Origin of the sequence: Micromonospora sp. NPDC047793, assembly GCF_040642635.1 — a bacterium.
Classification (GTDB): Bacteria; Actinomycetota; Actinomycetes; order Mycobacteriales; family Micromonosporaceae; genus Micromonospora.
Map to the genome: position 1 here is coordinate 343,515 of NZ_JBEYSG010000004.1, position 115,018 is coordinate 458,532.

At 72.4% G+C, this 115,018-nt stretch carries 100 protein-coding genes (1 of these 100 running past the window's edge); 44 read left to right on the top strand and 56 right to left on the bottom strand.

Annotated elements, in window-relative coordinates; all coding sequences use genetic code 11:
* Positions 1-98: 98 nt before the first annotated feature.
* Positions 99-755 carry a response regulator transcription factor gene (locus tag ABZ738_RS11660; RefSeq protein ID WP_131057594.1) on the top strand — a complete coding sequence of 219 codons (657 nt, stop codon included), beginning with the start codon at positions 99-101 and terminating at the stop codon, positions 753-755.
* Positions 756-2,231, top strand: a complete 1,476-nt coding sequence (locus ABZ738_RS11665; protein ID WP_357212587.1) for a HAMP domain-containing sensor histidine kinase — start codon at positions 756-758, stop codon at positions 2,229-2,231.
* Here ABZ738_RS11665 and ABZ738_RS11670 read toward each other — a convergent pair.
* The 4 genes from ABZ738_RS11670 to ABZ738_RS11685 all read right to left on the bottom strand — a co-directional run bounded on the left by ABZ738_RS11670 (position 2,210) and on the right by ABZ738_RS11685 (position 6,525).
* Entirely contained in the window at positions 2,210-3,172 is a 963-nt protein-coding gene (locus ABZ738_RS11670) for a TAXI family TRAP transporter solute-binding subunit (protein WP_254876767.1), read from the bottom strand. The genes ABZ738_RS11665 and ABZ738_RS11670 overlap by 22 nt on opposite strands.
* 150 nt (positions 3,173-3,322) lie before the next feature.
* A complete protein-coding gene (locus tag ABZ738_RS11675) occupies positions 3,323-3,997 on the bottom strand; it encodes a hypothetical protein (RefSeq protein ID WP_131057706.1) in 675 nt (224 codons plus the stop codon).
* A 99-nt stretch (positions 3,998-4,096) separates the two neighbouring features.
* Positions 4,097-4,891, bottom strand: coding sequence for a peroxide stress protein YaaA (yaaA, locus tag ABZ738_RS11680; protein ID WP_357212590.1), 795 nt, complete (start codon positions 4,889-4,891; stop codon positions 4,097-4,099).
* An 8-nt stretch (positions 4,892-4,899) separates the two neighbouring features.
* Entirely contained in the window at positions 4,900-6,525 is a 1,626-nt protein-coding gene (locus tag ABZ738_RS11685) for a hypothetical protein (RefSeq protein WP_357212592.1), read from the bottom strand.
* Positions 6,526-6,689: 164 nt separating this feature from the next.
* On the opposite strand from ABZ738_RS11685, the gene ABZ738_RS11690 reads away from it, so the two are divergent.
* Positions 6,690-7,730, top strand: a complete 1,041-nt coding sequence (locus ABZ738_RS11690) for a phosphatase domain-containing protein (RefSeq protein WP_131057444.1) — start codon at positions 6,690-6,692, stop codon at positions 7,728-7,730.
* A gap of 35 nt (positions 7,731-7,765) precedes the next feature.
* Here ABZ738_RS11690 and ABZ738_RS11695 read toward each other — a convergent pair whose 3' ends face one another.
* The 4 genes from ABZ738_RS11695 to glgA form a co-directional block, all read right to left on the bottom strand.
* Positions 7,766-8,302 (bottom strand): hypothetical protein, encoded by a 537-nt coding sequence (locus tag ABZ738_RS11695; protein WP_201272523.1) that lies wholly within the window; start codon positions 8,300-8,302, stop codon positions 7,766-7,768.
* Between the two features lie 691 nt (positions 8,303-8,993).
* On the bottom strand, positions 8,994-11,096 hold the full coding sequence (glgB, locus tag ABZ738_RS11700; RefSeq protein ID WP_131057532.1) for a 1,4-alpha-glucan branching protein GlgB: 2,103 nt from the start codon (positions 11,094-11,096) through the stop codon (positions 8,994-8,996).
* Entirely contained in the window at positions 11,084-13,210 is a 2,127-nt protein-coding gene (locus tag ABZ738_RS11705) for an alpha-1,4-glucan--maltose-1-phosphate maltosyltransferase (RefSeq protein ID WP_357212595.1), read from the bottom strand. The genes glgB and ABZ738_RS11705 overlap by 13 nt, the downstream gene beginning before the upstream one ends.
* A gap of 167 nt (positions 13,211-13,377) precedes the next feature.
* On the bottom strand, positions 13,378-14,580 hold the full coding sequence (glgA, locus tag ABZ738_RS11710; RefSeq protein WP_131054210.1) for a glycogen synthase: 1,203 nt from the start codon (positions 14,578-14,580) through the stop codon (positions 13,378-13,380).
* A 71-nt stretch (positions 14,581-14,651) separates the two neighbouring features.
* Between glgA and glgC the strand changes: the two genes are divergently transcribed.
* The gene (gene glgC / locus ABZ738_RS11715; RefSeq protein ID WP_131054211.1) at positions 14,652-15,884 is read left to right on the top strand and encodes a glucose-1-phosphate adenylyltransferase; all 1,233 of its coding nucleotides are present in this window, start codon (positions 14,652-14,654) and stop codon (positions 15,882-15,884) included.
* 52 nt (positions 15,885-15,936) lie between these two features.
* The gene (pgm, locus tag ABZ738_RS11720) at positions 15,937-17,580 is read left to right on the top strand and encodes a phosphoglucomutase (alpha-D-glucose-1,6-bisphosphate-dependent) (RefSeq protein WP_357212598.1); all 1,644 of its coding nucleotides are present in this window, start codon (positions 15,937-15,939) and stop codon (positions 17,578-17,580) included.
* Positions 17,581-17,641: 61 nt separating this feature from the next.
* Here the strand turns inward: pgm and ABZ738_RS11725 are convergent, their stop codons facing one another.
* Both ABZ738_RS11725 and ABZ738_RS11730 read right to left on the bottom strand, forming a co-directional pair.
* On the bottom strand, positions 17,642-19,501 hold the full coding sequence (locus ABZ738_RS11725) for a polysaccharide biosynthesis protein (RefSeq protein ID WP_131054213.1): 1,860 nt from the start codon (positions 19,499-19,501) through the stop codon (positions 17,642-17,644).
* A 203-nt stretch (positions 19,502-19,704) separates the two neighbouring features.
* Entirely contained in the window at positions 19,705-20,631 is a 927-nt protein-coding gene (locus ABZ738_RS11730; protein ID WP_131054214.1) for an NAD(+)/NADH kinase, read from the bottom strand.
* A gap of 329 nt (positions 20,632-20,960) precedes the next feature.
* Between ABZ738_RS11730 and ABZ738_RS11735 the strand changes: the two genes are divergently transcribed.
* From ABZ738_RS11735 to ABZ738_RS11750, 4 genes are read left to right on the top strand one after another with little or no spacing between them, the layout of a single operon-like run.
* The gene (locus ABZ738_RS11735; protein WP_357212601.1) at positions 20,961-22,154 is read left to right on the top strand and encodes a glycosyltransferase; all 1,194 of its coding nucleotides are present in this window, start codon (positions 20,961-20,963) and stop codon (positions 22,152-22,154) included.
* Between the two features lie 20 nt (positions 22,155-22,174).
* Complete coding sequence (locus ABZ738_RS11740) at positions 22,175-23,446, top strand: hypothetical protein (RefSeq protein ID WP_357212603.1); 1,272 nt, start codon at positions 22,175-22,177, stop codon at positions 23,444-23,446.
* Complete coding sequence (locus ABZ738_RS11745) at positions 23,443-24,708, top strand: hypothetical protein (protein WP_357212605.1); 1,266 nt, start codon at positions 23,443-23,445, stop codon at positions 24,706-24,708. Before ABZ738_RS11740 ends, ABZ738_RS11745 begins: the two co-directional genes overlap by 4 nt.
* Positions 24,705-25,886, top strand: coding sequence for a polysaccharide pyruvyl transferase family protein (locus tag ABZ738_RS11750; protein ID WP_176093208.1), 1,182 nt, complete (start codon positions 24,705-24,707; stop codon positions 25,884-25,886). The genes ABZ738_RS11745 and ABZ738_RS11750 overlap by 4 nt, the downstream gene beginning before the upstream one ends.
* 33 nt (positions 25,887-25,919) lie before the next feature.
* Here the strand turns inward: ABZ738_RS11750 and ABZ738_RS11755 are convergent, their stop codons facing one another.
* From ABZ738_RS11755 to gmd, 3 genes are read right to left on the bottom strand one after another with little or no spacing between them, the layout of a single operon-like run.
* Complete coding sequence (locus ABZ738_RS11755) at positions 25,920-27,035, bottom strand: DegT/DnrJ/EryC1/StrS family aminotransferase (protein WP_131052494.1); 1,116 nt, start codon at positions 27,033-27,035, stop codon at positions 25,920-25,922.
* Entirely contained in the window at positions 27,032-28,234 is a 1,203-nt protein-coding gene (locus ABZ738_RS11760; RefSeq protein WP_357212608.1) for a glycosyltransferase, read from the bottom strand. Before ABZ738_RS11760 ends, ABZ738_RS11755 begins: the two co-directional genes overlap by 4 nt.
* Positions 28,231-29,244 carry a GDP-mannose 4,6-dehydratase gene (gene gmd / locus ABZ738_RS11765; protein WP_131052496.1) on the bottom strand — a complete coding sequence of 338 codons (1,014 nt, stop codon included), beginning with the start codon at positions 29,242-29,244 and terminating at the stop codon, positions 28,231-28,233. Before gmd ends, ABZ738_RS11760 begins: the two co-directional genes overlap by 4 nt.
* Positions 29,245-29,423: 179 nt before the next feature.
* Between gmd and ABZ738_RS11770 the strand changes: the two genes are divergently transcribed.
* Together ABZ738_RS11770 and wecB are read left to right on the top strand one after the other, a co-directional pair.
* A complete protein-coding gene (locus ABZ738_RS11770; protein ID WP_131052497.1) occupies positions 29,424-30,665 on the top strand; it encodes a glycosyltransferase in 1,242 nt (413 codons plus the stop codon).
* Between the two features lie 53 nt (positions 30,666-30,718).
* Entirely contained in the window at positions 30,719-31,849 is a 1,131-nt protein-coding gene (gene wecB, locus ABZ738_RS11775; RefSeq protein ID WP_236145662.1) for a UDP-N-acetylglucosamine 2-epimerase (non-hydrolyzing), read from the top strand.
* Here wecB and ABZ738_RS11780 read toward each other — a convergent pair.
* On the bottom strand, positions 31,778-32,506 hold the full coding sequence (locus ABZ738_RS11780; RefSeq protein WP_131052499.1) for a NeuD/PglB/VioB family sugar acetyltransferase: 729 nt from the start codon (positions 32,504-32,506) through the stop codon (positions 31,778-31,780). The two genes, wecB and ABZ738_RS11780, sit on opposite strands and share 72 nt — an antisense overlap.
* 171 nt (positions 32,507-32,677) lie before the next feature.
* Between ABZ738_RS11780 and ABZ738_RS11785 the strand changes: the two genes are divergently transcribed.
* Together ABZ738_RS11785 and ABZ738_RS11790 are read left to right on the top strand one after the other, a co-directional pair.
* Positions 32,678-33,901, top strand: coding sequence for a glycosyltransferase family 4 protein (locus ABZ738_RS11785; protein ID WP_357212611.1), 1,224 nt, complete (start codon positions 32,678-32,680; stop codon positions 33,899-33,901).
* Positions 33,902-34,013: 112 nt separating this feature from the next.
* On the top strand, positions 34,014-34,553 hold the full coding sequence (locus ABZ738_RS11790) for an acyltransferase (protein ID WP_131052501.1): 540 nt from the start codon (positions 34,014-34,016) through the stop codon (positions 34,551-34,553).
* A 6-nt stretch (positions 34,554-34,559) separates the two neighbouring features.
* Here ABZ738_RS11790 and ABZ738_RS11795 read toward each other — a convergent pair whose 3' ends face one another.
* Positions 34,560-36,584: a hypothetical protein gene (locus ABZ738_RS11795; RefSeq protein ID WP_176093212.1), complete on the bottom strand. Its 2,025-nt coding sequence runs from the start codon at positions 36,582-36,584 to the stop codon at positions 34,560-34,562.
* Between the two features lie 172 nt (positions 36,585-36,756).
* Between ABZ738_RS11795 and ABZ738_RS11800 the strand changes: the two genes are divergently transcribed.
* From ABZ738_RS11800 to ABZ738_RS11815, 4 genes are read left to right on the top strand one after another with little or no spacing between them, the layout of a single operon-like run.
* The gene (locus ABZ738_RS11800; protein ID WP_131052503.1) at positions 36,757-37,713 is read left to right on the top strand and encodes an NAD-dependent epimerase/dehydratase family protein; all 957 of its coding nucleotides are present in this window, start codon (positions 36,757-36,759) and stop codon (positions 37,711-37,713) included.
* Positions 37,710-39,203, top strand: coding sequence for an oligosaccharide flippase family protein (locus ABZ738_RS11805; protein ID WP_357212614.1), 1,494 nt, complete (start codon positions 37,710-37,712; stop codon positions 39,201-39,203). Before ABZ738_RS11800 ends, ABZ738_RS11805 begins: the two co-directional genes overlap by 4 nt.
* Positions 39,184-40,401: a glycosyltransferase gene (locus ABZ738_RS11810; RefSeq protein ID WP_357212616.1), complete on the top strand. Its 1,218-nt coding sequence runs from the start codon at positions 39,184-39,186 to the stop codon at positions 40,399-40,401. The genes ABZ738_RS11805 and ABZ738_RS11810 overlap by 20 nt, the downstream gene beginning before the upstream one ends.
* A gap of 5 nt (positions 40,402-40,406) precedes the next feature.
* Positions 40,407-41,654 (top strand): glycosyltransferase, encoded by a 1,248-nt coding sequence (locus ABZ738_RS11815; RefSeq protein WP_176093215.1) that lies wholly within the window; start codon positions 40,407-40,409, stop codon positions 41,652-41,654.
* Here the strand turns inward: ABZ738_RS11815 and ABZ738_RS11820 are convergent, their stop codons facing one another.
* The 3 genes from ABZ738_RS11820 to ABZ738_RS11830 form a co-directional block, all read right to left on the bottom strand.
* Positions 41,655-43,076, bottom strand: a complete 1,422-nt coding sequence (locus ABZ738_RS11820; RefSeq protein WP_131052507.1) for an O-antigen ligase family protein — start codon at positions 43,074-43,076, stop codon at positions 41,655-41,657.
* Between the two features lie 65 nt (positions 43,077-43,141).
* On the bottom strand, positions 43,142-44,146 hold the full coding sequence (locus ABZ738_RS11825; protein ID WP_357212618.1) for an SDR family oxidoreductase: 1,005 nt from the start codon (positions 44,144-44,146) through the stop codon (positions 43,142-43,144).
* A complete protein-coding gene (locus tag ABZ738_RS11830) occupies positions 44,143-45,243 on the bottom strand; it encodes a polysaccharide biosynthesis protein (RefSeq protein WP_357212620.1) in 1,101 nt (366 codons plus the stop codon). Before ABZ738_RS11830 ends, ABZ738_RS11825 begins: the two co-directional genes overlap by 4 nt.
* 185 nt (positions 45,244-45,428) lie before the next feature.
* On the opposite strand from ABZ738_RS11830, the gene ABZ738_RS11835 reads away from it, so the two are divergent.
* Genes ABZ738_RS11835 through ABZ738_RS11845 form a run of 3 tightly spaced genes read left to right on the top strand, consistent with a single transcriptional unit; the run spans position 45,429 to position 48,339 of the window.
* Positions 45,429-46,169, top strand: coding sequence for a sugar transferase (locus ABZ738_RS11835; protein ID WP_131056611.1), 741 nt, complete (start codon positions 45,429-45,431; stop codon positions 46,167-46,169).
* Positions 46,166-47,095 (top strand): NAD(P)-dependent oxidoreductase, encoded by a 930-nt coding sequence (locus ABZ738_RS11840; protein WP_357212622.1) that lies wholly within the window; start codon positions 46,166-46,168, stop codon positions 47,093-47,095. Before ABZ738_RS11835 ends, ABZ738_RS11840 begins: the two co-directional genes overlap by 4 nt.
* The gene (locus ABZ738_RS11845) at positions 47,092-48,339 is read left to right on the top strand and encodes a glycosyltransferase family 4 protein (protein WP_357212624.1); all 1,248 of its coding nucleotides are present in this window, start codon (positions 47,092-47,094) and stop codon (positions 48,337-48,339) included. The genes ABZ738_RS11840 and ABZ738_RS11845 overlap by 4 nt, the downstream gene beginning before the upstream one ends.
* Positions 48,340-48,366: 27 nt before the next feature.
* Here ABZ738_RS11845 and ABZ738_RS11850 read toward each other — a convergent pair whose 3' ends face one another.
* Entirely contained in the window at positions 48,367-48,795 is a 429-nt protein-coding gene (locus ABZ738_RS11850; protein WP_357212626.1) for a hypothetical protein, read from the bottom strand.
* A gap of 34 nt (positions 48,796-48,829) precedes the next feature.
* Entirely contained in the window at positions 48,830-51,331 is a 2,502-nt protein-coding gene (locus tag ABZ738_RS11855) for a Tex family protein (RefSeq protein ID WP_357212628.1), read from the bottom strand.
* On the opposite strand from ABZ738_RS11855, the gene dgt reads away from it, so the two are divergent.
* Entirely contained in the window at positions 51,330-52,841 is a 1,512-nt protein-coding gene (gene dgt / locus ABZ738_RS11860; protein WP_131052870.1) for a dGTP triphosphohydrolase, read from the top strand. The two genes, ABZ738_RS11855 and dgt, sit on opposite strands and share 2 nt — an antisense overlap.
* A gap of 72 nt (positions 52,842-52,913) precedes the next feature.
* On the opposite strand, the gene ABZ738_RS11865 is transcribed toward dgt, so the two are convergent.
* The 6 genes from ABZ738_RS11865 to ABZ738_RS11890 all read right to left on the bottom strand — a co-directional run bounded on the left by ABZ738_RS11865 (position 52,914) and on the right by ABZ738_RS11890 (position 60,004).
* Complete coding sequence (locus ABZ738_RS11865; protein WP_357212630.1) at positions 52,914-54,062, bottom strand: MBL fold metallo-hydrolase; 1,149 nt, start codon at positions 54,060-54,062, stop codon at positions 52,914-52,916.
* 53 nt (positions 54,063-54,115) lie between these two features.
* Positions 54,116-54,883 (bottom strand): serine hydrolase, encoded by a 768-nt coding sequence (locus ABZ738_RS11870; protein ID WP_357212632.1) that lies wholly within the window; start codon positions 54,881-54,883, stop codon positions 54,116-54,118.
* Positions 54,884-55,080: 197 nt separating this feature from the next.
* The gene (locus ABZ738_RS11875; RefSeq protein ID WP_131053377.1) at positions 55,081-56,262 is read right to left on the bottom strand and encodes a zinc-dependent alcohol dehydrogenase; all 1,182 of its coding nucleotides are present in this window, start codon (positions 56,260-56,262) and stop codon (positions 55,081-55,083) included.
* A 351-nt stretch (positions 56,263-56,613) separates the two neighbouring features.
* Complete coding sequence (locus ABZ738_RS11880; protein WP_131053378.1) at positions 56,614-57,375, bottom strand: succinate dehydrogenase/fumarate reductase iron-sulfur subunit; 762 nt, start codon at positions 57,373-57,375, stop codon at positions 56,614-56,616.
* The gene (locus ABZ738_RS11885; protein ID WP_131053379.1) at positions 57,372-59,309 is read right to left on the bottom strand and encodes a fumarate reductase/succinate dehydrogenase flavoprotein subunit; all 1,938 of its coding nucleotides are present in this window, start codon (positions 59,307-59,309) and stop codon (positions 57,372-57,374) included. Before ABZ738_RS11885 ends, ABZ738_RS11880 begins: the two co-directional genes overlap by 4 nt.
* Before the next feature lie 2 nt (positions 59,310-59,311).
* Positions 59,312-60,004: a succinate dehydrogenase cytochrome b subunit gene (locus ABZ738_RS11890; protein ID WP_255446612.1), complete on the bottom strand. Its 693-nt coding sequence runs from the start codon at positions 60,002-60,004 to the stop codon at positions 59,312-59,314.
* A 77-nt stretch (positions 60,005-60,081) separates the two neighbouring features.
* Here ABZ738_RS11890 and ABZ738_RS11895 point away from each other — a divergent pair, with 77 nt between their 5' ends.
* The gene (locus ABZ738_RS11895) at positions 60,082-61,014 is read left to right on the top strand and encodes a LysR family transcriptional regulator (protein ID WP_131053380.1); all 933 of its coding nucleotides are present in this window, start codon (positions 60,082-60,084) and stop codon (positions 61,012-61,014) included.
* On the opposite strand, the gene hrpA is transcribed toward ABZ738_RS11895, so the two are convergent.
* Positions 61,011-64,991, bottom strand: a complete 3,981-nt coding sequence (hrpA, locus tag ABZ738_RS11900; protein ID WP_357212635.1) for an ATP-dependent RNA helicase HrpA — start codon at positions 64,989-64,991, stop codon at positions 61,011-61,013. The genes ABZ738_RS11895 and hrpA overlap by 4 nt on opposite strands.
* Positions 64,992-65,332: 341 nt before the next feature.
* Here hrpA and ABZ738_RS11905 point away from each other — a divergent pair, with 341 nt between their 5' ends.
* Entirely contained in the window at positions 65,333-65,710 is a 378-nt protein-coding gene (locus ABZ738_RS11905; RefSeq protein ID WP_131053382.1) for a cytidine deaminase, read from the top strand.
* A 451-nt stretch (positions 65,711-66,161) separates the two neighbouring features.
* Here the strand turns inward: ABZ738_RS11905 and ABZ738_RS11910 are convergent, their stop codons facing one another.
* Positions 66,162-66,506 (bottom strand): DUF559 domain-containing protein, encoded by a 345-nt coding sequence (locus tag ABZ738_RS11910; RefSeq protein WP_357212637.1) that lies wholly within the window; start codon positions 66,504-66,506, stop codon positions 66,162-66,164.
* A 38-nt stretch (positions 66,507-66,544) separates the two neighbouring features.
* Here ABZ738_RS11910 and ABZ738_RS11915 point away from each other — a divergent pair, with 38 nt between their 5' ends.
* Positions 66,545-66,835 (top strand): hypothetical protein, encoded by a 291-nt coding sequence (locus ABZ738_RS11915; RefSeq protein ID WP_357212639.1) that lies wholly within the window; start codon positions 66,545-66,547, stop codon positions 66,833-66,835.
* A 436-nt stretch (positions 66,836-67,271) separates the two neighbouring features.
* Here ABZ738_RS11915 and ABZ738_RS11920 read toward each other — a convergent pair whose 3' ends face one another.
* From ABZ738_RS11920 to trmB, 4 genes are all read right to left on the bottom strand, one after another.
* Positions 67,272-67,916, bottom strand: a complete 645-nt coding sequence (locus ABZ738_RS11920; protein WP_131053384.1) for a hypothetical protein — start codon at positions 67,914-67,916, stop codon at positions 67,272-67,274.
* A gap of 41 nt (positions 67,917-67,957) precedes the next feature.
* Positions 67,958-69,460 (bottom strand): hypothetical protein, encoded by a 1,503-nt coding sequence (locus ABZ738_RS11925; protein WP_357212641.1) that lies wholly within the window; start codon positions 69,458-69,460, stop codon positions 67,958-67,960.
* A 121-nt stretch (positions 69,461-69,581) separates the two neighbouring features.
* Positions 69,582-72,086, bottom strand: a complete 2,505-nt coding sequence (locus tag ABZ738_RS11930) for a DEAD/DEAH box helicase (RefSeq protein ID WP_131055960.1) — start codon at positions 72,084-72,086, stop codon at positions 69,582-69,584.
* Positions 72,087-72,161: 75 nt separating this feature from the next.
* Positions 72,162-72,872 carry a tRNA (guanosine(46)-N7)-methyltransferase TrmB gene (gene trmB / locus ABZ738_RS11935; protein ID WP_357212644.1) on the bottom strand — a complete coding sequence of 237 codons (711 nt, stop codon included), beginning with the start codon at positions 72,870-72,872 and terminating at the stop codon, positions 72,162-72,164.
* A gap of 134 nt (positions 72,873-73,006) precedes the next feature.
* Between trmB and ABZ738_RS11940 the strand changes: the two genes are divergently transcribed.
* A complete protein-coding gene (locus ABZ738_RS11940) occupies positions 73,007-73,558 on the top strand; it encodes a hypothetical protein (protein WP_357212748.1) in 552 nt (183 codons plus the stop codon).
* Between the two features lie 514 nt (positions 73,559-74,072).
* Positions 74,073-74,711 (top strand): class F sortase, encoded by a 639-nt coding sequence (locus tag ABZ738_RS11945; protein ID WP_176095720.1) that lies wholly within the window; start codon positions 74,073-74,075, stop codon positions 74,709-74,711.
* Between the two features lie 85 nt (positions 74,712-74,796).
* Here the strand turns inward: ABZ738_RS11945 and ABZ738_RS11950 are convergent, their stop codons facing one another.
* From ABZ738_RS11950 to ABZ738_RS11960, 3 genes are all read right to left on the bottom strand, one after another.
* Complete coding sequence (locus ABZ738_RS11950) at positions 74,797-75,108, bottom strand: antibiotic biosynthesis monooxygenase (protein WP_357212646.1); 312 nt, start codon at positions 75,106-75,108, stop codon at positions 74,797-74,799.
* Between the two features lie 109 nt (positions 75,109-75,217).
* Positions 75,218-76,015, bottom strand: coding sequence for an exodeoxyribonuclease III (locus ABZ738_RS11955; RefSeq protein ID WP_131056326.1), 798 nt, complete (start codon positions 76,013-76,015; stop codon positions 75,218-75,220).
* Positions 76,016-76,151: 136 nt separating this feature from the next.
* Positions 76,152-77,063, bottom strand: a complete 912-nt coding sequence (locus ABZ738_RS11960; RefSeq protein ID WP_131056328.1) for a PAC2 family protein — start codon at positions 77,061-77,063, stop codon at positions 76,152-76,154.
* Positions 77,064-77,258: 195 nt separating this feature from the next.
* Between ABZ738_RS11960 and ABZ738_RS11965 the strand changes: the two genes are divergently transcribed.
* Entirely contained in the window at positions 77,259-78,014 is a 756-nt protein-coding gene (locus ABZ738_RS11965; RefSeq protein ID WP_131056330.1) for an EcsC family protein, read from the top strand.
* Between the two features lie 23 nt (positions 78,015-78,037).
* Here ABZ738_RS11965 and ABZ738_RS11970 read toward each other — a convergent pair whose 3' ends face one another.
* Positions 78,038-78,883 carry a GDSL-type esterase/lipase family protein gene (locus ABZ738_RS11970; RefSeq protein ID WP_357212648.1) on the bottom strand — a complete coding sequence of 282 codons (846 nt, stop codon included), beginning with the start codon at positions 78,881-78,883 and terminating at the stop codon, positions 78,038-78,040.
* Positions 78,884-79,002: 119 nt separating this feature from the next.
* The gene (locus ABZ738_RS11975; RefSeq protein ID WP_131054577.1) at positions 79,003-79,599 is read right to left on the bottom strand and encodes an antibiotic biosynthesis monooxygenase; all 597 of its coding nucleotides are present in this window, start codon (positions 79,597-79,599) and stop codon (positions 79,003-79,005) included.
* A gap of 121 nt (positions 79,600-79,720) precedes the next feature.
* On the opposite strand from ABZ738_RS11975, the gene ABZ738_RS11980 reads away from it, so the two are divergent.
* The 3 genes from ABZ738_RS11980 (at position 79,721) to ABZ738_RS11990 (ending at position 82,484) form a co-directional block, all read left to right on the top strand.
* On the top strand, positions 79,721-79,984 hold the full coding sequence (locus tag ABZ738_RS11980) for a DUF6343 family protein (protein WP_131054576.1): 264 nt from the start codon (positions 79,721-79,723) through the stop codon (positions 79,982-79,984).
* A 14-nt stretch (positions 79,985-79,998) separates the two neighbouring features.
* On the top strand, positions 79,999-81,411 hold the full coding sequence (locus ABZ738_RS11985) for an NADP-dependent succinic semialdehyde dehydrogenase (protein WP_131054575.1): 1,413 nt from the start codon (positions 79,999-80,001) through the stop codon (positions 81,409-81,411).
* Positions 81,412-81,515: 104 nt separating this feature from the next.
* A complete protein-coding gene (locus ABZ738_RS11990) occupies positions 81,516-82,484 on the top strand; it encodes a TIGR03885 family FMN-dependent LLM class oxidoreductase (protein WP_131054574.1) in 969 nt (322 codons plus the stop codon).
* A gap of 92 nt (positions 82,485-82,576) precedes the next feature.
* Here the strand turns inward: ABZ738_RS11990 and ABZ738_RS11995 are convergent, their stop codons facing one another.
* Both ABZ738_RS11995 and ABZ738_RS12000 read right to left on the bottom strand, forming a co-directional pair.
* Positions 82,577-83,101, bottom strand: a complete 525-nt coding sequence (locus ABZ738_RS11995) for a GNAT family N-acetyltransferase (protein WP_131054573.1) — start codon at positions 83,099-83,101, stop codon at positions 82,577-82,579.
* Positions 83,102-83,250: 149 nt separating this feature from the next.
* Complete coding sequence (locus ABZ738_RS12000) at positions 83,251-85,863, bottom strand: glycoside hydrolase family 9 protein (RefSeq protein WP_131054572.1); 2,613 nt, start codon at positions 85,861-85,863, stop codon at positions 83,251-83,253.
* A gap of 222 nt (positions 85,864-86,085) precedes the next feature.
* Between ABZ738_RS12000 and ABZ738_RS12005 the strand changes: the two genes are divergently transcribed.
* Positions 86,086-86,814 carry a protein phosphatase 2C domain-containing protein gene (locus ABZ738_RS12005; protein WP_131054571.1) on the top strand — a complete coding sequence of 243 codons (729 nt, stop codon included), beginning with the start codon at positions 86,086-86,088 and terminating at the stop codon, positions 86,812-86,814.
* 122 nt (positions 86,815-86,936) lie between these two features.
* Here the strand turns inward: ABZ738_RS12005 and hrpB are convergent, their stop codons facing one another.
* From hrpB to ABZ738_RS12020, 3 genes are all read right to left on the bottom strand, one after another.
* Positions 86,937-89,447, bottom strand: coding sequence for an ATP-dependent helicase HrpB (hrpB, locus tag ABZ738_RS12010; RefSeq protein WP_357212752.1), 2,511 nt, complete (start codon positions 89,445-89,447; stop codon positions 86,937-86,939).
* Positions 89,448-89,520: 73 nt separating this feature from the next.
* A complete protein-coding gene (locus tag ABZ738_RS12015; RefSeq protein ID WP_131052411.1) occupies positions 89,521-89,721 on the bottom strand; it encodes a DUF397 domain-containing protein in 201 nt (66 codons plus the stop codon).
* Positions 89,722-89,763: 42 nt separating this feature from the next.
* Complete coding sequence (locus ABZ738_RS12020; RefSeq protein WP_131052410.1) at positions 89,764-90,606, bottom strand: helix-turn-helix transcriptional regulator; 843 nt, start codon at positions 90,604-90,606, stop codon at positions 89,764-89,766.
* 143 nt (positions 90,607-90,749) lie between these two features.
* On the opposite strand from ABZ738_RS12020, the gene ABZ738_RS12025 reads away from it, so the two are divergent.
* The 3 genes from ABZ738_RS12025 to ABZ738_RS12035 are packed head-to-tail and all read left to right on the top strand — an operon-like array spanning position 90,750 to position 93,519.
* A complete protein-coding gene (locus ABZ738_RS12025; protein ID WP_131052409.1) occupies positions 90,750-91,376 on the top strand; it encodes a GPP34 family phosphoprotein in 627 nt (208 codons plus the stop codon).
* 41 nt (positions 91,377-91,417) lie between these two features.
* Complete coding sequence (locus ABZ738_RS12030; RefSeq protein WP_131052408.1) at positions 91,418-92,929, top strand: APC family permease; 1,512 nt, start codon at positions 91,418-91,420, stop codon at positions 92,927-92,929.
* A complete protein-coding gene (locus tag ABZ738_RS12035) occupies positions 92,926-93,519 on the top strand; it encodes a GNAT family N-acetyltransferase (RefSeq protein ID WP_131052407.1) in 594 nt (197 codons plus the stop codon). Before ABZ738_RS12030 ends, ABZ738_RS12035 begins: the two co-directional genes overlap by 4 nt.
* Before the next feature lie 125 nt (positions 93,520-93,644).
* Here ABZ738_RS12035 and ABZ738_RS12040 read toward each other — a convergent pair whose 3' ends face one another.
* A complete protein-coding gene (locus tag ABZ738_RS12040) occupies positions 93,645-94,463 on the bottom strand; it encodes a SigB/SigF/SigG family RNA polymerase sigma factor (RefSeq protein WP_131052406.1) in 819 nt (272 codons plus the stop codon).
* Between the two features lie 391 nt (positions 94,464-94,854).
* Here ABZ738_RS12040 and ABZ738_RS12045 point away from each other — a divergent pair, with 391 nt between their 5' ends.
* Together ABZ738_RS12045 and ABZ738_RS12050 are read left to right on the top strand one after the other, a co-directional pair.
* Complete coding sequence (locus ABZ738_RS12045) at positions 94,855-95,586, top strand: hypothetical protein (RefSeq protein ID WP_176093235.1); 732 nt, start codon at positions 94,855-94,857, stop codon at positions 95,584-95,586.
* 238 nt (positions 95,587-95,824) lie between these two features.
* A complete protein-coding gene (locus ABZ738_RS12050; protein WP_255446600.1) occupies positions 95,825-95,953 on the top strand; it encodes a hypothetical protein in 129 nt (42 codons plus the stop codon).
* Positions 95,954-95,984: 31 nt separating this feature from the next.
* Here the strand turns inward: ABZ738_RS12050 and ABZ738_RS12055 are convergent, their stop codons facing one another.
* Positions 95,985-96,506, bottom strand: a complete 522-nt coding sequence (locus tag ABZ738_RS12055) for a GNAT family protein (protein WP_254876770.1) — start codon at positions 96,504-96,506, stop codon at positions 95,985-95,987.
* A gap of 316 nt (positions 96,507-96,822) precedes the next feature.
* Between ABZ738_RS12055 and ABZ738_RS12060 the strand changes: the two genes are divergently transcribed.
* Both ABZ738_RS12060 and ABZ738_RS12065 read left to right on the top strand, forming a co-directional pair.
* Positions 96,823-97,299, top strand: coding sequence for a MarR family transcriptional regulator (locus ABZ738_RS12060; RefSeq protein ID WP_357212654.1), 477 nt, complete (start codon positions 96,823-96,825; stop codon positions 97,297-97,299).
* Between the two features lie 11 nt (positions 97,300-97,310).
* Positions 97,311-98,300 (top strand): pirin family protein, encoded by a 990-nt coding sequence (locus tag ABZ738_RS12065; RefSeq protein WP_131052402.1) that lies wholly within the window; start codon positions 97,311-97,313, stop codon positions 98,298-98,300.
* 775 nt (positions 98,301-99,075) lie between these two features.
* On the opposite strand, the gene ABZ738_RS12070 is transcribed toward ABZ738_RS12065, so the two are convergent.
* On the bottom strand, positions 99,076-99,663 hold the full coding sequence (locus tag ABZ738_RS12070; RefSeq protein ID WP_131052401.1) for a general stress protein: 588 nt from the start codon (positions 99,661-99,663) through the stop codon (positions 99,076-99,078).
* Positions 99,664-99,848: 185 nt separating this feature from the next.
* Complete coding sequence (locus ABZ738_RS12075; RefSeq protein WP_131052400.1) at positions 99,849-101,228, bottom strand: glycoside hydrolase family 6 protein; 1,380 nt, start codon at positions 101,226-101,228, stop codon at positions 99,849-99,851.
* Between the two features lie 167 nt (positions 101,229-101,395).
* Between ABZ738_RS12075 and ABZ738_RS12080 the strand changes: the two genes are divergently transcribed.
* The gene (locus tag ABZ738_RS12080) at positions 101,396-102,352 is read left to right on the top strand and encodes an FAD-dependent oxidoreductase (protein WP_131052399.1); all 957 of its coding nucleotides are present in this window, start codon (positions 101,396-101,398) and stop codon (positions 102,350-102,352) included.
* 38 nt (positions 102,353-102,390) lie between these two features.
* Here ABZ738_RS12080 and ABZ738_RS12085 read toward each other — a convergent pair whose 3' ends face one another.
* Entirely contained in the window at positions 102,391-104,514 is a 2,124-nt protein-coding gene (locus ABZ738_RS12085) for a SpoIIE family protein phosphatase (RefSeq protein WP_357212657.1), read from the bottom strand.
* Between the two features lie 188 nt (positions 104,515-104,702).
* Here ABZ738_RS12085 and ABZ738_RS12090 point away from each other — a divergent pair, with 188 nt between their 5' ends.
* A complete protein-coding gene (locus ABZ738_RS12090) occupies positions 104,703-105,566 on the top strand; it encodes a hypothetical protein (RefSeq protein WP_131052397.1) in 864 nt (287 codons plus the stop codon).
* A 51-nt stretch (positions 105,567-105,617) separates the two neighbouring features.
* On the opposite strand, the gene ABZ738_RS12095 is transcribed toward ABZ738_RS12090, so the two are convergent.
* Entirely contained in the window at positions 105,618-105,992 is a 375-nt protein-coding gene (locus ABZ738_RS12095) for a DUF6401 family natural product biosynthesis protein (protein WP_131052396.1), read from the bottom strand.
* Positions 105,993-106,133: 141 nt separating this feature from the next.
* On the opposite strand from ABZ738_RS12095, the gene ABZ738_RS12100 reads away from it, so the two are divergent.
* Positions 106,134-106,580, top strand: coding sequence for a hypothetical protein (locus ABZ738_RS12100; protein WP_357212660.1), 447 nt, complete (start codon positions 106,134-106,136; stop codon positions 106,578-106,580).
* Positions 106,581-106,614: 34 nt separating this feature from the next.
* Here ABZ738_RS12100 and ABZ738_RS12105 read toward each other — a convergent pair whose 3' ends face one another.
* From ABZ738_RS12105 to ABZ738_RS12125, 5 genes are all read right to left on the bottom strand, one after another.
* Positions 106,615-106,827: a hypothetical protein gene (locus ABZ738_RS12105; RefSeq protein WP_131052394.1), complete on the bottom strand. Its 213-nt coding sequence runs from the start codon at positions 106,825-106,827 to the stop codon at positions 106,615-106,617.
* 191 nt (positions 106,828-107,018) lie between these two features.
* Positions 107,019-107,276 (bottom strand): hypothetical protein, encoded by a 258-nt coding sequence (locus ABZ738_RS12110; protein WP_131052393.1) that lies wholly within the window; start codon positions 107,274-107,276, stop codon positions 107,019-107,021.
* 151 nt (positions 107,277-107,427) lie between these two features.
* Positions 107,428-107,889, bottom strand: coding sequence for an SRPBCC family protein (locus ABZ738_RS12115; RefSeq protein ID WP_131052392.1), 462 nt, complete (start codon positions 107,887-107,889; stop codon positions 107,428-107,430).
* A gap of 49 nt (positions 107,890-107,938) precedes the next feature.
* Positions 107,939-108,355: a DUF2795 domain-containing protein gene (locus tag ABZ738_RS12120; RefSeq protein ID WP_131052391.1), complete on the bottom strand. Its 417-nt coding sequence runs from the start codon at positions 108,353-108,355 to the stop codon at positions 107,939-107,941.
* A gap of 45 nt (positions 108,356-108,400) precedes the next feature.
* Positions 108,401-109,381 carry a YihY/virulence factor BrkB family protein gene (locus tag ABZ738_RS12125; protein WP_131052390.1) on the bottom strand — a complete coding sequence of 327 codons (981 nt, stop codon included), beginning with the start codon at positions 109,379-109,381 and terminating at the stop codon, positions 108,401-108,403.
* Between the two features lie 148 nt (positions 109,382-109,529).
* Here ABZ738_RS12125 and ABZ738_RS12130 point away from each other — a divergent pair, with 148 nt between their 5' ends.
* Entirely contained in the window at positions 109,530-109,931 is a 402-nt protein-coding gene (locus ABZ738_RS12130) for a ChaB family protein (protein ID WP_131052389.1), read from the top strand.
* Positions 109,932-110,002: 71 nt separating this feature from the next.
* On the opposite strand, the gene ABZ738_RS12135 is transcribed toward ABZ738_RS12130, so the two are convergent.
* The gene (locus tag ABZ738_RS12135; RefSeq protein ID WP_357212754.1) at positions 110,003-111,436 is read right to left on the bottom strand and encodes an aldehyde dehydrogenase family protein; all 1,434 of its coding nucleotides are present in this window, start codon (positions 111,434-111,436) and stop codon (positions 110,003-110,005) included.
* Positions 111,437-111,505: 69 nt separating this feature from the next.
* Here ABZ738_RS12135 and ABZ738_RS12140 point away from each other — a divergent pair, with 69 nt between their 5' ends.
* Positions 111,506-113,119, top strand: coding sequence for an NAD(P)/FAD-dependent oxidoreductase (locus tag ABZ738_RS12140; protein WP_131056495.1), 1,614 nt, complete (start codon positions 111,506-111,508; stop codon positions 113,117-113,119).
* A gap of 54 nt (positions 113,120-113,173) precedes the next feature.
* Here ABZ738_RS12140 and ABZ738_RS12145 read toward each other — a convergent pair whose 3' ends face one another.
* Positions 113,174-113,941: a polyprenol monophosphomannose synthase gene (locus tag ABZ738_RS12145; RefSeq protein ID WP_131056497.1), complete on the bottom strand. Its 768-nt coding sequence runs from the start codon at positions 113,939-113,941 to the stop codon at positions 113,174-113,176.
* An 86-nt stretch (positions 113,942-114,027) separates the two neighbouring features.
* Positions 114,028-114,474, bottom strand: a complete 447-nt coding sequence (locus ABZ738_RS12150; protein WP_131056499.1) for an SRPBCC family protein — start codon at positions 114,472-114,474, stop codon at positions 114,028-114,030.
* Positions 114,475-114,733: 259 nt separating this feature from the next.
* On the opposite strand from ABZ738_RS12150, the gene ABZ738_RS12155 reads away from it, so the two are divergent.
* Positions 114,734-115,018, top strand: partial view of an HAD-IIIA family hydrolase gene (locus ABZ738_RS12155; protein ID WP_357212757.1) — the beginning only. Its footprint extends 1,329 nt past the window's final position; 285 of the gene's 1,614 nt are visible here — the first part of the coding sequence; the start codon lies at positions 114,734-114,736; the stop codon falls past the right edge of the window.

Genomic DNA, 115,018 nt, shown 5'->3' on the forward strand with positions numbered 1-115,018 from the left:
CACCATCTAAGGTCAGTTCCGCCGACCGTGACGCCACGGGGCGGTGGAGTCGACCGGGACCATGCGGGGTCAGCGGGCAGACCGAACGGGGAGGCCGGGTGCGCATCCTGCTGGTCGAGGACGACCGTCGGGTGGCCGCCGCGTTGTCGTCCGCGCTGACGCGTCGCGGCTACGAGGTGGAGCACGCGGCGACCGTCACCGCCGCCCTGTCCGCCGCGCCGTGCGACCTGGTGCTGCTCGACCTGACCCTGCCCGACGGCGACGGCACCGACCTCTGCCGTGAACTGCGTCGCCGCAGCAACCAGCTCGGCATCATCGCGGTGACCGCCCGGGGCGAGGAGCGGGACCGGGTGCTCGGTCTGCGTCTCGGTGCCGACGACTACGTGGTCAAGCCCTTCTCGATGGTGGAGTTGCAGGCCCGCATCGAGGCGGTGCTGCGGCGCGCCTCGCACGCGGCACCGGAGCGCAACCTGATCGAGGCCGGGCGGCTGCGCATCGACGTGGCGGCCCGTACGGTCACCGTGGCCGAACGCCCGGTCGCGTTGACCCGCAAGGAGTTCGACGTGCTGGTCTCACTGGCCCGGCAGCCCGGTGTCGCGGTGCCCCGCGACCGGATCCTGCTCGACGCCTGGGGGACCACCTTCGCCGACCGGCACACGGTCGAGGTGCACGTCGGGTCGTTGCGGAGCAAGCTCGGCGACGCGCGGCTGGTGGAGACCGTGCGCGGCGTCGGCTACCGACTGCGGAGCGAGTGAGTGCGCCGCCGGCTGGTGATCAGCTACCTCCTGCTGATGGTGTTGGTGCTGGCCGCGTTGGGCCTGCCGCTGGGCATGACGCTGACCACGCGGGAGACCGAACGGGTCCGGGCGGACCGGATCGCCGACGCCACCCGGTTCGCCTCGCTGGCCGGTCCGGCGTTGCGCAGCGGTGTCTCCGGCCCCCTGGACGCCGAGTTGAGCAGCTACGACGAACTCTTCGGCATCGGCGCGGCGGTGGTCGACCGGGACCGGCGGGTGGTGGTCGCGTCGGGCGGCTTCCGTCCGGGTACGGGCACCCGCGAGGCGTTGGACGTCGCCCTCTCCGGCCAGCAGACCAGCGGACCGGAGTCGGTCTGGCCCTGGGTGCGCGGGCCGATCGTGGTGGCGGTCCCGATCAACGACGGTGGCGAGGTGCTCGGCGCGGTGGTGACCGCGACCCCGTCCGACGGGGTGCGCCGTACCGTGGTCACCTGGTGGCTGCTGCTCGCCGCGCTGGGCACGCTCGCGGTGCTGGCCTGCGTGCTCACCGCGTTCGGGCTGGCCGGTTGGGTGCTGCGCCCGGTCACCGAGCTGGACGCGGTCACCCACGAGATCGCCGAGGGGGACCGGGGTGCCCGGGTGCAGCACCAGGTGGGCCCGCCGGAGCTGCGGCGCCTGGCGGCGAGCTTCAACCACATGGCCGACGCCGTCTCCGACGTGATGGACCGTCAGCGCGCGTTCGTCGCGCACGCCAGTCACCAACTCCGTAACCCGTTGACCGCGCTGCGGCTGCGGGTCGAGGAGTTGGGCCCGAGCCTGACCGACGAGGACGGCCGCGCCGAGCACCGGTTGGCCCTGGAGGAGACCGACCGGCTGGCGCTGCTGCTCGACGCGCTGCTCACCCTGGCTCGGGCCGAGCGGCGGGAGAACCAGCGGGTGACCGTCGACGCGGTGGCGACGGCCGCGTCCCGGGTCGCCGCGTGGGAGCCGTTGGCCCGACACCGCAAGGTGGCCCTGCGCCTGGCGGCAGACCCGACGCCGGCGTACGCCCGGACCGTGCCGACCGCCATCGACCAGGCGCTGGACGCGCTGATCGACAACGCGGTGAAGTTCAGTGGCGTGGGCGGCGAGGTGACGGTCTCCGTCGCGACCCGGGAGGGCGGGATCGCCCTGGAGGTACGCGACACCGGCCCGGGTATGACCTCCGACCAGCTCGGCCAGGCGACCGAACGGTTCTGGCGGGCACCGGAGGTGCAGAACGTCGACGGCGCCGGGCTGGGGCTGACCATCGCCGCCGTGCTCGTCGACGCCTCCGACGGCCGGTTGACCATGCACCCGAACTCGCCACGGGGCCTGGTGGCCGCGCTGTGGTTCCCGGCGGCCACCGAGCCGGCCGACCTCGCCGCACCGGACGCGCCGCCCGGCCCGACGCCCACCGAGCCGGTGCCGCCCGCCTCGGTGGCCGGCGAGGGTCAGGGCTTGCTGGCGCGGTAGTAGTCGGCGGCGCCGGGGTGCAGCGGCAGGGGTGAGGTGGCGATCGCCGAGCGGGGGCTCATCCGTCCGGCCGCCGGGTGGGCGCTGGCCAGCTCGGAGCGCCGTTCCATCAGCAACCGGGTCACCTCGCGGACCAGCGGTTCCGGCAGGTCGGCGCGGACCAGCAGATAGTTGGGGTTGGCCACGGTGGTGACCGCGTCGATGCCGTACACCGAGCGGGGGATGTCCCGGGGCACGTACACCTCCGGGTTGCCCACCCGCAGCGGAGCGGTCCACTCGCCGAGATCGACGATGCGGGTCGGGGTGTCCTGGGCGAACTGGGCCACGGCCCGCACCGGCAACCCGCCGGAGAAGAAGAACGCGTCGATCCGCCCCTCCCGCAGCGCGGCCACCGAGTCGTCGAGGCCGAGCCGTTCCTGGCGTACCTGATCGCCGTCGAGTTCGGCGGCGGTGAGCAGCCGCTGCACGGTGATCTCGGTGCCGGAACCGGGCGCGCCCACCGACACCCGCCGCCCCCGCAGGTCGGTGAGGGTCTGCACCGGGCTGTTCGCGGTGGTGACCAGGTGCAGCAGATCGTCGTAGACCCGGGCGACGGCCACCACCTGCGGGTGCGGGCCGGGATCGGCGGGCAGCACGTCGGCCTGGGTGAAACCGAGTTCGGCCTCGCCGGCACCGAGGAGCCGGACGTTCTCCGCCGAGGCGGCGGTGACCATCACCTCGGCCCGGACGTCGGGTAGCTCCCGGTTGAGGATGGCGGCCAGGGACTCGCCGAAGGCGTGGTACACGGCGGTCGGGCTGCCGGTGGCGATCCTGATATGAACTGTCTTATCTGGAGATTCCCGGCAGGCGCTGAGGCCGGGCAGGGCCAGCAGCACGGTCAGCGCCAGCGTCGCGCGGGCGCCGCGTCGCCGGGCTCGGGCGGTGTACCGGGTACGGCTCACGGGCAGCACTGTGCGCCGCCGGACCCCTGTCACGCAAGCCCAGAGGCGGCGGAAGCGCTCTCCGGACGGCCCCGGCAGGTCTGCCGGGGCCGTCCGGGTGGGTCCGACCGGTGGCCGGCGAGCCGTTCCAGCCGTCCGGTCGGCCACGGATCAGGCCACGGGGCGGTGCGCCGCCTCCTCTCCGGCGTGGCGCAGGATCTGCTCCCGGTCCCGGCCGTGCGCGACACTGACCAGGAAGCAGCCGGTGCCCGGACGCAGCAGCGCCGGCACGTCCAGCAGTGCGGCGCCGCGCACCAGCACGGCGGCCAACTCCCGGTCGGTGATCCGGACGCCGAGGATGTGTCGGCGGACGTGCCGGCCACCGGCCAGCAGCGCGGACCGCCAGGCGGCGGCGGCCAACCGGGTACGCCACAACCGCCGGGCCGTCGAGGCACCGGGCACCGGGCCCCCGAGCAGCTCCCGGCGGCCGCGCCGCCAGCCGTTCTCCACCATCGCCGCGTACGCCGCACGGTGCTCGCGGGCGATGTGGATCTGGTGCAGTTCGTAGCGGCGGCGCAGCCCGCCCACCGCCGTCTCGTGCCGGACCGGGATGTGCAGGCGGTCGAGGAGTTGTCGGGTACGCCGCGCCGCCTCCTCCCGGTTGAACTCGATCGTCGCCGGGATGGCGGGCTGCTGGCCCACGTACCGGTGACCGGGAGCCGCCGGAGGCGGCATACAGCGCAGCAGGCAGGCTGTCTCGAACGCGTCGGCCAGCGTGGTCCAGTCCAACGGCGGGAGCGTCGTCGCCTGGCGATGCCGGTCGAGCAGAATGGGTGCGGCAACCACCGGAGTGCCTCCTTGTGGTGTCGGGTCCTCCTTACGGTGACCTGTGACACCCGTGGGTGGTACCGATCCGGCTCAGCCTTGAGGAAATCTTGCGCCTGGTTACAGTTCGGAAACCACAACGTCGATCTGACGTGGACGGCCCGGTGCGCCGGGCTGCTCGCACACCGTGTACTTGAGGTCCCGTACCGCTGCGACCAGCGCGTCCGTGCTGCGGGGCCGGGCACCGGCGAGGAGCAGGTCCCGCACCAAACGGCCCTTGGTGGCCTTGTTGAAATGACTGACCACCGACCGCACTGGCTGCCCGTCCACCTCACGTTCGTGCAGCACCCGCACCGTCACGACGCGCTCCGCCGACGCACCGCGCGGCGCCCAGGTGGCGGCGTACGCGCCGGACCTCAGGTCGAGCACCGGAGCGGTGCCGGCCGCCTCGGTCAACACCGGCCCCAGCACCCGCCGCCAGTACGCCGACAGCGCACCCGGGCCGGGCAGGCGGGCCCCGATGGCGCAGCGGTACGGCGGGATCCGGTCGGTGAGCCGGACCGCCCCCCACAGGCCGGAACTGACCAGCACCTGCCGGTCGGCCGCCCGTCGGGCGGTGGGCGGGAGCGTGGCCAGGTCGAGGGCCTCGTAGAGCACGCCGGTGTAGATCCTCCCGGCGGGGGCGGTGGCCGCCACCGTCAGCCGGGTGTTGCGCCGCAGCTCGCCGTGCTGGCCGGCGCTGAGCCCGAGCGCGTCCAGTGCCGCCTCCGGTGGACCGGCGGAGAGTGCCACCAGAGCGTCCAGCACCTCCCGGCGGGCGGGGGTGATCGCCGGCAGCGAGAGCCGGTCCAGGTCCAGCTTGCGGCCGGTGCCGGCGTCGGCCTTGCCCTCGGAGGGCGGCAGCAGGATGAGCATGGGTGACTTTAACGCCAGGGGCGCAGCGGCTCCGGCGGGTGGTAGACGCGGAAGCCACCGATCTCGGCGAGCAGGCTGCCGTCCGCGCGGTCGCCGAGCAGTTCCCGCAGCCGCCGGTCCGCCGGCGCGTCGGTCGCCAGCACGTACCCCGGCCGGGTGGCGCGGGCCAGCCGCCACCAGTACGCCGGATAGCGGTTCTGGCCCGGGTGCAGGTCGCCGTCGAGCACCCCGCAGACCACCTGCTCGGCGGTGTTGAAGACCAGCCGGTTGCAGGTCCAGTACTCGCCGTACACCTCGTGCAGACCGGCCGCCTGGACCGTGGCGGCGAGTTGTCGCGCGTACCGTTCCTCCCGCCGGCCGGGGTCCGCACCGGCGGTGGCGAACAGGACCGTAACCACCAGCGACGCCGCCGCCAGGGCGGCCAGGACGGCGGTGGCGAACGCACCGGCCAGCCGTCCCCGCGCGCTGACGGTGCCCCGCCAGGCGGCCACCGCCGTCGACCAGAGCGGCCAGAGCACCGCCGGCAACGACAGTTGCAGCACCGACAGGTAGCGCGCGTTGCCCAGCGGGTCGGTCGCCGCGAGCGAACTGCGCACGTACGCCAGCAACGTCAACGCCGCACCACCGAGCAGCGCGAGGTGCAGCACCGGCCCGACCCGGTCGGCCCGCCCGGCGGCCCGGCGGTACGCGAGCCCGGCGAGCACCGCCCCGACGACCAGCAGCACCGGATAGAGCAGCGCGAACCACTCCTGCCAGCGGGCGCAACCGGCGAGCGGGCAGAGTCCGCCCGCCAGCGACACCCCCTCCAGCAGTCCGCCGTCCAGCCGCTGCGGCCACGGCGGCGGCGCTCCGGTGGCACCGCTGATGGTGCGCAGCACCGAGAGGGAGTCCTGTCCCGGCGGCGCGACCAGGTTGTCGCGGATCATCGGGGCGATCCCGACGGTGAAGCCGACGAGCAGCAGCAGCCCGGCCCCACCGAGCAACTCCCGACGCACCGCCCACACCAGCGCCAGCCCGGCCACCGCCAGGTACGGCACGATCAGCCAGTCCGACCAGACGGCCACCCCGGCGAGCAGCCCGAAGGCGCCGACGGCCAGCCGACGGTGGCGGACCGTGCCCTGGGCCAGCCCGGCGACCAGCAGCAGCATCGCCAACACCGCGACCTTGACCTCCGGACGGCCGCCGACGGTCGTCACCTGGTCCCGGATCACCCGTTCGGAGCCGAGCGCCAGCAGACCGACGACCAGGGTGGCGAACCAGGGCGACCCGATCCGCCGGGTCAGCCGGTGAATCAGCCAGAGGAACACCGCATAGAGCGCGAGCACCGGCAGTCGCAGCAACGGCCAGCTCGGTCCGCCGACGGCGAGCAGGGGAGCGGCCAGGTACGACTGCAACATGCCCATGTACCGCTGGCCGTACAGGAAGACCGGGTGCTCCCGACCCTCGGCGATGTGCAGCGCGGCCAGGCCGAACGTCGCCTCGTCGCTGTTGGACACCGGCACGGTGTGCAGCACGAGGTACAGGCGGTAGCCGACCCCGGCCAGCCCGAGGAGCAGCGCGACGAAGGCCGGCCGGTCGAGCCGGAACCATCCCCGTCCGCGCTGTCGCCCTGATTGCGACCCTGCACGTGGCACGACCATCGCCCCCGTCGTCGTCCCGACCGGAGTTTCGCACGGTCGGACGCTGCTACGGGCCGGTTCGCCGCAGCCCGGCGGGGTGGGGCGTCCGGGGTGACCGACGGGGTGCCGGGGCGGCTCTCGCGTGGCCGTGGTCGCCGACGTGTGGCAGGGTTGCACCCGTGCCACCCACTCCCGCCGGCCAGTTGGCCATTCCGAACCTGCACCGGGCCGCACGGATCGAGGACGCGGTGCACGCCGTCGTCGAGCGTCGGCTCCGTCGGACGGGCTGGCGGATCAACATCATCGCGTACACCGGGTACGGCGCACCCGGCTGGGCGCGGGTGATGTGCCGGGTGCTGCTCGGGCGACCGGACACCCGCCAGCGGGGCCGGTTGGAGAAGGTCCGGGGCTGGCGCAGCTTCACCACGCTGCCCGCCAAGCACGTCACCGTGACGATCGAGACCGGTGGGGTGACCCACGAGGTGCGGGCCGACCGCAGCGGCTTCGTCGACACCGTCGTCGAGACGAACCTGCCACCCGGCTGGGGAACGGTACGCCTCAGCGTCCCGGACGCCGAGCCGGTCGAGGCCCCGGTCCGCATCCTCGACCCCGAGGTCCGCTTCGGCGTCCTCTCCGACATCGACGACACGGTCATGGTCACCGCACTGCCCCGTCCGCTGCTCGCCGCCTGGAACACCTTCGTGCTCGACGAGCACGCCCGGATGGCGGTACCCGGCATGGCCGTGCTCTACGAGCGCCTGGTCACCGCGCACCCCGGCGGACCGGTCTTCTACCTCTCCACCGGCGCGTGGAACGTCGCCCCGACGCTCACCCGCTTCCTCTCCCGGCACCTCTATCCGGCCGGGCCGCTGCTGCTGACCGACTGGGGACCCACCCACGACCGCTGGTTCCGCAGCGGCCGGGAGCACAAACGCGCCACCCTGGCCCGGCTGGCCAAGGAGTTCCCCGACGTACGCTGGCTGCTCGTCGGCGACGACGGCCAGCACGACCCGGAGATCTACCGCGAGTTCGCCGCCGCCCACCCGGACAACGTGGCGGGCGTGGCGATCCGGCGGCTCTCACCCACCCAGGCGGTGCTGGCCGGTAGCCTCCCCGTCCCGCACGACAGCCCCACCGAGGGGCCGATCGGGCAGAAGTGGCTCTCCGCCCCCGACGGCGCGGGCCTCTGGACCCTGCTGCGCGGCGCCGGCCTCGTCTGAGGCGGCCGCGCTGCTTCTCCCGAGCCTGCCGGGCGTCAGCCGCCGGGCGTGAGCGTCACCTCGCCCGTGCAGCCGGCCAGGTGTCGGCGGTCTTCGAGCAGGTCGATGACGGCCTCCCGGTTGGCGATCCGGGCCTCCGACAGCGCATCCGGGTTCTGCCGCTGACCGGCGATGAAGGTCAGGTTGTTACGGACGGCGGTGTCCAGGCCGTCGCAGTTCTCCGCCGCGCCGCCGTTGAGCGCCGCGTTCGGGTCCGCGTCCGGCACCTCGACCTCGCCGGTGCAGCCGGCCGCCGCGCGCCGCTGTTCGAGCTGGTCGAGGACGGCCTGACGGTTGGCGATCCGGGCCTCCGACAGCGGGTCGGGGAAGACCAACTGGTCGGCGATGAAGGCGAGGTTGCTGCCCACCGCCGTGTCGAGACCCTCGCAGTTCTCGCTCGCCGAACTGGTCCCGGTCGCCGTCGCGAAGGCCACGCCGAGGGTCACCCCGATCGCCACGACCCCCGCGATCTTGCGCTGTCGCGGTGAGGTCCCGCGCCGACTGTTCCGGGTGGTACGTCTGCTGCTCGCCATCGATTCTCTTCCCCTCGTCGTCAGCTACCTCGGAGGTACGGGCGCGCGGGCGCCGACGGTTCACCGCTCGGTGATCTACGTGCGAGCCCGGCGGATTGTTACCGACCTGGTGAGCGAGCTGTCACGCAGACATGAGGCGGTGCGGGTCCCGCGCCGCCTGCGCCGCCCGCCCGCCGCCCGCCCGCCGCCCACCGTCCGCCCGCCGCCCGCCCGACGGCCTGCCCCCGCGCGTGGCATGGCTGCGCGTGGCAAGGTCGGGGCCCGGCTGTGTGCAGCAGGGTCGGGTCTGACTGTGTGTAGCAGGGTCCGGGCCGGTCCTGTATAAGGTCTGGGCCCTTTCGAGCTGAGAGCAGGAACGGATCGCGGAAGGTGGCCACCAGGCTGCGGCATGTCGTGCCTGGCGACGCGATAGCGCGAACGGTTCAGCTCGACAGGAGCCGAGGAGGTATCCAGGGCCGAGGCCCGCAGGCCGTGATGGCCACGCCCTCGACGACGGCCACGTGTCACGACGGCCACGCCGTGACGGCGGCCATGCCGCACCGCGGCCATGCCGCACGACGGCCATGCCGCACGACGGCCATGCCGCACGACGGCCATGCCGCACGACGGCCATGCCCCGCAACGGCCATGCCCCGCAACGGCCACGGCCGTGACGGCCACGGCCGCGACCGTCACGGCGGCCCGAGCAGGGTCAGGCCGGGCGGAGCCAGAGGGCGCCGAGAGGGGGGACGCGTAGTGACACCGAGGCGGGCAGCCCGTGCCAGGGAATGTCCTGGGCGTACACGGTGCCGAAGTTGCCGACGCCGGAGCCGCCGTAGTGGTGGGCGTCGGTGTTGAGCACCTCGGCCCAGGCGCCCGCCGCAGGCAGACCGACCCGGTAGTCGTCCACGGGCCGGGCGGAGAAGTTGGCGACGCAGACCAGGGTCGCGCCGTCGGGAGCGATCCGGACGAACGAGACGGTGTTGTTGGCGACGTCGTCACCGGCGAGCCAGCGGAAGCCGGCGGGCGAGGTGTCCTGCGTCCACAGGGCAGGGGTGTCCCGGTAGACCCGGTTGAGGTCGCCGACGAGGCGTTGCACGCCGGCCCGGGCCGGGTCGTGCAGGAGGTACCAGTCGAGGCCGCGCTCCTCGCTCCACTCCCGCTCGTCGGCCAACTCGCAGCCCATGAAGAGGAGCTGCTTGCCGGGGTGCGCCCACATGTACGCCAGCAGTGCGCGCACGTTGGCCAGGCGCTGCCACTGGTCGCCGGGCATCTTGGCGAGCAGCGAGCCCTTGCCGTGCACCACCTCGTCGTGGCTGATCGGCAGCACGTAGTTCTCGCTCCAGGCGTACGCCAGGGAGAAGGTGAGCTGATGGTGGTGGTGCTGCCGGTAGATCGGGTCCTTCGAGGTGTAGAGCAGGGTGTCGTGCATCCAGCCCATGTTCCACTTGAAGCCGAAGCCCAGCCCGCCGTCGCTGGTCGGGCGGGTCACCCCCGGCCATGCGGTGGACTCCTCGGCGATCATCACCACGCCGGGGTGGTGCTTGTAGACCGTCGCGTTGGTCTCCTGCATGAACGCGATGGCCTCCAGGTTCTCCCGGCCGCCGTACTGGTTGGGCACCCACTGCCCGTCGGCGCGGGAGTAGTCGAGGTAGAGCATCGAGGCGACCGCGTCCACCCGCAGCCCGTCGACGTGGAACTCCGCCAGCCAGTAGTGCGCGTTGGCGACCAGGAAGTTGCGCACCTCGCGGCGGCCGAAGTCGAAGACGTACGTGCCCCAGTCGGGGTGCTCGCCGCGACGCGGGTCGGGGTGCTCGTAGAGCGGGGTGCCGTCGAAGCGGGCCAGCGCCCACTCGTCCTTGGGGAAGTGCGCCGGCACCCAGTCCAGGATCACCCCGATGCCGGCGGCGTGCAGCCGGTCCACCAGGTAGCGGAAGTCGTCCGGGTCGCCGAACCGCGACGTCGGCGCGAAGTAGCCGGTCACCTGGTAGCCCCAGGAACCGCCGAACGGGTGCTCCATCACCGGCAGGAACTCCACGTGGGTGAAGCCCAGCTCCACCACGTACGCGGTCAACTGCTCGGCCAACTCCCGATAACCGAGGCCCGGCCGCCACGAGCCGAGGTGCACCTCGTACACGCTCATCGGCTCCTGGTGCGGCTGCTGCCTCGCCCGCCGGGCCAGCCAGTCCGCATCCGTCCACTCGTACGTCGAGCGGTGCACCACCGACGCGGTGGCTGGCGGCACCTCCGCGTACGCGGCGAGCGGGTCGGCCTTGTCCCGCCAGTACCCGTCCGCGCCGAGGACGCGGTACTTGTACCGGGCGCCGGTCGACACCCCGGGCACGAAGATCTCCCACACGCCGGTGGAGCCCAGCGACCGCATCGGCCAGCCGTCGTCCGGTGCCCAGCCGGTGAAGTCGCCGACCACCCGGACACCCCGGGCGTTCGGCGCCCACACCGCGAACGCCACGCCGTCGTCGCGTACCCGGGCGCCGAGCGCCTCCCAGAGCCGCTCGTGTCGGCCCTCGCCGATCAGGTGCAGGTCCAGTTCGCCCAGGGTCGGCGGGTGGCGGTACGGGTCGTCGTGCGGCTGCCCGTCCACCTCGATGCGGTAGTCGAGGACCTCGCCGGGGACGGTCGCCTCGAAGACGCCGACGTCGTGTACCCGGGTCATCGGGTACCGCCGTTCCCCGACCAGCAGACACGGATCGGCCGCGCCCCGACGCATCGTGCGGACCACCGTGCGCCCGTTCGCCGGGTGGGCCCCGAGCACGGCGTGCGGGTCGTGGGTCTCCCCGGAGATCAGCTGGTCCATCGGGCGTCGTCCTTCGTGGCGGAGTCGGTGCCGCTGCGGGGACGGGCGGCAGTGGTGGGGACGGTGGTGGCGATCGGAGCGGCGGCCGTGGCAGTGCCGGGGGCGCCGGGCGCGGCCGTGGCGGTGCCGGCCGTGTCGGGTGCGGTGGCGTCGGGGCGGCGCAGCACCAGCACGTGCGCGGGTTGCAGGTACGGGTCGAGGCGGACCGCGTTGCGTTGTCCCCAGTCGTAGGTGGCGCCGGTCAGCGCGTCGTACACGGTGAACCGGTCGTGCCAGTCCAGGCCCAACGCGGGCATGTCCAGCGTGGTGTTGCCCCACTGCACGGTGTGCGAGTCGAACGAGCAGACCATCAGCACCGTGTTGCCGGTCGTCGGGTCGTGCTTGGACCAGCAGAGCAGCGCCGGGTTGTCGATGTCGTGGAAGACCAGGTTCCGCAGCCGGTGCAGGGCCGGGTTCTCCCGGCGGACCTGGTTCAGGGTGGCGATGAACGGTGCCAGCGACCGCCCCTGCGCGAGCGCGCCGGCCCAGTCGCGGGGGCGCAGCTCGTACTTCTCGTTGTCGATGTACTCCTCCGCGCCGGGGCGCGCGACGTGCTCGAAGAGCTCGAACCCGGCGTACATGCCCCAGGAGGGGGAGAGCAGCGCGGCCAGCACCGCCCGGATCTTGAACATCGGCGGTCCGCCGTGCTGCAACGAGGCGTGCAGGATGTCCGGCGTGTTCGGCCAGAAGTTCGGCCGCATGTAGTCGGCCGCCGCCACCAGTTCCTCGCAGTACTCGCGCATCTGCGCCGCCGAGGTCCGCCAGGTGAAGTACGTGTACGACTGGGTGAAGCCGACCTTCGCCAGCCCGTGCATCATCGCCGGTCGGGTGAACGCCTCGGCGAGGAACAGCACGTCCGGGTCGACCTGCTTGACCTCGCCGATCAGCCAGTGCCAGAAGTCGACCGGCTTGGTGTGCGGGTTGTCCACCCGGAAGATCTTCACGCCCTCGCCGACCCAGTGCAGCACCACCCGCAGCACCTCGGCGCGGATGCCCTCCGGGTCGTTGTCGAAGTTCACCGGATAGATGTCCTGGTACTTCTTCGGCGGGTTCTCCGCGTACGCGATGCTGCCGTCGGCGCGGGTGGTGAACCACTCCGGGTGCTCGCTGACCCAGGGGTGGTCGGGGGCGCACTGCAACGCCAGGTCCATCGCCACCTCCAGGCCGTGTTCGGCGGCGGCGACGACGAAGGCCCGGAAGTCCTCCGGCGTACCCAGATCGGGGTGGATGGTGTCGTGCCCGCCCTCGGCGGCGCCGATGGCCCACGGCGAACCCACGTCGTCCGGCCCGGCGACCAGCGTGTTGTTGGGGCCCTTGCGGTTGACCCGGCCGATCGGGTGGATCGGCGGCAGATAGAGCACGTCGAAGCCCATCGCGGCGACCCCCGGCAGCCGCTGCGTGGCGGTGGCGAAGGTGCCGGAGCGGGCCGGCGCGTCGACGGTGGCCGGGATCGCGCCCTCGGAGCGGGGGAAGAATTCGTACCAGGCGGAGAAGAGGGCCCGCTCACGGTCCACCCAGATGCGGTACTCCTCGCCGGTGGTGACCAGCTCGCGGACCGGGTGCGCCCAGAGCAGGTCGGCCAGCGCCAGCGCCGGAGCCACCCGCTGCGGCAGCGGCAGCGCGGTGTCGCGCAGCGCGCGGACCGCCTCGTCCAGGCCCGCCCGCTCGGCGGCCGGGACCAGGTCGGCGGCGGCCCGCAGTACGCGTACGCCCTCGGCCAGGTCGTTTGCCAGCTCGGTCGGCCCCTGGCCCGCGGCGATCTTCTTGGTCACCGCGTTGTGCCAGGTCAGGTACGGGTCGCTGAACGCCTCGACGGTGAACATCCACTCGCCGACGGCGTCCGGGACGATCGTGGCGTGCCACCGGTCCCGGCCCGGCTCACCCGGTCTCATCCGGGTGAACGGTCGCGCCAGCCCGTCCGGGCCCAGCCAGACCACGTTGCAGCCGAGTGCGTCGTGCCCCTCGCGGTAGGCGACTGCCGACACCGGCACCACCTCGCCGACGACCGCTCGGGCCGGGTAGCGACCGCAGGAGACGACGGGGGAGACGTCTTCGATCGGGAACCGTCCGCTCACCGCCTCAACCTACTGTGCGAGATCGGCTCGCGCTCGTTCGACCGCCGTACCGTGCCCCACTTGCCCCGCCGCCACCCTGCCGTGCACGGGTGGGGCGGCGGATGCGGGGTGAGCTGTGTTAGCAGGGGACCCCTGCTATGCACGAGGCGTTAATAGGGTGCCCTTCCTTACACCGACAGCGAGCTGTACAGGTCCAGCGTCTGGCGGGCGATCGCGTCCCACGAGAAGTGCTCCACCGCGCGCCGTCGGCCGGCCCGCCCGAGTGCGGCGGCCTGCTCCGGGGCGGCGAGCAAGGTGTTCAGCCGGTCCGCAAGGTCGGCCTCGAAGCGGGCCGGGTCCAGCGGGCGGCCCGATCCGTCGGTGGCCTGCTCGATCGGGACCAGCAGGCCGGTCTCGCCGTCGGCGACCACCTCGGGGATGCCGCCGGTGGCGGTGGCGACGACGGCGGTCTCGCAGGCCATCGCCTCCAGGTTGACGATGCCCATCGGCTCGTACACGGACGGGCAGACGAAGATGGTGGCGTGGGTGAGCACCTGGATCACCTCGGACTTGGGCAGCATCTCGGCCACCCAGACCACCCCGGAGCGGCCGGACCGCAGCTCGGCGACCAGGCCCTCCACCTCGGCGGCGATCTCCGGCGTGTCCGGCGCGCCGGCCAGCAGCACGAGCTGCGTCTCCGGCGGCAGTTCGCGGGCGGCGCGCAGCAGGTGCGGCAGGCCCTTCTGGTGGGTGATCCGCCCGACGTAGACCACGCTGGGCAGCGCGGGGTCGATGCCGAGTCGCGCCAGCACGTCGGTGCCGGGGTCGGGGGCGTACTGCGCGGTGTCGATGCCGTTGTAGATCACCTTGACCCGGTCCGGGTCCACCGACGGGTACGCGGCCAGCACGTCCCGGCGCATGCCGGCGCTGACCGCCACGACCGCGTCGGCCGCCTCGTAGGCGGTGCGCTCGCACCAGGAGGAGAGCGCGTAGCCGCCGCCGAGCTGGTCGGCCTTCCACGGTCGCAGCGGCTCCAGGCTGTGCGCGGTCACCACGTGCGGCACCCCGTACAACAGCTTCGCGGTGTGTCCGGCCAGGTTGGCGTACCAGGTGTGGCTGTGCACCACGTCCGCGCCGGCACACCCGGCGGCCATCTCCAGGTCCACGCCCATGGTCCGCAGCGCGGCGTTCGTCCCGGCCAGGGCCGGCGGGTCCGCGTACGCCCGGACTCCCGGCTCGGTGCGCGGCGCGCCGAAGCAGTGCACCCGGACCTCGGCGATCCGGCGCAGTTCCCGGGCCAGGTACTCGACGTGGACCCCGGCGCCGCCGTACACCTCGGGCGGGTACTCGCGGGTGAGCAGGTCGACGCGAAGGTGGGCGGAGTCGGTCATGCCCGGCACCCTAGTGCAGAAGTGTGCCCGTACGAGTGGTGAAGCGGCACGGGGATGGATAGCGTCTGGTCATGGCTGCCAAGGTGCTCGCGATCGTCCTGGCCGGCGGAGAGGGCAAGCGCCTGATGCCGCTGACCACGGACCGGGCCAAGCCGGCCGTCCCGTTCGGCGGGATGTACCGCATGGTCGACTTCGTCCTCTCCAACCTGGCCAACGCCGGCTATCTGAAGATCGTCGTGCTGACCCAGTACAAGTCCCATTCCCTCGACCGGCACATCACCAAGACCTGGCGGATGTCGACGCTGCTCGGCAACTACGTGACGCCGGTGCCCGCGCAGCAGCGTCGGGGCCCCTGGTGGTTCGCCGGTTCCGCCGACGCGATCTATCAGAGCTTCAACCTGATTTACGACGAGCAGCCCGACTACGTGATCGTCTTCGGTGCCGACCACATCTACCGGATGGACCCCCGGCAGATGGTGGAGGACCACATCGCCTCCGGTGCCGGGGTGACGGTGGCCGGCATCCGGCAGCCGCTGCACACCGCCGACCAGTTCGGCGTCATCGAGGTCGGCGAGGACGGTCGGCGGATCCGGGCGTTCCGGGAGAAGCCCACCGACGCGATCGGGCTGCCGGACGCCCCCGACGAGATCTACGCCTCGATGGGCAACTACGTCTTCACCACCCGCACGCTGATCGAGGCGGTGGAGCGCGACGCCGAGGACAAGACCAGCAAGCACGACATGGGCGGCAGCATCATCCCGATGCTGGTGGAGCGCGGCGAGGCAAACGTCTACGACTTCCGCGACAACGAGGTGCCGGGCAGCACCGACCGGGACCGGGGCTACTGGCGCGACGTAGGGACGCTCGACTCCTTCTACGACGCCCACATGGACCTGATCAACGTCCACCCGGTGTTCAACCTCTACAACTTCGACTGGCCGATCTACACCGACCAGCCGCCGTACCCGCCGGCCAAGTTCGTGCACCAGTGGGGTGAGCGGGTCGGTCGCGCGGTCGCCTCGATGGTGTCGCCCGGCGCGGTGATCTCCGGCTCGCTGGTGGAGAACTCCATCGTCGCGCCGAAGGTCAAGGTGCACTCCTGGGCACACGTGGACGGCGCGGTGCTGATGGAGGGCGTCGAGGTCGGCCGGCACGCGGTGGTGCGCCGGGCCATCCTCGACAAGAACGTCTACGTGCCCGAGGGTGCGGAGATCGGCGTGGACCTGGAACGGGACCGGCAGCGGTACACCGTCTCGGACAACGGGATCGTGGTCATCGGCAAAGGACAGAAGGTGGAGCCGTGAGCGCGAGGAGTGAGCTTGCGAGCCCCGCAGTCGCGAACGAAAGGCAGGCACCGTGAGTCACCCGCGCGCCGGTCAGCCGGCCCAGCCCGCCGACCTGGTCGACGTACCGCGGTTGGTGACGGCCTACTACGCCGAGCATCCCGACCCGGCCGACCCGGCGCAGCAGGTCTCCTTCGGCACCTCGGGGCACCGTGGGTCGAGCCTGCGCAACGCGTTCAACTCCGACCACATCCTGGCGGTCACCCAGGCGCTCTGTGACTACCGGCGGGAGCAGGGCGTCGACGGGCCGCTGTTCCTGGGCCGGGACACCCACGCGCTCTCCACCCCGGCGACCGTGGACGCCCTGGAGGTGCTCGCCGCCAACGAGGTCACCGTGCTGCTGGACAGCCGGGACGGCTACACCCCGACCCCGGCGGTCTCGCACGCCATCCTGACCCACAACCGGGGTCGCACCAGCGGGCTCGCCGACGGCATCGTGATCACCCCGTCGCACAATCCGCCGGACGACGGCGGGTTCAAGTACAACCCGACCCACGGCGGTCCGGCGGACTCCGACGTCACCCGGTGGATCCAGGACCGCGCGAACGCGATCCTCGCCGCCGGGCTCAAGGAGGTGCGGCGCATCCCGTACGCGCGGGCCCGCGCCGTCGACACCACCGGCACGTACGACTTCCTCGGCGCGTACGTGGACGACCTGCCGGCGGTGATCGACCTGGACGCGATCCGCGACGCCGGGGTGCGGATCGGTGCCGACCCGCTCGGCGGGGCGAGTGTCGACTACTGGGGCGAGATCGCCCAGCGGCACCGGTTGGAGTTGACCGTGGTCAACCCGACCGTGGACCCGACGTGGCGGTTCATGACGCTGGACGGCGACGGCAAGATCCGGATGGACTGCTCGTCGCCGAACGCGATGGCCTCGCTGATCGCGATGCGCGCCGACTACCAGGTGGCCACCGGCAACGACGCGGACGCCGACCGGCACGGCATCGTCACGCCGGACGCCGGACTGATGAACCCGAACCACTACCTGGCGGTGGCGATCGCCCACCTGTTCCGTACCCGGGAGCAGTGGGGTCCGGACGCCGCCGTCGGCAAGACGCTGGTCTCCTCCTCGATGATCGACCGGGTCGCCGCCGACCTCGGGCGTCCACTGCTGGAGGTGCCGGTCGGCTTCAAGTGGTTCGTGCCCGGGCTGCTCGACGGCGTGGTGGGCTTCGGTGGCGAGGAGAGCGCGGGCGCCTCGTTCCTGCGTCGCGACGGCGGTACGTGGACCACCGACAAGGACGGCCTCCTGCTCTGCCTGCTCGCCGCCGAGATCATCGCGACCACCGGCCGGACGCCCAGCGAGCACTGGGCCGAGTTGGCCGACCGGTTCGGTGCGCCCGCGTACGCCCGGATCGACGCGCCGGCCACCCGGGAGCAGAAAGCCGTGCTCGGCAAGCTCTCCCCGGAGCAGGTACGCGCCACCGAGCTGGCCGGTGAGCCGATCACCGCCACGCTCACCTCGGCACCCGGCAACGGTGCGCCGATCGGCGGGCTCAAGGTGACGACCGCCTCGGGTTGGTTCGCCGCCCGCCCGTCGGGCACCGAGGACGTCTACAAGATCTACGCCGAGTCGTTCCAGGGGCCCGAGCACCTGGCCCGCGTCCAGCAGGAGGCGCAGGAACTGGTCACCGAGGTGCTGTCCGGCGCCTGAGGGCCCCGCGGGTGCGCCGCGTGCCGTCACCCGGTGTGGGTGACGGCACGGTGGTGGCGCGTCAGCGGGCCAGCGGGATGCCCGGCTGGCGTTCGCGGGCCGTACCCGGCAGGACGCCGCAGAGCGCGGCGAGTTGGTCGACGATCAGGCCCGGGTCGCCGAACGGGTCGAGGGCACTGACCTCAAGTGGGTCGAGGGCCGGCACCGTCACGTGCGAGATCAGCGGGTGCAGCGGCCGGTGGTCGGTCTCGCCGTGGCCCAGCAGGTCCTCGTGCAGCTTCTCGCCGGGGCGCAGTCCGGTGTAGACGACCTGCACCGGGCTGGCCGCCTGGGCGACCATGCGGCGTGCCAGGTCGTCGATGCGGACCGGCTCGCCCATGTCGAGCACCAGCGCCTCTCCGTCGCGTCCGATGCTGGCCGCCTGGAGGACCAGGTGCACCGCCTCCTGCACGGTCATCAGGTACCGCGTCACGTCGGGGTGCGTGACGGTCAACGGCTGTCCCGCCTCGATCTGCCGCTGGAAGGCGGTCACCACGGAGCCTCGGCTGCTGAGCACGTTGCCGAACCGGACGCTGAGGAAGGTGCCCGGGTGGGTCGCCGCCGCGTGGGCGGTGAGCATCTCGGTGAGGCGCTTGGAGTAGCCGAGCACGCTGATCGGGTTGGCGGCCTTGTCGGTGGAGATGTTGACGAAGCGGGCGACGTCCCGGCAGGCGTCCAGGACGGTGAGCGTGCCCCAGACGTTGGTCTTGATCGCCTCGCCGGGGTGCCGTTCCAGCAGGGTCAGGTGCTTCAGCGCGGCGGCGTGGAAGACGATCTCGGGGCGGCGGTCCCGCATGATCCGCCGGATCCCCTCGTCGTCGCGGAGGTCGGCGAGGATGAGTTCGGGGCCGTCGAGCAACGCCCGTCCGGTGAGGGACATCTGGAGGCTGTGCAGCGCGGACTCGTCCCGGTCGAGCATCATCAGCTCGCCCGGGTTGGCACGCATGATCTGTCGGCAGAGTTCCGCGCCGATCGAGCCCCCGGCGCCGGTGACCAGTACCCGCCTGCCGGCCAGGCCGTTGTCGTCGAGCGTCAGGTCGCCGACCACCTGGCGGCGGCCGAGCAGGTCACTGATCTGCACGTCGCGGACGTCGCTGACCCTGATCCGGTGGTCCACCAGTTCCCGGACCGGCGGAATGATCTTGAAAGCGGCGCCGGTCCGGAGGGTGATCTCCCGGATCTCCCGGATCAGCGTGGCGTCGGCGTTCGCCACCGAGAAGATCAGCGTGGTCGCGCCGGTGCGGCGGACCGCGTCGGCGAGATGCTGCCGGCCGCCCAGCACCGGGACACCGGCGATGCGCAGGTCACGCCGCTCCGGGTCGTCGTCCAACGCGCCGACCGGCAGGTAGCGTCCCTTCGGGTCGCCGAGCATGGCCCGGACCAGCCCCTGACCGGCCTCGCCGAGACCGAAGAGGAGCACCGGCGTGGCCGAGCGGGCGTCCGGTCGCATCGCCCGGTCCCGGCGATGCCGGTGCAGCAGGCGGGAGCAGAGCATGAACAGCAGTGCCAGCGCGCCGCCGACAACCGGGATGCTGGCCGGAATCGGGCGGTCGCCGACGGCGAGCAGGGCGAGCAGTACCACTGCCGACGTGGTGGCGGTCGTGCCGGCGAGCCCGCGGACCTCCTCGATGGTGCCCAGCGGCTGCCGGCCGGAGTAGATCCGCCGTAGCGCGCTGATGCCGACGTGCAGCACGGCGGTGGCGGCACCGAGCAGCATCACGTCGGCGGCATGGTCGGCGGTGAGTACCTGTCCGTACCGGGCCCAGCCGGCCACCGTGAAGCCGCCGACCCAGGCGAGGGCGTCGGCGGCGAGGAAGACGGCGGTACGGCGTCGGTTCACTCTGGTCCGGTCCTGGGGCGTCGGCGTTATCTCGGGTGGCATGACGATCTCCCCTGTCCTGTCCGTGGCCGGTGGAGACCCACATCAGGTCAGGGGCCACGTACGTCCCCTAACTGCTTAGTCGAATTAAGGTCGTGCGATTCCCTGTTTCACGTTTATCTGTCCGGTCGTTCATTTCCGGAAGCGCGAAAAATTGTCGCGTGCGGGGAAACGGGAAACATTCTCCTGATGCGGAGGCGTCGAATTCACTCCGGAGGTGGTAGCCGGCGGTCGAGGCGGTGACGCAGTTCCTCGGGGAGTAGCTCCCGCAGTTGCTCGGGCAGCAGCGGCAGGTCCAGCAGGCTCAGCTTGAGCTGGCTGCGCTCCTGGAAGCGACCGGGGTCGAGGCGTACCACCAGGCCCGCGTCGTGCCGGTAGCGGATGTCGACCGCGCCGGAGGTCGACCTCTCGCGGATCAGCAGCCCGTCGACCTCCACCGCCACCGGCCCGGAGCCGGGCCGCAGCTCCAGCCGCACGTTCTCGTCGGGGGAGAGCACCACGGCACGGGAGATGCCGGACATCGGCGCGCTCGGGGTCACCACCACCGCCCGGGTGGCCGGGGAGATCAACGGCCCGCCCGCCGCATAGCTGTAGGCCGTCGACCCGGCCGGCGTGCTGACCACCACCGCGTCGCAGCGGTAGTAGCCGTAGCGGCGCCCGTCGACGGCCAGGGTGGCGGTGACGAAACCCTGGCCGGGCGCGCGGATCAGCGCGATGTCGTTGAACGCGACCACGTCGTCGCCGCACACGTCGCAGGCCAGGCAACTGTGCCCCGCCACGGTGTAGTCCCGGGTCAGCAGCCGGTCCAGTGCCGCCGGCACCTCCGGCGGCTCCACCTCGACCAGGAACCCGACCTTGCCCAGGTGCACGCCGAGCACCGGCTTGGGGTCGTTCACGGCCATCCGGAGCGCGCCCAGCATGGTGCCGTCCCCGCCGATGCTGATCAGCACGTCGGAGCGGGCGACGAGGTCCGCCGCCGGCATCGCCTGGACCGAGTCGGGGACCCGGTGCCGGTCCTCGACGCGTACGGCCAGGGTGGCGTCGTGCCGGACGGCCCAGGCCGCGATGGTGTCCACCACGGGCGAGGTGTCCCGGGTGGGATGGAGCACCAGCCCGAGCCGGATTCCGTCCATGTGCTCAGCTCACCACAGTCCGGTCGACCGCACCGGGCCTACCGGCCCACGTCCGTCAATTGCGTATGTCGAGTTCTGCCGAGCGCGATGTGACGACTATTCGCGAATTCGCCTCGCGGTGTCGCTTGTCTGGCATTCGTCGACCACGATGCTATTTTGGCTATTCCGTCTCGACCCCGAACGAATATCGCGGAGGCCGACGTATGAGTGGTGAGCCGGGCCAGGTTCGCGTTCGAGAGGCGACGTTTCCACCGCCCGGTCGGCAACCGGCGGGTCATGGTGCGAACGGACGCCGTCCCGTCGTGCCGCCGCGCCGACGGGTCGCCCTGGTGACGCACGGACTGCACCGCAACGGCGGGGTGGGCTCGGTGGTCGACTGGCTGTACGAGGGGTTGACCGCCTCCGGCCGGTACACCGTGGACGTGCACGACCTGGCGACGTCCGTCCGGGACACCGCCAGCCGGCGGTTGCTGGCACCCCGGTCCTGGCGGCGCGCCAGCCTGCTGCGTCGATGCGACACGGTGCCGCACGAGCGGTACTGGGGTGCCAACGCGGTCGAGGTGGAGGCCATGCGGTACCGGCCCCGGTCGGAGCTGACCGCCGCGTTGTCCAGATACGACTGCATCCAGGTCGTCTGCGGCACGCCCGCCTGGGCTGCTCCGGTGCTCGCCGCCGGTCCGCCGGTCGTGGTGCAGATGGCGACGCTCGTCGCGTGGGAACGGGCACACCGTCCACTGCGGCCCTGGCGTCCGGCGGACCTCTGGCGCGCGGCGATGACCCGGCTCACCTCCCGGATCGAGCGGTCGGCGCTCGGCGCGGCGGACGCGGTCCTGGTGGAGAACCAGGTGATCTTCGACTGGGTGGAGTCGCTCGGACTGCCGAACGTGCTGCTCGCGCCCCCCGGCGTGGACACCGCCCGGTTCACCCCGTCGCCGTCCGGCTGGCGTGCCGACGGATACCTGCTCTCGGTCTGCCGGCTCGGCGATCCCCGCAAGGGGCTCGACCGGATGGTCCGGGCCTATGCCGAGGCCCTACGACGTCGGCCGGACCTGCCACCGCTCGTCCTCGCCGGCAGGGGGCGCCTCACCCCGGGCGTCGCGGCGCTCGTCGCGGGGACCGGACTGGGTGATCGGGTCCAGGTACGGGCCGACGTCCCCGCCGACGAACTCGTGGCGTTGTACCAGGGCGCGTCCGTCTTCCTCCAGACCTCCTACGAGGAGGGCCTCGGCCTCTCCGCCGTGGAGGCGATGGCGTGTGGTCTGCCGACGGTGATCACGGCCACCCACGGCGCGCGCGAGTGCGTCGCCGACGGCCGGACCGGCTGGTTGGTGCCCCTCGAACCCGCTGACGAGGTGAGCGACGCCGTCGCGGCCCGGCTGCTGGACATCCTGGACACCTCCGGTCCGGCGATGGCGGAGGCCGCACGTCGTCGCTGCGAGCGACTCTTCTCCCGCCGGATCGCCCTGCGCCGGTTCACCGACACCTACGATCGCCTGCTGGCCGACCGGACGGCTGACCGGTGACCTGCTCGACGTCGTACCGCGTGGCCGAGGACCGACCCCCGACTCCGGCGACGGACCCGACGAGGCCCCTGCGCGGCCGTCGCCGCAAGCTGCCCCGGCTGAACTGGCTCCTGCAACTCTTCCCGGTGAGCACGATGGTGGTGGCCCCGTACGCCGTGCTCGTCGTCCCGATGGCGGTGCTCAACGGCAATCCGGACCTCGGCTTCATCGTCATGCTGCTGGCCCTGGCATTGCCGGGGTGCCTGCTCGTCGAACTGGCCTTCCTGCGGCGGGTGGGCCGGCGCGGCGAGTGGCAACGCGGCCTGAACCGGGCCAGTGCCGGTCACCCCCGCCTGTTCACGATCGCCCGGGCGGTGACGCTGGGCAGCGTCTCCGCCGACCTCGTCGGCGTCTGGGCCGGTCGTGGCACGATCTTCAGCCAACTCACCGGTGAGGTGGCTTCGTCCCCGGCGGCCATGCTCAGCTCCCTGTTCATGGGCTGGCGGTACCTCGCCTTCGCCCTGCTGGTCGCGAGCCTGCTCGCCGGACAGGCTGGTCGACTGGCCTGCCTGCGCTGGGCGACCTGTCTCATCGGCACCCAGGTGGTGGTGGCGGTGACCACCGCGTTGACCGCTCCCCTGATGGGCTACCTGACCTTCGTGGTGGCGCTGGCGGCGCTCTGCGGGTTGCTGCACACCCGTTTCGTGGTGATCGCTGTCGTCGCGCTGTTCCTGATCTGGCCGACGATGTACGCCGCCCGCAACGAGATCCGGACCGACGGTGGCGTGGCGGTCGACGAGGAGGTCACCTCCGCCGACCGGCTCCGGTTCGACCTGCAGGTGACCCGCGCGAGCGAGTACGACGTGCCGGTCGACATCGAGCGTCCCGGCCCGTCCGAGATCGTGCGGTACGGACTGCTGCCTCGGGCACTCGACCCGGACCGGCCGGCCCTGTCGACCGGCGCGCGGATCAACGAGTATCTCGGTGGGACGTCGACGTCCGCGTACACCTTCCTCGCGCTCGGCACGATCTACTTCCTCGACGGTCCGTGGGGTGTGGTGGTGTTCTACACCGGTTGGGCGCTCGTCGGGGTCCTGCTGCTGCGGGCCGGTGGCCCACCCGGACCGATCCGTCTCGCGCTCTTCGGTTTCGTGGTGGCCAGTCCACTGATGTGGTCGAAGGTCTATCCGGAGTCGATGATCTCGTTCGTCCAGTTCTCCGTCGCCGCGCTGCCGGTGCTGCTGCTCCTGCGGCTGACCCGGGACCGGACGCCGACGTCGGCGCGAACGCCGCGTACCCGGCTCCCGACGTGACGACCCGCGCGGCGTCGCGGCCCGGCCCGCCGGCCGGGAGTGGGATCACCCGGGCGGGCGGGCGGCGGGCGTTCGTCCGGCGCACGGTGGTGGCGCTGTCGGTGAACGGGCTGTCCAGCGTGGGCAACCTGATGGTGTCGGTGTCCGTCGCGCGCGGTGAGTCGCTGTCGAGACTGGGGCAGTTCGCCCTGGCCTTCTCGATCTACGTACTCGTCATCGGCCTGGTGCGGACGGCGGTCACCGAGGCGGTGCTGGCCGCGCGGACCGGGCCGGCACGGCACGAGATCACGCGGGGGACGCGTCGGGCAGGTGCCGTCGCCGTACTGGCCGGGTTGCTCACCGCTGCCACCGGAGTGGTGGTCGGCGCCGACTACCTCACCGTCACCGGCCTGGCTCTGCCGGGACTGGTGGTCTACGACTACGTCAAGGCGATCAGCATCGGTGTCGGCGGTACCCGGGTCGCGCTGGCCCAGGAAGGTGTCTGGCTGGGCTGCACCGCGCTGGCCGTCGGGGCGGCCGTGGTCGCCTCGGTGCCGCCGTTCATGATCTTCGTCTGCTGGGCGTTCTCCGGTGCCGTCATCGGCGTCGTGGTCGCCCTGCGGCTGCGGTACGACGTGGTGCCCGGCTGGGGGCTCGACCGTCGCGGCACCCGCGTGGCCGCCTCCTTCGCCGCGCAGTTCCTGGTCACCACCGGTTCGGCGCAACTGGCTCTGAGCGCGCTGGCCGCCACGGCGGGGGTGGCGGTGGTCGGCGCCCTCGGCGCGGCCCGGACGGTCTTCGGGCCGGTCACCCTGCTGATGACGACGCTCTCCTCGCTGATCGTGCCGTACCTGGCCCAGACACGTCCGGAGACGGGACGGGCCCGGCTGCGGGTGGCCGGTTCGGTCGTCGCGCTGACCGTCGGCGTGATGCTCCCGCTGGTGCTGATGGTGTGCCTGTTGCCGGACGACATCGGGCGGGCCGTGCTGGGCGACAACTGGCACGCGGCCCGTCCGCTGCTGCCGCTGCTCTCCGTCGAGGCGTTGCTGGCCCCCATCGCCCTCGTCGCCTTCGCCGGGCACCGGGTGGCCCACGCCGGTGGGCGCGCGTTGGCGATCGGTGTGGTCCTCGGACCGCTGCGGATCGCGACGATCGTCGCCGGTGGTGTCCTGTTCGGAGCCGGTGGCGCAGCCGGCGCCCTGGCCGTACTCGCCCTGGTCAGCGCCGTGTGCTGGTGGTCCAGCTATCTGCGGCTGGGCGGGCGGAAGGGAGTTGTGCGGTGACCCGTACAGTCGGACTGGTCTGCCTCGGTGAGGCCGGCAACTTCGGTGACGACCTGATCCTGATCGCCGCGGTGGCCGCCGCCGGCGAGGTGGACGAGGAGACCGAGGTGCGATATCTCAGCTTCGGTCGCCCCATCGACTGGACGGCGATCTCGGCCCGGCTCGGTGCCGCACTGCGCCCGCGACCGGTGCGTCCGGGACGGGACCTGCCCGGTTCCCGCCGCAGCGAACTGAGCTTCCAGGGCTGCCACGCGGTGCTGTTCGGCGGCGGTGGTCTGCTCCAGACCAGCCACCATCCGCACACCCCCTACCGGTGGCTGAGTTTCCTGCCCCGACACCTGCCGGCGGTGCCGGTGCTCGCCGTCGGACTCGGACTCGGCCCGCTCAGCGCGGACTGGGAACACCGGCTGCGGGCACTCGGTTCCCCGTTCGACGAGTGCTATCTGCGCGACGGCGACTCGGTGACCCTGGCGGAGCAGCGGCTGGGGTGGCGGGCCCGGCGCTGCCGGGACTTCGTCGACCGGACCTTCCTGGACGGGTTGGGGGTACGCCCCGCGGCCGCGCCCGACCGCCCGAAGGTGCTGGGTGTGGCGCTGCGACGGTGGCCGGGGCTGGACGTGACCGTCACCGCCCGCCACGTGGCCCGGGTCGCCGAGCGGTACGGCGTCGACGCGGTGCGCCTCTTCGTCCTGGAGGCGGGGACCGGGGGACCCGACGTGACCTTCACCGAACAGGTGCGCCGGCACCTGGCCGGCGCAGACGCGACGGTGCTGCCGTACGAGGGCGTGGACCTGCTCGACTTCGCCGCCGCGATGGCCGAGTGCACGGTCGCCGTCTCGATGAAGCTGCATTCGAGCGCGCTCTGGGCAGCCCTGGACGTGCCGATCCTGCCCATCTCGTACGCGCCGAAGACGGCGGCCTTCTTCGACCGTCCCTTCGACGGGCTGCGGATCTACGACCGGGTGCTGCCGCCCGCCGTCGACCCGGACGCGGTGCCACGGGCGGCCGAGGTGGTCGGACCGTGGTTGCGGCGGGCGTTCGCCGGGCGGGTGCCCGGCACCCGCGCGATGTTGAGCACCGGGGACAGGCTCAGGTTCCAGACCTCCGGCACGGCGGTCAACATCTACCGGCGTCTCGGTCGTACGGTCCGGAGCACGATCGGCGCCGGCTCGCGGTAGCCTGCGCCGATCGTCCCGGCCGGACCCGGGCGCTCAGTCGGCCAGGGCGGCGCGGACCCGCTCCACCACCGTCTTGACCTCCGCCTCGCCCAGTTCCGCGTGGGTGGGCAGGTTGATGCCCCGACGGCTGAGGTCGGTGGTCACCGGGCAGTCCGCCGCCGGATCGTGGTGCGCGGGCAACTCGGGGATCGGCACGAAGAAGGGTCGGGTCTCGACTCCGCGCCGGTCGAGCGCGCGGGCCAGCGCGTCCCGCGACGTGGCGTCGCCCTCGGCACCGACCAGGAACGCGGCCATCCACGCCCCCCGGCGTACCCCGGGCAGCACCGGTTGGCGGGTCAGCGCCGGCTCGTCGGCCAACTGCTCCTCGTAGCCGGTGATCACCCGGTCGCGCCGGGCGATGATCTCGTCGGCCCGGTCGAGCTGGGCGCAGAGCAACGCCGCGCTCAGGTTGGTCATCCGGTAGTTGTAGCCCAGCACCGGGAAGTAGTAGCGGCGGTGCGGGTCCATCCCCTGGTTGCGCAGCAGACGCATCCGGTCGGCCAGGGCGTCGTCGGAGGTGGTCACGCAGCCGCCCTCGCCCGAGGTGATCACCTTGTTGCCGAAGAACGAGAACGTGGTGACATCGGCCAGCGACCCGGTGGGATGCCCGTCGAGCGTGGCGCCGAACGACTCGGCCGCGTCGGCGACCAGGAGCAGCCCGTGCCGGTGGCAGAGATCGCGCAGAGCGGGGTAGTCGGCCGGGTGGCCGTACAGGTCGACGGCGATGACCGCCCGGGTACGCGGGCCGATCGCCGCGCGGACGGCGGCCGGGTCGACGCACCAGCTCTGTGGCAGCACGTCCACGCAGACCGCGCGGGCACCGCAGTACGCGACCGCGTTCGCCGTCGCCACGTAGGTCAGTGCCGGGACGATCACCTCGTCGCCCGGCCCGATGCCGGCGGCGGCGAGCGCGAGGTGCAGGGCCACCGTGCCGTTGCCGGTGGAGACGGCGGCGTCCACGCCGCAGCGGCGCGCGAAGCGTTCCTCGAACTCCCGCAGGTAGGGGCCGTGCGACGAGATCCAGCCGCTCCGGATCGCGTCGACGACGTAGCGCTCCTCCAACTCGGTGATGCTGGGCCGGGCGACCGGGAAGCGCTCCGGCGCGCTCACGACACCACCTCCGGATCGAGGGCGGTGGCGAACGCGGACCGGGGCACCGGGCCGGGCTGCCCGTCCGCCGCCCAGCGCAGCACGTCCAGGTAGTCGCGGCCGGTGGCCGCCCAGGTGCGGGTGGCGAGCCGACCGTCGGCCCGGCGGGACGCGGCGGCGTAGTGCGCGCGGTCGTCCGACAGCCGGCGGACCGCGTCGGCCAGCGAGGTCGGGTCGGTGGCCCGGAACACCGCCGCCTGCGCCCCGGTGAACTCCAGTTGGGCCAGCAGCGGTTCGGCGTCGGCACAGGCCACCGGCAGCCCCCAACTGAACGCCTCCAGCATCGTCCCGCTGGCCGCCTCCCAGAGCGAGGGCACCACCACCGCGTCGGCGCGGGCGTAGAGCGCGTTGAGGTCGTCCAGGCTGACGAAGCCGGGGAAGGACACCCGGCCGCGCAGGTCCGGCTGGGCGGCCCGCGCGAGCAGCCGACTAGCCTCGGGCTCGACGAGCGGCCCCGGACAGACCAGGCGGTACTCCGGCAGCAGTGCCATCGCCTCCAGCAGCGTCGCGTGGTTCTTGTGCGTCGCGGTCGACGACGGATAGATGAGCAGGCCCGGTTCGGGTCGGGCGCTCGCGCGCTCCGGCGCGGGCTGGAAGGTGGGCGTCGGGATGAGCACGGTGCGCTGCGCCGCCTCCGGGAACAGGCGCAGCGCCTGCCGGTACGGGTGCGGCCAGGTCACCACGATGGCGCTGGCCCTCGCCACGTTCTCGCGGACCACGGCCGCGTACCCGGGGGAGTGGAAGTCGGCGTGCAGGTGCCGCAGGTCGTGCAGGACGACCACCGACCTGCCGGACCCGGTGGGCGCACAGTGGAACGGGTACAACGTCACGTCCGCGCCCGACGACGGCGGTTCGGAGCGCTGACGCAGCAGGTTGACCGTCCGCCGGACGGTCACCGAGTTGCGGACCCGAGTCGGGGTCCAGCGCCGCAGCAACTGTCCGGCCGGGTTGTCCGACCGCAGCGGCTGGGCCACCTCGGTCCAGTCGATCCGGTCGGTGGGCAGGTGCCCGCGCCACTGGTCCAGGGTGCCGCGCAGGACGGTGACCCGCAGGTCGCAGGAGTCGTCGGCGGCCATCCCGGCCAGCAGGCCGTACGCGAACGCCTCGACACCGGCCGCGTGGCCGGGCCGGATCGGGGTGGCCTCGACGGTGACCCTCATCGGTCCACCCGCACCAGACGTCCCATCCGTTCGTCCTCGAGCAGTTGACGGTCGGCGTCGACCATCACCCGCACCAAATCCCCGAAGAGGGTCTTGGGTGCCCAGCCGAGGCGGCGGCGGGCCTTGCCGTAGTCGCCGATCAGGGCGTCGACCTCGGCGGGCCGGTAGTAGGCCGGGTCGATCTCGACGTACTGCTCCCAGTCCAGGCCCACCTGGTCGAAGGCCGCCTCGACGAACTGGCGGACGGTGTGTCCCTCGCCGGTGGCGACCACGTAGTCGTCCGGGCTGTCCTGTTGCAGGGCCAGCCACATCGCCTCGACGTACTCCGGGGCGTAGCCCCAGTCCCGTACCGCGTCGAGGTTGCCCAGGTAGAGCCGGTCCTGAAGGCCCGCCTCGATGCGGGCGACCGCTCGGGTGACCTTGCGGGTGACGAAGTTCTCGCCGCGCCGGGGGCTCTCGTGGTTGAACAGGATGCCGTTGACGCAGAACATGTCCCACGACTCGCGGTAGTTCACCGCCGACCAGTACGCGTAGACCTTGGCGCACGCGTACGGACTGCGCGGGTGGAACGGTGTCTCCTCGCGCTGCGGGGGCGGCGTCGAGCCGAACATCTCCGAGGAGGACGCCTGGTAGTAGCGGCAGTCGATGCCGGCGGCGCGGACGGCCTCCAGCATGTGCAGGGCGCCGAGCGCGGTGACGTCGGCCGTGTAGCCGGGGATGTCGAAGGAGACCCGGACGTGGCTCTGCGCGCCGAGGTTGTAGATCTCGTCCGGCCGGACGTCGCGGATCAGCGAGGTCAGCGTGGCCGGGTCGGTGAGGTCACCGTAGTGCAGGAACAAGCGGGCGTCCGAGTTGCGCGGGTGCACGTCGATGCGGTCGAGCCGATCGGTGTTGAACGACGACGAGCGCCGTTTGATCCCGTGCACCGTGTATCCCTTGTCGAGCAGGAACTCGGTCAGGTAACTGCCGTCCTGCCCGGTGATACCGGATATGAGTGCCACTCGTGACATTAAGTCCCCTAGTGCTGTGTCGGCGGTGTGGTCGCCTGGCTTTTATAGCGTTTTTCGGGGTCTGGATTTCGTGTTTACGCATACTGTTCGGAAGGTGTCGCCTGCCGCCCTTCGGCAGTCACCGCTAAAGCGTTCGATCGTTGGGCCAAGCAGTCCCGTGCGCCGGCGAGGAGCTGAAGATGGTCAACGACACCACCCCCGTGTCGCAATTCCGGGAAGAACTCTCGGAATACGACGAGAAACAGTTCCGTGTTCTCGTCACGGCGGAGTACTTCGTTCCCGGATGGCGGGCCGGCGGCCCCGTACGCTCGATTTCGGACGTGCTCGCCAAGGCCAGCGACGACATCGAGACGACGATGTTGACCCGCGACCACGACCTCGGTTCGCCCGACCCCTATCCCGGTCTCTCCGGCCGGTGGGCGCGATTCGGCCGCACCAACATCTTCTACCTCGGAGTACGCCGTCCGGCGCACTGGCGACAGCTCTGGCGCGCGTTGCGCACGGTCCGGTTCGACCTGCTCTACGTGAACAGCGTCTGGTCGACCTTCTCCATCCTGCCCATCGTCGCGGCCCGGCTCGGCCTGCTGCGGGTGCGGCGCGTGCTGGTGGCCCCCCGGGGCGAGTTCGGGTCGGCCGCGCTGCGGCTGCACGGCCTGCGCAAGCGGATCTTCCTGGCCGGCTGGCGGTGGATGCTCGGGCAGCCGCGGGTGCTGTGGCACGCCACCACTCCGGCCGAGGCCGCCGACATCCGGCGGGTGCTGCCCCGGGCCCGGATCGGGGTGGTCGCCGTCGCCAGCGGCCCCGAACCGGAGCCGGAACCGGTCGCGCTGCCGCCGACCGCGCGGGCGCGGCTGGTCTTCATCGGACGGATCTCCCCGATGAAGAACCTCGACCTGGTGCTCCGCGCGCTCGCCCACGTGCCGGTGCCGGTCCGGCTGGACGTCTACGGTCCGGTGGAGGACCCGGGGTACTGGCGGCGCTGCCAGGAGCTGATCGCGGCCCTGCCCGAAACGGCCACCGTCTCCTATCGCGGGGAGCTGCATCCCGACCACGTCAGAGAGACCTTCTCCCGGTACGAGGCGTTCGTGCTGCCGACCCGGGGCGAGAACTTCGGCAACGCCATCGCGGAGAGCCTGTCGGCGTACTGCCCGGTGGTCTGCTCCGACCGCACCCCCTGGACCGCCGTGCTGCGTGACGGCGGCGGGCTGGTGCTGACCGAACTGACCCCGTCGGCCCTGGGTGCCCTGGTCACGCAGGTCGCCACCGCCGCGCCGGAGCAGCGGTACGCGGCCCGGGTGGCCGCCGGGGCGGCGTACCGGCGCTGGCGGGCGAGCCTGACCCGGGTCAGCGTGCTCGACCAGGCGCGGCACGTGATCCGTGACCCGGCGTACCGGGTGCCCCCGCAGGGGCGTACGTCCTGAGCCGGTGGCCCTGCCGCCCACCGCACCGTTCATCTGCAAACCGCTGTGAGGAGATGCCCGTGACCCGGGTGATGACCGTTGTCGGGACCAGGCCGGAGATCATCCGGTTGGCCCGGGTGATCGACGCGCTGGACCGGACCGTGGAGCACACGTTGGTGCACACGGGACAGAACTGGGACCCGGCCCTTTCCGACATCTTCTTCACCGAGCTGGGTGTCCGCGCACCGGACCGGTTCCTGCGGGCGGACACCAGTTCGCTCGGCAGTCTGCTCGGTGCGGTCCTGGTCGGCACCGAGGCCGCGATCGCCGAGACGCGTCCGGACGCGCTGCTGGTGCTCGGTGACACCAACAGTGCGATCTCGGCGCTGATGGCCCGGCGGATGAAGGTGCCGGTCTACCACATGGAGGCCGGCAACCGCTGCTTCGACCTGAACGTGCCGGAGGAGACCAACCGGCGGATGGTCGACCACGTCGCCGACTTCAACCTGGTCTACTCCGAGCACGCCCGGCGCAACCTGCTCGCCGAGGGTCTGCACCCCCGGCGCATCCTGCACACCGGTTCGCCCATGCGCGAGGTGCTCGATCACTACCGGCCGCAGATCGACGCCTCCACCGTGCTGGCACGGCTCGACCTGGAGCCCGGCGGCTACGTCGTGGTCAGCGCCCACCGGGAGGAGAACGTCGACCACCCGGACCGGCTCCGACGACTGCTGGACTGCCTCTGCGCCGTCCGCGACGAGTGGGGCCTGCCGTTGCTGGTCTCCACCCATCCACGCACCCGCAAGCGGCTGGAGTCCCTCGCCGTGGACGGTACGCGGCTGGAGTCGATCGCCTTCCACGAGCCGTTCGGCTTCTTCGACTACGTCACCCTGCAACGGCACGCCCGGTGCACGCTCTCGGACAGCGGCACGGTCAGCGAGGAGTCGGCGATCCTCGGCTTCCCGGCGGTGACCCTGCGCGAGTCCATCGAGCGTCCGGAGGCGCTGGACACCGGGGCGATCGTGATGACCGGTCTGGACCCGGCCGGGGTGGTGGAGGCGGTTCGCGTCGTGGTGGCGCAGGCCGCCGCCGGTGCCGCCGGGTGTCCGCTGGACTACCAGGTCCCGGACACCTCACGCCGGGTGGTCGACTTCCTCCTGTCGACCGTGCGCCGCCATCACGACTGGGCGGGCATCCGGCACTGAGGACGGCGTCGGCCGGGCCGGTACGCCGGTGACCACGACACCGGCCGGGACGTCGCGGGTCACGCAGGCCCCGGCTCCGACGACGGCGTCCCGGCCGACCGTCAGCCGGGGCAGGACGGCGGCGGTGGTGCCGACCATCACGCCCTCGGCGAGGCGACAGTGGCCGGAGACGGCGGCCAGCGGGTTGACCGAGACGTAGTCGCCCAGCACCGCGTCGTGCCCCACCGTGCAGTTCTGGTTGAGATGGACGTGTCGGCCGAGGACGACGTTGGTCGTCACGCGCGCGCCGCCGGCCGCGAACAGTCCCTCGCCGACCACGCAGTCCGTGCCGATCTCGGCATCCGGGTGGATCACCGTGGCGGCGGTCAGCCCGTGGTGGGCGATGGCCTCGGCGGTCTCCCGGCGCAGCCGTGGTCGGCCGACGCCGAGCGCCACCCGTGTCCGGGTCGGAAGTTCGCCCAACCGGCGGGTCGGGCCGAGGAAGGGCACCCCGAGACGGTGCACCAGGGCCACGTCGGGCTCGGTGGGGTAGTCGTCGACGAATCCGAGCACCCGCCATCGCGGCGAGTCGGACACCGGCGTGTTGAGTAGACAAATTACCCGATATACCTCACGGCCCATCCCGCCGACTCCTACGATCACTACGTCGGTCGTCACCCGTGGCTCCCTCGCCCGCGGAGAACGCCGGTCGCTCTCCGCCATCTGAACCGTCCCGGCGCGTCGATGGTGACGGCCGTGCCGGCATCCGGCCCCAGGGTCCACTTCGGACCGGACGGCGCGGCTGCGGCCTGCGGTGACGGCATCCGCTCTCTGAAGGTGAGCCACACAGTGACCAAGCTGGTGAGGACCCGTCCGCCCGACGTCGCCGGCATGCCCCGGTCGGCGTCGCGGTCCGCCGTCGAGGCGGCGGGCTACCGGGTCGTCGCGACCGCCGGTGTGTTCGAGCCCGGTTTCCGGGGCGGCGGGCCGATCCGCTCCCTGCGGTACATCCTGGACACCCTGCCGGAGGGGATCGACGTCACCCTGGTCACCCGGGACCGCGACCTGCGCTCACCGGTGTCCTACCCGGGGCTGTCCGGGCGGCTGCTGCACCGCGACGCCCGCGCCGCCGTGTTCTACCTCGACCCGTTCGCCCTCCGGCACTGGGCCCGGCTGCTGCGGCACGTCCGCTCCCGGCCGGTCGACCTGCTCTATCTCAACAGCCTCTGGTCGGCGTTCTCGGTGGTGTCGATCCTCGCGGTCGCCTCGGGCGTGCTGCGCGCCGGGGCGATCCTGCTCGCGCCGCGCGGTGAACTGGCGCCGGCCGCCCTCGACATCAGGTCGCGCAAGAAGCGACTCTTCCTGTCGGTGTGGGCGCCGCTGCTGCGTCGGCTCGACGTGCGCTGGCAGGCGTGCAGCCGGCGGGAGGAGGAGCAGATCCGGGCGGCCGTGCCGTGGGCCCAGGTGATGGTCAACGGCAACGAGTGCGCCGTGCCGGAGGATCCCGCCCCACCCGCCGAGCCGCGCGAGGGGCCGCTGCGACTGGTCTTCGTCGGCCGGATCTCGCCGATGAAGAACCTGGTCACCGCGCTGGAGGCGGTGGCCGGTACGACCCGGCCGATCGAGTTCGACATCTTCGGGCCGGTGGAGGACGAAGAGTACTGGGCACGGTGTCGCGGGATCGTCGAGTCGATGCCCGGACACGTCCGGGTCGCCTACCGGGGCGAACTCCCGGCGGCGCAGGTGCTGGACACCTTCGGCCGGTACGACGCGTTCCTCTTCCCGACGCTGGGCGAGAACTACGGTCACGTGATCGTCGAGAGTCTGGCCGCCGGCTGCCCGGTGATCTGCTCCGACGAGACGCCGTTCAGCGCGCTGATCGCCGAGGCCGGGGGAGCGGTGGTACGCCCCGCGACACCGGCCGCGTTCAGCGCCGTGCTCGATCGGCTCGCCGCCCGGCCGGTGGCCGCTCGTGCCGAGGCGAAACGGCTCGCCGCGCGGCAGTACCGGCTCTGGCGGCGGCAGAACCGGGAACTCCACGTGCTGGAGCACGCCCGTCGGTTCTGCCGCTGATTGTCGAGTCGCCGGGTCCGTCACCCGTACCCGGTCCGGCTCGTTAAGAGGGTGTCCGGCGGTGCGGGCGCGCCCGCCCGTCGCCGCGTACTTCGTCAGGTGAGGACGTCAGGTGTCTCGTCGCGTTCGTACGCTGGTCCAGCGGGTGCGGGACCATCTCGCCGCCACCCGTGACCCGGAGGCGTTCGCCCGTTCCCTCGGGGTGAACCTGACCGGCCGGGTCCGGTTCTATGGGATCAGCCGGGCGATGTTCGGCTCGGAGCCCTGGCTGATCACCATCGGCGACAACGTCTTCATCACCTCCGAGGTGCAGTTCGTCACGCACGACGGCGGCACGCTGATCCTCCGCAAGGAGCACCCGGACCTCGACTGGACCGCGCCGATCGTGATCGGCGACGACGTCTACATCGGGATGCGGTCGATGATCCTCGCGGGGGTCACCATCGGCAACCGGTGCGTGATCGGGGCGGGCTCGATCGTCACCCGGGACATCCCGGACAACACCGTGGCCGCCGGGGTGCCGGCGCGACCGCTGCGGACGACCGACGAGTACCTCGCGCGGTTGCAGGCCAAGTCGTTGGGGATCGGCCACCTGCCGGTGCCCGCCAAACACGAGGCGATGAAGCGGATCTACGGGGTGACCACGGTCTGACGGCCGTCAGGCCCGCCGGTAGGCCACGCGGGGTGGCGGGAACTGGTGTACGCCGCCGACCGTGATCGCGCCCAGGACGCCGGTCACGCCGGACACCTGGTAGCCGTACCGGTCGCCGGACATCGCTGTCCGGTCGGTGCCGATGTTGAGCGCCGTCTCGCCCGCCGCCTCGGCCAGCAGCGTCGGCGCGGTGCTGCCGGTGCCCTGCCAGACGAGTGCGTACCAGTGCCAGCCGCCGGGCAGCATGACCGGCGTGCTCAGCACCGACTCCTTGATCCCGGAGGTGGTCACCGCCAGCGTGCCGAAGTCGGCGATCGGGCCGAGGAGCGCGGGCCGCCCGGTCGTCGGGTCGTGGGCGTACACGCCGTGGCGCAACACGCCGGTGCCGGCTGTGGTCACCTCGACGCAGGCCCGGTCGACCGGCGTCGGCTCGGCCAGGTAAACCGGGTGCAGCAGGAGTCGCTGGAACGCGCCGGTGTACGTGCAGGTCCGGGTCGGACCGGCCAGCGGCAGGAAGTAGCTGCCGACGCCGAGCGTCACGCCGGGCACCTGCGGTGGTGCCGGCGGTGCGGGCTGGGCGCGCCACATGCCGTAACCGGGCGAGACCGGTACCGAGTACGGGATGCCGTCGACGGCGACCCGGTCCGGCACGGCGAGGTTGGTCGGACCGTCCGCGACCAGTCGCCGGTGGAACAGTTCGGGCGCCGCCATCCGGGTCTGGGCGGCCGGGTCGACCCGCTCGATCACCACCACGTCGTGGGTGCCGGTGGAGACGACGATCTCGGTGGCGGTCGAGGGCGGTGCCAGGTAGCGACGGTACGCCGTGCCGGTCACCGAGTCGTTCGGCTCCAACGTCCGTCCCCACACCAGTTGCGGGTAGTTCTTCTTGAGACTGGAGCTGACGAACCAGCACTTCGCCGTGGTGTGCCGGGCCCGCGTCGCCGGCTGCCCGTCGTCGAAGGGCAGCAGTCCGACGGCGATGCCCCACTTCTGCACCCCACCGGAGTCCACCACCCACTGGGTCATGCTGGCGGCCGGTGTCAGCGGGTCCCGCAGCGTGGCCGGGGTGATGTCGGTGAGGACGGTCAGGGTGTCGAGCTTCGCCCAGGTCGACCAGTTGAGTGAGCCGGCGACCCCCACGTTCGCCATGAACTGCCGGCGGCTGCCGCCGGTCGGCACGGTCAGCGCGGAGCACTGGGTGACCCCGGCGTTCAGGGCGAAGCGGCTCAGCGCGGTGACCGTCTGCGAGATCAGCAGCCCGTCCGTGCTCCAGCGGTACAGGTTGTCGATCCGGCACAGCGACGGGATCCGCGACATGATCGTGGCGATCGGCGTGCCGATGTTCGCCTGGGCGGTGTCGATCATCCCCTGGTAGGAGGGGATCAGGTACGACTCCCGGATCCGCAGTTCCTGGCCGGTACGCCGACCGTCCGGCAGCGCCCGACCGTCGAGTTCGACACTGACCACGTGGGTGTGGGTGGCCGGACGGATCTGCACGTCCGGCGTGAGTCCGGTGATCGGCACGGTGGTGCGGTTCGTGGCGCCGGACAGGTGGGTCAGGGGTGCCGCCGGCCGGACCCGCGCGCCCTGGGCGATGCCGTCCACGATCACGTACGGGTTGCCGAAGAGCAGGCTGTTGGCGTTGGTGATGGCGAGCAGGGTGAACACCCGGGTGCCGTCGGTCCACCGGGAACCCACGTCGGCGGTGGTCTTGCCGTGGTTGGTCACGGCGATCTGGTTGCCCACGTTGTACCCGTGGTTGCCGCCCACGTACGACCAGCCGGTGTTGATCGGGCAGTTGTCGTCGGAGGTGTCGTGGATCGGGGTGCCCACGGCCGACGGGGAGGGCCACACCTGGGCGTCGGTCGCCGTCGACGGGACGAGCGTGACCTGCGGCAGGCTGGAGTGCCACATGCCGACCATGCCCAGGGGATAGGCGATGTTCGCCGGCATCAGCACGTCCCGGGTGGCGTCGAAACGCGACCGGACGGTCATCAGGGCGTTGGAACGGTAGACGATCAGTTCTCCCATGGCCGGCACCTCCGCCGTGATGCGTACCGATGATGTCACTGTGCGCCACGTATCCCCTGGTCGGCGGCGCACGGTCGGCTCCCGGACAGCAGTACGGAATTCCGCGAACGCGGGACGCTGACCCAGATGAGTGGATATACATAGCTTCGACATTCATTCGGGGGTTTTGTCAATGCGCATTCTGGTCACCGGCGGGGCCGGTTTCATCGGATCCAATCTGGCCCGCGCCGCGTTGGCGGATCCCGCCGTCAAAGAGGTGACCGTCCTCGACGACCTCTCCGTCGGGCTCCCCGGCAACCTGGACGGACTCGGCGTCGACCTGGTCGAGGGCTCCATCCTGGACCCGGTCGCCCTGGACACGGCGATGGCGGGCCGGGACGCGGTGGTCCACCTGGCCGCCCTGCCGAGCGTGCCCCGCTCCCTGCGGGACCCGGTGGCCTCCCACCACGCGAACGCGACCGGCACGCTGATGGTGCTGGAGGCGGCCCGCCGACACCACGTCGGACACGTCGTCGTCGCCTCCTCGTCGTCGGTGTACGGCACGAATCCCGCGCTGCCCAAGGCGGAGCTGACCTGGACCCGCCCGATGAGCCCCTACGCGGCGAGCAAGCTCTCCGCCGAGGCGTACGCGTTGGCGTACCAGGCGTCGTACGGCCTGTCCACGCTGGCCTTCCGGTTCTTCAACGTGTTCGGGCCCGGGCAGCGGCACGACCACGCGTACGCGGCGGTGATCCCGCGCTTCGTGTACGCCGCCCTGCACGGCGAGCCGGTCGTGGTGCACGGCGACGGCACCCAGTCCCGCGACTTCACCTACGTCGGCACGGTCTGCCAGGTCATCCTGGACGCGCTGCGCCGTCGGGTGCAGCACCCGCACCCGGTCAACCTCGCCTTCGGGGCGCGAGCCACCCTGCTGGAGGTCGTCGACGAGCTGGAGGGCCTGCTCGGGCGGCCGATCGCCCGCGAGTACGCCGCACCGCGCGCCGGCGACGTGCCGCACTCCCTGGCCGACGACGCCCGCCTGCGGGACCTGTTCCCCGACGTGATCCCGGTCGACCGCCTCGACGGCCTGCGCGCCACCGTCGAGTGGATGTCCGGGCGGCGCGACGTCGCTTCCGCCGGGACCCGGTGAACCGGGCGGCGAGCCGGACCGGACCGGGGCGGTCGACCGCCCCGAGCGTCCCGGTCGACCCCGCCACGACGCCGCCCGCCGTCGACACACCGCCCGCCGTCGAGGCACCGCCCGCCGTCGAGACACTGGCGGCGGGTGATCGGGACCGCCGCGTCACGGTCGGCATCGCCACCGCGATGGCGGCGAAGGGGATCGGCCTGGCCGCGCCGCTCGTCGTCACCCCGGCCTGCTTCGGCTACCTCGGCGACCAGCGGTACGGCCTCTGGATGGCGGTCACCGCGCTGACCGGCATGGCCTGGTTCGCCGACCTGGGGCTGGGCAACGGTCTGCTGACCCGGCTGAGCCACCACGTCCACGACGTCCGGGCGCAGGCGCGGGAGATCTCCAGTGCCTTCGCCACCCTCGGCGCGGTAGCCGTGGTGCTGGTCGTCGCGCTGGTGGTGGTCGTACCCACGGTGGGATGGGCCGGGCTCTTCGGCGTGACCGACGCCCGGGTCGCCGCGGACGCCACCACGATGGTGCTGCTCTGCTTCGGGGCCTTCGCCGTCAACATCCCGCTCTCGCTGATCCAGCGGATCCAGTACGCCCGGGGCCAGGTGGTGCAGAGCAACGTCTGGCAGTCGGCCGGTGCGCTGGTGGCGATGGGCGCGGTGCTCGGCGCCATCGCCGCCGGATGGAGTCCGCTGGTGGTTATCGGCTGCGCGGTGCTGGCCGTCCCGCTGACCAACCTGCTCAACACGGTGGCCTACTTCTGGTTCCAGGAGCCCGCGCTGCGGCCCGGTCCGGCCCTGGTGGACCGGGCCACCGCCGTCGGCCTGCTCCGGCTCGGCCTCCAGTTCTTCGCGCTCACCACGATGTCGTCGATCGCGCTCAACATGGACAGCCCGCTCGTCGCGTACCTGCTCGGGCCCGTGGTGGCGGCCCACTACGCGGTGGTCGGGAAGCTCTTCGGCGTACTGTCGATCTTCGTCGGGCTGGTCGGTATGACGATCTGGCCGGTCAACGGCACCGCCCTGGCCCGGGGCGAGGTCGCCTGGGTACGCCGCAACACCCGGCGCATGGTGCTCCTCTACGGTGTCGTCGTCGGTGTCGTCGGCGGTGCGCTGGTCGGCGTCGGCCCCCGGCTGGTCGAGCTGTGGGTGAGCGACATCGACCGCGCCTCGGTGTCGGTCGCGCTCCTGGCCGGGCTGGCCGCCTGGTCCTTCCTGGTCGCCGTCACCTCCCCGTTGATCATGGTGCAGAACAGCGTCGGCCTGCTCCGGCCGCAGTTCGTCGGCTGGGCGACGTTCCTGGTGCTGGCCGCCGGGCTCAAGGTCTGGGGACTGCGGCAGTTCGGGCTCGTCGGCCTGCCGGTCGCAGCCTGCCTCGCGTACGTGCTGACCATGTGGCCGGCGGTGTTCGTGGGCTACCGGCGGGCGCTCGCCGGAGACCGGCCCCGTCGACCGGCCCGACGAGCGAAGGAGCCCGCAGGTGTCCAGCTTCCCGGATGACCCGACGACGCCGGGTACGCGCCGACCCGACCGCCCGTGCCGGGTGCTGCGGATCGTCGGTGAACTGAACTTCGGCGGCACGGAGATGCGCACCGCCGAGTTGCTGCCCCGGCTGGCCGCCGCCGGTGTCGAGGTGCACATGGTGACGCTCAGCGACCGGATCGGCCCCGGTCCGCTGGCCGAGACGGTCACCCGGCACGGCGGCACGGTCACCCCGGTCGCACTGGACGCGCACTTCGTCCCGCGCCTGGTCGGGCTGCTGCGGCGGTGGCGTCCGGACGTGGTGCACGTCGACTGCGCCAACTTCTCCGGCGTACCGCTGGCACTGGCCCGGCTCTGCGGCGTACCCGTCCGGGTGGCGCACTTCCGGGGCGACGACAACGTCCGCCGCAGCCTGCGGCGGCGCGTCTACCGGCGGCTCTGCGGTCGCCTGCTGCGGCACAGCGCCACCGACATCCTCGGCGTCTCGCCCAGTTCGCTCACCTTCGGCTACGACCCGCGGTGGCAGCACGACCGGCGTTGCCGGGTGGTGCTCAACGGCCTCGACCTCGACCGGCTGCGGGCACCCGGCCGCGACGACCTGCGGACGCTGGTCGGTGCCGAACCGGGCGCCCTCGTCTGCGTCAGCGTCGGGCGTGCCTCGCCGGAGAAGCGGCGCTGGCTGCTGCCGCCGATCCTGGCCGAGCTGCGGTCGCTGGGCGTGCCGGCGCACGCCGTCCTGGTCGGTCCCGGCGACGGCGCGGACGACGACGCACGGGTCCGCGCCGAGGCGCACGCCGCCGGCCTCGCCGACCGGGTGCACCTGCTCGGTGCCCGGGACGACGTGGGTCACCTGCTGCGTCAGGCCGACGTGGTGGTGCACCCCTCCTGCCTGGAAGGGCTGCCCGGGGGAGTGCTGGAACCCGTCGCGCTGGGCGTCGGCACCGTCGCGGCCGACCTGCCCGGGGTGCGGTTCATCGAGGCGCACCTGCCCGGCGTGACGGTCGTCGACACCGACGCGCCGCCGAGAGTCTGGGCCGAGGCGGTGCGGACCGCCGCCGCGTACACCGCGACGACGACACCGCAGACGGCCGCCGCGCGCTTCACCGACAGCGTCTTCGCCATCGACGCCGCACTCGCCGCCCACCTCGCCATCTATCGACCTCAGGAACACCCGACAGCGCAGCGGAGCCGGCAGACCGCCGGCTCGGAACGGTGATCGAGATGAACGACAGGATCCTGGTACGCGGCCCGGAGCAACGCCGTCCGGCGACCACCCGGGTACGCCCGGTCCGGCCACTGCTCGTCGGCGCGTACGCCTTCCCGTACGGCGACGCCACCTCCAACCGCCTGCGGCAGCTCGCCCGCAGCGCCGCGCCGGAGGGGGAGCGGACCCTGGTGGTGAACGACTGGCCATGCGAGGTCCCCTTCCCCGGCCCCTTCGGCGACGTCGCCGGCATCGACCTGATCACGCTGCGCGTCCGGGGCGGCAACCGGCTCACCCGGATGGCGGCCCGCCTCGCCCGACCGGTACGCGTGCTGCGTGCCCTGCGTCGCGAGGGTGTCGACCGCGACGACGTCGGCGTGGTGCTGCTGCCGATGGCGATGATGACGCTCGGCAACTGGGCGGTGCTGCGGCTCGTGCTGCGCGCACCGGTGGTGGTGGACGCCAGCGAACGCCACGACCGGCACCAGTTCGCGCATGGCTGGCTCACCCCGTACTTCGTGCGGCACCGCTGGTCCACCTTCCTGACCACCCGGCTGGTGCGCCGGGCCACGGCGGTGACCGGTGCACTCGCCGACCACCTCGGCGCGTACGGCCTCGACGTGCTCGTGGTGCCGCCGCAGGTGGACTGTGCCGAGTTCGCGCCACCCCGGACACCGTCGCTGGCCGACGGGCTACGGCTGCTCTACGCCGGCACCCCGGGTCGTAAGGACATGCTCGACGTGATCGTGCGCGGCATCAGCCGGCTCGCCCCGGCGGACCAGCGGCGGGTGAGTCTGACCATCGCGGGCATCACCCGCGAGCAGGCCGCCACCGGGTCGGACCTGGACCCGGCGCTGCTGGACCGGGTCGCCGCCGAGGTGACCTTCCTCGGCCGGGTGCCCCGCGACACCGTGTTGACGCTGCTCGGCGGCGCGCACTTCTCGATGCTGGTCCGGCCCACCGGCGGGTACGCCGCGCACGGCTTCCCGTCGAAGGTGCCGGAGAGCCTCGCCGCCGGGTGCCCGGTGCTGCTCAACCACACCAGCGACCTGGCCGCGTACGTGCGGGACGGCGTCGAGGGTCTGGTGCTCGACGGGAACGGTCCGGACGACGTGCGTCGCGGGATCGAGCGGGCGCTTCGCCTGCGGGACGAGGACTGGACGGCGATGAGCCGGGCCGCGCTGTCCCGGGCCCGTGAGTCGTTCGACCACCGGGCCTGGCAGTCCCGGGTCACCGCGTTCCTGACCGCCGAGGGCCGTCGCTGATCAGCCGGGAAGCCCGGCCGGTGCCCGCCGGCCGGGCCGGGTGCGTACGCCCTCGGTGACACCGGCCTTCTCGTCCGGGTCGGCGGTGGGCCGGTGCAGCAGGGCGGCGACCGCGAGCCAGAACACGTACGGGTACGGCTGCCCGGTGCCGAAGATGGCCGACTCGGTCAACTGCACCATCACCCCGCTGACCACGAGCCAGACCAGGCCCGAGTTGGCCCCGCGCACCGGTGCGCGCAGCGCGCCGCGCCCGGCGGCCAGCAGCAGCGCCACCAGCGGGACGACGGCGGTGAGTCCCAGCTCCAGCAGCAGTTGCAGGTAGCTGTTGTGCACCACGCTGACGCCCGCCCCGAAGAACTCGTCGTAACTGGCGAGTTCGAACAGGTGGTTGCGGGACGCGTACCCGAAGCCCAGCGTGGGCCGGTTCTGCCACCACAGGTCGACGGTGGCCTGCCACATCTCGGTGCGGCCGTTGGACAGGTCGGCGCCCTCGGGATCGGTGAAGCGCAGCACGATCCGCTGCATCCACGGCGCCGAGAAGATCACCGGCAGCAGGTTGAACAGGTGCGCCACCAGCAGTGTCGCGGCCAGCGCCGTGACGGTGCGGACCACCGGCCCGAGCCCGTGCCGCAGCAGGACCCAGGCGGCGCCGACGAGCACGGCGACGATCGCGGTCCGCGACTGCGACAGCAGCAGGCAGACGCCGGCCGGCAGGACGCCGAGCAGCAGGACGGGCCGGCGGTACTCCTGGTAGACCGCCCAGCCCAGCGGGATGGCCAGGGCGCACACGATCCCGAGCATGTTCGGGTTGTTGTAGATGCCCTGGAACCGCTGGCTGCTGGACAGCGCGGCGGTCAGCACGCCGCCGCTGACCCCGTACCCGAGGCTGACCAGGGCGGAGACGCTGAGGACCAGGTAGACCGTCCGCAGGTCGGCCAGCATCACCCCGCGCGCGGACCACCGCCTGCGCACCAGTACGTGCACCAGGGCGGCCAGCAGCACCAGGGCCACACCACGCTGGAAGGTCTCCATCGGGACCACCGACCAGACGGTGCTGAGCGTGGCGAGCCCGGCGACCGACCAGAGCGCGACGACGAGGACGCCGGTCCACGGCGCGAGCCGGACCGGGGCCCGGACCGGCCGGCACAGCCCCCACACCACCAGGGCGGCGACCGCGGCGTAGCGCGGATAGAAGCTCAGCTCGACCAGGGCCGGGAGGTCCGACGAGGCGCAGACCAGCAGCGCCGTGGTCAGACCCAGCAACCACCGCCAGCCGTCCACCCGACGGACCAGGGCGACCAGCAGGAGAAGCAGGGTCAGTCCGATCGCGACCAGCGGGGCGTCGACCGCGACGAGGGTCGTGACCACGACGAGTGCCGCCGCCCCCGCGACGACGCCCCACTGGGCCAGACGGTTCAACACGTGGTGTCCTTCGGTTCGCGGCCGGCCCGCGCACCACGCGGCCGGCGGGTCGTCCTCGTCCGCCGTCAGACCCGGATGCCGGGCCGGTCCGTCGACGCCTCGGTCCAGCGGGTGCGGGCCGCGTGCATGGCCCGGACCATCTCCGGCCAGTCCGGCGGCCGGTAGCCGGTGGCTCCGGCGAGCGCGTCGGCCCGCATCGAGCGGTCGCAGACGAACCCGTCGTCCGGCACCAGCTCACCCGGCCATCCGTACACGTCGGCGACCAACCGCAGCAGGTCGTGCTTGGTGATCGGGTTGGCCGCGACGTGGTAGAGCCCGGTCAGGTCCTCGCGGGGCAGCACCACGGTGCGCAGCAGCCGGGCGAACTCGACGGTCGTCACGCCGGTGTAGACGGCCCGGGTGAAACCGCGTACCTGGCCCCGTTGGGCGAGGAACCAGTCCACCAGGGAACGGTGGGTGGCCAGCTCGTGCCCGACGATCGAGGTGCGCAGGGTGAGCGCGGACGGCCCGGTCGCCTCGCCGAGCAGCTTGGACCGCCCGTACAGGTCGGGCGGATCCGGCAGGTCGTCCTCGGCGTAGCCACCCCGTCGACCGGAGAAGACACAGTCGGTGCTGACGTGCACCAGCCGGGCGCCGAGGTCGGCGCAGGCGTCGGCGAGCAGGTGCGGCAGGAGCGCGTTGAGCGTGACGGTCGGCACCGCCTCCTGCACGTCGGGCCGCTGCTTGATGACGCCGACGCAGTTGATCACCACGTCCGGCCGCAGCAGGTCGAGGAAGCGGCGGACCTCGGCGAACCCGGTGGCGTCGACACCCGTGGTGATCCGGTCGCGCAGGTGCGCCGGGAACCACCCCGCGTCGTCGTCGACGCGCCGGGCCAGGCCGTGCACGTCCAGGTCGGGGTCCTCGCTCAGCTCGCGCAGGAGAGCGTGGCCGAGCATGCCGGTCACCCCGACCACGAGTACCCGCCGGGTGGCCGGGCGCGACGCGGCGTCGGCCTGGTCGCGCCGCCGGGGCACCCGTTCCGTCGCGCCGCCGCCCGCGACCGGGTCGGCACCGCGCCGCTCGGTCATGCGGGTACGACGGCGGCCGCCGCGGCCTCGAGCTGCGCCCGTACCTCGGGCAGGGTCCGCAACAGCGCCTCGATCTCCGGTACGGAGAGCCGGCGGGCGTTGTGCGAGTGGAAGTCGGCCAGCGCGCCCCGCTCGACGTTGCCCTCCTCGAAATAGAGGGCGTAGTTCAGGTCGCGGCTGTCCACCGGCACCCGGAGGAATTCCCCCAGGTCCTCGGCGTGGGCGAGTTCCTCCCGGCTGGCCAGGGTCTCGTAGAGCTTCTCCCCGTGCCGGATGCCGAGCACGTCGAACTTGGCGGGCACCCCGAACAGGTTGCACAGGGCGGTGGCCAGGTCGCCGATGGTGCAGGCGTCGGCCTTGCGGATGAACACGTCGCCCGGCTGTCCGTGGCGGAAGGCGTGCTCAACCAGGTCGACCGACTGCGCCAACGACATCAGGAAGCGGGTCATCGACGGTTCGGTGACGGTCGGCAGCGCGCCCCGGCGGATCTGCTCGATGAACAGCGGGATGACCGAACCGCGCGAGTACATCACGTTGCCGTAGCGCACACAGCAGACCCGGGTCCGGGCCTGTGCGTTGTTCCGGGCGTGCGCCTGGGCCACCTTCTCCATCAGGGCCTTGGTCATCCCCATCGCGTTCACCGGGTAGACGGCCTTGTCGGTGCTGAGCAGCACCAGCGTCTCGACGCCGACCCGTTCGCAGGCCTCGACCACGTTCGCGCTGCCGAGCACGTTCGTGCGCAGCGCCTCCAGCGGAAAGAACTCGCAGGACGGGACCTGCTTCAGGGCGGCGGCGTGGAAGACGAACTCCATGCCCCGGGCAGCCTTGAGCACACTGTCGTAGTCGCGGACGTCACCCACGTAGTAGCGGACCCGGTCGTCGCGCAGACGGTGCCGCATCGCGTCCTGCTTGGATTCGTCGCGGCTGAGGACCCGTACCTCGGTGGCGCCGGCGTCGAGCAGCCGGGAGACCATCGTCTGGCCGAATGACCCGGTGCCACCGGTAATCAGAAATCGCCTGTCCGAAAGCGAGGAAATCACATCTGGCCCTGCCTGTTCCCTGTCGAGTGTTCCGCGGTGAGTCGGGACAGCATCCACCGGCGAACATACCGATTCACGAACTGGTCCGGGTCGGCTTTACCGAATTTGAAAAGGAGTCTCGTTCGGATTTCCGGAGTGGGTGGATCAAAGCGAGCGCCATTCATTCCACCGTACGGTCCGAACCGCGCGCCACAAAATGTGAAAGCGCGATCCGGTGCAGTGGAGAATGATATGCGTATCGCATGCCAAAAGTTGCTCTCCATGCGACGCACACGCGTGCCGGGGCTCCCGGCGAGGCCAGCGACCGGCGCGGAATCGCCGAGGACCCGGCGCTCCGGCGACCCTACGACCGGTGGAAGCGGCTGCTCGACGTCGTGGGCGCCCTCCTCGTCCTGGTCCTGGGCGCACCGTTGATGGCCCTGGTGGCCCTCGTGGTGCTGATCGCCCACGGTCGGCCGGTGCTGTTCCGGCACAAGCGGCCCGGCCTGCACGGCGAGCTGTTCGAGATGGTCAAGTTCCGGACCATGCGGCACCCCGACCCGGACCGGGGGCTGGTCACCGACGCGCAACGCCTGACCCGGGTCGGCCGCTGGCTGCGGGCCAGCAGCCTGGACGAACTGCCGGAGTTCTGGAACGTGCTGCGGGGCGAGATGAGCGTCGTCGGCCCCCGCCCGCACCTGGTGCAGTACCTCGACCTCTACAGCCCGGAGCAGGCCCGCCGACACGACGTACGGCCCGGCATCACCGGGCTCGCGCAGGTCCGTGGCCGCAACGCGCTGGAGTGGCAGGCCAAGTTCGCCCACGACGTCGAGTACGTCGACCGGTGCTCCTTCCTGCTGGACCTGAAGATCGTGCTGGCCACCGTCTGGGTGGTGGCCAGCCGCCAGGGCATCTCCGCGCCGGGGGCGGCCACCTGGCACGAGTTCACCGGCAATCCACCACAGTCGTCGGTCTCCGAGGCGGATCCCGCGTACCGCCGATGAACCGGGTCCTGCTGCTCGGTGCCGGCGGGTTCCTCGGGCGGCACGTCCGGGCCCTGCTCGCCGCGCACGCCGACGTCCGGGCGCCCGACCGGATGGCCTGCGACCTGGTCCGCATCGAGCTGCCGGCGCTGATCGCGCTGCTGGCCCGGGAACGGCCCGACGTGGTGGTGGCCGCCGCCGGCCGGATCGTCGGCTCCGGGTACGACTTCGTGCGCGCACACGTGCTGGCCACCGCCAAGCTCGTCGAGGCGATGGCCGAGGCCGTACCGGCGGCCCGGCTGGTCCGGATCGGGTCGGCCGCCGAGTACGGTGCCGTGCCGTACGGCCTCGCGGTGTCCGAGGACCACCCGTGCGCGCCGGTCAGCGAGTACGGGCTCAGTCACCTGACCGCGACCCGGCTGGCGGAACTGGCCGGTGCGGCCGGCCGGGTCGACACGGTCGTGCTGCGGGTCTTCAACCCGGTCGGACCCGGCATCCCCGCAGGCAACGTGCTCGGTCGGGTCACCGGGCTGATCAGGTCGGCGCACGCCGCCGGGGACGACGGGATCGCGCTGGGCCTGCACGACACGTACCGCGACTTCGTCGACGTGCGGGACGTGGCGTCGGCGGTCCTGGCGGCGGCGCGCAGCGCGCCCACGACCGACCGCGTCGTCAACGTCGGCAGTGGCCGGGCGGTGGCCGTCCGCGACGTGGTCCGCCTGCTGGCCGAGGTGGCCGGGTTCACCGGTGACATCCGGGACGGCGGCTTCGCCGCCGACGCCGGGCGCTCCGCCACCGTGCCGTGGATGTGCGCGGACACCACACGTGCCGGGCGGGTGCTCGGCTGGGCGCCCGCGTACGACCTGCGCGAGTCGCTGACCGCGCTGTGGCGCACCGACGGTGCCGCGCCGCCGGTACGCCCGCTGGCCCAGGTGGAGACGGGATGAGGCACATGCGGATCGGCCTGCTCACGCAATGGTTCGACCCGGAGCCCGGCCCGGCCGCACTGCCCGGGATGCTCGCCACCGCCCTCGCCGGCCGGGGGCACGAGGTGCAGGTGCTCACCGGCTTCCCCAACTACCCGACCGGGCGGCTGGCCCCTGGCTACCGGATGGCCCGCCGCCGGGACGAGACCGTCGGCGCGACCAGGATCCGGCGGGTCGCGCTCTATCCGAGCCACGACCGTTCCGCGCTGCGCCGGGTGGCCAACTACGGCTCCTTCGCGGTCTCCGCGCTGGCCTCCGGCACGCCGGTACTGCGCGGGCTGGACGCGCTCTGGGTGGGCAACTCGCCGATCAGCGTCGCGCTCCCGATGTGGTTCGCCCGGTACGCGCACCGGGTGCCCGTGCTGCTGCACGTCCTCGACCTCTGGCCGGACAGCGTGGTGGCCAGCGGCTTCCTCGGCACCGGGCGGCTGTCCCGGACCGTCGAGCGGGGCATGGCCGGCTGGTGCGACGCGATGTACCGCAGCGCCGCCCGCGTCGCCTGTGTCTCGCCCGGCGCCGTGGACCTGCTCGCCGGTCGTGGCGTACCCCGGGAGAAGCTGCGGCACATCCCGATGTGGGCCGACGAGACACCCCGGCCCCGCGCCGGTGATCTGCGCGCGGAGCTGGGCCTGCGACCCGACCAGGTGGTTCTGGTGTACGCCGGTGCGCTCGGCGAGGCACAGGGGCTGGACTCGCTCGTCGACGCCTGCGCCCGGGTGGCCGACCCCCGACTGGTCTGCGTGATCGCCGGCTCCGGCACCACCGAGGAACGGCTGCGTCGCCGGGCCGAGGAACTGGGCGCGGCCCACGTGCGCTTCCTCGGGCAGTTGCCCCGGGAGCGGATGCCCGCGCTGATGGCCACCGGCGACGTGCACTACGTGAGCCTGCGGCCGGGCGGCATGTCGGCGTACACGATGCCGAGCAAGGTGCAGGCCACCCTGGCCGCCGGACGGGCGCTGCTGGTGGCCGCCGAGGGCGACGCCGCCGACGTGGCCCGCGACAGCGGAGCCGGGATCACCGCCCGGCCTGGCGACCCCGACTCGATCGCCGCCGCGCTGCGCGAACTCTGCGGCCTGGGCCGGGAGAAGCTCGACCTGCTCGGGCAGGCCGGTCGGCAGCACTACGAGCGGGTCTTCTCGGTCTCCGCCGGCGCCGAGCGGGTGGAGCGGGCGCTCTCCGAGGTGGTCGACACCCACCGACGCTGAGAGGGTCGGCGTCGGCGGCGAGGAGCGTCAGGGCCAGTCGTCACCGGCGTCCAGGCGCCGGTCGAGCAGTTCCGCCAGGGGCAGAGACTCGCCGTCACGGCCACCCCGGCCGACCACCAGCGGCGGTGGGACCGGCGGGCAGACCGTGCCGAACAGCAGCGCACGCAGACTGTTCGGCACGGTCAGCAGATAGAAGTTCCCCCTGGTGTCCACCGCCCGCGACCGCCCCCGGTCGACGTACCAGCCGGTCAGCCCGGTGCGGTAGCGGTGCCGCCCGTCGTACGACGTCACCCGCAGCCGCTCCGGGCGCAGGCCGCGCGCGGTCGCGTCGGCGGCGAAGCGGTGCACCAGCTCCGCCGCCGCGGCCTGCTCCACGGCCCGGGCCCGGGACTCGGCCTCGGCGTGCGCGTGCACCGCCCGCCGCCGCTGCTCCCGCCAGTCCTCGTCGCCCGCCATGGCGCTCACCGTACGCCGCCCACCCGGGGAGGGCTCAGGCCAGTCCGGCCCGACGCAACGCCTCGGCCATCGCGTCGTTCGCCGGCCCGGTCGGACCCCGGCCCTGCCGCTGCTGCGGCCCGCCACGCTGTCCACCCCGGTCACCGCGACCGCCGCCGCGTCCACCCTGGCCACCACTGCCCTGCCCGCCGCCGTCCCGGCCGCCCCGGTTCTCCCGACCGGCCTGGTTCTCCGGACGGCCCGGGTTCTCCCGACCACCGCGCTCGCGCGTGCCGCCCCGGGCGGCCTCCGCGTCGTCGTCCAGCCGCAGCGTCAACGAGATGCGCTTGCGCGGTACGTCCACGTCCAGCACCTTGACCTTCACCACGTCGCCGGACTTCACCACCTCGCGCGGGTCCTTGACGAAGGTGCGCGACATCGCCGACACGTGCACCAGACCGTCCTGGTGCACCCCGACGTCGACGAAGGCGCCGAAGGCGGCCACGTTGGTGACCACGCCCTCCAGCACCATCCCCGGCGTCAGGTCACCAATCTTCTCGACGCCCTCGACGAAGGTGGCGGTCCTGAACTCCGGACGCGGGTCGCGCCCCGGCTTCTCCAACTCGGCGAGGATGTCGGTGACCGTCGGCAGACCGAACGTCTCGTCGACGAAGTCGGTGGCCCGCAGGCCGCGCAGGATCGCCGACCGGCCGATCAGCGTCCGCAGGTCCTGCCCGGTGGTGGCCAGGATCCGGCGCACCACCGGGTACGCCTCGGGGTGCACGCTGGAGGAGTCCAGCGGGTCGTCGCCGTCGGGGATGCGCAGGAAGCCGGCGCACTGCTCGAACGCCTTCGGCCCGAGCCGGGGCACCTTGCGCAGGTCGGAGCGGCTGCGGAACGGCCCGTTGGCGTCCCGGTGCAGCACGATGTTCTCGGCCAGCCCGGCACCGATCCCGGAGACCCGGGTCAGCAGCGGCGCGGAAGCGGTGTTCACGTCCACCCCGACGCCGTTGACGCAGTCCTCCACCACCGTGTCCAGCGACCGGGAGAGCTTCACCTCCGACAGGTCGTGCTGGTACTGCCCGACGCCGATGGACTTCGGGTCGATCTTCACCAGCTCGGCGAGCGGGTCCTGCAACCGGCGCGCGATGGAGACCGCGCCACGCAGCGACACGTCCATCCCGGGCAGTTCCTGCGCCGCGTACGCGGAGGCGGAGTAGACCGAGGCGCCCGCCTCGGAGACCATCACCTTGGTCAACCCGAGCTGCGGGAAACGCTTGATCAGGTCACCGGCGAGCTTGTCGGTCTCCCGGCTGGCCGTACCGTTGCCGATCGCCACCAGCTCCACCCGGTGCGCCGTGGCGAGCCGGGCCAGCGTCTCGATCGAGGCGTCCCACTGCCGGCGCGGCTCGTGCGGATAGATCGTGTCGGTGGCGACCACCTTGCCGGTGGCGTCCACCACCGCCACCTTCACCCCGGTCCGCAGACCCGGGTCCAGACCCATCGTGGGCCGGGCCCCGGCCGGCGCGGCCAGCAGCAGGTCGCGCAGGTTGGTGGCGAAGACCCGGACGGCCTCCTCCTCGGCCGCCTGCCACAACCGCATCCGCAGGTCCGCGCCGAGGTGGATGAGGATCCGGGTACGCCACGCCCAGCGCACCGTGTCGGCCAGCCACCGATCCGCCGGCCGCCCCTGGTCGGTGACCCCGAACCGGCCGGCGATCGCCGCCTCGTACCGGGTCGGTCCGGTGACCGTGTCGGCGTCGCCGTCGGCCTCCGGGTCCATGGTCAGGTCGAGCACACCCTCCTTCTCGCCCCGGAACATGGCCAGGATGCGGTGCGAGGGCAGCTTCGGGTATGGCTCGGCGAAGTCGAAGTAGTCGGCGAACTTCGCGCCGGCCGACTCCTGCCCCTCGCGTACCCGGGCCACCAGCCGGCCGCGCGACCACATCTGCTCGCGCAGCGTGCCGATCAGGTCGGCGTCCTCGGCGAACCGCTCGATCAGGATGGCCCGCGCCCCGTCCAGCGCGGCGGCGGCGTCGGCCACCCCCTTGTCCGCATCGACGTAGCCGGCGGCGGTCTCCCGGGGGTCCCGGGCCGGGTCGCCGAGCAGCGTGTCGGCCAGCGGCTCCAGCCCCGCCTCGCGGGCGATCTGCGCCCGGGTCCGCCGCTTGGGCTTGTACGGCAGGTAGATGTCCTCCAGGCGGGACTTCGAGTCGGCCGCCATGATCTGCGCTTCCAGGGCCTCGTCCAGCTTGCCCTGGGAGCGGATCGACTCCAGCACCGCCGCCCGCCGCTCGTCCAGCTCCCGCAGGTAGCGCAGGCGCTCCTCGAGCGTCCGTAGCTGGGTGTCGTCGAGCAGCCCGGTGGCCTCCTTGCGGTACCGCGCGATGAACGGCACCGTGGCGCCGCCGTCGAGCAGCTCCACGGCCGCGCGTACCTGGCGCTCGGCGACGCCGAGCTCCTCGGCGATGCGCTGATCAACTGAGAGGGTCACGATGGGCTCCGCCTTCTGGTGTGGGTTCCGTGGTGCATTCTGCCGGGCTACCGTGGCGATCATGGAACCACCTGTGGAGCCGCGCGCCCGACGTCTCTTCGGCGGCAGCGCGCGCACCCTCGGCGACCTCGCGAGCAGCCCGTTCCGCGCGGACCGGGACCGCATCGTCGGCTCGCCGTTCTTCACCCGTCTGGGCGGCGTCACCCAGGTGGTCAGCCCCGGCGGGTCCGGGCTGCTGGTGCACAACCGGCTCACGCACAGCCTCAAGGTCGCCCAGGTGGCCCGCGCGATCGCCGAACGCCTCACCGCCGACGGATGGCAGCGTGACCTGGTGGAGAAGCTGGGCGGCTGCGACCCGGACGTGGTGGAGGCCGCCGCGCTCGCCCACGACCTCGGCCACCCGCCCTTCGGGCACCTGGGCGAACGGGTGCTGGACCGGCTGGCCCGGCACCGGCTCGGCCTCACCGACGGCTTCGAGGGCAACGCCCAGTCGTACCGGATCGTCACCTCGACCGAGATCCGGGGCGCGGCCACCACCGGTCTGGACCTGACCGCGGCGGTCCGGGCGGCGATGCTGAAGTACCCGTGGACCCGACTCGACCACCCGGACCCGCACCCGCGCCTGATGGACCCGCCGCCGCGCGGCGCCACCCCGCCCCCGGACGACCCGGACAGCGGTTCGGCCAAGTTCGGGGCGTACCGCACCGAGCTGGAGGACCTGCGGCAGGCCCGCGCGCCGTTCGCCGGTCGGATCGCCGACTGGCAGCAGACCGTCGAGGCGTCGGTGATGGACACCGCCGACGACGTCGCGTACGCCATCCACGACGTGGAGGACTTCTATCGCGTCGGGGTGCTCCAGCAGGGCGCGGTCGCCGCCGAGCTGATGGCCTGGCAGCGGGAGGGCGGCAGCCTGCGGGCCATCACCGACGCGGCGTTGCAGACCTCGGCCCGCCGGCCCGGCTCGGCGATCGAGCGGCTGCGCCGCCAACTGCACCGCAAGGACGCCTGGATCGCCGACGACGACGCCTTCGCGGCGGCCGTCGAACACGTCCGGGAGGAACTGGTCGAGGGCCTGCTGGCGGTGCCCTTCGACGGCTCGATCGAGGCCGAACAGTACGTCGCCCGGTTCTCCGCCCGGTGGACCGACCGTTTCGTGGACGCGATCACCGTGGTCGAGCAGCCCGGCATGCGCTCCGGGCACGTGCTGCTGGCCCCGGCGCAGTGGCACGAGGTGCAGGTGCTCAAGTTCGTCCATCACCGGTTCGTGCTGGCCCGCCCCGACCTGGCACTGCACCAGCGGGGTCAGGCCCGGCTGCTCGGCACCCTGGTCGAGGCGCTGTTGGAGTGGCTGCTCGACCCGGAGGAGGAGTCCCGCCTGCCCCGGCGGCTGCACGACCTGGTCGAGTTGGCCGAGGCGGAGCTGCACCCGCGTACCCCGGACCGGCTCGGCAAGGCGCGGGGCCGCGCCATCGTGGACTTCGTCGCCCAGCTCACCGACGGTCAGGCGGTGGCGATGCTGGACGCCCTCTCCGGTCGCTCCGGCGCCCTCTGGACCGACGCCTTCGTCCTCTGACAGATGCAAGGAGGGGTCCCTTCCTAACGCCTACGGCATAGGAAGGGACCCCTCCTAACAACAGCGAAGAGCTCAGGCGACCGCCTGCCACCAGCCGTCGACCGACGGCGGGTCGTCCACCACGACCCGCTCGCCGGGTCGGGGCACGGCCAGCCGGACGTCGCGGGCCTTCGCCTCGGCCCAGAGCCGGTCCACCGGCTCGGACCAGTCGTGCAGCGCGAGGTTGAACGTCGCCCAGTGCACCGGCACGAACAGCCCGCCGCGCAGGTCCAGGTGGGCGGCGACGGCCTCCTCCGGGAACATGTGGATCCCCGGCCAGGCCCGGTCGTACGCGCCGATCTGCACCAGCGTCGCGTCGAACGGCCCGTACGCCGCCCCGATCTCGGCGTACCCGTCGAAGTAGCCGGAGTCCCCGGTGTAGTAGACCTTCCGCTGCCGACCGGCGACCACCCAGGAACTCCAGAGCGTGCCGTTGCGTCGCAGTCCCCGGCCGGAGAAGTGCTGCGCGGCGGTGCAGGTGATCTCCAGGTCGGCCACCCGGTGCGTCTGCGACCAGTCCAGTTCGATCACCCGGTGCGCCGGCACGCCCCACCGGTCGAGGTGCGCGCCGACGCCGAGCGGCACCAGGAACGGCGCCGACTGGCGGGCGGTCAGCTCCCGCACGGTGGCCATGTCGAGGTGGTCGTAGTGGTCGTGGGAGATCAGGATCGCGTCGAGCTGCGGCAGTTCGTCGAGGCGTACCGGCGGCTCGTGCAGGCGACGCGGACCGACCGCGTCCGACGGCGAGCACCTGTCGCTCCAGACCGGGTCGAGCAGCACCCGCCGGCCCTCGATCTCGATCAGCGTGGAGGCGTGGCCGTACCAGACGAGGTTCAGCTCGCGGGCCCGGTCGACGTCCGGCGCGGGCGTCGGGCGGACCAGCGGCACGGCACCGGTCGGCCGGCGCTGCTGCTTACCGAAGATCATCTCGCGGAACAGGTTGCTGTCCGGGACGGGCGCCGTCCGGGTGCTCGCCCGGTTGTGGAACGTCCCGTCGTGGAACTGCGGCGACCGGGCCGCCCGTTCCGCCCGCGCCCCGGCCAGTCGGCCACCGAGCGCGGCCGGTACGCCCCGGGCCGCCCACGCGAGTCCGGCCAGTCCGGCCAGCGCGGCCACCCCGGCCACCGATCCCGCGATCCGTCGGCCGGTGACTCGTCCCGTCTGCTCCTTCGGCGCGCGCATGGTTGCCCCCCTCTGCTGATCCCCGCCGTCCACGGTAGCCCTCGCCGCCCGGTTCAGCCGTGGATGCCGGGGCTGTCCGGGGGATGCTCGCGGGCGGCCAGCCGGTCGGCCAGGTCCAGCAGCCGCCGACCCAACCGGGCCCGGGCCTGCACGGCGGGGTGGGTCGCCCCGAAGTCGTCCGCCCTCGGTTGGCCGGCAGCGAAGAAGGCGTACGTCAGCCGGGGCGTCCCGGCCGTGTCGAAGATCACCCCGGCCTCGTGCCGGGCGTCGCGGAACCAGCCGGCCTTGGTGGCGATCCGGGATCGCTCGGCCGAGGACATGGTGCGCCGGATGCCGTCGGTGAACGCCACCGGTGAGCGCAGCGACCGCAGCACGAACGCCGTCGAGGCGGGGGAGAGCAGGGTGCCGCCGACGAGCGCCCGCAACAGGTCGTGCGTCTCGCGGGCCGTACTGGTGCCGAGGTGGAACCGGGGCGAGTCGGCCACCGGCTGCACGGACGTGTCCGGGAAGCCCTTCGCCACCAGGATCCGGTTGACCTCGACGGCCGGGCAGACCAGCGCGCAGAGCCGCACCGCGACGTCGTCGGAGACGGTCAGCAGGTTCGCCAGGACGAGCCCCACCGTCACCCGGCTGGGGTACGCGCCGGCCAACCCGAAGATGCCGTCGCCGCCCGGCGTGACGGTCTCGGCGGTCACCTCGACCTGCTGGTCGAGGGCGAGCCGGCCCCGGTCGACCGTGTCGAGCACCGCCGTCGCCACCGCGATCTTGTTGACGCTGTACGCCTCGACCGGCAGGCTCGCCGACTCGTCCACCGCGACCACCGGGCCGCCTGGTCCGGCGAGACTGACGTACGCCTGCCAGTCGCCGCCGGCCCGGACCCGCTCCCGCCGGTACGCCGCCCGGACCCGTGCCGCGATCCGGCTCAGGTCGGCCTGCGTTTCATCCGGATCGCGAATGATCCACTCCCGTCGGCCCGGGGTCCGTCACGGACACCCTAGACCCGGCCCGTGGCGACCGGTCACGGAGTGAGGACCGCCTTGACGCAGCCGTCCTCCTTGCGCTGGAACATCTCGTACGCCTGCGGGGCCTGGTCCAGCGGCAGCCGGTGGGTGCGCAGGTCCGAGACACCGAGCGGGTCCTCGTCGGTGAGCAGCGGGACGATCTCGTCGATCCACCGGCGTACGTGGCACTGGCCCATCCGCAACTGGATGCCCCGGTCGAACATCTCCATCAACGGCAGCGGGTCGACCTCGCCGCCGTACACCCCGGAGATGGAGACCGTGCCGCCGCGCCGGACGGCCTTCAGCGCGGCCTTGAGCACGACCAGCCGGTCCACCCCGGCCTTGTCGATCATCGGGTCGGCCAGCTTGTCCGGGAGCAGCCCGGCGGCGGCCTGGGCGAACTTGCCCAGCGGCGCGCCGTGCGCCTCCATGCCCACCGCGTCTATGACCGCGTCCGGGCCGCGCCCGTCCACCAGCTCGATCAGGGCACCGGGTACGTCGTCGAGCTGGGACACGTCGAGCACCTCCACCCCGTGCCGACGGGCCATCTCCAGCCGCTCCGGCACCAGGTCCAGCCCGATCACCCGCTCGGCACCGAGCTGCCGGCCGACCCGCGTGCAGAACTGACCCACCGGGCCGAGACCGAAGACGGCCAGCGTGCCGCCGGGCGGCGTGTCCGCGTACCGGACGGCCTGCCAGGCGGTGGGCAGGATGTCCGACAGATAGAGCCAACGCTCGTCCGGGCCGTGGTCCGGCACCGTGATCGGACCGAAGTCGGCGTGCGGCACCCGCAGGAACTCGGCCTGCCCACCGGGCACCGAACCGTAGAGGGAGGTGTAGCCGAACAGGGCCGCGCCCTTGCCCTCGGCGGTCACCTGGGTGGTCTCACACTGGGCGTACAACTGGCGCTGACACATCCAGCACGACCCGCAGGCGATGTTGAACGGCACCACCACCCGGTCGCCGGGCTTGAGCCGGGTCACCCCCGACCCGACCTCCTCGACGATTCCCATCGGCTCGTGCCCCAACACGTCACCCGGCTTCAGGTACGGCCCCAGCACCTCGTACAGGTGCAGGTCCGAGCCGCAGATGGCGGTGGAGGTGATCCGTACGATCGCGTCGGTCGGCTCCTCGATCCTCGGGTCGGGCACGGTCTCCACCCGTACGTCCCGCTTGCCCTGCCATGTCAACGCCCGCATGTCGGTACCCCCTGAGTCGTCGCCTGAGTGGCTGCTACCCGACCCGACGCGCTTCAACCGACCCCGACCCCGCCTCCCTCCCGCCTCCCGCCTCGTCATGATCCGCACAACTACCTGTCTCGCCCTCGTCGACCGAGGGGCGTCGATCATGGAGTGGTGGTGCCAGTAAAGCCGTCCAAATCGCCACAGAACCGCAGCCGCAACTCCATGATCGGCGCATGCGGCGGGGTGTCGTGGTGCGGGTGCGGGTGCGGTGTGGGTGTGCGAACGGCCGCCGTGCCGGGGGTGGCAGGGCGGCCGTTCGACGTGGCCAGGTGCGGGGGCGGGCCCGACAGGTCGGGGCCCGGCGGGTCAGGTGCCGGGGGTGTCGCTCCGCGTGGTGGTGGCGGCCAGGTAGTCGCGGTTCAGGCGGCCGATGGTGGTCAGCGGGATGCCCTTCGGGCAGACCACGGTGCACTCGCCCGCGTTGGTGCAGCCGCCGAAGCCGGCCTCGTCGTGCGCGTCCACCATGCCGATGACCCGGGTGTACCGCTCGGGCTGGCCCTGGGGGAGCAGCGAGAGCTGGGTGACCTTGGCGGCGGTGAAGAGCATGCCGGAGCCGTTCGGGCAGGCGGCCACGCAGGCGCCGCAGCCGATGCAGGCGGCCGACTCGAAGGCGGCGTCGGCGTCGGCCTTGGCCACCGGGACCGAGTGGGCCTCCGGCGCGCTGCCGGTGGGGGCGGTGATGTACCCGCCGGCAGCGATGATCTCGTCGAACGAGTTGCGGTTGACCACCAGGTCCTTGATGACCGGGAAGGCCCGGGCCCGCCACGGCTCGATGTCGATCGTCTCGCCGTCGGAGAACTGGCGCATGTGCAACTGGCAGGCGGTGGTGCCGCGCTGCGGCCCGTGCGCGTCACCGTTGATCATCAGGCCGCACATGCCGCAGATGCCCTCGCGGCAGTCGTGGTCGAAGGCGACCGGCTCCTCGCCGGAGAGGATGAGCCGCTCGTTGAGGACGTCGAGCATCTCCAGGAAGGACATGTCCGGTGAGACGTCCTCGACCTGGTAGGTCACCATCCGCCCCTTGTCCTGGGGGCTGGACTGACGCCAGATGCGCAGGGTCAGGTTCACTTGTAGCTCCGCTGCGTGGGGTGGACGTATTCGAAGTTCAGGTCTTCCTTGTGCAGCACCGACGGCTGCCCGGTGGCGGTGAACTCCCACGCGGCGACGTACGCGAAGTGCTCGTCGTCGCGCTGGGCCTCACCGTCGGGAGTCTGGTGCTCGGCGCGGAAGTGGCCGCCGCAGGACTCCTCCCGGTGCAGGGCGTCGATGCACATCAGCTCGGCCAGCTCGAAGAAGTCGGCGACCCGGCCGGCCTTCTCCAGCGACTGGTTCAGCCCCTCGCCGTCGCCGGGCACCCGTACCCGCTGCCAGAACTGGTCACGCAGCGCGCGGATCTCGTCGATCGCCTTGCGTAGCCCGGCCTCGGAGCGCTCCATGCCGCAGTGCTCCCACATGATCTGGCCCAGCTCGCGGTGGAACGAGTCCACCGTGCGGTCGCCGTCGATCGCGAGCAGCCGCTGGATCCGGTCCTCGACGTCGCGACGCGCCTCGACGGCCGCCGGGTGGCTGCCGTCGACCTGCTCGAACGGGCCGGCGGCCAGGTAGTTGGCGACCGTGTTCGGCAGCACGAAGTAGCCGTCGGCCAGCCCCTGCATCAGCGCCGAGGCGCCGAGCCGGTTCGCGCCGTGGTCGGAGAAGTTCGCCTCGCCGATCACGAACAGGCCGGGGATGGTGGACTGGAGGTCGTAGTCGACCCAGAGGCCGCCCATCGTGTAGTGCACGGCGGGGTAGATGCGCATCGGGACCGCGTACGGGTCCTCGCCGGTGATCCGCTCGTACATCTCGAAGAGGTTGCCGTACTTGGCCTCGATGGCCTTGCGGCCGAGACGCCCGATGGCGTCGGCGAAGTCGAGGTAGACGCCGAGCTTGGTCGGGCCCACGCCACGGCCCTCGTCGCAGACGTACTTCGCGGCCCGGGAGGCGATGTCCCGGGGCACCAGGTTGCCGAAGGAGGGGTAGATCCGCTCCAGGTAGTAGTCCCGCTCGTCTTCCGGGATGTCCTGCGGGTTGCGGTCGTCGCCCTTGGTCTTCGGCACCCACACCCGGCCGTCGTTGCGCAGCGACTCGCTCATCAGGGTCAGCTTCGACTGGTGGTCGCCGGAGACCGGGATGCAGGTCGGGTGGATCTGGGTGTAGCACGGGTTGGCGAAGTACGCGCCCTTGCGGTGTGCCCGCCAGGTGGCGGTGACGTTGCAGCCCTTGGCGTTGGTGGAGAGGTAGAAGACGTTGCCGTAGCCGCCGGAGGCGAGCACCACCGCGTCGGCGAACTCGGTGCTGATCTCGCCGGTGACCATGTCCCGGACGACGATGCCCCGGGCCTTGCCGTCGATGATGATCAGCTCCAGCATCTCGTGCCGGGCGTTCATCTCCACGTTGCCCAGGCCGATCTGCCGCTCCAGCGCCTGGTACGCGCCGAGCAGCAACTGCTGGCCCGTCTGGCCGCGGGCGTAGAAGGTGCGCTGCACCTGGGCGCCGCCGAAGGAGCGGGTGTCCAGCAGGCCGCCGTACTCGCGGGCGAACGGGACGCCCTGGGCGACGCACTGGTCGATGATGTTCACCGACATCTCGGCCAGCCGGTGCACGTTCGACTCGCGGGAGCGGAAGTCGCCGCCCTTGACGGTGTCGTAGAAGAGGCGGTGCACCGAGTCGCCGTCGTTGCGGTAGTTCTTGGCGGCGTTGATGCCACCCTGCGCGGCGATCGAGTGGGCCCGGCGCGGGCTGTCCTGGTAGCAGTACGACTTGACCCGGTAGCCCTGCTCGCCCAGCGTGGCGGCGGCGGCACCGCCGGCCAGCCCGGTGCCGACCACGATGACGGTCATCTTGCGCCGGTTGGCCGGGTTGACCAGCTTGGCCTCGAAACGGCGGCGTTCCCAGCGGGTCTCGATCGGCCCGTCGGGAGCCCGGGTGTCGGCGACCGGGTCGCCCTCGGTGAACAGATCCATGGTCAGGACACCAATCCGGTGAGTACGGCGAACGGGACCAGGAGGTAGCCGGCGCAGAGCACGACGGCGAAGGTCAACGCCACCAGGCGGGCCCGCTGCTCGCCACGGGGCGTCTGCTGCCCGAGGCTGCGCAGCGCGCTGAAGATGCCGTGCCGCAGGTGGAAGCCGAGCGCGACGATCGCCAGCGTGTAGAAGAGCGTGACGTACCAGCGCGCGGGCGCGAAGTCGGCCACCACGTTGGCGTACGGCCGGGACGGGTCACCGACCGGGTTCAGCGTGCCGGTGGTCAGGTCCAGGATGTGGTAGATCACGAAGAGCAGGATGATCACGCCGCCCCAGCGCATGGTGCGGGCGGCGTAGCTGCCCCGGACCTTCTTGCGGTGGGCGTAGCGCACCGGGCGGGCGGCGCGGGCGCGCAGCGCGAGGACGGTGGCCGCCCAGATGTGGCCGAGCACCGAGACCAGCAGGCCGATCCGCATGATCCAGAGGAACCAGGCGTGCGGCAGCACCGGGCCGCCGATTCCGCGCAGCCAGTGCGCGTAGTCGTTGAACGACGTGTCGCCCGCGAAGACCTTGAGATTGCCCAGCATGTGCGCGATGAGGAAGAGCACCAGGAAGATGCCCGTCACCGCCATGACCGCCTTCAGTCCGACATTGGATCGGATGGGCGACCGCGTTCTCGTCGTGACTACCACGAGCCCGACGCTAGGAGCACTTTGATCAGTCGTCCAATGCATCGACACCGCAGTCTTGATAGCCATAAGCTATGTAGATGCAGCTCCATCAGCTGAAGTACTTCGTAGCAGTGGCAGAAGTACGACATTTCACCCAGGCAGCCGACATCGTCGGCATAACTCAGCCCTCGTTGAGTAAGCAAATTCACGCTCTGGAGGACAGCCTCGGTGCGCCGCTGTTCGAGCGGGTAAGGGGGAACATCACTCTCACCGCCGCCGGCGAGGTGCTGCTCCCGCTGGCCAAGCGGATCCTGGCCGACGTCGACACCGCCACCCGGGAGGTGCAGGAGCTGGTCGGCCTGCGGCGCGGCCGGGTACGCCTCGGCGCCACCCCCAGCCTGGCCACCTCGCTGGCCCCGCCGGTGCTGCGCCTGTTCCGCGACGCGCACCCCACCATCGACCTGCGGGTGGAGGAGGGCGGCTCCCAGGACCTGGTCCGTGACCTGCTCCGCGGCGACCTCGACCTGGCGTTGATCATCATGCCGGCCCAGGGCACCGACCCCGGGCTGCGCGCCGACCCGATCCTGCGGGAGAGCCTGGTGGTCGCCTCCGTCGACCCGCTGCCGACCGCCTCGACCGGCGACGACCTGCGCATCACCGACCTGCGCGACCAGCCACTGGTGATGTTCCGCGAAGGCTACGACCTGCGCGACGCCACCCTCCAGGCGTGCCGTGCCGCCGGGTTCGAGCCGACGCTCTCCGTCGACGGCGGCGAGATGGACGCCGTCCTCAGCTTCGTCGAGGCCGGGCTGGGCGTCGCCCTCGTACCCGGCATCGTGGTGGCCCGGCGACCCGGCATCCGGGTCACCCGGCTCGCGCCCCCCGGGGTCCGCCGCACCATCGCGGTGGCCCGCCGCCGCGACGTGGTGCCGACGCACGCCGGCCGCGAACTCCGCCGCATCCTGCTGGAGTACGTGCAGACCGCCACCGCCGACGCGCAGCTCCCGCCCGGCGTGGAACCCCTGGCCTAGCCGCTCTCCGCGTCGTCCATGGCGCGATAGATGCGCTGCTCGGAGACCGGGTACGGGGTGCCCAGCGCCTGGGCGAAGACGTTCACCCGCAACTCCTCGATCATCCAGGGGATCTGCCGTACCGCAGCCGAGGTCCGCCGGGCCACCGGCAGCGCCGCGACCATCTCGTCGTACTCCCGTTGCACCACCGCGACCCGGTCCTGCTGCTGCTTGTCCCGCTGCGGGTTCGCCGCCAGCCGGTCCATCCGCCGCTCGATCGCGGTCAGGTAGCGCAGCAGGTCGGGCAGGCGGGCGTACCCGGCCTCGGTGATGAACCCGGCGTGCACCAGGCGGGTGAGCTGGGCACGGATGTCAGCCAGGGCGGCCACCACGGCCAGGTTCCGGGTCGCGCCGAGCCGCTGCTGCACCGCGTACGCCGCGCCGAGCACCGCCCTGACCCGGTCCATCACCTCCACCACCGTGTCCACCAGCCCGGCCCGCACGGTGTCCCGCAGCGCGGCGAAACCCTCGGCGTCCCAGGCCGGTCCACCGGCGTCGCCGACCAGCTTGTCGATCGCCGCCCCGGCCGCGTCCTCGATCAACGCCTGCACCCCGCCGTGCGGGTTGCGGGACAGCGACAGCTTCGCCTCGTTGGAGAGCCGCCCCTGGAGGAACTTCGCCGGTGACGGCACGGTCAACCGCAGCAGCCGTCGGGTGCCCGCCCAGTGCGCGGCCTCCTGCTCGCCGGCCGAGTCGAAGACGCGTACGCCCACCGTGGCGCCCTCGTCCACAAGCGCCGGGTACGCGGTCACCGCGTACCCGGCCCGGACCTGCTCGATGGTGCGCGGCAGGGTGCCGATCTCCCACCCGGTCAGCCCGGTACGCGCCACGTCCGGTGCGGCGGCGGCCACCACCTGGCGTACCTCCGCCTTGAGCCGGCGTTGCAGCTCCGGCAGGTTCTTGCCCTCGGCGACCGGCTTGTCGTCCTCGCCGAGCACCCGGAACGTGACCCGCAGGTGTGCCGGCAGCCGGCTCAGGTCCCAGGCGTCGCGGGGGACCGTCACCCCGGTCATCCGCCGCAACTGCCGGGTCAGCGCGTCCAGCAGCGGCTCCTCGCCGGGGGTGATCGCGGCCAGCGCGGCGCGGGCGTAGTCCGGCACCGGTACGAAGTTGCGGCGCACCGGCTTCGGCAGCGACCGGATCAGCGCGATCACCAACTCCTCGCGCAGCCCCGGCACCTGCCAGTCGAAGCTCTCCGCCGGCACCTGGTTGAGCAGCGGCAACGGGATGTCCACGGTCACGCCGTCGGTCGGGGTGCCCGGCTCGAAGGTGTACGTCACCGGCAGGCTGACCCCGTCGGCACTCCACGAGTCCGGGAAGTCTGCCTCGTCCACCCCGCCCCGACCGGCGTTGACCAGCAGTTCCCGGGTGAACGTCAGCAGGTCCGGCCGCTCGCGCCGCGCCGTCTTCCACCAACTGTCGAAGTGCCGCCCGGAGACCACGTCGGCGGGGATCCGCTCGTCGTAGAACTGGAAGATCGTCTCGTCGTCGACCAGGATGTCCCGCCGCCGGGCCCGGTTCTCCAACTCCTCCACCTCGGTCAGCAGTCGCTGGTTGTCCCGCCAGAACTGGTGGTGGGTGGACCAGTCGCCCTCGACCAGCGCGTGCCGGATGAACAGCTCCCGGCTCAGCGCCGGATCGATCCGACCGAAGGTGATCTTGCGGGAGGTGACCAGCGGTACGCCGTAGAGCGTCACCTTCTCGTACGCCATCACCGCCGCCTGCTTCTTCTCCCAGTGCGGCTCGCTGTAACTGCGTTTCACCAGGTGCTGGGCGAGCGGCTCGACCCACTCCGGCTCGATCCGGCCGTTCACCCGCCCCCACAGCCGGGACGTCTCCACCAGCTCGGCGGCCATCACCCAACGCGGCGGTTTACGGAACAGCGCCGACCCCGGGAACAGCCCGAACTTCGCCCCCCGGGCCCCCAGGTACTCGTGCTTCTGAGCGTCCTTCAGGCCGATGTGGGAGAGCAGACCGGGCAACAGCGACTGGTGCACCCGGGGCGTGTCGATCTCCTCCGGCAGGTCCGCGTTCGGCGTACGCAACACCTGGCGCAACTGGCTGACGATGTCCTGCCACTCGCGTACCCGCAGGTAGTTGAGGTACTCGGCCTTGCACATCCGGCGGAACGCGCTCGACGACAGGGCCCGTTGCTGCTCGCGCAGATGACGCCAGAGATTGAGGTACGCGACGAAGTCCGACTCCTTGTCGGCGAACCGGGCGTGCGCCTGGTCCGCCTGCGCCTGCCGGTCGGCGGGCCGCTCCCGGGGATCCTGGATCGACAGCGCCGCGGCGATCACCATCACCTCGACGGCACACCCGTTGCGCTCGCCCTCCAGCACCATCCGGGCCAGCCGGGGGTCGACCGGAAGCTGGGCGAGACGCCGCCCGAGCGCGGTCAGCCGGCGGTCCGGGTCGGACTCCGTCGGGTCCAGGGCACCCAACTCGTGCAGCAGGTTCACGCCGTCGGCGATGTTGCGCCGATCCGGCGGGTCGATGAACGGGAAGGCGGCGATGTCGCCCAGCCCGATGGCGGTCATCTGAAGGATGACCGAGGCCAGGTTGGTGCGCAGGATCTCCGGGTCGGTGAACTCGGGGCGGGCCAGGAAGTCCTGCTCGTCGTAGAGCCGGATGCAGATGCCGTCCGAGGTACGCCCGCAGCGGCCCTTGCGCTGGTTGGCGCTGGCCTGCGAGACCGGCTCGATCGGCAGCCGTTGCACCTTGAGCCGCTGCGAGTAGCGGGAGATCCGCGCGGTCCCCGGATCCACCACGTACTTGATACCCGGCACGGTCAGCGAGGTCTCCGCCACGTTGGTCGCCAGCACCACCCGCCGCCCACCGTGCGGGGCGAAGACACGGTGCTGCTCGGCGACGCTGAGCCGGGCGTACAGCGGCAGGATCTCGGTGTGCCGCAACGCCGGGCGGTTCTCGACGAGCCTGCCCAGCGCGTCGGCGGTGTCCCGGATCTCCCGCTCGCCGCTGAGGAACACCAGGACGTCGCCGGGCCCCTCGGCGGCCAGTTCCTGCACCGCGTCACCGATGGCCTGGACCTGGTCGCGGACGTTCTCCTCGTCCGTGTCGTCGGCGTCCTCGTCGACCTCGACCAGCGGCCTGTACCGCACCTCGACCGGGTACGTCCGGCCGGACACCTCGACCACCGGCGCCGGCACCCCGTCCGGGTGCTCGGCGGTGGGCGGCCCCGCGAAGTGCCGGGCGAACCGGTCGGTCTCGATGGTCGCCGAGGTGATGATCACCTTGAGGTCGGGGCGACGCGGCAGGAGCTGCCGGAGGTAGCCGAGAATGAAGTCGATGTTGAGGCTGCGCTCGTGCGCCTCGTCGATGATCAACGTGTCGTACTGGCGCAGCATCCGGTCGGTCTGCAACTCGGCCAGCAGAATGCCGTCGGTCATCAGCTTGACCAGGCTGTTCTCGCCCACCTGATCGGAGAAGCGCACCTTGAAGCCGACCACGTCACCGAGCTGCGTGCCCAACTCCTCGGCGATCCGGTCCGCGACCGTACGCGCCGCCAACCGCCTCGGCTGGGTGTGCCCGATCAGCCCGTGCACCCCACGGCCCAACTCCAGGCAGATCTTCGGCAACTGGGTGGTCTTACCCGACCCGGTCTCCCCGGCCACGATCACCACCTGGTGATCACGGATCGCCGCCGCGATGTCGGCCGCACGCTCGCTGACCGGCAACTGCGGCGGGTACGTCACCGTCGGCACCGCCGCGCGTCGGGCCGCCAGGCGCGCCTCCGCCTCGGCCACCTCGACCACGATCTCGGCGAGCGTCTCCTCCCGACGCTGCGGATCGCGCACCTTCCGCAACCCGTCCAGCCGCCGACGCAGCCGACGCTGGTCGCGGAACATCAACGGCGAGAGACGACGGTGCACCTCGCGAACCGGATCGGTCGCGGCGGTGGTGGCTTGATTCTGCATGTCGTGCCCAAGGATAGGCAGCGACCCGCCGACCCGCCTCCTGGTTACCCACCCGCCCGCGTGAAAGGAAGGGCCCCTTCCTAACGCCTCAGGTATAGGAAGGGTCCCCTCCTAACACCGAGCGCGCCTGCGCCGTGCGTGCCCTGCGTCGTGCGTGCCCTGCGCCGTGCGTGCCCTGCGCCGTGCGTGCCCTGCGCCGTGCGCGCCTGCGTGGAGCGCGCCTGCGTCGAGCGCGTACAGCGCGGTGCGCGTCCTGCGTCATGTGTGCCTGCGCCGCGTGGGCGTAAGAGGAGCGGCGGTCTATCGTTGACCGCCGAGCCGGAGCGAGTACGGGAACGCCGATGACGATGCGTGACACCGACCGGGCGCTGGTGCAGGCCGCCAGCGCCGTGGCCAAGCTGCGCTGTCGCAGCGCCGCCCACACCCTTGCGGCGGCGGCCCGCACCGTCGACGGGCGGATCGTCTCCGGCGTGAACGTCGTGCACCCCACCGGGGGTGCCTGCGCCGAGGTGGTCGTGGTGGGCACCGCAGCGACCCAGCTCGCGGGCGACCTGGAGACCATCGTCACTGTGGGCGATCGCGGTCGGAGTCTGGTTGCCCCCTGCGACCGGTGCCGGCGGCTGCTCGCCGATCACTTCCCGGCGCTCCGGGTGATCGCCGGCCCGCTGGACACCCCGCAGGTGTACGAGATCACCGATTCACCCACCACGCCCGAGTAACCCTCCTTGCCGGGCCCTAGCGCGCGCCCTCATGATCCGCGCAACTTCATTGATACTGCTGCCTCCGGGAGTGGATGAGGCAGCAACATCGGTGAAGTTGCGCGGGTCTTGCAGTAGGCCGCATCGGCGCGTACCCGATCACGCCGCCTGGCAGGTTAGGCCGGGAACACTCCAGATCAACAGACCTGCAGGTCGGGCCGTTTCGACAAGCGGATCGAGACATTCCCGGCAGTGGGAGCGGGCCTCTTCGTCCCGAGAGGGCCAGCGGTCAGGGGCGGTGGGAACGGGCCCCTTCGTCGTCCGGAGGAGGCGGGCGGTCAGGGGCCGCACCGTGGGGTCGGTCTTGCCGGGGAGAGGCAACTCAGAGGGGCGGCGTGGGGTCGGTCTTCGGCGGGGGAGAGGCAACTCAGGGGCGGCGTGGAGGTCAGTCTTCAGCGGGCGAGGAGCCAGGTCAGGGGCGGCGTCGCGTGAGTGCGTGGCGGAGTTCGGCGAGGAAGCCGTCGACATCGTCGCGGAGGCGCGTGGCGGTGACGTGGAGTACCAGCCAGCCGGTGCCGAGCAGGCGGTTGAGGCGGCGTCGGTCGCGGTGGAACTGCTCCGGGTCGTGGTGCCGGAGTCCGTCGTACTCGACGGCCACCCGATGCTCGGGCCAGGCGAGGTCGACCCGGGCGATGAACCTGCCCACGGGCTCCACGACGAATTGGGTGACGGGTCTCGGCAGTCCGGCCTGCACGATGCGTACCCGCAGGCGTGACTCGGGCATCGACTCGGCCCCGGGGTCGGCGAACTCGACCACCCGCAGGTACGTCGAGGAGTGGTGACCGGGATGCCGGCGTGCGAGCCGATCTCGTCCATCGACACGTCGGCGCGGTGCACGGTCAGACCCGCCACCGGCCCGAGCCGCCGGTCGGTGGGGACCAGGACGTCTATCGGCTCGTCGACGCGGACCTCGCCGACGCCGAACGACGCGGCGGCACTGCGGCCCGCGACCGCCGCGCCGGGTGGGCGCACCAGCCGCGCCGCGCGACAGCGGGTACGGTGCGTCACCGCGAGTTGGGCGTCGACGTAGACGTCCCGGAAGAGCCGTCGCCAGGCTTTGCTGCGCAGCTCGGTACGGGTGAGTAGCCCACCGGCCACCACCTCGGAGCCTCGGAAGAGTCGCCCGCGTAGTTCCGGGGGCCGTCTGGGAGATACCGGCATCGGCACACCCTGGACGGGCGCGCGGCGTCTCCGCTGTCCCTGTGGACAACCTGTCGCCCGCTGACAGCCCCCGCCCGTGGACAACGGCAGCCGACATCGGAGCAACGTGGTGCCAGCCGAGAACCAGGCGCCCTCGGCGGCCAGTGGACCCGTCGGCGGCCACTGCGTCGCCGGGCCTGATCCGCCGCTGGGCTGGATCCCGGTGGGCCGTGGCAGCGGTGCACCCCGACTCGGCGGGCGGGTGGTCCGGCACCGGCTGGCACCGGACCACCACCGAGTCCGAAGAGAAGCGGAGAACAGACCGACAACAACGGGATGATCAATTGCGGACGTGCGGACGAGAGGGGTGGGGGAGGGGACGTCAGGCGGCAGCGGACCAGATGGCGCGGAAGGCGGCGGCCTCGCCGGCCAGCCAGCGTTCGATCTCGTCGGGCCTGGCGCTGTCGGGCATCCGGTAGGTGGTGCCGCGCCGGACGTCGACCAGGACCGGCTCGGCGTGCGGCAGGACGGCGTCCATGTGGCGGGCGGTCAGGTGCAGGGCGGCCAGGGTCGCCTCCTCGCTGGGCGGCGCCTCGTCGAAGTGCAGGCGGACCGCTTGGGCGCGGCCGTCGGCGTACCGGATGCCGAAGTGGGGGTTGATCTTGATCGGTAGGTCGCCGAGCATGGCCAGGGCGTCGCGGGTCTGGGCCAGGTTGATGGTGGCCGGCTCGCCGAGCGAGTGCAGCCAGGCGGTCGCGCCGGGGATCAGGGCCTGGTAGAGCGGTCGCCAGCGGGGCTTGACCACGTCGACCACCTGGGTCAGGTGGGTGCCGCCGGTGTGGAAGGCGATGTCGGCCTTGAGTGCCTTGACGAACTGGCCGTGCGGGTTGAACCCGGAGCGGCTGGCCCGCTGCCGACGCAGGCCGCCGACGAAGCTGGCCTTGGTGGGCCCGGTGCGGCCGACGTACCGGGTGAAGCCGAGGAGGGTGGCGTACGGCGTGAGGGGGGCGGAGGTGGGCGCTGTCACGAGCATCCTCCCAGGTCAGGAACTCGATTAGTACATACATTCTAATCGACGGGTCTGACATCGCCCAGAGGAGATAAGGGGCTGATCGGACTGCTCTGGCGGGTGCGTACCGGCCAGGTTCGGAACCCTGACCGGAGCGGCGCGAACGGAGCGGTCCGCACCGTGGGTCGACGCGGCGCGGGTGCTGTCCGGCGGGCCGGCGGCGGCGTCCGGCGCGGCCCCGCCGCCACCGGGGCCGGCATCGAGGCCGCTGGCGGTGCCGGCGTCGGTGCCGGGGTGGGCGGTCGGGTCACGAGCAGCAGCGCCACCAGCAACCAGACCACCGTCGCCACCCGGTTGACCGTGGTGGTGGGCAGTCCCAGCGACCCGACGACGACCACGACCAGCAGCCCGGCGCCGAAGCGCACCACGGCGCGGTCGGTCCGGCGGCGGGACCGCCACCAGAGTACGACCAGCATGGTCAGGATCGCGGACTGCGCCACCACGCCGAGGACGCCCGCCATCACCAGTGCCTCCACCCACACCGAGTCGTAGGCGACCCGCAGGCCGTCCATGCCGAAGCCGGTCCACGGCGAGTGGGTGAACACGATCCCGGCGGCGTCGGCGAGCGTCGAGTTCTCACCGAACCGGCGGGCCGAGTACAGCGACAGGAGGCTGCCGGACTGCTCGCCGGGGGTGAGCCACGCGTCGAGGAGCATGCCGCCGATCGGCGAGTCGGGCCGCCGCGCCTGATGATCGAAGACGGCCAGGACGCCGCCGACGGCGAGGGCGGCGCCGACGCGGGTACGCCACGGCGAACCGGCCCAGGTCTGCCAGATCGCCACCGGCAGCCCGACCAGCAGGAAGATCTTGGACGCGGTGAGGAGGCCGCCGATGGTGAGGAGCACCCCGGCGGCGGCGAGCGGGACGGGTCGGCGACGCAGCAGGAACACGGCGGCGACCAGCCCGAGGCTGTACATGACCCCGGCCTCGGCGGGCTGGTTGAAGACGCCCGAGTAGCGGCCCATCGTGGCGGCCCGTTCGGCGGTGGTCACCGTGCCGGCGTCGCCGCTCCACCAGGCGGTCAGGATGTGGTCGTACGCGCCGGGGTCCATCAGCATCGCGTACGCCAGGATCGCGTTGGCGGCGAGGACGGTGACGAGCGTCCCGGCGGCGAACCGCAGCAATCGCAGCCGGTCGACGTCGCCCGAGACGATCAGATAGCCGGCGGCCAGGACGATCGCCGGCAGGAGCAGGTTGTCCAGCCCGGCCCAGAAACCGACCGTGCGCATTCCGGTGGAGAGGTGGGCGTCGCCGATCGACGCCACGGCGGCGACGACCGGATAGGCCACGAGCAGGGCGGCGAGCGCCACGACCGGCCCGGGGGCGGTCGGTAGGCGTCGGGCACGGGCCAGGAACGCGAGCACCGCGACGACGCAGACGGCGAGCTGCTCGGTGCGGACCCCGGAGACCACGTACGGGCCGAAGGACGCCGCCACGAGCACCACGACGGCGCTGTCGGCGGAGCGCTGCCCGGGTTTGATCCGTCGCCTATGTGATGGCATGTGAGCGTCGACCCCCACTGTTGAGGAACGCCCCATTTTGTGCCGACAATCCCTGGGCACGCCGACGCCCCGGAACGCTCGGCGCGTCGCGCTGCCGGTGCCCGTGGGATGGAGCGGATTCCTACAGTTGGCCGACGTCGGTGACGCGTACCACCGCTGCCCCCGCCTCGTCGGAGGCGACCAGGTCGACCTCGGCGCTGATGCCCCAGTCGTGGTCGCCGTCCGGATCGTCGAGGATCTGCCGGACGGTCCACCGCTCGCGGCCCTGTTCGATCATGAGCAACGCGGGCCCACGGGCGTTCGGGCCGGTGCCGATCTCCGGGTACGACTCGAAGTACGGCTCCAGCGCGTCCGCCCAGGCGTCGGCGTTCCAGCCGGACTCGACGTCCAGCTCGCCGAGGGCGTCCCAGTGCCGCAACGCCGCCAGTTCCACCCGCCGGAACAGGGCGTTGCGCACCAGCACCCGGAACGCCCGCGCGTTGCGGGTCACCGCGACCGGACGGTCGTCCAGGGCGGCGGCGACGTCGGGCAGGTCGCCCGGGTTGCGCAACCGCTCCCACTCGTCGATCAGGCTGGAGTCGACCTGCCGGACCAACTCGCCGAGCCACTCGATCAGGTCGACGAGTTCCTCGGTCTTGGCCTCCTCGGGCACCGTCTGCCGCAACGTCTTGTACGCGTCCGCGAGGTAGCGCAGCACCAGCCCCTCGGACCGGGACAGCCCGTAGAACTGCACGAACTCGGTGAACGTCATCGCCCGCTCGTACATGTCCCGGACCACGGACTTGGGGGAGAGCTGGTGGTCGGCCACCCACGGATGCCCCTGCCGGTACATCTCGTACGCGTTCTCCAGCAACTCGGCCAACGGCTTCGGCCAGGTCACCTCGTCGAGCAGTGCGATGCGGGCCTCGTACTCGATGCCGTCGGCCTTCATCGCGGCGACCGCCTCGCCACGGGCTTTGAACTGCTGCGCGGAGAGCACCTGGCGCGGGTCGTCGAGGATCGACTCGATCACCGACAGCACGTCGAGCGCGTACGACGGGGACTCGGTGTCCAGCAGCTCGATGGTGGCCAGCGCGAGCGGCGACAGCGGCTGGTTGAGCGCGAAGTCCAGCTGGAGGTCGACGGTGAGTCGTACCCGTCGCCCGGTCTCGTCCGGCTCGGGCAGTTCCTCGACCACGCCACCGGCCCGCAGCGCCCGGTAGATGGCGATCGCCCGGCGGATGTGCCGGCGCTGCGCCGCCGCGTCCTCGTGGTTGTCGGTGAGCAGGTGTCGCATCGCGGCGAACGCGTCACCGGGGCGGCCGATGACGTTGAGCAGCATCGAGTGGCTGACCTGGAAGCTGGAGGTCAGCGGCTCCGGCTCGGCCGACACCAGGCGGTCGAAGGTGGGCTGGCCCCACCCGATCGACCCCTCCGGCGGCTTCTTCTTGACCACCTTGCGGCGCTTCTTGGGGTCGTCACCGGCCTTGGCGAGCGCCTTCTCGTTCTCGATCACGTGCTCGGGGGCCTGCACGACGACCCGGCCGAGAGTGTCGAAACCGGCCCGCCCGGCGCGGCCGGCGATCTGGTGGAACTCACGGGCCTTGAGCAGCCGGGTACGCACACCGTCGTACTTGGAGAGGCCGGTGAAGAGCACGGTGCGGATCGGCACGTTGATGCCGACGCCGAGGGTGTCCGTTCCGCAGATGACCTTGAGCAGTCCCGCCTGGGCGAGCGTCTCCACCAGCCGGCGGTACTTCGGCAGCATGCCGGCGTGGTGCACGCCGATGCCGTGGCGGACCAGCCGGGACAGCGTCTTGCCGAAGCCGGAGGTGAACCGGAAGCCGCCGATGGCCTGGGCGATCATGTCCTTCTCGGCGCGGGTGCAGACGTTGACGCTCATCAGCGCCTGTGCGCGCTCCAGCGCGGCGGCCTGGGTGAAGTGCACGACGTACACCGGGGCCTGCTTGGTCTGCAGCAACTCTTCGAGCGTCTCGTGCAGCGGCGTCATCGCGTACGAGAAGAGCAGCGGGACCGGCCGCTCGGCCGAGCGGACGACGGCGGTCGGCCGACCGGTGCGCCGGGCCATGTCGTCCACGAACCGGGTGGTGTCGCCCAGCGTGGCCGACATCAGCACGAACTGCGCCTGCGGCAGCTCGATCAGCGGCACCTGCCAGGCCCAGCCCCGGTCGGGCTCGGCGTAGAAGTGGAACTCGTCCATGACGACCTGCCCGACGTCGGCGCGGCTGCCCTCGCGCAGCGCCAGGTTGGCCAGGATCTCCGCCGTGCAGCAGATGATCGGCGCGTCGGCGTTGACGCTCGCGTCGCCGGTGAGCATGCCGACGTTCTCCGCGCCGAACACCTCGCAGAGCGCGAAGAACTTCTCCGACACCAGGGCCTTGATCGGCGCGGTGTAGAACGTCGTCCGGCTGTCGGCCAGCGCGGCGAAGTGCGCGGCGATCGCCACCAGGCTCTTGCCGGAACCGGTCGGCGTATTCATGATCACGTTCGCGCCGGAGACGATCTCGATGACCGCCTCCTCCTGGTGGGGATAGAGGTCCAGACCGCGCTCGGACGCCCAGCTGGCGAACGCGTCGTAGAGGGTGTCGGGGTCGGCGGTCTTCGGCAGCGCGGCGGTGAGTGTCATGGCCGGTCCATCGTGCCTTCCGTAACCCCACAAACGCCAACCGGCCCCGACCCCCGCACCCGCGACGGCGGCGGCTCAGCGGCGGCGGTACATCAGGTCGGCGATCGGGCGTCCCGCCCGCAGCGCCCGCCGTTCGAACCGGGTCACCGGTCGGTGTGCCGGCCGGGGCGCGAACCCGTCGTGGAGGTTGACCAGGCCCGGGTCGGCGTCGAGCGTCACCCGCATCGACGCCGCGTACTCCGCCCAGTCGGTCGCGCAGTGCAGCGTGCCGCCCGGCGCCAACCGGGACCGCAGCACCGCCACGTGCGCGGGCTGGATCAGCCGCCGCTTGTGGTGCCGCGACTTCGGCCACGGATCCGGGAAGAACACGTGCACCGCGTCCAGCGAGTCGGTCGGCAGCAGGCGGAGAAGGTCCAGCGCGTCGCCCTCGGCGATCCGGAGATTGCCCAGCTCACGCTGGTGCACGAGGTCCAGGAGGTTCGCGATTCCCGGCGTGTGCACCTCGACCGCCAGATAGTCTCGATCCGGGTCGGCGGCGGCCATGTCGGCGGTCGTGTCGCCCATGCCGGACCCGATCTCGACCACCAGCGGTGCCCGCCGGCCGAAGAGGTCGACCGGGTCGAGTCGGTCGACGTCGGCCACCCGCAGGGCGTACCTCGGCCACAGATGCGTCAACGCCGCCGTCTGACGGTCGCTCATCCGGCCGCCACGCGGGTGGAAGGTGCGGATCGGTCGCGCCGGGTACGGCGGCGCGGACGCGGTGGGATGCGGGTCGGTGGAGGTCACAGCGAACCGAGCCTACGCGAGCTTCGCGCCGGATCGGATGTGAGGTACGACCGGGAGTGAGACCATCATCCCGTACGGCAGACCGGGTGTCCGCAGCGGCGCCCGGCGACTGCTCCGGCGCGCCGGGAGGGGGCATCGTGTCAGGGACGCGTATTCGTCGGGTGCCCTCGGTCGCCGCCCCGCTGCTGCTCGCCGCCGCTCTGCCTCTGCTCGCGGCCCTCCTCGTCGCACCGGTGCTGCCGGCCGGCCCCGCGCGGGCCGCCGCCCCACAGCCCGGCCCGAACGTCTTCGTCGAGGTCATGCCCAGCACCGTCGAACCGGGGCACCTGGTCGGCCTGCGGGCGAGCTGTCAGGACAACTCGGTCGGCGCGATCGTCGTCTCGGATGCCTTCGGCCGGGTCGCGGTGCAGCCGCAACGCGGCCTGCTGCACGGGACGGCCATGGTCAAGGACCGGGTGCTCCCCGGCAACTACCGGGTCAAGCTGGAGTGCCGGGGCGGCGAGACCGCGTCCACGATGGTCCAGGTGGTACGCCAGATGAAGCCCAGCCGAGGCCCGGCTACCGGATTCGGCGGCGGTGCCGGTGGGGTCGCCTCCGGTCTGCTGCTGCCCGGCGGGCTCGCGCTGACCGTCACCGGCATGGTCGTCTGGGTCGCCGCCACCCGTCGGCGCGGCGCGGGCGGGTGAGCCCGCCGTGCCCGCCCCTCGCGCGCCCCGACCCACCGGCTCCGGCGGTACGCCCCGAACCGGCCCTCCGTCGCCCGTCGCCGGTGCTCCGCGCAGCCGCCCGGTAGGCAGCCCGCCCCGTTTCGACCTCTTCGTGCCCGATCCGCCGCGTCCCGGCCCCCGCCCACCCACGGTCGCCTCACCCGGCACCTCTCGCCCCTCCGTGGCCGCCCCGCCGGGGACCCCGCACCCTGACGTGGCCGCCCCGCGTGGGACCGCGCACCCGGACGTGGACGCCGTGCCGGGGACGCTGTTCTCACCGACTGCCGCACCGCGCCGGCCGCGTCCGTGGGCACACCTTCCCGTCGACACCCCGCCGCCGGGTCCGGGCGTACCGCCGCCGGGCGTGCCACGGCCGGGTCCGGGCGTTCCACCGCCGGGGCGGGCGTACCCGACCGACCTGGACGGGCCGATCCCGCCGGATGTGGAGGGTCGGGCCCCGGTCGGCGCCGCCGCCCGCGTCCGGACCCGTCGCGTGGAACGGGTCGAGCGGTCCGGCCGTCGCCCGTGGTCGCTGCCGCTGGCCGTGGTGCTGGTGCTGGTCGGTGTCTTCGCCACCGGGGCCGGGTTGGGGCGGACCGCCGGTTCCCCGCTGGGCTGGGCCGCGACCGGCGGCGATCAGACGTCGGCCTCGGCACCCGTGGCGCGGACCGCGGCCCGACCGGTGAGCCTCTCGGTGCCCTCGATCGACGTCTCCGCCCCGGTGAAGCCGGTCGGCGACGCACCGGACGGCACGATCGGGGTGCCGCCGCTGAGCCGACACCAGGAGACCGGCTGGTACGACCGGGGGCCGGTCCCCGGCGACCCCGGCCCGGCGGTGATCGTCGGGCACGTGGACACCAAGAGCGGCCCCTCGGTCTTCTACGACCTGGGCAGGCTCCGGGTGGGCGACACGGTCGAGGTGAATCGGGAGGACGGCTCGGTGGCGGTCTTCACCGTGGACTCCGTCGAGCGCTTCCCCAAGGACCAGTTGCCGGCCGACCGCGTCTACGGTCACGACGGTCCACCGACTCTGCGGCTGATCACCTGCGGCGGCGAGTGGCTCGGTGGGCCGGACGGCTACGCCGACAACGTGATCGCCTTCGCCAGCCTCACCACCACCCGCCCCGCCTGACCACTGTGCCGGCGTCGTCGTCGGCGCGGCCCGACCCGGCCTCGCTCTCCCTCGGTGCCACGCGCCAGATAGCGGGCGGCTGCGGTCAGGAAACCTGCTGGACGACCTCGAACTCCAAGAGGCTGGCGCCGGAGGCGACCGGGGGACGCTGCTCGGCACCGGGCGGGGCGGCGTGGGCGGCACGGGCGGGACCGTTGGCCCAGTCTTGGTACGCCTGCTCGGTCTCCCACCGCGTGTACACGAAGTAGCGGCTCTCGCCGGCCACCGGGCGCAGCAGCTCGAAGCCGAGGAAACCGGGGGAGTTCTCCACGGCGCGGGCGCGGGCGGCGAAGCGCTTCTCCAGTTCCTCGCCGGCACCGGGTGGGACGTCGATCGCGTTGATCTTCACAACTGCCATGTCTTCACCCTAGACCTGGATAGCGCAGCAGATCTTGGTACTCGGATGCCCCACGAGGGGCCGTCGCGTACCAGGATCGGCGGGAGAGGTCGCCGGGCGGTGGGGGAGGTCAGAAGGACTCGACCGTCGGGACGAGGTCGACGTCGACCACGATCGGCGCGTGGTCGGAGGGACCCTTGCCCTTGCGGGCCTCCCGGTCCACGTACGCGGAGCGGACCGCACGGGCCACCGGCGCCGAGGCGTACACCAGGTCGATTCGCATGCCCTTGTTCTGGTGGAACATCCCGGCCCGGTAGTCCCAGTAGGTGTACGGGTGCGGCCCCTTCATCGGGGTCGGCACGACGTCGGTGAGACCGAGGTCCCGCAGCGCCGCCAGCGCGGCCCGCTCGGCGGGCGTGACGTGGGTGGAGGTCGCGAACAGGGCCGGGTCCCACACGTCCTCGTCGGTCGGGGCCACGTTGAAGTCGCCGCAGACCGCCAGCGCCGGCCCGCCGGTGAGTTCCGCGTCCAGCGCGTCCCGCAGCGCCGCCAGCCAGGCCAGCTTGTACGCGTAGTGCGGATCGTCGGTGGCGCGGCCGTTCGGCACGTACACCGACCAGACCCGCAGCCCGTCGCAGGTGGCGGCGACGGCGCGGGCCTCCGGGTCGGGGAACCCCGGTTCGCCGGGGAACCCGACCGTGACGTCGGCCAGCCCGACCCGGGACAGCACGGCCACGCCGTTCCACCGTCCGTCGCTGTGGCTGGCCACGGTGTAACCGAGTTCGCCCACCTCGGCGACGGGGAACGCGCCGTCGGGGCACTTGGTCTCCTGAAGGCAGACCACGTCCGGCCCGGTGCCGGCCAGCCAGTCCAGCAGTCGGGGCAGGCGGGCCTTCACCGAGTTGACGTTCCAGGTCGCCAGGCGCATGGTGCCAGCCTGCCGTATCCCGGCCCGGCCTGCCCGGTGTCGCCCGAGCCCGGCGGGTCGCGACGGGCGGTGTGCGGAGGCGATCTGTTAGGAGGGGACCCCTGCTATGCACGAGGCGTTAATAAGGTGCCCTTCCTTACACCTCCGGCGGGCGGGTCTGCTCGGCGAGGAAGCGTTCCAGTTCGGCGCCGAGTTCCTCCGCCGTGGGCAGCGGACCGTTCTCGGCGGCCAGCAGGTTCCGCTCACCCTTGCCCCGGGCGTACGCGTCGTACTGCTCCTCCAGGGCCTGCACCAACGCACTGGCCTCGTCGTTCTGCGCGACCTGCCGGTCGATCTCGACCCGGACCACCTCGGCGGCCGAGTGCAGCCCGTCGCGGGGCAGCAGCAGCCCGGTGCTGCGCGACACCGACGCCAGCAGCACCTCGGCGGCGGCCGGGTACTCGGCCTGTGCCACGTAGTGCGGCACGTGGGCGGCGAAGCCCAGCGCGTCGCGGCCCGCCTCACCGAGGCGGAACTCCAGCAGGTGCCCCACACTGCCGGGAACCTGCACCCGTTGCAGCCAGGGCTCGTAGCCGGCGATCAGGTCACGCCGGGTGGCGTGCGCGGTCACGCCGGTCGGACGGGTGTGCGGCACCGCCATCGGGATCGCGTTGAGCCCGACGGTGAGCCGGACGTCCAGCCGCTCACCCAGGCCCGCCACGGCGGCCACGAACCGCTCCCACTGCAGGTCCGGCTCGGGGCCGGTGAGCAGGAGGAACGGGGTTTCGTCGTCGTCGCGCAGCAGGTGCAGCTCCAACGCCGGGGCGTCGTAGCTCTCCCAGTGGTCCTCGACGAAGGTCATCACCGGTCGCCGGGAGCGGTAGTCGAACATCTGGTCGAGGTCGAACCGGGCGATCGGGCGGGCGTCCAGCGAGGTGAGCAACTGCTCGCGGGCCAGCCGGCTCGCGTTACCGGCGTCGACGAAGCCGGTGAGCGCCTGGATCAGGACCGGTTGGCCGAGGTCGGGCAGATCGTCGGTGAGTTCGTAGAGCTCGTGTGGGTCGAGCACCGGTGCGGCCTCCCTGGTGTGCGCGTCACGGGTCGCCGGGTTGGCGGCGTCCCGATCGCCAGAACGTACCCGTCATCCTGATGCATTCCTGTTGCGGCGGGCCGCTCGGCCCGGCATCGGTGTAGCAACAACCGGCGGGGGTACCGCGTTGCCGTCACGAGGTACACATGGATGAAAGTCACCGAAGGGAGAGCGATGAGCGATTCCGTCCCCGCCGACGGTCAGCCCGTCACCCCGGCGCCAGCCGGGCCGGCGTCCGCGGGCGAGGCCGTCGAGGCCCCGCCGGCCACGCTCTGGGACCGCATGCGCCAGGATCCGCAGTACGCGCCGGAGCACCTCGCCATCGAGGCGGTGCGCCGGCTCGGGCCGGAGGCGGCGCGGTGGGCCCGGCAGGCCCGCGCCGACCATCCGCGCCTCACCGAGGAGGCCCTGGCAGAGAAGGCGGTACGCCGCTTCGTCAACCGGGCGCGGCTCTCCGGTGCGGTCTCCGGTGCCGCCGGGCTGCCCGGCGCGGTGATCGACGTGGGGGTGCTGGCCTGGACCCAGGCGCGGATGGTGCTGCACATCGCCGCCGCGTACGGGGTGGACCCGACACATCCCGACCGTGCCGCCGACCTGCTGGTGCTGCAGAAGGTGCACAAGGTGGCGGCGAGTGCCCGGCTGGCACTGGGAGTGGCGGCCGGACGGGAACGGGCCGGTGCGTTGTTCGGCGGTGGTGGCGGGCAGCAGGCCCTGAGCCGGGTGATGCTGCGGCTGGGCGTACGGCTGGCCCAGATGGCCGGCGTACGTGCCGCGAAACGGCTCTTCGCCAAGGTGGTGCCCGGCGCTGCGGTCGTCCTCGGCACCTGGGCCAACTCCTCTGCCACCAAGGGGCTCGCCGAACGCTCGCGGGCCCTCTACCGCCGACCCGACGGCCCACCCATCCCGGCACCCCGTATCTCTCCCGAGTAGTCCGGCGGGCGAGCCGCCGACGGTCAGTCCGCGTAGCCGGAGGAACGCCACGTCACCTCGGCGAGGCGGGACTGGCCGTCGGTGTCGGGGTGGAAGTAGTCCAACCGGTTGACCAGATCCAGGTCGAAGCGGACCCGGTGCACCGCCCCACCGTCGTGGCGGCACCGGGAGCCGTACGCCCGGCAGGCCGCGCGGAGCTGGCTGTTGTAGGCGTCGATCCGCTCCCGGAACTCCGCCCGGCGGGCCCGGTCGGCGGGGGCGTCCGAGGTCGCGTCGGCCAGCAGCGCCGGGCAGACACCCCGCCGCCAGGCGCGGGCCGCCCGCGAGTCGTCGTGGCCGACCTCCCAGAGGCGGTACAGGTCCGGGATGCTGACGACCAGCACCCGCGCCTTCGGGCGGCCCTCGCGCAGCACCCGCAGCCCCCGGTCCACCTCGGCCCGGAACTCGGTCACCGGGGTCATCGCGTCGATCGTGCCCCGGCAGGCGTCGTTGGCGCCGATCAGCACCGTCACGTAGTCGGCGCGGTCGCGTACCGCCCGCTCGGCCTGCCCGGCCAGTGCGGCGGCCCGGGCGCCCGGACGGGCGTGGTTGTGGCCGCGCAGCCCGGGGTTGCGGTCCACCAGCCTGCGGAAGTGGCTCTCCACCCGCAGGCCGTCCCCGGTCGACCAGGAGTTGCGCTCGCATGAGGTCAAGACCAGGCAGGAGCCGAACCCGGTGGTGATCGAGTCGCCGAGCGCCGCGACGACCTTGGGTGCACCGGCCAGGGGTGTGCCGTCGCTCGGGCGTGGTGTCGGTTCCGCGCCGCCCTCGCAGGCGAGCGCGACCAGTGCGAGCAGGCTGACCACGGCGGTGGTCCAGCGTTTAGGCATGAGTTCCCCAGCCTCACAGCACAGAGCGACAGCAGGGTGACTCTACGCGTGGGGCCGGTGGTGCTCCCGTGTCGGTGTCGGAGATGCGGCAGAGAACTGTCGTGGACGAGGGTCGCGTGCTATGCCCGCCACGGGGCGCGGTGGCCGTGCAGCCACCAGTGCAGCGCCCGGGTGATCCGGGGCAGCACCAGATAGGTCATCAGCGGGGTCAGGGTGAGCGTCATGACCAGCACCCGGGCCGCGACCGGAAGGTCGGGCAGGAGATGTCCGGTGAGCAGCGTCGCCGACAGGCTGAGCGGGAAGAACGCCAGCCAGATGGTGATCGCCTGCTTCCAGCGGGGCGGCGAGGCGGGCACCGTCGGCGCCGCGTCGAGCACCTCCACGGTCTCCTCGCGGGGCGGGTCGAACCAGCCCTCGATGCCGGTCCGCCGCTCGACCCGGGTGTGCTCGACGATGCCCTGCGCCGAGGTCAACCACCAGTGCCGCTGAGGCGACTCCTCCCAGCGGCTCAGCGTGTCCGGATCGGCGAAGCGATAGAGCATGTGCCACTCGCCCGAGCCGGGTGCGCTGCGCACCCAACCGGCGCCGAGGAAACCCGGGAACACCTCGGCCAGCGCCGTCCCGGCCCGCATCCACGCCACCATCTCGTCGGTGCGGGCGGGGTCGGCACGTCGGGCCACGGCGACGGTCACCGGCGCGGCAGGGATCACGGTCATGCCCTCCATGTTCCTCGCGCCGACCCGGACCGGCCCCTCGACGGGCGGTCGATGTAACGCAACGCACCACCGGGCCCCGGCGACGACGGTTAGCCCCGGCACCGCCGGGTAGGTGGGGGCGATGACCAGATCACAGCCCCGACGCGCCCGAGGCACGGTCGGCCACGCGAACAGCGCGCTGAACCTGAGGCTCGTACTGGCGGGCTTCGGGCTCGTCTCCATGGTCGTCTTCGCGGTGCTGGCGTTCCGTGCCGATGTGGCCTGGTTGGGTGTCGTCTGCGTCGTTCTCGCGGTGATCGCCGTCGTCGACCTGGCCGTCATCCAACGTCGTCGTGCCGCCCGCCGTCGCGAGGAGCCCGGCGTACGGCACTCGCTCTTCGAGTGACGGGAGAAGCCCTGATGTCCATCGCCACCACCGACCCCCGGACCGGACAGGTGCTCAAGACGTACGAGGCGATGTCCGACGCGCAGGTCGACGCGGCGATAGAGCGGACCGACCTGGCGTACCGGGACCTGCGGTCCACCACGATCGCGCAGCGCGGGCGGTGGCTGGAGGCCGCGGCCGACCTGCTGGAGGCGGAACGCGACGAGATCGCCCGGCTGATGACCACCGAGATGGGCAAGACCTTCGCCTCGTCGAAGGCCGAGGTCACCAAGTGCGCCAGCGCCTGCCGGTTCTACGCCCGGCACGCCGCCGAGTTCCTGGCCGACCGCCCGGCCGACGCGTCGGCGGTCTCCGCGACCCGGGCGTTCGTCCGTTACCAGCCGATCGGGCCGGTGCTGGCGGTCATGCCGTGGAACTTCCCGCTCTGGCAGGTCGTCCGGTTCGCCGCACCGGCGTTGATGGCGGGCAACACCGGACTGCTCAAGCACGCCTCCAACGTGCCGCAGACCGCGCTGCTGCTGGAGAGCGTGTTCCGGCGGGCCGGTTTCCCCGAAGGAGCCTTCACCACACTGCTGGTCGGCTCCGACGCCGTCGACCGGATCCTGAGCGACCCCCGGGTCCGGGCCGCCACGCTCACCGGCAGCGAGCCCGCCGGCCGCTCGATCGCCCAGATCGCCGGCCGGGAACTCAAGAAGACCGTGCTGGAACTGGGTGGCAGTGACCCGTTCGTGGTGATGCCCTCGGCCGACGTGGAACTCGCCGCCGAGGTGGCCACCACCGCCCGCTGCCAGAACAACGGCCAGTCCTGCATCGCGGCCAAGCGGTTCATCGTGCACGCCGACGTGTACGACGCGTTCGCCGAGGCGTTCGCCCACCGGATGTCGGCCCTGCGGGTCGGCGACCCGATGGACGACGACACCGACGTCGGACCACTCGCCTCGGCACGGGGGCGCGACGAGGTCGACGCCCAGGTCCGCGACGCCGTCGACAAGGGAGCCACCGTGCTCTGCGGCGGCGAGAAGCCGGCCGGTGACGGCTGGTTCTATCCGCCGACCGTGGTCACCGACCTGCGGCCGGACATGCGCATGTGGAGCGAGGAGGTGTTCGGGCCGGTCGCCGGGCTGTACCGGGTCGCGTCGTACGACGAGGCGATCGAGGTGGCCAACGGCACCGCGTACGGGCTCGGGTCGAACGCCTGGACCCGTGACCCGCAGGAGCAGGAGCGCTTCGCCACCGACCTGGAGGCGGGAGCCGTCTTCGTCAACGGCATGACCACGTCGTACCCGGAGTTGCCCTTCGGTGGGGTGAAGAACTCGGGCTACGGACGGGAGTTGTCGGCGCAGGGCATGCACGAGTTCTGCAACGTCAAGACCGTCTGGGTGGGCGAGGGCGCGGCCACCGCCGGTGCGGGCGCCCACGCCGAGTAGTCGCCGGGCTCGCCGGGATGTAAGCAGGGGTCCCCTGCTATGCACCAGGCGTTAGCAGGGGACCCCTGCTTACATCCCGGCGAGCGTGGGTAGGGAAGGCCGGCATGACGGCGATCGGCTTCCACGCCTCCCACGAGCAGATCCACCCGCGCGCGCTGCTGGAAGCGGTGATCCATGCCGAGCAGGTCGGCTTCGACGCGGCCATGTGCTCCGACCATTTCGCGCCGTGGAGCGAGCGGCAGGGCCACTCCGGGTTCGCCTGGTCCTGGCTCGGCTCCGCGCTCCAGGCCACCGACCTCTCCTTCGGGGTCGTCAACGCGCCCGGGCAGCGCTACCACCCGGCGATCATCGCGCAGGCGATCGGCACCCTCGGCGCGATGTACCCGGGGCGGTTCTGGGCCGCCCTCGGTTCCGGCGAGGCCGCCAACGAACACATCACCGGCGAGGTCTGGCCGCGCAAGGACGTGCGTAACGCCCGGCTGCGCGAGTGCGTCGACGTCATCCGCGCACTGCTCGCCGGTGAGGAGGTCAGCCACGACGGCCTGGTACGCGTCGACCGCGCCCGACTGTGGAGCCGTCCCGAGCAGCCGCCCGCCCTGGTCGGCGCGGCGGTCAGCGTGGAGACCGCCCGCTGGTGCGCCGAGTGGGCGGACGGGCTGATCACCGTCAACGCCGCGCCCGAGCACCTGCGTCGCATGGTCGACGCGTACCGGGAGGCCGGCGGGCGCGGGCCGGTGCATCTCCAGGTGCACCTGAGCTGGGCGCCGGACCAGGCCGACGCCGAGGCGATCGCGTACGACCAGTGGCGCAGCAACGTCTTCGCGCCACCGGTCTGCTGGGACCTGGCCACCCCGGAACACTTCGACGTGGTCTCCGCCGAGGTGCCGATGAGCCGCCTCGCCGAGGTGGTCAACATCTCCGCCGACCTGGGTCGGCACGTGGGCTGGCTGGAGGAGTACATCGAGCTCGGGTTCGACCAGATCGCGCTGCACCACGTCGGGCAGGAGCAGCGTCCGTTCCTCGACGCGTTCGGTGAGCAGGTGCTGCCGAAGCTACGCGGCCGTAGCGGCTGACCAGCACTGTCCGCAGCCGGTCGGCCGTGGGGCCCGACCGGGACCTGACCTGACCCGGTCCGGACCCCGGGGACCCCGGGGCCGGCGACGGCTCAGTCGAGGCGGCGGGCCAGCACCTGTCCCGGCCACCGCGCGCCGTCCGGTCGGGGCACCGTGAACGGGTCGGTGGCGGTGAAACCCTGCCGCTCGTACCAGCGGACCAACGCGCCGTCGTCGCCCGCGTAGCAGTCCACCCGCAGCAGGTCCACGCCGCGGTCCCGGGCCAGCTCGGCGGCGTGCGTCAGCAGCCGGCCACCGATCCCGGCCCCGGCGTACGCCCGGTCGGTGACGAGCAGGTTCACGTACAGCTCCGGCTCGGTGGCGGGTGGTACGTACTCGGTGGCGGCGCCCACCACCAGCGCGCCGACCGGTTGTCCGGTGATCTCGGCCAGCCACAGTCCGCCGCCGCCGGCCCATCCGTCGGCCTGGGCGATCCGGCGCGGATCGGTCGAGGCCGGCGCGGTACCCCACTGCCCGGTACGCCCCCGTTCCGCCAACCACGCGATGGCCACGTCGAGCAGCCGCAGCACGCTGTCCCGATCCGCCACCCCGCCCCGCCGCACCACGATCTCCGTCATACCGGCCATGCTGCCACGCGACGATCAAGAAGTTCGGGTCCCGATCCACGCTGGATCGGGACCCGAACTTCTTGATCAACGAGGCGAGGCGGGCGAGACGAGAGGGGGCCGGGTGGGGGGCCGGTCGCCGACGGCCCCCCACCCGGGGTTCAGGAGACGGTGCAGGGAGAGCCGTTGACGGTGACCAGGCCGGGGTTGGGGTTGGCCCCCGGCCCGGTGGTGGCGTTGAAGCCGAAGGTCACCGTGCCACCCGGGTTGATCCGGGCGTTGTACGACTCGTTCTTGGCGGTCACCGTGGCGCCGGCCTGCGTCACCTTCGCCGTCCAGGCCTCCCGGACCTTGGCGTCGCCGGTGAAGGCGAAGCGGGCGGTCCAGCCGTTCACCGCGCTGGTGCCGGTGTTGCGGATGGCCACCTGGGCGGTGAAGCCGGTGCCGCCCTGCCAGGAGCCGTAGTTGGTGTACGACACCGAGCACGTCGGCGCCGGTACGGCCGAGGCGTCCCCCTGGTCGGCCAGGAACGAGGAGATCCAGGTCAGCGCCGAGTTCCAGTTGATGGCGACCTCGTTGGTGGAGTACGAGGCGATGTCGTCGACGAAGCAGAACATCGGTGCGCACCCGGCCAGCAGTTGCTCCACGAACGGGTCCTGGAGGGCGGCGTTCGGGCCGCCGGCCAGCGAACCGACCGGGGGCTTGGGCATGGACGGGTCCAGTTGGTGGCCGAAGATGCGGCTGTGCTGGTTCTCCGCCGCGTGCTCGCCCCACCCGGTCACGTACGAGATGTTCAGCGCGTTGCGGCCGAAGATGTAGTCCATCGCCTGCACCGCACCGTCGCGGTACTTCGCCTCGCGGGTCAGGTCGAACGCGGTGGCCAGCACGACCGCGTTGTTGATCACGTTGCCGTTGCCGCCCCAGAAGTAGCTGCCGGCGTCACCGGGCATGGGCAGCCCGTACGCCTGCCGCTGGATCTCGGCGAGGTAGCCGTCGGCGGCGGTGGTGACCGAGGCGCGAACCCGGGCCAGGTCGGCGGCGGGCAGCCCGTTCGGCACGGTGGCCAGGTCGAGGCGACCCAGCGCGGCGACGCTCTGCCAGCCGAAGCCCCGGACGTCGAAGACGTCACCGGTGTGGTGCGCAGACGCGGTCAGGTCGGTCAGGTACGCCCGCTCGCCGGTGGTCAGGTACAGCTCGGCGGCGGCCCAGTAGAACTCGTCGGTGACGTTGCTGTCGTCGTACGCGCCGCCGCCGTTGCCGTCGGTCGGGCTGGCGTACCGGGTCGGGTTGGCCTTGGCCGCCGCGTACGCGGTCTTGGCGGCGGTGCCGCAGCGCTGGGCGAACGCCGCGTCGTACGGGGCGAACAGTCGGGCGCACTGCGCGGCCACGGCGGCCAGGTTGAGCGTGGCGGCGGTGGACGGCGGGTGCAGTTCACGCGGCTCCGGGTCGTCCTCGGGCTGCAACGGCAGGCCGGTCCAGTTCCGGTCGTGGATCTTGTGGTGGACCATCCCGGCCAGCGGCTTACCGGCCGGCACCTGCATCCGCAGCAGGAACTCCAGCTCCCAGCGGGCCTCGTCGAGGATGTCGGGCACCCCGTTGTCGCGCTCCGGCACCCGCAGCGTGCTGTCGCCGAGGGCGGCACCGAAACCGGCGGTGGCGGCGTTCTTGGTCCGCTCGAAGGTGCTGAGCAACTGGTAGGTGGCGATGCCGCCGTTCACGACGTACTTGCCGTGGTCACCGGCGTCGTACCAGCCGCCGCGCACGTCGAGCCGGTAGTCGCAGACACCGGCCTGACACGGCACGTCGGTGTCGCCCTGGTTCGGGGCGACGCCCAGGTGACCGGCCGGCCGGGCGTACTCCTCGCCGACCAGATCGCCGTCGATGGCGATGCCGCTGCGCTGGATGTAGAAGAACTGCAACGCGTCGGAGCGCAGTCGCTCGTAGAGCGCGCCGGAGATGTCGAACGGGTGGCTCACCTCGCCGTCCACGGCGAGCGTCAGGCCCTGCCCGGGGGTGCGGTAGCCGGAGAAGTCGACGGAGTGCACGTTCTGGTCCGACGCCGCGTCGACACCGCGCGGGGTGGTGGTGCCGCTGGCGACCACACTGCCGGAGGCGGCACGCAACTGCCAGGGCAGGGCCTCGGTGGCGTCGGTGACGACCGTGGCGTTCTTGGGGCCGCCGGGCAGGTAGCCGACCTGGTTGACGCGGACCCGGGGGCCGGTGTCCGGCACGTACGGCTCGGGCGGGTTGCCGCCGCGCAGCGAGACGTTGTCCAGGCAGACGGTCTGGCCCTCGGCGGCGCCGCCGACCTGGAAGATGAGCTGGGCGCGCTCGTCGTCCTCGGGCGCCACGAAGGTCCGCTCGACCCGCTGCTGGGTGGGGGTGGCGGCGGCGGTGACCGAGTAGTAGCCGGTGTAGGGGGCGTTACCCAGTTGCAGCACGGCGGTCACGGCGCTGCCGGGGGTGGCGGTGACGTCGAAGCCGAGGGTGTACTCGGCGCCGGCGACCAGCGCCACCGCGTCCTGGCCGATGCCGGCGTCCCAGGGGTTGGCCAGCCCACCGGCGACGGTGGTGCAGAGTTGGCCGTCGGTCACGCCGAGCGGACCGGTGCCGAAGGAGAACCACGGCGACACGCCGGTGCTGAAATCGCCGTTCGTGATCTGTTCGGGGGCCTCGGCCGGGGGATCGGCGTGGGCGGTGCCGGCGCTCACAGCGGCCAGCGCCACGGTGGTCGCCGCGGCGAGCGCCGCGAGGCGACGTCGGGATGGCGTCACGGATATTCCTTCCGACGAACGGGACGGAATGGTGGTGTGCGTATGCGGGAAACCTGGGAGCGCTCCCAGGTATCGGGCATGTTTCCAGGGTGGACGGGGCGATGTCAATCGATCCTGTCCGATGGGCTCGGAGGTCGTCGGCCAGTGAGATTCGCCGCGCCACGCCCGGCCGTCCTGATCTCCTAGAGACAACGGAGGCCTTCTCCTGGCAGGCTGCGTCCCATGACCCTGAAGCTGCGTTCCGCGGGGGCGAGCGACCGTGGGCTGATCCGCAGCGGCAACCAGGACGCGTTGCACGCCGGGACCTGGCTGGTGGCCGTCGCCGACGGCATGGGCGGGATGGCTGCGGGCGACCTGGCCAGCGCCATCGCCATCGAGGCGGTGGCGCCGCTGGACGTGGAGATACCCGAGCACGCGCTCGTCGCCGCGTTGCAGGACGGCATCCAGTCGGCCACCACCCGGATCCGGCAGGCGGTGGCCGAGGACCCGCAGCGGCAGGGGATGGGTACGACGCTGACCGCGCTGCTCTTCGCGCGTACCGGGAGCTGCCTGGCGCTGGCCCACGTGGGCGACTCCCGGGCGTACCTGTTCCGCGACGGCGTGCTCAAGCAGATCACCCGGGACGACACGTTCGTGCAGATGCTCGTCGACCAGGGGGTGATCACACCGGACCAGGCCGGCAGCCATCCCCGTCGGGCCGTGGTCACCCAGGCCCTGCAGGGCGACGAGGTCTCCCCGACCTACGCCACGATGCTGCCCCGACACGGCGACCGCTGGCTGCTGTGCAGCGACGGACTGTCCAACGTCGTCCGTGCCGAGACCCTGGCCGAGGTGCTCCCGGCCCACCCGGACCGGGAGGTGTGCGCCCGCAAGCTCATCGACCTGGCGTTGCGCGCCGGCGGCCCGGACAACATCACCGTGGTCATCGCGGACATCGTCGACGAGCCCTGACGCGCAGCCGCACCCCGACCCGGTCGCCGCGTCCAGCCGACGGGTGGGCGCGGCGGTTGCCGGGTGTTAGGAAGGGTCCCCTGCTATGCACCAGGCGTTAGCAGGGGACCCTTCCTTTCACGTCAGCCGCGTCCGGCGCGGCGGGTGGGTGCGGCCGTGGTCGGGTCCTCCGGCCAGGGATGCCGGGGATACCGCCCGCGCAGTTCGGCGCGCACCTGCCGGTAGCCGGTGCGCCAGAACGAGGCCAGGTCGGCGGTGACCGCCACCGGCCGGCCCGCCGGTGAGAGCAGGTGCAGCAGCACCGGCACCCGACCGCCGCCGACGCGAGGTGCCTGCGCCCAGCCGAAGGTCTCCTGGAGCCGGACCGCCAGCACCGGCGCGGCCGGGTCGGCGTAGTCCACCCGGATCCGGGAGCCGCTCGGCACGGCGATCCGCTCGGGTGCCAGCTCGTCCAACCGTCCCGCGAGTGACCAGGGCAGCAGCCGGCGCAGCGCACCGGCCACCTCGATCCGGGCCAGGTCGGCCCGGCGCCGGGCACCGGCCAGCTCGGGCCCCAGCCAGTTCGGCGCGCCGGCCAGCAGCGCCTCGTCGGTGACGTCCGGCCACTCGTCGCCGAGCGCGTGTCGGCAGAACGCCATCCGGTCGCGCAGCGTCCGCGCCGCCGGCGTCCAGGTCAGCAGGTCGAGGCCGACGTCCCGCAACCCGGCCAGCAGGGCGGCGGCGACCTCCGCCGGTCCGGGCCGGGACAGCGGCTGGTCGACCAGCTCGATGGCGCCCAGGCGGACCACCTCCCGGGCCACCACGTCCCCGCCCGACCAGCCGACCTCCCGGTCGGTCCGCAGCAGCACCGCACCGACCTCGCGGGCGGTCGCCTCGTCCAGCACCGCCGCCCGCCGGATTCGCGCGGCCGGAGCACCGGGCGCCCGGTCCGCCACCGCGACGGCCAGCCAGCCGGCGCCGGCCAGCGACGACCCCGGTGCCAGCTCCGCCGCAGTCCCGCCACTCATCAGGTACGCCGAGCCGCCCGCCCGGCGTACCCGGCCCAACCGTTCCGGGTACGCCAACCCGACCAGCAACCCGGCGGCCAGATCGTCGGGCAGGGCCTTCCCGGCGGGGTCCTCGGCGGTGCCGGCCGGCAGGGCGGTACGCAGTCGGCGTACCTCGGTCCGCCAGCGGGCGGTGGCACCCGGCTCGACGCCGTCGCGCAGTCGACGCCAGGCGGCAGCGAGGTCGTCCCCGGCACCGGCGACGGACTCCTCGGCGAGCAGTGCGACCACCTCGGCGGCGCGCCGGGCGCCCACCCGGGCGGCACCGTCGAGCAGGGCCCGGGCCAGCCGGGGATGCGCCCCGGTGGCGGCGATCGCGCGTCCCCGCGCGGTGATCCGGCCGTCCGGGTCGAGGGCCCCGAGCGTGCCCAGCGTCTCCCGGGCCACCGTCATCGCCGCCACCGGGGGCGGATCCGGCAGCGCGAGTCCGGTGCCGTCCGGTGTGCCCCAGGCGGCCAGGTCGAGGGCGAAGCCGGTGAGGTCGGCGGTGGCGATCTCCGGTTCCGGTTGGGCCGCCAGCCGCTCGTGGGTCGCCGGTGACCAGCAGCGGTAGACGTGCCCCGGTGCCTCGCGACCGGCCCGTCCGGCCCGCTGGGTGGCCCCGGCCCGGGACACCGCCACGGTGACCAGCGCGCCCAGTCCCCGGGCCAGATCCAGCCGGGCGACCCGGGACAGGCCGGCGTCCACCACGGTCCGTACCCCCGGCACGGTCAGGCCGCTCTCGGCCACGGCGGTGGCCAGCACCACCCGTCGTCGCGGTCCCGGACGCAGCGCCGCGTCCTGTTCGGCGCCGTCCTGGCGGCCGTGCAACCGGAGCACGTCGACCTGGTCGCGCAGGGCGGCCAAGCGGCCCGCGACGGCCGCTATCTCGCCCACACCGGGCAGGAAGACGAGCAGGTCGCCGTCCTGTTCGTCGAGTGCCCGCCGGACGGTGGCGGCGACGTGGTCGAGCAGCGCCCGGTCGACCGGCCCGGCGCCGGGCGGCGGTACCGGCCGGACCGGCGGCGCCCAGACCCGGGTCACCGGGTGCAGCGCCGAGGCGGCCCGCACCACCGGCGCGGGCGTGGCACCGCCGAGCAGGGCGGCGAAGCGGTCCGCCTCCGGCGTGGCCGACATCGCCAGCAGCCACAGGTCCGGTCGCAGCGCGGCCCGGGACTCCATGCTGAAGGCGAGCGCGAGATCGGCGTCGAGCTGTCGTTCGTGGACCTCGTCGAGCAGCACCGCACCGACGCCGGCCAGCTCCGGGTCGTGCTGCAACCGGCGGACCAGCAGCCCGGTGGTGACCACCTCGACCCGGGTCCGTGGACCGACGCGGCGGTCGCCGCGCACGGCGTAGCCGACCCGGTCGCCGACCCGCTCGCCGAGCAGCGTCGCCATCCGCCGGGCGGCAGCGCGGGCGGCCACCCGCCGGGGCTGGGCGACGATCACGCGGCCGGCGACCGCCTCGGCCACCGCGAGCGGGGCGAGCGTGGTCTTGCCGGTGCCCGGCGGGGCGACCAGGATCGCGGTCCCCGCCGCGCGCAGCGCCGACACCAGCGCCGGCAACGCCGGACGGACCGGCAGGTCGAGGGGTACGTCGGAGAGCACGGCCCAGTCTCGCACCGGCTCTCGGCCCATGGCCGACGTGCCTGTTCCGTGCTCGGCCGAAGGGGCGGTGGACTCAGCCGGTGCGGACCGCGTCGACGCCGGTGACGAAGGCGTGCCAGGCCGACGACGGGAAGGTCAGCACAGGGCCGGGGCGGTCCTTGCTGTCCCGTACCGCCACCCGACCGTCGACGACGGCGACCTCGACGCAGTTGCCGTTTCCCACGCTGCGCGTACTGGTGCGCCAGTTAGCCCGGGACAGGTCGAGCGCGGTCATCGCGATCCCTTCGTCGATACCGACTGTGACCGCGCCGAACGGTCACGTAAAGTAACGAGAAGCTTCCTTCAGGCGCACCAAAGACGCCGCTGGATCAAGCGCCAGACGTCGCAGCCTCTCGTGCACAAGGCTATACGAGCGCACCTGCGCGACCTCTTCCAGTGCCAGGCCTGTCGAGAGGTTTTCCAGGTAAACCACGGCTGCGTCGGCCGCGTCGGCAAACGTGAGGATCACGTACGGCGAGTTCATCGCCGGGTGGCCGCCGGCCGCGAATGGAAGTACCTGGATGGTGACGTTCGGTAGCTGTGCGGTGGTTTCCAGGTGGGCGAGTTGCGCCGCCATCACGGCCCGTTCGCTCACGGGGCGTAGTAGTGCCGCCTCGTTCAGCACCACCGACAACTCGGCCGGCTCGTCGCTGCGCAGTACGTCCTGTCGGCGCAGTCGGGCGGCCACCTTGCGGTCGATGTCGTCCTCGCCCGCGGTGAGCCGATAGACCTCCCGGGCGTACGCCTCGGTCTGCAGTAGCCCCGGCACCGCCTCCGCCTCGTACGTGCGCAGGGTGGCCGCCTCGGCCTCCAGTCCGACGTAGAACTCGAACCACTCCGGCAGCACGTCGCTGTAGTGCTGCCACCAGCCCCGTTGCTGGGCGCCCCGGGCGATCTCGATGAGCGCCTCGGCGTCGTTCCCGGTCACCTGGTACAGCGCCAGTGCGGCCCGGACGTCTCGCGGCTTGATGCCGATCTGGGCGTTCTCGATGCGGGACAGGTTGCTCTTGGACATGTCCAGTTGCCGGGCGGCGACGTCCAGGGTCATGCCGGCGCGTTCGCGCAACTGGCGGAGTTCCCGGGCGATGCGGCGGCGGCGAACGGTGGGGCTCGCGGTCACCCTCCGAGTCTGTCACGGGAAAATTCGCAGGTCGCGCCAGCACGGAGTGCAACTGCCGAAAACGGGAGTTGCGTTGCAGTTGCGCTCGGTGCATTCTTGCCTGCGGTTAGCGATCACTATGGACGGCCGGCCAGGGGGGACGAGTGCTCATCGCCGACGAGTTCTTCCTGATCGCCCACAACGACACCCGGGGCAAGGCCAAGCTGCATCCGGCCGCCACCAGCCTCGGCCTGGCCGCCGGCCTGCTCGGCGAGCTGGTCCTCTATGGACACGTGACGGTCGCGGCCGGACAGGTCACCGTGGTCGACCGGCGTCCACCGGCCGACGCGCTGGCGCACACCGTGCTCGACCAGTTGATCGGCGAGCAACAGCACCAGGCGGTGCGGACCTGGCTCAGTTTCCTCGCCCAGACGGCGGTGACCTCGGTGGGGGAGCGGCTGGCGCGGGCCGGGGTGCTGCGCCGCCAGGAGACGCGTCGACTGCTGCGGACCAGCGTCACGTACGTGCCGACGGACCTCAACGTCGCGGCCTGGCCCGCCACCCGGCTGCGCGCCGCGCTGGAACGCGCGGACCCGCCCCACGTGCCCGACGCGCTGCTGCTCGGGCTGGTCGCGGCCGCCGGGCTGACCCGTGAGGTGTTGTGGAGCGCCGGTCCGCGCGCCCACCACCGGCTCAACCTGATCATTCCGGCCCTGCCGGCTCCGCTGAAGGAACTCGTCGGACAGACCGAGGCCGCCGTGGGCGCGGCCGTGCTGCGCGGTCTCCCCTGAGGCGGTAACAGCCCTTCCCCTCCCTGACATCCGGAGCAGTCATGTCCTCGACAGTGACACCCCCACGATCGAGCAACGTCTCCGAGGCACTGGCCCGTGGCCGCCTCGGAGTGCCCTCGGTGATCTTCTTCGTGCTCTCCGCCGCGGCGCCGCTGACCGTGGTGGCCGGTGTGGTCACCACCGGCTACGGCGTCGTCGGGGTGCTCGGCATCCCGCTGGCCTTCCTGGCGGTCGCCGCCGTGCTGGCGCTCTTCTCCGCCGGCTACGTGGCGATGGCCCGCCGGACGGCCAACGCCGGCGCCTTCTACGCGTACGTGGCCCGGGGGCTGGGCCGACCGGCCGGGGTGGGCGCGGCCTGGGTGGCGCTGATCGCGTACAACGCCCTCCAGGTCGGGCTCTACGGCACCATCGGCGCGGCGGCGGCACCGGTGCTGGACCGGCTGTTCGGCGTGACGCCACAGTGGTGGATCGTGGCGCTGCTGGCCTGGGCGCTGGTCGGCCTGCTCGGGCTGCTGCGGGTGGACATCAACGGCATGGTGCTGGCCGCGCTGCTCTGCGCCGAGATCGCCGTCATCGTGCTGTTCGACCTCGGCCAGTTGGGCAACCCGGCGGGCGGCAGCGTCAGCTTCGCGGCGTTCTCGCCGGACAACTTCTTCGTACCCGGCCTGGGCGCGGTGCTGGTGCTGGCCATCCTCGGCTTCGTCGGCTTCGAGGCGGCGGTGGTGTTCAGCGAGGAGAGCAAGGACCCGCAGCGGACCGTACCGATGGCCACCTACCTGTCGGTGGCGATCATCGCGGTCATCTACGCCCTCTCGTCGTGGAGCATGACGGTGGCCGTCGGCCCGGACCGGATCGTCGAGGAGGCCAACGCCCAGAGCGTCGAGCTGATCTTCAACCTGGCCGGCGCGCACCTGGGGGACACCGTCCTCACCATCGGCCAGGCACTCTTCCTGACCTCGGTGCTGGCCGCGATGATCTCGTTCCACAACACCACCGCGCGGTACGCCTTCGCGCTGGGCCGTGAGCGGGTGCTGCCGGCGGTGTTCGGGCGTACCTCGCCGACGACCGGCGCGCCGCAGGCCGCCTCGCTGGCGCAGAGCGCGCTCGGACTGGTGGTCATCCTGCTGTACGCGTTCAACGGCTGGGACCCGGTCCTGCAACTGTTCTTCTGGCTGGGCACCAGCGGCGGCTTCGGTGTGCTGCTGCTGATCGCGACCACCGCCGTCGCCATCATCGTCTACTTCGCCCGCAACGCCGAGCAGGAGACGCTCTGGCGGCGGCTGGTCGCACCCGGGATCGCGGCGATCGCGCTGACCGTCATCATCGTGCTGGCGGTGCAGAACTTCGCGAACCTGCTCGGCGTCGAGCCCGACTCCCCGCTGCGCTGGGCCTTCCCGGCGGTGTACCCGGTGGCCGCGCTGCTCGGCGCGCTGTGGGGGATGACGTTGCGCAGCAGCCGACCCGACACGTACGCCCGGATCGGCCTGGGCGCGGAGAGCGCCGCCGCGGTGGCGGTCCCGCCGTCGCGGGTCGAGGCGGAGGTGCGGCGATGAGCGTGACGACCGTCTCGCGCCTCGGGGAGGCCGACACCCGCTGGGTGGCCGAGCGCATCGCCGAGTCCTTCCTGGTCCTGGACGCCACCCGGTGGCTGGTCCCGGACGAGGCCAAGCGGGAGGCGGTGCTGGCCGGGAATTTCGAGATCATCGTGGCGCACGCCATGCGGCACGGGCTGGTGTTCGGCACGGCGGACCGCGCCGGTGTGGCGGTCTGGCTGCCGTCGGTCGGTGAGCCGCTGCCGCCGCCGGAGGACTACGACGCCCGGCTGGTCGCCGCCTGCGGGGAGTGGACCCCGCGCTTCGTGCACCTGGACGAGTTGTTCGCCACCCACCACCCGCATCGGGACCACCATCACCTGGCGCTGCTGGCCGTCCGGCCGGATCGCCAGGGACAGGGGGTGGGTTCGACGCTGCTGCGGCACCATCACGCGTGGCTGGACGCCAACGGTGTGCCGGCCTATCTGGAGGCGAGCAGCGAGATCGGCCGTGACCTCTATGCGCGGCACGGTTACCGGGTGTCGGAGCCGTTCCGGCTGCCCGACGAGACGCCGTTCTGGCCGATGTGGCGGGAGCCGTCCGTCACCTGAGTCGTCCGCCGCCACCGGATCGACGACGCGGGCGCCGGCCCGCGAGGGCCGACGGGCCGAGACGGTGGCGGCGGACACGACGGTGGCCGGGTCCTCGCAGGCCCGGCCACCGTCGCCACCCCCTCTTAGTACGTGCCGTCGAGCTGCCCCCGCAGCTTCGTCAGCGCCCGGGCCAGCAGCCGGGACACGTGCATCTGCGAGACGCCGATCTGCTCGGCGATCTGCGACTGGGTGAGGTTGCCGTAGAAGCGCAGCGTGAGGATCTTCTGCTCGCGCTCGTCCAGAGTGGCCAGCGCCGGCCCGAGGGCCACCCGCAGCTCGGCCAGCTCGAACTCGCTGTCCTCGCCGCCGAGCATGTCGCCCAGCTCGGTCGCCCGGTCGCCGTCACCGGTCGGGGTGGACAGCGACACCGCGTTGTAGGCGCGGGCACCCTCCAGGCCCTCCAGGACCTCTTCCTCGGTGAGCTTGAGGTGGCTGGCGATGTCGGCCACCGTCGGCGAGCGACCCAGGGTCTGCAACAGCGAGCTGTTGGCGTCGGAGATGGCCAGCCGCAGTTCCTGGAGCCGCCGGGGGACGCGGATGTCCCAGGTGCGGTCGCGGAAGTGCCGCTTGAGTTCGCCGATGATCGTGGGGATCGCGTAGCCGGCGAAGTCGACGCCCCGGGTCGGGTCGAACTTGTCGATGGCCTTGATGAGGCCGACGGCGGCGGTCTGGGCCAGGTCGTCGGTGGGCTCCCCGCGTCCGCTGTAGCGGTGCGCGAGGTGGTTCGCCAGCGGCAGCCAGGCCTCGATCGCCCGGTCGCGCAGCGCGGCCCGGGACGGGTGCCCGGCCGGCAGCGCGGCCATCGCGTTGAGTAGGTCGGTGGCGCTGTCGGAGAGCGAACGCGGGTCGAGCTTCGGTGCCGTGGGCGCCGGGGCAGTCGCCGTTTCGGTGAGCGCGGTCATGGTGGTCCTCCCTGCACCTCGTCCGCGGATAAAGACGTGACGCTTTGGTTTAGAGCTTGCTAGTCCGTTCGGGAGTCACCTTAGCCTGATGGTGCCGCAGAAATCTAGCCGAACGGACGATGTACTTAAGTTACTTCTAGCCATGAAACGGTCTCAACCGGCCATTCGTCTATGAAGTGCCACCGGATCCGAAGGCGATCCGTGATCTCGACCGGCCGGTTCGGCTGATCCCTGATCGGTCGTCCCCCGTCCCGGCATGAACGGGCGGAGGTCCGACGTCACCGATCGGGGGAGACGCCGACGGGTCGGGCCGACGACTGTCGCCTATCCGTCCTTGTCCCGTCCGTGGGACCCGGCATAGCGTCGCGGGGGACTGTCGACCGGAGGTGTTGTGCTCGACCCCGCGGTGCCCCAACTCGTCGTGAACTGCCGGACGCTGTACTTCAGCTGGCTGCCGGCGGATCCGGGCGCGGTGGCGGCACTCGTCCCGACCGGGCTGCGACCGCATCCCGGTGGCCAGGTCTTCATGAACCAGTACGTGGTGGACGACGCGAGCCAGACCTCCGGCTTCGGCTCGTACTCGCTGACCTATCTCGGAGTGACCCTGGCCGGCGTGGACGCCCCCGACGGGGTGACCCCGGGTGGCTGGTGGACCCACTACGTGACCTCCAGCGAACTGGTCCGCCGGTACGCCCTCGGTCGGGGTGCTCCCGCGTCGGCCGGTGACACCTCCATCGCCGCGAACGGCCACGAACTGGTGACCGAGACCACCATCGACGGCGCGCCGGTGATCCGGGCCCGGGTGCGTGCCGGTGAGACCGGACACGCCGTGCACAACGGCCACCACCGGTACGTCACGTCACTGCACGGTCGGCTGGTCAGCAGCATCTATCCGGTCGTCGCCGAGCCCACCACCTCCTTCGAGATCGAGTCGGTGGAATTCCTGGACCCCGACCACCCGGTCTACGCGCTGCGGCCGGAGAACCCGCTCACCATCGGCTGGGGCTACTACTCCCCACGGGCGTCGTTCGCGTACCCGGGCGGTCTGACCGTGCTCGATGCTCCGGGGTCCGGGGTGACGGACGTGCCCCACGCGGAACGCCCCCTGCCCGCGCTCGGCTGAGCGTCCGTCGTGCCGTCCATCGGCTGAGAATCCGGGTCTTCTTCGGGTTTCCTCTGGTCCAGGTGGGTAAGCCAGTCGCGGGTCGGTACGCCCCGGTGCGCCGGGGAACCGTCGTGCGCGTCGACGTGCCGCCCGGAGGCCGTCCCGGCCTCACCATCCCGGATCGGGTTCGCTCCGCCGGCCGTCGGTGCCGCCGGCGTGCGCCCGGTCCCGGTCCGAGCAGCGAGGAGGCCGCACCATGTCCGGCGAGACGACGAACTCCGTGACCGAGCACCGTGAGCAGGCGGTGGAGAGCGAGCGGGGGGCGCTGGTGGCCGTGCTGGTGATGGTCCTGCTGGGCGTGGCCGGCATCTTCGCCGTCTCCTGACCCGGTCGGCGCGTCGCCCGCCGGAGCGGGCTCAGTCGGTGGCGAGGCGGGCGTGCAGGTGCTCGTCGTGGCGGCGGCCGTCGCCGTAGCGGTGTGACTGGCGCAACGTGCCCTCGAACGGATACCCGGCGCGTTCGGCGACCCGGCAGGAGGCCGGGTTGGCCACCGCGTGACACAGCTCGATGCGGTGCAGGCCCAGATCGCGGAAGGCCCACTCGGTGAGCCGGCTGACCGCCGCCGAGGCGAGGCCCCGCCGGCGGGCGGCGGCGACCGTCCAGTAGCCGATCGAGGCGTCACCGCCGTGGATGCGGTGCAGCGACACCGAACCCAGCATGATCTCCGGTCGGGTCGGGTCGGCCACCGCCAACGAGACGTGGGTGCCCTGCGACCAGTCCGCCCGCCATCGCACCCACTGGCGGGCGGCGTCGAGGTCGAACGCGTCGCCCTGCGGGTTCCACAGGGCGATCGCCGGGTCGTGCCACGCGGCCAGCACGGCGGGCGCGTCCGTGGTGTTCCAGGGGCGCAGCAGCAGGCCGGAGGCGGTCAGTTCCACGACGCGAAAGTCTCGCACAACCGCACGCTCCGTCGCCGGAGCACACCCCCACCACGCATGCACGCCCCCACCACGGATGCACGCCCCACCGCACGGAGCACGCCGCACCGCGCGGGCCTGCCCCCGCGATCATGGACTTGTGGTAGCGACACAAGGCGCACAAGCGCCCAAAAACCTCGCCACTACTCCATGATCGGCGAGGTCCTCCGCAGGGTCGATTCAAAACTTGACCACGTCTTCCGCCTGTGCGGCGCGATGCAGGCGGTGCTGCTCGGGCATGATTGTTCAAATTTTGAGTACGTGCTACCGTGGCGCTATGACCGAGAGCCTGAGCGAGGTGCGACTCGTCGCCTGGCGGGCGTACATCGAGGCCAGCCAGCGGTTGTTCACCCGGCTGGAGGACGACCTGCGGGCCGCCAGCGAGCTGAGCTTCGCCGACTACCACGTGCTGGTGCTGCTCGCCGAGGCCCCGGGGCAGCGGCTGCGGATGGGCGAGCTCGCCGGTCGACTGGTCTTCTCGCCCAGCCGACTGACCTACCAGGTCTCGTCCATGCAGCGACGCGGCCTGGTCGCCCGGCAACCCTGTCCGGACGACGGGCGCGGCAGCGAAGCGGTGCTCACCGCCGCCGGGCTGCTGGCGCTGCGCGAGGCCGCCCCGCACCACCTGCGCTCGGTCCGTACCCACCTGATGGACGACCTCGACGACGCCGAGATCGCCTGCCTGACCACGGTCTTCACCCGACTCGGCCAGCGGCTGCAGGACACCGCCGGCGCCGCCCCCCGCGAGAGCTGAAGGAGCTTCCGATGCCCGCCATCACCGTCGACAACGTCCTCGTCCTGCCCCGCCTGCCGAAGCTCGACGAGTCCACCACCGTCATCCGACCGGTCCGCCGGCTGACCACCGCGCCCAGCGGCTTCGAGGGCGAGGGCTTCCCGGTGCGGCGGGCCTTCGCCGGGGTACCCACCACCGAGCTGGACCCGTTCCTCCACCTCGACCAGATGGGCGAGGTGGAGTACGCGCCGGGCGAGCCGAAGGGGACCAGTTGGCACCCGCACCGCGGCTTCGAGACCGTCACGTACATCATCGACGGGATCTTCGACCACCAGGACAGCCACGGTGGCGGCGGCACCATCACCAACGGCGACACCCAGTGGATGACGGCGGGCAGTGGCCTGCTGCACATCGAGGCGCCGCCGGAGCACCTGGTGGTCAGCGGTGGGCTGTTCCACGGCACGCAGCTCTGGGTCAACCTGCCCAAGGTGGCCAAGATGAGCCCACCGAAATACCAGGACATCCGGGGCAACCAGGCGGCACTGGTCACCACGCCGGACGGCGGCGCGCTGGTCCGGGTGATCGCCGGTGAGATCGCCGGGCACCAGGGGCCCGGGTCGACGTACACGCCGATCACCGTCGCCCACGTGACGGTGGAGCCCGGCGCGCAGGTCGACCTGCCCTGGCGGCCGGACTTCAACGCCCTGGTGTACGTCCTGGGCGGCCGGGGCACGGTCGGCGCGAACGGACGCGGCGTCCGCACCGGGCAACTCGCGGTGCACGGGCCGGGCGACGCGTTGCGGTTCAAGGCCAACGCCCGGCAGGACAGCCGCACGCCGACGCTGGACCTCTACATCATGGGCGGGCAGCCGATCCGGGAGCCGGTGGCCCAGTACGGCCCGTTCGTGATGAACAGCCGGGACGAGCTGATCCAGGCGTTCGAGGACTACCAGGCCGGTCGGCTCGGGGTCGTCCCGGCGGAGCGGGTGCCGCACACCGGCGGCCAGGGCGACCGGCCCTGACCAATCTGTACGGGCAGCGCCCGTCCCGGTCCGCGGTCGGGGACGGCCGCGGACTCCGGGCGGGCGGTCCTGTTCGGACCGCCGCCTGGACCTCGCCGCGACACCGCCAACGTTCCCGGACACCGCACTAGGTGCTCAGTGGGCCTGCTCCCGCAGGGTGGTCGGCTGGTCTCGCCACCACCGGAGACTCGGTCCGCCGCTTTCCCGCGTTCGAGTCGCGGCCCGCTTTGCGCAGCATTGCTTGGCAGCGAGCAGGTGGGGAGATTTGTTGTCGCTCCAGCGACAACAAATCTCCCCACCTGCCGCCGTTGCGTGCGGTCTCCGAGGCGTCCGCTCACTCGCTCGGCTGGTCCGCCGGTGTAGCGCGGCCGAGCGCTGCGGATTCGGGACGGCCGGAGGCGGAGCAGTTCAGCGGACCATCAGGCCGCTTCGTGCGTGGGACGTCCAGCGGGGTCGGACACTCGGCAGGTAGCGGCGTACTCGGCGGTCATCGCCTCGACCGCCTGCCGATTATCCAGGTCGAGCCGGACCACCTCGACGGGGCGGCGTCGGCGAGCAGCGCGACGACGGCCCGGCACCGGTCGCATCCCTGCGGGTCCGGAGGTGGCCGGGGCATTTGTCGCGGCCCGTACGCGGTGGCCGCCGTCCTGCGGGTATGGGCGGGCGCTGACCACGCGAAGCGGTTTCGCTACCTGTCAGCAGGCGGATACAGAGTTTCGCGGATCAGGTGCTGGCCCACGGGCGGGAGAGTTCCCGCCCGTGGGCCGCGTGCAGGTCAGGTCGCCGGCTGTGCCGCGCGCCCGCCCAGGTGCAGCCGGCCCACGAGCTGTCGGGCCGGTTCGGCCATGTCCGCCTCGACGGTGACCGCGTACTGGTTGGCCCGCAGCGAGCTGGCCGAGGTGAAGTCTCGCTTGCCGCCGGTCATGGCATGCGCGACCCCACCGAACACGGCACCCCAGACGGCACCGATGACCAGGCCGACGAGGAGCACGGCCAGCCAGTTGCCGACCGTGAAGATGCCGAACAGCAGGCCGATGAAGAGCCCGAGCCAGGCGCCGGTGCCGGCGCCGATGAGCGCCGCCCGGGCCGTGGTCAGCCGGCCGAGCACCGTCTCCACCAGGGTGAGGTCGGTGCCGACGATGGCGGTCCGTTCGACCGGGAAGCGGTTGTCGGCCAGGTAGTCCACGACGCGCTGTGCGGACGGATAGTCCGGATACGCGCCGAGCGTCACGGTCGGCGGGCCGGCCTGCGGGCCGTGCCCGTCGCCAGCGGGTGCCGCGGTGCGGCCTCCGGGACCGGAAGGGAGGGTGCCGCCGCCGGTCACGCCGGGTTGCCACGCCGAGGGGTTCGACTGTGTGGTCATGGGTCTCCTCCTTCGTCTCCGGTCGCGTTCCCGCCGGAGGCGAGCGGTAACGCCCGAGGTGGATCCGGTACCGACCGCGCCCGGGCAGGCGACCGGGCCCCCGGCCACCGCTGCTGCGGTGCTGGCCGGAGGCCCGGTGCTGGTGGTGGGGCCCGAAGGCCCGGTGCGGGTAGGGGGGTGCCCGATCAGGCGCAGGTGCCGCCGTTCAGGGTGAAGGGGCCGGGCGTCGGCAGGCTGCTGCCGCTGAAGGTGCCCTGGAAGCCCACGCTGATCGTGCCGCCGACGGGCACGTTGCCGTTGTACGCGACGTTGCGGACCTCGATGCGGTCACCGGACTGGCTCCAGGTGCCGTTCCAGCCGTTGCTCAGCCGTACGCCGGAGCCGGCGTTGAAGGCGAGCGTCCAGCCGGTGAGCGCCACGCTGCGGTTGGTGACCCGGATCTCGGCGGTGAAGCCGCCGGCCCACGTGTTCGGGGTGAACGTCACCGCGCAGCTGCCGGCGGGCGGGTTGGACGGGGGCGGCGTGGTCGGCGGCGTGGTGGTGGGGGGAGTGGTGGTCGGCGGGGTCGTCGTCGGCGGGGTGGTGGTCGGCGGGGGGCCGGCCGCGACCGCCAGGTCGTACGCCCGCTGGGGCACGAACTGTCCGGCGGCGGCGATACAGCCGTCGGCCTCGCCGGGCAGCTTCACCCAGAGGAACGCGTCGATCGCCGAGTCGCCGGTGGCGGTGGTGCTCGGCGTGCCGATCGCCCGCCCCGGCGGGTCGCACCACTCCGAGCCGGCCGGGCCGTTGCCGTTGCGGCTGGTGTCGATGACCGCCTTGAGGCGGGAGTTGCCGGTGGCCTGGATGATCTGCTTGGCGTACGAGACCTCGTCGGCGGTGCGGCGGTAGTTCGACACGTTGACCGAGATGCCGTCGGCGCTGTTGGCGACGTCCGCCGCGTTCAGTCGAGCGGCTGCCTCGCTGGGCGCGAGCCATCCGCCGTGGCCGATGTCGAAGTAGACCTTCGCCGCTGACGAGCCGGCCTTGAGCGCCTTGCCGGCGTACGCCATGGAGGCCCGGACCTCGGCCTGCTGGCTGGCGTTCATGCAGCTCGTCATGATCGGGAGCACGTCGGGCTCCAGGATGATCGTGGCGGGCCGACCGCCGAGCCCGGCGGCGACCTGGTCCACCCACTGCCGGTAGGCGGAGTGGTTGGGCGCGCCGCCGCCGCTGTGGTTGCTGCAGTCGCGGTTGGGGATGTTGTAGACCACCAGGATCGGGATCTTGCCGGCGTTGGCGGCGGCGTTGACGAAGGAGCTGACCTCCGCGCGTACGGTCGAGGTGTTGGTGGTGGTGTACCAGCGCGGCTGCGGGACGCTGGCGATCCGGTCCCGGATCACGGCGGCCTTGGAATCGTTCGGGTTGGCGGCCACCCAGCGGGCGGCGCTGGTGTCCGGGTCGACGTAGAACACGGAGTCGGCGGCGGCTGCGGGCGCGGGACGCAATGCGCCCACGCCGACGGTGGCGACCACGGTCAGTGCCGTCGCGACGGCGCCGACCACGGCATACGTGCCTCTGGTTCTCATGTACTGCTCCTCGGATGCATCGAAGACAGTGCGTGGAAGCGCTCCCACATGTCCGCCAAGGTACGGGCCGGTTGCGAACTTGTGAAGACCTTCCGGAAGTATCGGGAGGATCGACGGGCACCGCTCGGTAGCCGCCAGGAGGGCCGGCTCGCGAATACGATCACCGGATGGGTCTGGATCGTGCGGGTGTCGTGGTGGTCGGAGCGGGGATCGCGGGCGTCGCCTGCGCCGGGGAACTGGCGCGTGCCGGGGTGCCGGTGGAGATCCGCGAACGCGGTCGGGTGGCCGGCGGACGGATGGCCAGCAAACGCTTCGACGGCCGCCCCGCCGACCTGGGCGCCGCCTACCTGACGGTGAGCGATCCCGACTTCGCCGAGGTGGTCCGCGAGTGGGAGGACGCCGGCCTGGCCCGCGAGTGGACCGACACCTTCGTCTCCTACGACCGCACGGGTCGACGGCAGGTCACCGGGCCGCCGCGCTGGGCGGCCCCCCAGGGACTGCGGTCACTCGTCGAGCACCTGGCCCGCGACCTGCCCGTGGTGGTGAACCGGCTGGTGCTCGGCGTCGAGGCCGGCCCGTCCGTCGACGGCACCGCGTGCGCGGCGGTGGTCCTGGCGATGCCGGGCCCGCAGGCGGCGCTGCTGCTCGACCCGGCCCTGGCCGACGCCACCGAGGCCGCCGGACGACAGCGTTGGGCACCGACACTCTCCGCCGTGCTGCGCTTCCCGACCCGACGCTGGGCGGACTTCCGGGGCGCCTTCGTCAACGACCATCCGCTGCTCAGTCTGGTCTGCGACGACGGCGACCGGCGCGGTGACGGCGCGCCGGTGCTGGTGGCGCACACCACGCCGGAGTTCGCCGCCGGTCATCTCGCCCAACCCACCGGTGCCGCGTCGGCCGTCGAGGCGGCCGTCCGCGACCTGCTCGCGCTCTCCGACCGGGCCGAGCACGTGCACGTGCACCGCTGGACGTACGCCAAGCCCATCTCCGGGGCCGACGCCGGGTTCCACCTCGACGGCGACGGGATCGGGCTGGCCGGGGACGCCTTCGGCGAGTCCCGGGTGCAGACCGCCTGGCGTTCCGGCCGCGACCTCGGTCGCGCCCTGGTCCAGCGTCTGACCTGACGGGCAGGCCGGTGGGTCTGCCCCGGAGGGCGGGGCGGTCAGTCGGGCGGGAGGAGGATCTCGAACCAGACGGTCGAGCCGCGCACGGTGGGGTCGGTGCCCCAGGCGTCGGTCAGCTCCTCGATCAGGCCCAACCCCCGGCCACGGCTGCTCAACGTGTCGGTGCGGGCCCGGGTCACCGTGCCCCGGGACCCGGAGTCGGCCACCGAGACGAGCAGGCGCTCCGGGCTGAGGTCGATCTCGACCAGGGCCTCGGTGCCGGCGTGCAGCAGGGCGTTGGTGGTCAGCTCGCTGGTGCAGAGCACCGCCGCGCCGATCACCGACTCGGCCACCCGCCACTCGGTGAGCAGCGCGGTCATCCAGTGCCGGACCCGGCTCGGCGCGGTCGGCTCGGCCGGCACCTCCATCCGCGCCGACCGGCTCGGCCGCAGCGCGTACTCGACGGCCAGGACGGCGACGTCGTCCTCGGTGGCACCGGGGACCGAGGCGGTGGCGGCGGCGCACAACGCCCTCGGGTCACCGCTGGGTGCGGCGGCCACCGACTCCGCCAGGCGGGCGAGACCGTGCGACAACCCCTGCCGTCGCCGTTCCACCACGCCATCGCTGAACAGCAGCAGGGTGTCGCCGGGGGAGAACGCGACGGTGCCGGTGGCGGGGCGGTAGCCGATGCCCAGCGGCGCGCCGGTCGGCACGTCCACGTAGACGGCCCGTGCCTTGCCCCCCGGCGCGCAGCGGCGCACCAGCGGTGCCGGGTGGCCGGCGCTGGCCAGGGTGAGCTGCTCCCGTGCCACGTCGATCACACCGAACGCCACGGTCACGAACAGCTCGTACGTGCCGGTCTCGGACCCGAGGCTGCTGACCAGGCGGTCGAGTCCGGCGAGCACCTGGTCCGGACGCGGGTCGTTGAGCGCCAGCGCCCGCAGCGCGGCGCGGACCTGCCCCATCCGGGCGGCGGCCTGCACGTCGTGCCCGGCCACGTCGCCGAGCACCACCCCCAGGTCGCCGGTGGGCAACACGAACGCGTCGTAGAAGTCGCCACCGGCGGCGTTGCCGTCGACGCCCGGGTCGTAGCGGGCGGCGATCCGCAGCAGCGGCAGGCTGGGCAGGTTCTCCGGCAACATGCTGCGCTGGAGTAGCTGGGCGGTGCCGTGCTGGGTCTCGAAGCGGCGGGCACGCTCGGTCGCCTGCCCGACCAGCTCGGCCGACGCGGCCAGCAACGCCTGTTCCGGCGCGGTCCAGGCGTGCGGGGTGCGGTAGCCGACGGTGAGCGCGCCGCGTACCCCGGACGCCCGCAGCGGTATCGCCGCCAGGGCACGGACCCGCTGGTCGTGCCGGTCGGCGGCGATGTCGCGCAGCGGCTCGCCGTCGTCGACGAAGTGGGATTGGCCGGTACGCGCGCTGAGTGCCGCCGGTGCCGGCCAGTCCGCCGGTCCGCGCCGCCACAGCGGGGGCAGCCGTTCGTCCGCCTCGTCCACCAGCTCGCCCCGGACCCGGCGGACCAGCCGCCAGCCGCCTCCACCGCCCCCGTCGTCGACGGCGAACGAGACCCGGTCGGCGTCGAACGAGGCGAGCGCGTACCGCAGCGCGACCCGGGCCACGTCGTCGAGGGTCAGCGTGCCGGAGAGCGCCGCCGCGAACTCGCTGAGCCCCTGCAACTGGCGGGTCGCCGGGCTGGTCTCGGCGACCACCGACAGCACCCCGGCGATGCGGCCCCGGCTGTCGCGGACGGTCGAGCAGGCCCAGATGTAGACGGACGGGTCGAGTCCGTCGGAGCGCAGCGGGAGGGGTGCCTCCTTCTCCAGGAAGGGCTCACCGGTGCGGTAGGTGTGCTCGACGACGTCTCCGACACCGGGCAGCCGCCACACCTCGTCGAAGACCTCGGCCGCCGGCCGCCCCACGGCCTGCGGGTGCCGGTCGCCGATCAGCTCGGCGTACGCGTCGTTGTAGAGCAGCAGCAACTCGTCGCCGAGGTAGAGCGCCATCGGTGCGGGTGAGCCGAGCACCACCTCCACGGCGGCGCGGACCGCCGGGTCCCAGGACTCGCGGGTGCCCAGCACCGTCGCACCCCACTCGTGGTGGCCGACGACGGTCGCGGCACGCGGCACCGGCGCGCGGGGCGCCTGGCCTGCTGGCGTGGGGACTCGCCCGACCGTTCCTGGCATGCCCGCAGCCTAGCCCGACCCCTCGACCCGTGTTTCCGATCATGCGCCCGGTGCTTCGGGCCGGGACATCAGGGCAGGTCAGGGCCGTTCTGTCGGGATGTGTCGGGAAAAAGCAGGTGACCTGCCCGGCGTGCAGTCCCGACGTTGGGGTAAGCGCGCGGGGCAGTCCATGCGACAGGAGGGACATCATGCCGGAAACCCTGGCGGCCAGGCAGGTCAACATCGGTGACGCTGTGGCCGACATGTGGAGGTCGGTGCTGCTGTTCGTACCGAGGGCCATCGCGTTCATCGCGATCCTGGTGGTCGGATGGCTCATCGCCAGAGCCGTGCTCAAGATCGTTGATACGGTCCTGGAACGGGTGGGGTTCGATCGCGCGGTCGAACGGGGCGGTATCAAGCGCGCGCTCGAACGGACCAGGTACGACGCCAGTGACATCCTGGCCCGCCTGGCGTACTACGCCGTACTGCTGTTCACGCTTCAGTTCGCCTTCGGCGTCTGGGGTCCGAACGCGATCAGCAACCTGATCGGCGGTGTGGTGGCCTGGCTGCCCCGAGCCTTCGTGGCGATCGTGATCGTGGTGATCGCCGCGGCGATCGCGAACGCGGTACGGGACCTCGTCAGCGGGGCGCTGGGCGGTCTGTCGTACGGGCGGGTGCTGGCCGACCTGACGGCGGTCTTCATCATCGCGCTCGGCGTCATCGCGGCCCTGAACCAGGTGGGTATCGCCACCACCGTCACCACTCCGGTCCTGATCGCGGTGCTCGCCACGGTGGCCGGCATCCTGATCGTCGGCGTGGGCGGTGGTCTGGTCAAGCCCATGCAGAACCGCTGGGACGGCTGGCTCCACCGGATCGCGGAGGAGTCGCGGGCCGTCCGCGAACAGCGGCAGGGCGCCCAGGCCGGACGCAGCGACATGCAGCGGCAGATGGCCGACCGGTCGGGCCAGCGTACCCAGCCGACGTCGACGGGACAGGAGTCGTCGATGTCCGGGGGACGGGGTACGTACCAGTCCGGGAACTCGGGTGACGAGACCCAGCAGTTCGGTCGGTGACCGTACGCGAAGGGTGACGGGTGTCCGCCGCACGGCGGGCACCCGTTCGCGTCACAGCGGGGGCGGCTGCGGTGCCGGGGTGTCCAGCGTGACGATCAGCGCGCAGACGGCGAGCAGTCGCACCAGCACCCAGTCCGCCTCGGCCCACTCGACCGGGGTGGCCGGCGGCTGCCAGCCGTGCTCGTCGGCGGCGGCGCGCAGCCCCTCCGCGTAGCCGGCCAGCGCGGCGGCGGTCAGCGGGGTGTCGTCGCCGTGCAGACTGTCCCGCACCGCGGCGGCGTGCTGGTCGACCACGGCGAGCAGGCCGGGCAGGGCAGCGGCGGCGGCCAGCCCGTCGAGCCCCAGCGTGGTGGCGAGCGCCATCAGCGCCGACCGGTTTTCCTCGACGGTGGTATGGGTCCGAACCCGGTTCGACGGCACGCGCATGGGGAACGAATCTAGCCAACTCGGACCGGCGGTGACCTCGGCCGCTCGGCTGGTGCGGGGGTCGGCCGGTCGTCGTGCCGGACACCCGGACCCGACCGGTCGCCCGGTCAGACGGGCAGTGGCGGCAGCAGGGAGGCACGAATGGACACCACCGACAGGCCCGACGAGGGGCACCGGCGACCGGCCGGTGTGAGTGACGACACGGTGGCGGCGCTCGGCAAGCTCAGCGAGGCGCTGGAGTGCTTGGAGCGCGCCCGTGGCCAGCTCTACTCGATGCACCAGCTCATCGGTCACGCCGACCTGATGCTGGACGAGGCGGTGCGGATGTTCCGCTCGGCCGGGCACGGCACCATCGCCGACCGGATCGCCGACGAGTTGGTGGGTCGGAACGTGATCGCGGGTCGCTGGACGTTCCAGATCGTCGAGGACTTCGACGACGGGTACTACGCGCTCTTCCAGGACCTGGACCGGACGGCTCGCGACGAACTGGTCGGGGGCCGGCGGCACCTGTACGAGGCGGAGATGAAGGAGCGACGTCGTACCCGTGGTCGCGCGGGTCACGAGGCCCGCCCGCAGGAGGCCGGGTGAGGGCGGTCAGTCCACCGAGCCCGGGTGCGGGTGGTTACTCCGAGGATCGGGCGTCCGCCGGACGGCGACGCGCGGTGTCGTCAGCGATGATCACCGTTGCCACCATCAGCGCGACGCAGAGGCTGAACAGCCAGGAGCTGTCCTCGGTGAAGCGTGCGGAGACGGGTGCCTGAGCGGCGGCGAGCAGAAAGCCGAGCCATGCCAGGCGGCGCTGACGCGGGTTGAGGAAGCCGGAGCCCTGATGCATTCCGAAAGTCTTGCGCGCTGTCGCGGCGTTGCCGTCAGCCGAACGGCCGAATCTGTCCGACCCGTCCGAATCCCGACCCGTCCGGCTGACCCAATCGCCGCCGATCATGGGCGTGTCGCCTGGGCGTGAGGCGCTGCACGGGGTCTGTCCCCCGATGTGACGCCCCGATCGGCGGCGGCCGAGGGCTGGTGTCAGAGCGTGTCCGGGCCGGTGCGTCCGGTGGTGGAGGGGCGGTGCGCGCGGTCGGGGTCGGTCGGCTCGCGTCCGGTGCCGGGCACCTGGGAACCCCGGTCGGCGGCTTCCGGCCCATGGCCGAACGCGGCCTCCTCACCGGCGTCGTTGCCGGTCACGTCGTCGGACTGCCCGTCGAGCGTGGATCGGGCGACCGCCCGGTCCAACTCCTCCAACGGCAGCCGTTCCTCGTCACGCCACACCCTGTCGTCGCTCATACCCTCGCCCTACCCCCACCCGCACCCGCCAAACGGCACACCCGGCGGGGCACAGACCTGCGGCGCGGCCAGCCGACACACGACGACCCCCGCCGACAACGGCGACGGCCGCCGGGGTGAGCGGCGGCCGTGGCGGGAGGTACGCGAGGGATCAGGGCTGGGGTCGGTCGACGCTGCCCCGCCAGGCGCCGGTCTCCTGCCCGCGTCGCTCGATGAACTGCTTGAAGCGTTGCAGGTCACCCTTTGCCCGGCGGTCCACGACGCCCAGCTTGTCGCCGGCCTGCTCGACGACACCCTGCGGGTCGAACTCCAGTTGGAGGGTGACCCGGCTGTTCTGCTCGTCGAGCCGGTGGAAGGTGACCACCCCGGCGTGCTTGGTGCCGCCGGTCGAGCGCCAGGCGACCCGCTCGTCGGGAAGCTGTTCGGTGATCTCGGCGTCGAACTCGCGCTTGACGCCGGCGATCTCCACGGTCCAGTGGGTGAGCGTGTCGGAGAGCTGTCGGACCTCCTCGACGCCCTCCATGAACTGGGGGAACTCCTCGAACTGCGTCCACTGGTCGTACGCCGTCCGGATCGGGACGGAGACGTCGACGTGCTCGGTTACACCACTCATCAGGATCCTCTCCTGCGCCGGTGCGGGGGGTGGCCGCAGAAGGCCATCCTCACCAGCGCGTCGTCTCGTTCTTGTGGCCGAGCGCGGCCCAGACCTCGGACACCGTCTGGTACCGGGTGCCCTCCGGCAGTCGCTCCAACTCGGCGAGCAGGTCGTCCGGCGCCTCGTTCTCCCGGGCATTGGCGAGCAGGGCCGCCCGGTCCCCGGGCAGGGCGGTCATCGTGATGAACCGTCCCAACCGGCTGCGAGCCTCCACGTCCTCGGACGTCATGCCCTGCGGCGTGCCGCTGCGGGTCTCGCCGCCGACGACCGTGGTCGTCTCCGGCTGGTCCTCGCCCGCAGGCTCCGGCACCCGGGACTCGTCGACCCGTGAGCCACCGGTCCCCGGCCCCTGGACCAGGCCGCTGACCTCCTGCTCCATCTGTTCGTCGACTCTCGGTGCGTGCTTGCTGCTGCCGCGTTCCATGCCTTCTGCGCTACCCGGCCCGGTGGGCGGTAAACCGGCGCCGGGTCACGAGGGGGCCGGTGACCGGGGCGGCAATACCGGCTCCTCGGCGTCGCGCACGCCGGACTGGATCACCCGTCCCCGCTGCAACTCCGCGTTGATCTGCACGCCGAGCAGCAGGGCGGAGTTGGACAGGTAGAGCCAGACCAGGAACGCGATCACCGCGCCGAGGCTGCCGTACGTGGTGTCGTACGAGCCGAAGTTGGCCACGTAGAGGCCGAAGCCGAAGGAGCCCAACGCCCATGTGGCCAGCGCCACCGCCCCACCCGGGGTGAGCCACCGGAACCGGGGCTGGCGCACGTTCGGCGCCACCCAGAACAGCAGGGACATCAGCAGCATCGCGATCATCGCCAGCGCCGGCCACTTCACCACCGACCAGGCCGTACGAGCCGCACCTCCGGCGCCCACCAGGTTGCCGACCGCGTCCGCGACCGGCCCGCTGACGATCAGACCGGTGGCCACCACGGCGAGCAGCACCAGCGACAGCGCCGCCAACCCGACCTGGATCGGCCGCAGCTTCCACACCGGCCGCCCCTCGGTCACCCCGTAGATGGTGTTCGAGGCGCGGGTGAACGAGGCGATGAAGTTCGACGCGGACCAGAGCGCGCCGAGCAGACCGAAGCTGAGCAGTACCCCGGCCGAACTGTTCTGCTCCACCACGCCCCGGACCACGCCGACGAAGCTCTCGTTGGCCACCACGGACCCCGCGCCGACGTCCCGGGCCAGGTCGAGCATGGTGTCGACGGTGCGTTCCCCGTCGGAGACCAGCCCCACCAGGGCGACCACCACGACGGTGGAGGGGAAGAGCGCGAGCACGCCGTAGTAGGTGAGCGCGGCGGCCCAGTCGGTGCAGTTGTCCTGGACGTAGTTGCGGCCGCTGCGGACCAGCACACCGCGCCACGTCGACCAGTGCAGCTGCCGGATCCGGCCGGGTAGCGCGGACACCGGCGGGTCGGCGGCCGGGGCGTCCGGGTTCGTCGTGGTCATCACCGCTCCCTGGTGGCGGCCGGCACCGGTTACGCCGGGTGGCCCGGCCGGTACCCCCGCACGCGCGACGGCAAACCGGTGCCGAGGTTTAGCGCCGCGTGGACCGGGAACGCCAGTCGGAATGACCCGACCACGGAGGAGGATCGAGATGCCCGGGCGCGAGGTACTGCCCAGCACGCTGCGGCGCTCCCCGGAGAAGGCCCAGCGCACCTGGGAGAAGACGCACGATTCGGCCGTCGAGACGTACGGCGAGGGTGAGCGGGCGCACCGGACCGCCTTCGCCGCCGTGAAGCACCAGTTCGAGAAGGTGGGCGACCACTGGGAGCCCAAGGGTCGCAAGGGCCCGAGCGACCGGCAGGCCGCCGGGGGTGGTCCGGAGCGGCGGGCACCCACGGCCGGCGGGGTGGACGCGAACGCCCCCAAGGAGCACCTGATGGCGCGGGCCCGTGAACTGGACGTGCGGGGCCGGTCGAGCATGACCAAGCCGGAACTGGTCACGGCCATCCAGAAGGCCAACAACCGGCAGACCGCCAAGGCACGCGGCGACTGACCGTCGCACCGAGGGCCCCGACCCGCCGTCACGCGCCGGGTCGGGGCCCTCGACGTGCGGGTACGCGGTCCTCACCAGTGCCCGCCGCCGGGAGCCTCGATGTGCACCGCCTTGGTGGCGGTGAACTCGTCGAGCAGTTCCGGCCCGTAGCCGAAACCCTGACCGCTGCCCCGACGCGGGTGGGCCGCCCCGGCCGGGGCGCCGCCGAAGACCGCGTTCACCTTCACCGTGCCCACCGGCAGCTCCCGCCACGCCCGCTGGGCGTGGCTCATCGACCCGGTCAGTACGGTCGCGGCCAACCCGTACGGCGAGTCGGCGGCACACCGCAGCGCCTCGCTGAACGAGTCGACCACGACGACCGGTGCGACCGGCCCGAACGTCTCCTCCCGGACCAGCGCCATGTCGTGCCGACAGTTGTCCAGCACGGTGGCCGGGTAGAAGGCGCCCGGTCCCTCCGGCAGCGTCCCGCCGACACGGATCCGTGCCCCGTCGGCGACCGCCGCCGTCACCTGCCCGTGCACCTGGTCGCGGTGTCGCCGGTCGACGAGCGGACCCAGGTCGGTGGCGGGATCGCGGCCCGGCCCGCCGTGCAGCGCCGCCGCCCGCTCCACCAGCGCGGCGACGAAGTCCTCGGCCACGTCGCGGTGCGCGTAGACGCGCTCCACCGCCACGCAGATCTGGCCCGCGTTGGCGAACGCGCCGGTCGCGGCCTGCCCGGCGGCCCAGACCGGGTCGACGTCCGCGTCCACGATCAGCGGATCGCTGCCGCCGTTCTCCAGCAGCACCTTGGCGCCGCTGCGGGCGGCTGCCGCGGCGACGGCCCGGCCGGTGGCGGTCGACCCGACGTGCGCCACCACGTCCACCTCGGCCCCGGCGAGCGCCGCCCCGGTCTCCGCGCCGCCGATCAGCAGCGAGAGCACGCCGGCCGGGAGCGCCGAGTCGACGGCGCGGGCCAGCAGCCATCCGGTCGCCGGGGTGCGTTCGCTCGGCTTGTGCAGCACCACGTTGCCGGTGACGAGGGCGGCACCGAGCAGCCCGCACGACACCGCCACCGGGTCGTTCCACGGGGTGATCACGGCGACGACGCCGCGCGGCTGCGGTGTCATGAAGTCCAGGGCGTCGGGCGTGCCGTGCAGGGTCCGCCCACCCCGGGTCGGGGCGAGTTCGGCGTACTGCCGCAGGGTGGCGATGCCGGCCTCGACGCCGCCCCGCGCGTGGGCGAGCGGCTTGCCCATCTCGGTCGTGGTCGCCTCGGCCAGCTCGTCGGCGACGGCGGCCACCGCGTCGGCGGCCCGGTGCAGCGCGGCGGCCCGCTCGGCCGGGGGCGTCGCCGCCCACTCGGCCGCCACGCCGCGCGCCGCCGCGACGGCCTTGTCGACCTCGTCCGAGGTGGCGACCGGCGCGCCGGTCACCGGGGCACCGGTGGCCGGGTCGTGCACCACCAGGTCACCGGCCTCCCCGCCGGCCCCCCACACCCCACCGATGAGCTGCGCAACCGTGTACATGGCGCGCTGCATGCCCCGATGGTCGGCGGGCAAACGTTTCGCCCGGTTGAGCCCGGGTAGCGTCGGTGGATGACGTCGTCCGGTTCTCTCGGCGCCGAAACAGCCGACGCGGTGGTCGTCGGCGCCGGCCACAACGGTCTGGTCGCCGCGAACCTGCTCGCCGACGCGGGCTGGGACGTGCTGGTGCTGGAGGCGACCGGCGCGCCGGGTGGCGCGGTGCGCTCGGCCGAGGTGACCTCGCCCGGTTACCTCAGCGACCTCTACAGCTCCTTCTACCCGCTGGGTTACGCCTCGCCGGTGCTGCGCGGGCTCGACCTGACCCGGTACGGGCTGGCCTGGCGGCACGCCCCGGACGTGCTGGCCCACCTCTTCCCGGACGACCGCGCCGCGCTGCTCAACCGCGACCCCGACGTCACGGCGGCGTCGTTGGAGGAGTTCGCGCCCGGCGACGGCGAACGCTGGCTGTCCGCGTACGCCGAGTGGCAGCGCATCGCCGACCCGATGCTGGACCTGATCACCACCCCTTTCCCGCCGGTACGCCCCGGGTGGGACATGCTGCGTCGGCTGCACACCGGCGGTGCGTTGCGGCTGGCCCGGCGGATGGTCCTGCCGGTGCGTCGCCTCGGCGAGGAGATGTTCCGCGGTGCCGGTGGACCGGCGCTGCTGGCGGGCTCGGCGCTGCACACCGACCTGTCCACCGAGGACGCCGGCTCCGGCGTGTACGGCTGGCTGCTGGTCATGCTCGGCCAGCAGGTCGGCTGGCCGGTGCCGACCGGCGGGGCACAGAAGATCACCGACGCGCTGGTGGCCCGGCTGGCCGAGCGGGGCGGCCGGATCCACTACGACGCCCACGTGGACCGGGTCCTGGTGGCCCGGGGGCGGGCGATGGGCGTCCGCACCGCCGACGGCGGGCGGTACCGGGCGCGTCGCGCGGTCCTGGCCGACGTGCCCGCGCCCACGCTCTACCTGGACCTGGTCGGCGCGGCGGCGCTGCCGCCGAGGCTGGTGGCGGACCTGGAGCACTTCCGGTGGGACGGTTCGACGCTGAAGGTGGACTGGGCGCTGTCCGGGCCGGTGCCGTGGACCAACCGGCGCCTGGCCACCGTCGGCACCGTGCACCTCGGAGCGGATCTCGGCGGGTTGACCGGGTACGCCGCCACGCTCGCCCGAGGTGAGCTGCCCCTCGACCCGTTCCTGCTGGTCGGGCAGATGTCGGTGGCCGACCCCAGCCACTCCCCGTCGGGCACCGAGTCGCTCTGGTCGTACACGCACCTGCCGTTCCGCCGGCACTGGCGCGGCGAGGACGTGCTGGGTCACGTGGAGCGGATGGAGGCGGTGCTGGAGGCGGCCGCGCCCGGTTTCCGGAGCCTCGTGGTGGGGCGGCACGTGTTCGGGCCGGCCGATCTCGAGGAGGCCAATCCGAGCCTGGTCGGCGGTGCCATCGGTGGTGGCACCGCCGCGCCCTACCAGCAACTGTTCCTGCGCCCGGTGCCCGGACTGGGCCGCGCGGACACCCCGGTCGACCGGCTCTTCCTGGCCAGCGCGTCGGCGCATCCCGGTGGCGGGGTGCACGGCGCACCGGGGGCGAACGCGGCCCGGGCCGCGCTGGCCCGGGACCGGACGCTCACCGGCGGTGTCTACCGCCGGGCCGTGGACACCGCCCACCGGGCCGTGTACCGCTGACGCGTCGCGGCGACCGGCCACCTCGACGCGGCCGGTCGCGTGTCGCGCGGTGGCTCAGCGCTCGATGCCGCGATGCCGGGTACGCAGCTTGAACGGCATCAACGCGCTCTCGATCTTGGTGGCGGTGGTCATCTTCGAGTCGCCGTCGCGCCGCTCCTCGAAGCGGATCGGCACCTCCAGGATGGTGTGCCCGAGCTTCGTGGCGAGGTAGTGCATCTCCACCTGGAAGCTGTAACCGTTGGACTGCACCCGCTCCAGCCCGATGTCGCGCAGTGCGTCGGCCCGCCAGATCTTGAACCCGGCGGTCAGGTCCCGGATGCGGACCCGCAGCAGCGTGTGCACGTACAGGTTGGCCCAGCCGCTGAGCGCCCGGCGGTACAGCGGCCAGTTCTCGTCCAGCTCGCCACCGGGCACGTACCGGGAGCCGATCACCACACCGGCCTGGGTGGAGAGCAGCGCGCCGAGCATTCCCGGCAGCGCCTCCGGCGGGTGCGACAGGTCGGCGTCCATCTGGGCCACGTACTCGGCCCCGCCGTCGAGGGCCCGGCTGATCCCGTCCACGTACGCCCGGCCGAGGCCCTCCTTGCCCGGCCGGTGCACGACCTCGATCCGATCGGGGTGCTCGATGGCCAGTTTGTCCGCCACCTCGCCGGTGCCGTCCGGGGAGTTGTCGTCCGCGACCAGCACCTTGAGGCCCGGCAACGGCAGGGCGAGCAGGCGCTCGACCAGCAGTGGCAGGTTGCCCGCCTCGTTGTAGGTAGGTACCACGACGGTCAGGCGCGCGTCCCCCCACGGCGTGGGTAACTGGACGGGTTCGATCATGGAGGACATCCTCGGTCTGCGGACAGGCTTCCCCGAGAGCGTAGCCACTTGTCCGTTCCAGGGGGAATCGGCTCCCCCTGGCCAGGTCAGTCCGGCGTCTTCTGCCGGCGGGCGATGTCCGCGAGCCGACTCAGCGTCTCCTTGTTGCGCTGGTGCAGCACCAAGTCATTGACCTTGGTGCGCAGCCAGCGCAGCGGGCCGGCGGCGAAGTCCTCGCCGAGCAGCACCCGGGTGGTGTGCGGCCCGACCGGTTCCAGGGTGAAGACCACCACCCCCTCGCCGGCCGGCCAGAGCTTCACCCGCAGCACCAGCTTCCGTTCCGGCTCGCACTCCAGCACCTGGGAGGAGTCCTCCAGGGAGAAGGGCCAGGGGCCGGCCCGGTGGTGCAGCCGGGTCCCCACCCGGGGCCAGTCGTCGTCGACGTCCCGCATGTGCGCGGTGCCGACCACCCAGTCGCTGTAGGTCCACCCGTCCGCCAGCACCGCCCAGACCTGCCGTACCGGTGCCTCGATGTTCCGTTCCACGATCGCCACGAACAGGCCGTACCCAGGTGGGCGGCCCGGCTAACGGCACCACGGGTTAGCTTCTCGGGGGCCGTGGGTAAGGCCACCCGCGAGCGGCGGTGCGCTGGTCGGCGTGGAGTACCCGTCGACCACGTCCCGGGCGACGTTTACTCCTCGGGGCGCCGGGAACCCGCCGCCCGTGCGACAGGACCGTGGGGAGCCGGATCAGCGCAGGTCAGCCGGGGTGCTGACCGGCGTCGACCGGGCCGGTCCGGTCCTGTTCGACGCGGTGCTGCTGGACCGCGACGGCACCCTGGTCGAGGACGTGCCGTACAACGGCGACCCGGACAAGGTGCGTCCGATGCCCGGCGCGCGGGCCGCGCTGGACCGGTTGCGCGCCGCCGGCCTGCGGCTCGCCGTGGTCACCAACCAGTCCGGGCTGGCCCGGGGCCTGTTCACCGAGGCGGACCTGCACCGGGTGCACCGTCGCGTCGAGGACCTGCTCGGCCCCTTCGACTCGTGGCAGGTGTGCCCGCACGACGACGGGGACGGCTGTGCCTGCCGCAAGCCCGCC

Coding starts and splice junctions, on each gene's coding strand:
- yaaA (WP_357212590.1), bottom strand. CDS start 4,891: ATGCTCATCCTGCTGCCGCCCTCCGAGGGCAAGGCCGACGCCGGCACC.
- ABZ738_RS11695 (WP_201272523.1), bottom strand. CDS start 8,302: ATGGCGAGCAGCAGACGTACCACCCGGAACAGTCGGCGCGGGACCTCA.
- glgB (WP_131057532.1), bottom strand. CDS start 11,096: ATGGACCAGCTGATCTCCGGGGAGACCCACGACCCGCACGCCGTGCTC.
- glgA (WP_131054210.1), bottom strand. CDS start 14,580: ATGACCGACTCCGCCCACCTTCGCGTCGACCTGCTCACCCGCGAGTAC.
- glgC (WP_131054211.1), top strand. CDS start 14,652: ATGGCTGCCAAGGTGCTCGCGATCGTCCTGGCCGGCGGAGAGGGCAAG.
- ABZ738_RS11725 (WP_131054213.1), bottom strand. CDS start 19,501: ATGCCACCCGAGATAACGCCGACGCCCCAGGACCGGACCAGAGTGAAC.
- ABZ738_RS11730 (WP_131054214.1), bottom strand. CDS start 20,631: ATGGACGGAATCCGGCTCGGGCTGGTGCTCCATCCCACCCGGGACACC.
- ABZ738_RS11760 (WP_357212608.1), bottom strand. CDS start 28,234: ATGAGGGTCACCGTCGAGGCCACCCCGATCCGGCCCGGCCACGCGGCC.
- gmd (WP_131052496.1), bottom strand. CDS start 29,244: ATGTCACGAGTGGCACTCATATCCGGTATCACCGGGCAGGACGGCAGT.
- ABZ738_RS11770 (WP_131052497.1), top strand. CDS start 29,424: ATGGTCAACGACACCACCCCCGTGTCGCAATTCCGGGAAGAACTCTCG.
- wecB (WP_236145662.1), top strand. CDS start 30,719: ATGCCCGTGACCCGGGTGATGACCGTTGTCGGGACCAGGCCGGAGATC.
- ABZ738_RS11795 (WP_176093212.1), bottom strand. CDS start 36,584: ATGGGAGAACTGATCGTCTACCGTTCCAACGCCCTGATGACCGTCCGG.
- ABZ738_RS11800 (WP_131052503.1), top strand. CDS start 36,757: ATGCGCATTCTGGTCACCGGCGGGGCCGGTTTCATCGGATCCAATCTG.
- ABZ738_RS11815 (WP_176093215.1), top strand. CDS start 40,407: ATGAACGACAGGATCCTGGTACGCGGCCCGGAGCAACGCCGTCCGGCG.
- ABZ738_RS11825 (WP_357212618.1), bottom strand. CDS start 44,146: ATGACCGAGCGGCGCGGTGCCGACCCGGTCGCGGGCGGCGGCGCGACG.
- ABZ738_RS11835 (WP_131056611.1), top strand. CDS start 45,429: ATGCCAAAAGTTGCTCTCCATGCGACGCACACGCGTGCCGGGGCTCCC.
- ABZ738_RS11840 (WP_357212622.1), top strand. CDS start 46,166: ATGAACCGGGTCCTGCTGCTCGGTGCCGGCGGGTTCCTCGGGCGGCAC.
- ABZ738_RS11845 (WP_357212624.1), top strand. CDS start 47,092: ATGAGGCACATGCGGATCGGCCTGCTCACGCAATGGTTCGACCCGGAG.
- ABZ738_RS11850 (WP_357212626.1), bottom strand. CDS start 48,795: ATGGCGGGCGACGAGGACTGGCGGGAGCAGCGGCGGCGGGCGGTGCAC.
- dgt (WP_131052870.1), top strand. CDS start 51,330: ATGGAACCACCTGTGGAGCCGCGCGCCCGACGTCTCTTCGGCGGCAGC.
- ABZ738_RS11855 (WP_357212628.1), bottom strand. CDS start 51,331: ATGATCGCCACGGTAGCCCGGCAGAATGCACCACGGAACCCACACCAG.
- ABZ738_RS11865 (WP_357212630.1), bottom strand. CDS start 54,062: ATGCGCGCGCCGAAGGAGCAGACGGGACGAGTCACCGGCCGACGGATC.
- ABZ738_RS11875 (WP_131053377.1), bottom strand. CDS start 56,262: ATGCGGGCGTTGACATGGCAGGGCAAGCGGGACGTACGGGTGGAGACC.
- ABZ738_RS11885 (WP_131053379.1), bottom strand. CDS start 59,309: ATGGATCTGTTCACCGAGGGCGACCCGGTCGCCGACACCCGGGCTCCC.
- ABZ738_RS11895 (WP_131053380.1), top strand. CDS start 60,082: ATGCAGCTCCATCAGCTGAAGTACTTCGTAGCAGTGGCAGAAGTACGA.
- hrpA (WP_357212635.1), bottom strand. CDS start 64,991: ATGCAGAATCAAGCCACCACCGCCGCGACCGATCCGGTTCGCGAGGTG.
- ABZ738_RS11905 (WP_131053382.1), top strand. CDS start 65,333: ATGACGATGCGTGACACCGACCGGGCGCTGGTGCAGGCCGCCAGCGCC.
- ABZ738_RS11925 (WP_357212641.1), bottom strand. CDS start 69,460: ATGCCATCACATAGGCGACGGATCAAACCCGGGCAGCGCTCCGCCGAC.
- ABZ738_RS11930 (WP_131055960.1), bottom strand. CDS start 72,086: ATGACACTCACCGCCGCGCTGCCGAAGACCGCCGACCCCGACACCCTC.
- ABZ738_RS11950 (WP_357212646.1), bottom strand. CDS start 75,108: ATGGCAGTTGTGAAGATCAACGCGATCGACGTCCCACCCGGTGCCGGC.
- ABZ738_RS11955 (WP_131056326.1), bottom strand. CDS start 76,015: ATGCGCCTGGCGACCTGGAACGTCAACTCGGTGAAGGCCCGCCTGCCC.
- ABZ738_RS11965 (WP_131056330.1), top strand. CDS start 77,259: ATGAGCGATTCCGTCCCCGCCGACGGTCAGCCCGTCACCCCGGCGCCA.
- ABZ738_RS11970 (WP_357212648.1), bottom strand. CDS start 78,883: ATGCCTAAACGCTGGACCACCGCCGTGGTCAGCCTGCTCGCACTGGTC.
- ABZ738_RS11975 (WP_131054577.1), bottom strand. CDS start 79,599: ATGACCGTGATCCCTGCCGCGCCGGTGACCGTCGCCGTGGCCCGACGT.
- ABZ738_RS11980 (WP_131054576.1), top strand. CDS start 79,721: ATGACCAGATCACAGCCCCGACGCGCCCGAGGCACGGTCGGCCACGCG.
- ABZ738_RS11985 (WP_131054575.1), top strand. CDS start 79,999: ATGTCCATCGCCACCACCGACCCCCGGACCGGACAGGTGCTCAAGACG.
- ABZ738_RS11990 (WP_131054574.1), top strand. CDS start 81,516: ATGACGGCGATCGGCTTCCACGCCTCCCACGAGCAGATCCACCCGCGC.
- ABZ738_RS11995 (WP_131054573.1), bottom strand. CDS start 83,101: ATGACGGAGATCGTGGTGCGGCGGGGCGGGGTGGCGGATCGGGACAGC.
- ABZ738_RS12005 (WP_131054571.1), top strand. CDS start 86,086: ATGACCCTGAAGCTGCGTTCCGCGGGGGCGAGCGACCGTGGGCTGATC.
- ABZ738_RS12015 (WP_131052411.1), bottom strand. CDS start 89,721: ATGACCGCGCTCGACCTGTCCCGGGCTAACTGGCGCACCAGTACGCGC.
- ABZ738_RS12030 (WP_131052408.1), top strand. CDS start 91,418: ATGTCCTCGACAGTGACACCCCCACGATCGAGCAACGTCTCCGAGGCA.
- ABZ738_RS12035 (WP_131052407.1), top strand. CDS start 92,926: ATGAGCGTGACGACCGTCTCGCGCCTCGGGGAGGCCGACACCCGCTGG.
- ABZ738_RS12040 (WP_131052406.1), bottom strand. CDS start 94,463: ATGACCGCGCTCACCGAAACGGCGACTGCCCCGGCGCCCACGGCACCG.
- ABZ738_RS12050 (WP_255446600.1), top strand. CDS start 95,825: ATGTCCGGCGAGACGACGAACTCCGTGACCGAGCACCGTGAGCAGGCG.
- ABZ738_RS12060 (WP_357212654.1), top strand. CDS start 96,823: ATGACCGAGAGCCTGAGCGAGGTGCGACTCGTCGCCTGGCGGGCGTAC.
- ABZ738_RS12065 (WP_131052402.1), top strand. CDS start 97,311: ATGCCCGCCATCACCGTCGACAACGTCCTCGTCCTGCCCCGCCTGCCG.
- ABZ738_RS12070 (WP_131052401.1), bottom strand. CDS start 99,663: ATGACCACACAGTCGAACCCCTCGGCGTGGCAACCCGGCGTGACCGGC.
- ABZ738_RS12075 (WP_131052400.1), bottom strand. CDS start 101,228: ATGAGAACCAGAGGCACGTATGCCGTGGTCGGCGCCGTCGCGACGGCA.
- ABZ738_RS12080 (WP_131052399.1), top strand. CDS start 101,396: ATGGGTCTGGATCGTGCGGGTGTCGTGGTGGTCGGAGCGGGGATCGCG.
- ABZ738_RS12085 (WP_357212657.1), bottom strand. CDS start 104,514: ATGCCAGGAACGGTCGGGCGAGTCCCCACGCCAGCAGGCCAGGCGCCC.
- ABZ738_RS12090 (WP_131052397.1), top strand. CDS start 104,703: ATGCCGGAAACCCTGGCGGCCAGGCAGGTCAACATCGGTGACGCTGTG.
- ABZ738_RS12095 (WP_131052396.1), bottom strand. CDS start 105,992: ATGCGCGTGCCGTCGAACCGGGTTCGGACCCATACCACCGTCGAGGAA.
- ABZ738_RS12100 (WP_357212660.1), top strand. CDS start 106,134: ATGGACACCACCGACAGGCCCGACGAGGGGCACCGGCGACCGGCCGGT.
- ABZ738_RS12105 (WP_131052394.1), bottom strand. CDS start 106,827: ATGCATCAGGGCTCCGGCTTCCTCAACCCGCGTCAGCGCCGCCTGGCA.
- ABZ738_RS12110 (WP_131052393.1), bottom strand. CDS start 107,276: ATGAGCGACGACAGGGTGTGGCGTGACGAGGAACGGCTGCCGTTGGAG.
- ABZ738_RS12115 (WP_131052392.1), bottom strand. CDS start 107,889: ATGAGTGGTGTAACCGAGCACGTCGACGTCTCCGTCCCGATCCGGACG.
- ABZ738_RS12120 (WP_131052391.1), bottom strand. CDS start 108,355: ATGGAACGCGGCAGCAGCAAGCACGCACCGAGAGTCGACGAACAGATG.
- ABZ738_RS12125 (WP_131052390.1), bottom strand. CDS start 109,381: ATGACCACGACGAACCCGGACGCCCCGGCCGCCGACCCGCCGGTGTCC.
- ABZ738_RS12130 (WP_131052389.1), top strand. CDS start 109,530: ATGCCCGGGCGCGAGGTACTGCCCAGCACGCTGCGGCGCTCCCCGGAG.
- ABZ738_RS12135 (WP_357212754.1), bottom strand. CDS start 111,436: ATGTACACGGTTGCGCAGCTCATCGGTGGGGTGTGGGGGGCCGGCGGG.
- ABZ738_RS12140 (WP_131056495.1), top strand. CDS start 111,506: ATGACGTCGTCCGGTTCTCTCGGCGCCGAAACAGCCGACGCGGTGGTC.
- ABZ738_RS12145 (WP_131056497.1), bottom strand. CDS start 113,941: ATGATCGAACCCGTCCAGTTACCCACGCCGTGGGGGGACGCGCGCCTG.